The organism is Brachymonas moutaii (nom. illeg.), assembly GCF_049977365.1.
GTDB lineage: Bacteria > Pseudomonadota > Gammaproteobacteria > Burkholderiales > Burkholderiaceae_C > Brachymonas.
In genome coordinates, this window is the sequence record NZ_JBNGEN010000003.1 from 57,672 (window position 1) to 169,779 (window position 112,108).

Sequence of the window (112,108 nt, forward strand, 5' to 3'; positions counted from 1 at the left end):
GCTGGCCCCGTCTGCCTGTGGGGTGTGACTGGCCTCAAGCGCCTGCTCAATGTCGATGACGCCTTCGACGCCTTCGGCGTGCACGGAGTCGGCGGTATCCTGGGCGCCCTGATGACCGGCGTGCTCACGGCTCCCAGCCTGGGTGGCACCGGCGCGGCCGACTACAACATGGCGCACCAGATGTGGGTGCAGTTCCAGGGCGTGATCATCACCATCCTGTGGTCCGGCATCGTGTCCTTCATCGCCTACCGTCTGGTGGATCTGGTGTTCGGCCTGCGTGTGCCCGAAGACGAAGAACGCGAAGGTCTGGACATCACCAGCCACGGCGAAGCAGCCTACAACCGCTGAGCAAGCTGATGCATGTGCTCCGGGCCCTGTGCCCGGGGCCGCATCTCCCGAGCCGCCACGGAGTTCCGTGGCGGCTTTTTTTCGTGGCAACGTCCGGGCGCAAAAAAGGCCGGCACTGTCGTGCCGGCCTGGGGACGCCTGTCTGGCGTTCTGGGGGTATGTCTCCTCGTCCCTCGTGGCTGCACCGGAATGCAGAGCGAGTGGCGCCACTGTAAGGCCGCGCGCAGTCCCCGTCGCTCCGTACTTACCCTTGCTGGCTCCCGGCAGGTGGACGAGGGGAGAGGCGGGACGTCATGGGGCGCTGCGGGGCCGCCTGCTGAGCGAACTGTCTTGTTTCCGTCATGGATGAGGTACAGTTTGTTACGAATGACCGGGCTATGGTACATAGAAAGGGGCGAGTGGAGCCGATGGGTACCGTCCCGAGGGCGGATGCGAGCGATGTGCCTTCACATGAGCTGGGCCTGCTAAGTGCATGCGGGATGGGCATAAAGACGGAGTGCGACGGGAGAGATGTGGCGTTTGTTACAAGATGACCATATGTAAATAAATGTTTCTCAGACAATCGAACCATCTGCTCGCACTGCACAACAACGATTACAGGCGATGCTTTGTCCGTCGCAGGGAGGTCTGCCATGAGCCATTCGATCTGCCGTCGTGCGCCCCCGTTCCCTCGGGCCCGGGAGGCGTCATGGAAAGGGGTAGCCATGGCTGCGCTGCTGGCCGGTGCCGCCCCCTGGGCACAGGCGCAGGAGGGTGGTGCACCCAGGGCGCCGGAGCGGCAGCCCGCAGCGTCCGATGCGGACAGGCAAGCGCCCTACAGCGCGCAGGCGCATGACGCGCTGGTGGCGGACTGGCGCGCGGGCCGGGCGCGGGGCGATCAGGTCTTTGCCACGCTGCGGGGCTGGGCGCAGGAGCTGCCAGCCGGGCCGGAGCGTGTGCGTGTGGTGGCCGATGCCCTGGTGGTAGGGCACCGCGTGGCGCTGGACCGGCAGGTCGTGGCCCTGGCGGCGTCCCAGGGCGGCACGGCAGGCGAAGGCTGGGCGGACTATGCCCTGCCTGCGCTGCTGGCGGCATGCCGCACCGTCCGGCAGACGGAACTGCAGGGCCGGGTCATCGCCCGCATGGAGGCGCTCTCGCCGGGCGCGTGGGAGCCGGCCATGCGGCGTGTGCAGTGGATGATCGATGCCGGGCAGCAGACCGAGGCCGGCCCGGCGCTCGAAGCCCTGCAGGCCCGCGCAGCCCATGGCCCGCTCCGGCAGCGGCTCGATGTGCTGGAGCTGCGGGCGGCACGGGCCGAGGCGCAGGGCGATCTGCTGCAGGCCGTGCAGTGGTACGAGGCGGAGCTGGCGCTCGACCCCGACAACGCCTATGCCCAGCATGCACGGGTGGCGGCCCTTCTGGCACTGCGTGCTCCGGGGGCCCTGAGCGACGATGCGCGTGACCCGCAGGGCCGCATGCTGACCACGCTCGGCCCGCTGGACCGGCAGCGCATTACACTGGCCGGTCTGGCTGCGCGTCTGCGCTGGGCCGTGGCGAGCCGGGATCAGCACACCGGGGCCGCCCGCTTCGAGGCGCTCAATGCCCTGGATGCCGACTATGCCCGGCAGGATGCCGGCATGCGTGCAGCAGCGGGAGCCGACTGGGACACGCCCGCCTGGAAGGCTCTGCGTGCATCTGCGCTGGCCGACCGGATGCAGGCCGACAGGGAGCGCGAGCAGCCGGAGGCCATCGAGCAGCTGGCTGCACGGGCGCAGGCCGAAGGACTGCCACTGCCGTATTACGGCAAGGCCGCGCTGGCGTGGGCCCATGCGGCCCGGCAGGAGGCACGGGTGGCGGCCGGGCTCTACGACGAGGCGCTGCGCGAGGGGGGCAGTGCCATTGCAGTGCCCTCAGACCTGTACACCGATACGGTCTATGCCTATGTAGACGCCGGGCGGTTCGACGACGCGGACCGCATGGTGGCGTGGATCGCAGCGCGCACGCCCCGGCAGCAGCGTCTGGCGCCCGTGGCGGGCACCCACAACGCACAGTATGACGAGGTGCAGCAGCTCAGGGCCAACACCTTGCTCTACAGCGACCGGCTGGCCCAGGCCGAGCAGGCCTATGCCGCGCTGGTGGAGGCGGCTCCCGGCAACGTCGGCTTTGCCGCAGGGGCGGCGCAGGCCCAGGCCATGCGGCAGCGTCCCGAGCGGGCGCGGGCCCTGTACCGGGCCCTGCTCACCGACCACCCGGAATCCCGCGAGGGCCGTGCCGGCTATGCCCATGTGCTGATGGAATCGGGCGACATGGGAGAGGCCCGGGAGCAGATCGCCCAGCTGCGCACCCAGGAAGGGGACAGCATGCGGGTGCAGCGCATGGAGCGCGAATACGCGCAGCGGGCTGCCGCCTATGTGCAGATCGACATGGCGGCCGGCCGCGACGGTGGCACGCTCGCCAATGACGACCGGCTGGTCGACACCCGGCTGTACTCGCCTCTGCTGCGCGATCACTGGCGGCTGTTTGCCCACCATGTGTGGGCCAGCGGCACCTATGACGACCAGCGCCCGCTGCACGGACGGGTGGGGCTGGGGGCGCAGTGGGTGTCGGGGCCCTGGGCCGTGCAGGGCGAGCTCAACCAGTCGCTGCATGGCCGTCATGGCAACGCGACCGGCGTGGCGCTCGACGGCAGCTACCGCCTCACCGACGCCTGGCAGATCCATGCGGCAGCGGACACCAACGTGGTGGATGTGCCCTGGCGCGGCTGGGATGCCGGGGTGACCGGCAAGCGCTACGAGGCTGGCGTGCGCTGGGCGCCCAGCGAATCGCGGCGCGTCGAGGGGAGCTACAGCCAGCTGCGGCTCGGCGACGGCAACCGGGGCCACGAGTGGGTGGCCGGCTGGGAGGAGCGCTGGTACAGCGGGCCCGTGGTGCAGTTCGGCACCCGCCTGAGCGTGACCGATGGCGGCTTCGGCCGGCAGGACGTGGCCTACTTCAGTCCTGAGCACTACACACATGTCCGCCTGGGAGGGCGGCTGCAGGTGCTGACCTGGAAGGACAGCGACCGCCGCATGATGCAGACCCTGGAGGTGGGGGTGGGCTCCTACCGGCAGCGGGGCTACGGCAGCCAGGGCACCCTGGATGTGCGCTACCAGCACGATTGGGCACTGTCGCCCGTGACCGGGTTCTATTACGGGGTGAGCTGGGCCGACCGCCCCTTCGACGGGGTGAAGGAGCGCAGGCGCGCCCTCTTTGCCGGACTGACCTGGGCGCTGAGGTGACATCATGCACACGATTCCTGATCCTGTCCCTGCTCCCGGCCCTGCAGACTTCTCTGCGGAATTTTCTGCCTCCGTCCCTGAGCCGTCGGCCGGACGCCGCAGGTTCCTGCGCATGGCCGGGGCCCTGCCGGTGGTGGCGGCGCTGCCCGCCCGCGCGCTGACCCTGGTCGACGATCCGGGCGATGGCCGCACCTTCCGCGCCATCGTGTTCCACGACATCCGTGCCGACGTCAAGGCCAGCTTTGCCGTCGACCCCGAGGATGCGGCGGTCAACAGCGCCTCGCTGGCGGAATTCTTCGAGTGGCTGCGCTACAGCGGGCATCATCCGGTGGGCGTGCAGCAGCTCCTCGATGCGCGGGAGGGGCGCACGCCGCTGCCCGCACGGGCGCTGCTGCTCACCTTTGACGACGGCTACGCCAGCTTCTACCAGAAGGTGTACCCGCTCTTGCGCATGTACCGCTATCCGGCCGTGCTGGCGCTCGTCACCCGCTGGATGGAGACGCCCGCCGGCGGACAGGTGCCCTACGGCGATCGCCTGCGCCCGCGTGCCGACTTTGTGAGCTGGGCCGAGGCCCGCGAGATGGTGCAGTCCGGCCTGGTCGAGATCGCCAGCCACAGCCATGACCTGCACCACGGCCAGCAGGCCAACCCCCAGGGCAACCAGCTGCCCGCCGGGGTGTCTCTCGCCTGGGATCCGGCCACCCGCCGCTACGAAACCGTGGCGGCCTACCGGCAGCGGGTGGAGCGTGACCTGGCCACCAGCAGCCAGATCATTGCCCGGCAGGTGGGGCAGCGGCCGCGCATGGTGGTCTGGCCCTACGGCAGCTACAACGCGCATACGCAGGAGGCGGCCCGCAGGGTCGGCCTGCCTGTCATGGCCACGCTGCGCGACGGACCGAACCGCGTCGATGCCCCGTTCGATGCCATCGGCCGCGCCTACGCGTCCTACTCCACCACCATGGCCGACTACGCCGCCCTGCTGCGGCAGCCGGACTCCGATGCCGGTATCCGGCCCGCCCAGCGCGTGCTGCACGTCGATCTGGACTACGTGTACGACCCCGACCCGGCCCAGCAGGAGCGCAATCTCTCGGCCCTGCTCGACCGCATCAAGGCCGCAGGCCCCCGCACCGTGTTCCTGCAGGCCTATGCCGATGCCGACGGGGACGGCGTGGCCGACGCGCTGTACTTCCCCAACCGGCACCTGCCCATGCGGGCCGACCTGTTCAGCCGGGCCGCGTGGCAGATCCGGACGCGCGCACAGGTCGACGTGTACGCCTGGATGCCGGTGCTGGCATTCCGCCTGCCGGCAGGGCATCCGCTGGCTGGGCGCGTGGTCCGGGCCGATGCCCGCGTGCATGCCGAAGCCGTGCACAGGGGCGGCGCCGCCCACCAGGACCGCTATGCCCGGCTCTCGCCCTTCGATGCCGACGTGCGGCGCCTGATCCTCGACCTCTACGACGACCTGGGCAGCCATGCCGCGTTTGCCGGCGTGCTCTTCCATGACGATGCCACCCTGGCCGACGACGAGGACGCCAGCCCTGCCGCGCTCGACACCTATGCCTCCTGGGGCTTGCCGCGCGACATTCCGGCCATCCGGCGCGATCCGGCGCTGGCCGCGCGCTGGGCTGCCGGCAAGACCGAGGCGCTCACCCGCTTCACCCTGGAGCTGGCGGCACGCCTGCGGCAGTGGCAGCCTCGGCTGCGCACCGCCCGCAACCTGTACGCCCGCACCGTGCTCGAACCTGCCGCCCGCGACTGGATGGCGCAGGACTACCGCGAGGCCCTGCGCAGCTACGACTACACCGCCGTCATGGCCATGCCCTTCATGGAAGGCGCCACCGACCCCGACCGCTGGCTGGCCGAGCTGGCGCACCGTGCCCTGGCCGAGCCCGATGCCGCCCAGCGGGTGCTGTTCGAGCTGCAGACCCGCGACTGGCGCACGCGCCAGCCGGTGCCCGACGACGTGCTCGTCGCGCAGACCGCGCTGCTGCGCCGCAGCGGCATCCGGCACATCGGGTGGTATCCCGACGACTTTCCGGCCAATCAGCCCTCGCTCGCGGCCCTGCGTGCGGGGCTGTCGGTAGCCACCGAGGCCACGGGCCTGGCGCTGCCGCGTGCCGCCGCACCGGCCGCCGCTGGCCGGCCCCCCTTCACCGGTCTGCAGGGAGCCGCATCATGAACGCCTTCTCCTGGATCCAGATGCCTCTGCCCACGCTGGCAGATGTGATGTCGGCCTTCGTCTTCTACTATCCGTTCCTCATGGCCTACATCTGGATGGCCGGGGGGCTGGCATTCGCCCTCATCTTCGAGCGCCGGCGCCACTGGCACCAGAACCCCGTGACGCTGCTGCCCTCCACCCCCATGGTGAGCGTGCTCATTCCCTGCTACAACGAGGCCGCCCACATCCGCGAGGTGGTGCGGCAGCTGCTGCGCAGCCGTTATCCCGCGTTCGAGATCATTGCCGTCAACGACGGCAGCACCGATGCCACCGGCACCCTGCTCGACGAGCTCGCCAGCCTGCATCCCACCCACCTGCGCGTCGTCCACAACGCGCACAACCAGGGCAAGGCCGTGGGGCTCAACACCGCCGCGCTGCTCGCCCGGGGCGAATACATCCTGGGCATCGACGGAGACGCCCTGCTCGACACGGACGCCATCGGCTGGCTCATGGACACCATGCTGGAGGACCACCGGGTGGGCGCCGTCACCGGCAACCCCCGCATCCGCAACCGCACCACGCTGCTCGGCCGCATGCAGGTGGGCGAGTTCTCGGCCACCATCGGCCTCATCAAGCGCTGCCAGCAGCTCTGGGGGCGGCTGTTCACCGTCTCGGGCGTCATTGCCATGTTCCGGCGCAAGGCCCTGCTCGAAGTCGGCCTGTGGCACCCCGGCATGATGACCGAGGACATCGACGTGAGCTGGCGCCTGCAGCTCGCCGGCTGGCGGGTGTGCTTCCAGCCCCGGGCACTGGCCTGGATTCTCATGCCCGAAACCCTGCACGGGCTGTGGAAGCAGCGGCTGCGCTGGGCGCTCGGGGGCATCCAGACCGTGCTGCGCCACATCCCGGCGCTGCTGCACTGGCGCCAGTGGCGCATGTGGCCGCTGTGCATGGAATACCTCCTGAGCGTGTTCTGGTCCTACTGCTTCCTGTGCCTGACGTGCATGGCCGTCGTGGCCCGGGTGGTGGGCACCGACGTGCTGCCCGGCTGGAGCACGGCCCTGCTGCCGCACTGGCACGGCGCGCTGCTGGGCACCACCTGCGTGCTGCAGATGCTCGTGAGCCTGTGGATCGACCGCTACTACGACCGCGACCTGCTGCGCTACGCGGTCTGGACCATCTGGTATCCGATTGCCTATTGGCTCATCAACACGGTGAGCATCATCACCGCAGTGCCGCAGGCCCTGCTGCGCAGCGGTGCACAACGCGCCATCTGGCGCAGCCCCGACCGGGGCATCGGAACAGGAGAAACGACATGAGCACACAATCCGACCCCCTGCTGCACGCCCCCCGCCCCAACCAGGCACCCCAGGAGGAAGTGCTTTCGCCCGAATACGAGCAGGCCATCCTGGCCGCGCGCAAGGCCGACATGCCCATCATCGACATCTCCCAGGAATCCATGAACCGCTACCGCCGGCGCTGGCCCCGTCGTGCCGAGCGCTACTTCGTCTGGTTCCACTACCTGCGACCCGTGGTGCTGGTGGTGTGCTGGGCGCTGGTGGTGTGGTATGTGTGGGCGCAGGTATCTGGCGCACCCCTCGGCGGCACGGGGCTGGGCCTGTTTGACCTCTACCTGCTGGTGATGCTCACCGTCGCGCTCATGCTGATGCTCTCGGTGGCGTGGAAATGGCTGGAAAGGCGCAACGAGGACGACCGCCTCGGGGCTCCCCGCGGGCCGAGCACGCTCGAAGAAGTCTCCCACTACGCGGGCATTTCGACCGACGAGCTGGAACGCTGGCAGGCCGAGCGCGTGGTCATGGCCCACCATGACGCGTTCGGGCAGTTCGTGGCTACCAGCACCTCCGCCAGACCGCCGGCCGCCGTGCCGCCCCTCACCACCGATCCCGCCACCTCCGACGACATCCAGCAGCCTCCCTGCATGCGCTAGCCATACCGCAGCCATGCCGCACCGCACTGCTGCAGCCGTGGAGCCGCAGCACAACCCGGGCACAGTGCCGAAAGCAGTGCCGTGCACGGGCCTGCACCCTCCGCATCACCGCGCCCCTGTGGTGATGCGGCGGCGGTGAACCTGCAGTGATCCGTGGCAGGGCCTGCCCTACACCCGGTCCAGAAAGCGCTTGCGTCAGAACCACAGGCTCAGCGCCACCGTGATGAGCGCCATCGCCCCCAGGGTGATCCAGAAGCCGTCCTGCCAGTCGAGCGCCGGCATGTTCTTGAAGTTCATGCCGAACACCCCGGCAATCAGGTTCAGTGGCAGAAAGATGGCCGTGAGCGTCGTGAGCACCTTCATGATGTCGTTGGTGCGGTTGCTCTGTACGCTGAAGTGAATCTGCACCGCCGTCTCGGCCGACTGCTCCAGCCGCTGCACGTGGTGCACCACGCGCTGGATGTGCTCGATGATGTCGCGCGCGCGGGCAATGAGCTGGTCGTGCTGCAGCTGCGCCAGGCGCCGCGCCTCCTTGGTCGCCCCGGCCGCCAGCGGCTGCTCGCGCAGGCTGTCGAGCCACTCCTGCATGGCATCGTGCTGCTCGTCGCACAGGTCTTCGAGCATGTGCAGCTGGTTGCGCGCCATCAGCAGGGTGCTCCAGTCGGTGAACTGGCTCGTCGTCTTGAGCAGCGCCTCCTGCCAGTGGTCGAGCTGCTGCGTCAGCTCGCGCCGCACGTCGAGGTAGCTGTCCACCATGGTGTTGATCATGCGCAGCACCAGATCGGCCGGGCTGAACGGCAGGCGGCTGCGCACCCCCGTGGGGGTGGATGCAGATGCAGCCGCAGACGCGCCGCCGCTGTCCACACTCAGCTGCGCATCGGCCAGGTAGCGGTCGATGTACTCGTGCGCCGAGTGGCAGTGCAGCGGGTGCACGCTGATGAGCAGCCGGTCGAACACCGCAAACCCCACGGCCATCGACCGGATGCGGCGGAACGTCGCCAGCGAGGCGCGGCCCCCTTCGCGGGCCTCCTCGCCTTTGGGGCGTCCGCCTCGGGCCGCGCTCGCGGAGGAGGGGACTGCCGTCAGGTCCTGCAGCTCCCGGTCCTCGGCGCTGCCGCGCATCTCGCCCTTGGTGGCCAGACGGCGGAAGATGATCAGGTCATACACCGAGGTGTAATCGTAGTTCGACGGATGGGCCGCATACGCCAGATCGCGGCAGTGCAGATCGAACAGCTGCGACCCGCCCAGGTGCTGTGCCGCCTGCTGCACCGTCGGCAGCAGGGCAGGCAGCTCCTCGCGGTCCAGAATCAGCCACACAAAGCCCTCTGCCGGCAGCGCCGCAGGCACCGCGTCGGCAAAGCGCAAGGTATCGGCCGTGAATTCGACGATCTGCATGGCAGGCAGCAGGGGCAGGTGTACCGGCGAACGGTGCGAAAACGAAAACCGCCCGGCCTCAGCGGCCGTGCGTGCGCAGCCACTGCGCCGCTTCCAGCGCGCTGTAGGTCAGAATGCCATCGGCCCCCGCCCGCTTGAACGCCAACAGGCTCTCCATCATCACCGCGTCGTGGTCGATCCAGCCGTTCTGCGCCGCCGCCTTGAGCATCGCGTATTCGCCGCTCACCTGGTAGACGAAGGTGGGGACGTGGAAAGTCTCCTTCACCCGCCGCACGATGTCCAGATACGGCAGCCCCGGCTTGACCATCACCATGTCGGCCCCCTCGGCAATGTCGAGCGCCACCTCGCGCAGCGCCTCGTCGCTGTTGGCCGGGTCCATCTGGTAGACCTTCTTGTTGCTCTTGCCCAGATTGGAGGCACTGCCCACCGCGTCGCGGAACGGGCCGTAGAACGCGCTCGCATACTTGGCGCTGTAGGCCATCAGGCGCGCATTCACCAGCTCCTCGCGCTCGAACGCGGCACGGATCGACCCGATGCGCCCGTCCATCATGTCGCTCGGCGAAATGATGTCGGCCCCCGCCTGTGCGTGCAGCACCGACATGCGCGTGAGCAGCTCCACCGTGATGTCGTTGAGGATGTAGCCGCTGTCGTCGAGCACCCCGTCCTGCCCGTGGCTGGTGTAGGGGTCGAGCGCCACATCCGTCATCACGGCCAGCTCCGGAAACTCCTGCTTGATCGCCGCGATCGTGCGCGGAATCAGCCCCTCGGGATTGAGCGCCTCTCGCCCCTCCGGGTCCTTGAGCGACGGATCGATGGCAGGGAACAGGTCGATGCACGGAATGCCCAGCTCCACGCACTGCTCGGCCACCCGCAGCAGCAGGTCGATCGACAGCCGCTCCACCCCCGGCATCGACCCCACCGCCTCGCGCCGCTGCGTGCCCTCGTGCACGAACACCGGCAGGATGAAGTCATCGGCACTCACATGGTGCTCGCGCACCATGCGGCGGGTAGCGTCATCCACACGCAAACGGCGCGGACGACCAGCAGGAAAAGCAGCGTAAGGAGTAGTCATGATCCCAGCAACAAAGACAGAACACAAAAGCACCCCCTCCCGTGTGCCCCGCAGACCCCCGGCCCGCCATCAGCCCACGGAACAGGGCGGAATGGGGGCATTCTATGCCGGTGGGCGCGGCGCGGCGCGGCGCCGTGCCTTGCGGCCGCCTCCGCATCAAGTGCAGGTTACAACTCGTCCTCGTAGGCCAGATACGTCGAAAGCATCGGGACAATGCTGGTGATGTATGTGGCGGGGATCGTCCAGCGACGCCCACGGAACTTGCTGGGATCCACGGGGATGATGGCACCCAGGTCTTCCAGAATGACGGCCAGCTTGCTGGTATCGGGCGGATTGCCGGATTTTCCTGTTGCAGCGAAATAGGCGGTGCCGATACCTGGAGTGGCCGTTCCTGCGCGCACCGCAGTCGCGCTGTTGGACAGAGGGAAACTGGCCCCAGAGGGGAACTGTTTCCGGAGATTGGCCAGGGTGGCATCGATGATTGCTGCCGTAAAGATGGGGCCAGTCACCCAATTGCCGGCAGCGTCTTGTTCTTGTGTTTCGATGGCGGCAGGCGTCACCCGATAGCGAAAGGCGACGTTGTTGGAAATGGTGGAGGCATCAATCCAGTTAAAGAAAGATGCAGCTCCCATCGAGTGGGCCTTGGTGGTGCTGCTGGCAGTGGACGTGACGGGAACAGTGCCGTGCGATGCAGTGCCACCCAGATCGTAGCCAATCATGAACAGGGCGGCTTCCAGAGCGCGGAGGTGCTGGTTGGGTGCAAGAGCATGAAAACAGGCAGTTGTGCATGCAGCAGTTGTGGGATGCTTCAAAATTGCGTCCAGAATCCAGCTGGCTTTCAAGTTCCATTCTGCATGGTGCGGGCCAGACTTCAGACGTTGAAACTGCAACAGCGTCGTGCTTGGATTGCGCTGTTTGGGGTTCAGGGCATGGGCAGATTCCTTGGCGGGAGACCAGGGGAAATTCAGTTCGGCAGGTACTGCGTGAAGGTGGTGGCTGGTGCAGAATTTGACCACCATCCATCCCAAAGCTGCACCCACGCGGCTGTCATAGATGATGAAGTCATCGCAGATCAGTGAGTAGATTTTCGACATGCCTGCGTTGAAGCGCAGGGAAGATGCAGTGAGTGGAGGGTGACCTGTATCCCCCGAGTTGAGTGCCGTGCGGGTCGTTTGCAGAATATCCAGCAATTCCTTTTGAGTAGAGGGGCGCAGCAGCCAGCTCACATTGCCAAGGCGTACACCGCCCCAGGTCATGACATCCACTGCGGCGTCAGTGACCTGCTTGAGGTTGTTCGCGCTCAGCCCGGTATTCAGTTCAGCTTGCAGCACGCTCAGAATGGCTGCATTGGTGGCAAAGGTTGTGCCGGCAGTGACCGAAGAATGCGCGCGCACCAAGGGCGTAGGAGTGGCCGGCCAGTGGTACTTGTGGTACGCATCGCAAAGGCTGCTGCAGCTCCAGGCCTTTTTGCTCTTGCGGTTGATGTAGCTGTGAGCGAAAGTGCTGTTGCACAGGTTATTGCTTACCCATGCGATGAAATCCTGGACGTGGGGTGCGCTCAGGTAGGCAGCTTTCAACATGCAAATACTCCTTGGGGCTTTGTGGTGTGGATGTCAGATACGTTGATAAATGGCTTTGTTGGCGCTGTTGCGCCTCACGAACCTGGCAATGGGTGGATGAGAATGGGTGTCTTCAAGGGCTTTGCGAAAGGCCTTGCCCAAGCTTTTGCGCTCTCCGCTCGTGAGTGCATTCCAGTCACTGTCGTCGCATAATTCGTTCAGAGTGAATTCGCCCTTGATGTTTACGGCGCGTGCCTTCTCCAAGAGCCTAGAGATGAGGCTGTCCACATTCACGGTCTTGTGCGGGGCATCGGGAGCCTGGCTAAGGGAGGCTGCCTTGAGCGCCTCATGTACCCAGGCCTCAAGGCTGATGCCTTGTTCCTGGCTGTTCAGCAGTGCGCGAGACAGAAGGGAGTCGTCCACGTTCAGAAACAGTGTTGCCATCACTTTCTCCATTTTGATGAGACAGATGAGGTTATCTCCTTTGTGATGAGTGTGCATTATTTGCGCTCATGTGTCAATGTTTTTTGTTTGCGTCTGGGATGGCATGGTGCCTGGAGCCTGAGCTGCTGGCAACCTCCGGGCGAAAGGGGCTGCAGGGTGACGCAGGGGAGTGGCTGCTCGAGGCAGCCCGCTTCGCAGCCAAGCACCCTCCCCAGCACGCACCTCCCTTCCTATAATGGCGGCACGGGTGCGTGGGTTGCCGGGCTTCGGGTCTGGCGCCTGCGTTAAACGGGAAGCCGGTGACGCCATGCAGCTAGTGGCCATTCCGGCGCAGCCCCCGCTGCTGTAAGCCTGACGACTCCGCCTCACGCCACTGCGTCCTCCGACGCGGGAAGGCGCGGACTAGGAAGAGGGCAAGCCAGAATACCGGCCCGCGACGAGCCAGCACCATTCCCCGGGGGATCTGGGAGTCTGCTGCCGCGCGTTGGCGTGCGCCTCTGTGTTTCCTCCCTGCGGAAACGGCGGGGCGCGGCTGCCGTGCCGGCCTGCCCAGACTTTCCCTTCCCATCTTCCTGTTGCCGTGGTGCGCTCGTGTCTTTCACATCACACGGTTCGACGGGAGGTTTCGAATGCACATCATGGAAGGTTTTCTGCCACTCAAGCACGCGGTGGCATGGACGGCGGCTTCGGCGCCGTTTCTGGCAGCGGGCATCTGGTCGGCGCGCCGCAGTCTGCGCGATCACCCGGAGCGGCGCATGCTGCTGGGGGTGTCGGCGGCGTTTTCCTTTCTGCTCTCGGCCATGAAGCTGCCCTCGGTCACGGGCAGCTGTTCGCATCCCACGGGAGTGGGGCTGGGTGCTCTGCTGTTCGGGCCGCTGGCGATGGTGCCGGTGAGCTTTGTGGTGCTGCTGTTCCAGGCGCTTCTGCTGGCGCATGGGGGGCTGACGACGCTGGGGGCCAATCTGTTCTCGATGGGCATTGCCGGGCCGCTCATGGCGGCGGCGGTGTTCCGCGTCGGGCGCGTGCTGCGCCTGCCGCTGAGCGTGAATGTGTTTCTGGCGGCGACGCTCGCTGATCTGGTGACGTATGTGGTGACCTCGCTGCAGCTGGCGCTGGCGTTTCCCGATGCGGTCAGCGGGGTGGCGGGCTCGATGCTCAAGTTCGGCGGCATCTTTGCCGTGACGCAGATTCCGCTGGCGATCAGCGAGGGGCTGCTGACGGTGCTGGTGGTGCAGGCCATGACGCGCCTGCAGGGCGAGGATCTGCGCGGTCTGCCGCTGTATGCAGGGCAGGAGGTGCGGGCATGAAGCGGCAATTCTGGATCATTGCGGCATGCGTTGTGGTGCTGACCGTGGCGCCGCTCCTGTTCGTGCGCACGCCGGCGCTGGGGCCGGACGGCAAGGCGCAGGCGCTTTTTGGCGGGTCGGACGATGCAGCGCGCGACGCCATCACGGTGATTGCACCGCACTACCGCCCGTGGTTTGCGCCCCTGATGGAGCCCGGGCCCGAAATCGCCTCGATGCTGTTTGCGCTGCAGGCGGCCATTGGGGCGGGGGTGATCGGCTACTGGCTCGGGGCGTCGGTGACGCGCCATCGCGAACGCGAACGCCAGCGCCGCGAGCGGGAGGCAGCCGGCCATGCGCCGGAGCAGTCCCCCCATCAGGAGCGTACCTCTGCTGCTGCGGGCCCCGCCGGAGTGGCCCGTGTGGATTGAGCAGGCTGCCTATGCCAATCGCTGGCGCGATGTGACACCGGTGGCCAAGGCTCTGTTTGCGGGCTGTGGCCTGGCGGCGGCCTTTGTCGCGCCGGACTGGAAGGCCGAGCTGCTGCTGGCGGCGCTGCTGGCGGCGGTGACGCTGGGTGGCGCGCGGGTGCCGGCGCGGCTGTATGCGCGGGTGGTGGCCCCTGCGGGCAGCTTTGTGGTGCTGTCGTGCGCGACGCTGCTGGTGGCGGTGGCGCCTTCGGCAGGCGGATGGCCGGAGGTGCACTGGCATGCGGCCGGCTGGCCCGAGGCCGCCCTGACGGGCACGCGGGCCATGGCGGCGCTGGCGGCCATGGTGGGGCTGGTGCTGACCACGCCGCTGAGTGACCTGATCGGACTGGCGCGCCGGCTGCGGGTGCCCGAGGTGCTGGTCGATGTGATGGTGCTGTGCTACCGCATGGTGTTCGTGTTCATGGAGGCGTGGGACGACGGCGTCACGGCGCAGGCGGCGCGGCTGGGCTATGGGCCTTTCCGGCGCTCGGTGCGGTCGCTGGCGCTGCTGGCGGCCAATCTGGCCGCGCAGATCTGGAGCCGCGCCCTGGCGCTGCAGGCAGCGGCGAGCGCGCGCAATGGCGACGGCCCGCTGAATTTTCTGGCACCCGACTATGCCCATGCCCGACGCGATCTGCGCGTGGCGGGCTGTGCCGGAGCGGTGCTGCTGGCGGGCATGGTGGCCCTGCGCGGAGGTCTCGCATGACGGCGGCGGAGGGAAATCTGCTGCTGGAGGCGCAGGAGGTGTCCTACCGCTATCCCGACGGGAGCGCCGGGCTCGATGTCTGCACCCTGGCCATTGCCTCCGGCACGCGCAATGCGTTGCTGGGCGCCAACGGCGCGGGCAAGACCACGCTGCTGCAGCACTGCAACGGCCTGCTGCGGCCGGCGTCGGGAGCGGTGCGCGTGCATGGCACGCCGCTCGACTATGGCCGCCGGGGGCTGCATGCGCTGCGGCGGGAGGTGGGCATGGTGTTCCAGAATCCGGATCGCCAGCTGTTCTCGGCCTCGGTCATCGAGGATGTGTCGTTCGGGCCGCTCAATCTGGGGCTCGACGAAGCCACCGTGCGCGCCCGGGTGGCCGAGGCGCTGGAGGCCGTGGGCATGACGGCGCTGGCGCGCAAGCCGGTGCACCAGCTCAGCTTCGGGCAGAAGAAGCGGGTGTGCATTGCCGGCGTGCTGGCCATGCGGCCCCGGCTGCTGCTGCTCGATGAGCCCATGGCTGGGCTCGATGCCGGCATGCAGCAGGAGCTCGCGGCGCTGCTCGACGGGCTGGTGGCGGACGGCATGACGGTGCTGCTCTCGACCCACGACGTGGATTTTGCCTATGGCTGGGCCGACGCGATTCACCTGCTGCGGGCAGGGCGCTGCGTGGCCTCGGTGCCGGCGGCGGAGCTGCCGCACCATGCCGAGGCACTGCAGGCCGCAGGCCAGCCGCTGCCCCAGGCAGCGCAGTGGCAGGCGGCGCTGGTGAGGCGGGGGCTGCTGCCGGCGGCACCGTCGGTGCGCAGCATGGCGGCCCTGCTCGGGGCGGTGCAGGCACTGCCCGATGCATTCTTTCTTCATTCTCAACCACAAGGAGGCCCGGCATGATGGATGCCGCGCAAGCGCAAGTCTGGTTCGTGGGAGCCGGTCCCGGAGACCCCGAACTGCTCACCGTCAAGGGACGCGGTCTGCTGGAGCGGGCCGGTGCCGTGCTCTACGCCGGGTCGCTGGTGGACCAGGCGGCCACCCGCTATACCCCCCCGGGCTGCGAGATTCGCGATTCCAAGGACATGACGCTGGAGGAGATGACCGAATGGCTCATCACCCGCGCCCGCCAGCACGACACGGTGGTGCGGCTGCAGACCGGCGATCCGGGACTGTACGGCGCGCTCATCGAGATGACGCGCCCGCTCGATGCGGCGGGGGTGGCCTGGGCCGTGGTGCCGGGAGTGTCCTCGGCCATGGCCTCGATGGCGGCGGCGGGCGAGTCCATGACCCTGCCGGAGGTGACGCAGACCGTGATTCTCACCCGCGTGGAGGGGCGCACGCCCATGCCCGAGGGCGAGGACCTGGCCGCGCTGGCCGCACACCACACCACGCTGTGCCTGTTCCTGTCGATCACGCTGCTGCACAAGGTCGAAGCCGGCCTGCGCGCGGCCGGATGGGCAGATGACAGCCCCATGCTGGTGGTGCACAAGGCGAGCTGGCCCGGGCAGGAAAAAGTCGTGCGCGGCACGCTGGCCGACATCCGGCAGCGCTGCCGCGAGGCGGGCATCGTGAGCCAGGCCATGATCGTGGCGAGTCCCACTCTGGGCGCGAGCCAGTGGGAGACGCTGGCCCGCTCCAAGCTCTACGATCCGGGCTTCACGCACCGCTTCCGGCGCGCGAGCACGCCAGCATCCCCGGCTCCGGCCGCTGCGGGGCACGACGCGCCCCCTGCCGAGTCCGCACCTGCAATTTCTGCGGCATCCTCTGCCGCTTCTGTTCCGCCCACGGAACATTCCGGAACCTGACTCCATGCAAGACACTCTTCTCCTGGTCGGTCACGGCTCGCGCGCTGCGGGCGGCAACGACGAAATCGAACAGTTCGCGGCCCGCTGGCGCGAGCGGCATCCGGGCTGGCACATCGAGGTCGGCTTCATCGAGTTTGCCGATGTGCTGCTCGACGAGGGGCTGGACCGCGCCGCGCGCGCAGCCCGTGCCGGCACCGGCCGCGTGCTGGTGCTGCCGCTCATCCTGAACGCGGCCGGGCACGTCAAGGGCGACATTCCACGCGCCATCGAGGCCGCCAGCCAGCGCCATGCCGGCGTGCGCTTCGACCAGGCTCCGCATCTGGGAGCGGGCGAGCCGATCCTGACCGTGCTGCGGCGCAAGCTCCGGCATGCCATGCACCGCCTCGATGTGCCCGATCCGCGCAGCACGGGCGTGGTGCTGCTGGGGCGCGGCTCCAGCGACCGCAAGGCCAACGGCGAGGTGGCCAAGATGGCCCGCTGGCTGTGGGAGGAGAGCGACCACGAGCTGGTGGACATCGCCTTCACGGGCATCACCCACCCCCGACTGGAGCGCGTGGTGCAGCGGCAAGTGACGCTGGGCATGACGCAGGTCGTCGTGCTGCCGTACTACCTGTTCACCGGCACGCTCATGGAGCGCATCGACCGGCAGATGGGGCATCTGGCCCGGCAGTACCCCGGCGTGCGCTTTGCCCATGCGTCGTACTTCGGCTTCGAGCCCGAGATTTTTGCATTGCTCGACGAGCGCGTGGACCGCTGGCAGCGCGGCGCGCCCCATGCCACGGTGCGGCACGACCACCATCTGTACGCCCCCCACAGCCATGACCATGGCGCCGACCACGATCACGGTCCCGATCATGCCCATGACCACAGCCATGAGCACGCACACGGTCATGACCATGACCATGACCATGCACACGGGCATGATCACGCACACGCCCATGGTTCCGAGGGGCACGGTCATGACCACGATCACGACCACGCGCACGGCGCTGCCCCGCTACCCGCCGACGACGGCAACGATGCGGCCCGCCACTGCACCCACCGCACGCCGGAACCCGGCCAGCCGGTGCACCCGGCGCATCCGGCCTGAGGGCAGGGCGCACGCCTGCCGATCTGCCGCGCACCCCGGGGTGCCGGCCTTCCGTTTTCTCTTTTTCCGAGTGATCCGACCATGAGCACCGTCAACACCATCACCGAACAGCTCACCCGCGCCGGGCAGGCCATCGAGCACGACAGCTTTGCCATCATCGACCGCGAGGCTGGCCCCCACGCCTACACGGCCGACCAGTGGCCCGTGGTGCGCCGCATGATCCACGCCAATGCCGATTTCGACTTCAATGGCCTCACGCGCTTCCATCCGGCTGCGGTCGATGCCGCGCTGCAGGCCATTCTGGGCGGCGGCACGCCCGTCGTGGCCGATGTGGAGATGATCTGCGTGGGCCTGTCGGCCCCCCGCCTGCGCCACTTCGGCATGACCACGCACCACTTCATCAGCGACGACGACGTGATCGCCCAGGCCCGCGCCGAAGACACCACCCGCGCCGTGCAGGCCATGCGCAAGGCGCACCGGCTGGGGCTGCTGGACAGGGCGATCGTCGCCATCGGCAATGCCCCCACCGCGCTCATCGAGATCGAGCGCCTGATCCGGGAGGAGGGCGCCCGCCCCGCGCTGGTCATCGGCATGCCGGTGGGCTTCGTGTCGGCCGCCGAGAGCAAGGCGCTCATGGCCGGCGTGCAGGACGTGCCCTGGATCGTCATCGACGGCCGCAAGGGCGGCTCCACTCTGGTGGTGGCCACCCTGCACGCGCTGCTGGCGGTGGCCGAGGCACGCCAGAAGCAGGCCGAGGCCGCCTGAGTCAGGGGAGCACCAGCATGGACAAAGCACCAGCCCGTGGAACCCGCACCGGCTTCACCACCGGGGCCTGCTCGGCCGCGGCGGCCCGTGCCTGCGCCATCGGCCTGATCGAGGGCACCGTGCCTGCGCAGGTCACCAGCGTGCTGCCCAACGGCGACCACGTGACCTTTGCCGTGGGGGACGGACATGTGGAGGGGGAGGGCGACGCGCGCGCCGCCCATGCCTACATCGAGAAGTTCGCCGGCGACGACCCCGACTGCACCGACCGCGCCCACCTTACCGTGGACCTGCGGCTGCTGCCCGGCCAGCCCGGGGCCATCGTGTACCGCAACGGCCCCGGCGTGGGCACCGTGACGTTGCCCGGACTGGGCCTGGAGGTGGGCGGCCCGGCCATCAATCCCGTGCCGCGCCAGAACATCGCCGACAACCTGCGCGAGGTGGCAGCCGGACTGCTCGCCACGCACGGGTTCGAGGTCACCATCAGCGTGCCGGGCGGGGAGGAGATGGCCCGCAAGACCACCAATGCCCGCCTCGGCATTCTGGGCGGCATCAGCATTCTGGGCACCACCGGCATCGTCAAGCCTTATTCCACCAGCGCCTGGCGCGCCAGCGTGGTGCAGGGCGTGCAGGTGGCTGCCACGGTGGAGCACGATCTGGTGGCCCTCACCACCGGCGGGCGCACCGAGACCTTCGTCATGGCCGAGCTGCGCCGTGACCATCCCGGCCTGCCGGCGGCCTGCTTCGTGCAGATGGGCGACTTCCTGCGCTATGCGCTCGACGAGGCGGTGGCGCAGGGCATCCCGCTCGTGGTGCTGGGCGTCATGGTGGGCAAGCTCACCAAGATCGCGCAGGGCGAAACCATCACCCATGCCAACCGCAACGTGGTCGACACCGATCTCGTGGCGCGCATCGCCCGCGACATCGGCGCCAGCGAGGCCGACTGCGCCGCCATCGCGGGCGCGGAGACGGCCCGCTTCGGGGCCGAGCTGATGGTCGAGCGCGGGCTGGGCGATGCGTTCCACCGGGCGCTCGCGCAGGCCGCCATCGACACGCTCACCGCCCCCGAGCGCTACGGACACGCCTTTCAGCTGCGGGTGCTGGTGTGCGACTTCGCGGGCCACAAGGTGGCCGACGTGTGGTCGGCACCGCCCGATCCGCATGCGCTGCCCGCCACGGCGGGGCGCACCGGCATCGGCCACACGCACAGCGCCGACTTCGATACCGAGTGAGGCTCCCATGACTCTGCTGGCCCAGACCTTCTTCACCCCCCTTGGCGACATGCTGGCCCTGTGCAGTGCGCAGGGCGTGCATCTGCTCGACTATGCCGACCGTGCCGAGGCGCGGGGCTTCCGGCTTGCGCGCGAGGCCGTGCGTGCCCATCACGGCATGGAGCAGCCCGCAGCCGCGGCGGGAGAGGAGTTCGAGGTCCGCGAGGCCCGGGCCCACCTGCAGGCGCTCGTGGCCCAGCTCACCGCGTATTTCGACGGCACGCGCCGGGAGTTCGATCTTGCCCTCGTGCCCTACGGCACCCCGTTCCAGCTCGCCGTCTGGCAGGTGCTGCGGGTCGTGCCCTACGGCCACACGCGCAGCTATGCCGACGAGGCCCACGCGCTCGGGCAGCCCGGCGCCGTGCGGGCCGTGGCCATGGCCAACGGGCGCAACCCGCTCGCCATCGTGGTGCCCTGCCACCGCGTCATCGCGAGCGATGGGCGCCTGGCCGGCTACACCGGCGGCGTGGAGCGCAAGCGCGCCCTGCTGGCGCTCGAAGCAGGGCAGACTTCCTGCTGGTCCGTGCAGGAAATGGACGATCTCATGAAGGGTGGTGCATGAATCCTGTGCGCAAACCCCTTTGCGTCGTGCTCACGGGCGCAGGCATCAGCGCCGACAGCGGCCTGCAGACCTTCCGGGGGGCGGGCGGCCTGTGGGAGGGACACCGCGTCGAGGACGTGGCCACGCCCGAGGCCTTTGCAGCCCACCCGCAGCGCGTGATCGACTTCTACAACGTCCGCCGGCGCCAGCTGCGCGTGGTGCGGCCCAACGCCGCCCACGAGGCGCTGGTGGCGCTGGAAGCAGGGTACGAGGTGCGCATCGTCACCCAGAACGTGGACGACCTGCACGAGCGCGCAGGCAGCCGCCATGTGCTGCACCTGCACGGCGAGCTCACCCAGCTGCGCAGCACCGCGCGGCCCGACTGGCGCATCGCCTGGCACGAGGACCAGACCCCCGACCAGCGCGACCCCTGGGGCGCGCCGCTGCGGCCGCACATCGTGTGGTTTGGCGAGGAAGTGCCCCTCATGCCCGAGGCCGTGGCCCAGGTCGAGGCGGCCGATGTGGTGCTGGTGGTCGGCACCTCGCTCAAGGTCTACCCGGCTGCAGGGCTGGTGCACCATGCGCCCGCCCATGCCCCCGTGTACCTCATCGACCCCCATCCGGCGCCGGGCCTGTCCGGCGTGCACGTCGTGGCCGAGCGGGCGGCCGTGGGCGTGCCGCGCGTGGTGCGCCAGCTGCTGGAGCAGGTGGGCGCTGATGCCGATGCTGGTGCCACGCTCCCTCCAGTTCCTCCCCTTTCCCGATGAGCCGCGATCCCGTGCGGTGTGCGCCAGCCGGCTCTTCCTTCTGATCCTCTGTTCTTCTGCAGTCCATGACCGATTCTTCTGATTCCTCTGTCTCCTCCTCTCCCGATCCCAACCGCTGCCGCGTCATCGGCGTGCTCGATGACGGCGTGGCCAGCCTGGGTGCCACGGCGCTCGCGCACCTGCGCACGGCCGATGTGGTCATCGGCGGTGCCCGCACGCTGGCTCTGTTCGGGCCGGAGCTGCGAGCCGACTGTGTGCGGCGCGACCTGACCGGGCACCTGGCGCAGGTGCCCGAATGGATCCGCGAAGCCCGCGACCGCCACCAGCGCTGCGTGGTGCTGGCCACCGGCGATCCGCTCTGCCACGGCATCGCGCCGTATCTGGCGAGCCGCCTGTGCATCGAGGCGCTGGAGATCCTGCCCAACCTCAGCACCCTGCAGCTCGCGTGTGCCCGCCTCGGGCTGGCCTGGCAGGATGCCCGCATCGTCTCCGTGCATGCGCGCGACGCGGGCGAGTGGCAGACAGGCGCTCCGCCCAGCCACGGCCTCTATGCGCTGGCGCAGGCGCTGCGTGCCCACGACCGGCTGCTGGTGCTCACCAGCCCCGACAACACGCCCGCCCGCATTGCCCGCCTGCTGCTGGCCGAGGGGCTGGGCGACGCCTTTGCCATGGCCGTGGCCGAGAACCTGCTCCAGCCCGGCGAGCGCGTGCATGCACAGCTCACCGTGCAGGAAGCGGCCTCCGGCACCTTTGCCCCGCTCAACGTGGTGGTGCTGTGGCGCCTGCAGCCACGCCCCGATCCCGTGCTGCTGGGGCTGCCCGATGGCGCCTTCCACCAGCGGCAGCCCGACAAGGGACTCATCACCAAGCAGGAGGTGCGGGCCGTGTCGCTCGCGCGGCTGCAGCTGCGGCGCGACAGCACCGTCTGGGACATCGGCGCCGGCAGCGGCTCGGTCGGCCTCGAAGCCGCCCGTCTGTGCACGGCCGGGCACGTGTACGCCATCGAGAAGAACGAGGGCGACCACGCCATCGCGGGCCGCAACCATGCCGCCTTCGGAGTGAGCAACTACAGCCTCTTTCATGGCCGTGCCCCCGAAGGGCTCGACGCCTGGCCCGACCCCGACGCCGTGTTCATCGGCGGTTCGGGCGGAGAGCTGGCGGGCCTCATCGGCCTCATCCTGGGCCGGCTGCGCACCGGCGGCCATCTGGTAATGAACTTCGTCACCCTCGAAAACCTCGCCACCGCCACGGCCGCCCTGGCCGCAGCCGCCGACACCGATCCCGCCCTTCAGTGGGACGTGCTCCAGCTGCAGGCCGCCCGCAGCCGTCCCATCCTTCACATGCACCGCATGGCCGCCGAAAACCCGGTCTGGATCGTGTGCGCCTCCCGCGAGGAACCCCAGACATGACCCTCTCCACACCGCCTTCTTCCGCAGCAGCTCCGGCGCTGCCTGCCCGCCCTGCCGGCCAGCCCCTGGGCCGGCTCATCGGCGTGTCGCTCGGCCCGGGCGATCCGGGCCTCATCACCCGCGCTGCCTGGGAGGCGCTCCAGCGCCGCGACTGCGCCTGGGTGTACCCGGCCCGCAGCGGCAAGACGCCGAGCTATGCGCTCGACATCGTCACCCGCGCCGGCCTGACGCCCCCCGACACCCACGGCCTGCTGCTGTTTCCCATGACGCACGACGGCGAAAAGCTCGCACGCGCCTGGCTCAAGGCCGCCGACACCGTGCTGCCCTGGCTCGCAGCGGGGCTGGACGTGCTTTTCCTCGTCGAGGGCGATGCCAGCACCTACGCCACCTTTGGCCATCTGGCCCGCACCGTGCAGGGGCTCGATGCGCGCGTGCAGGTGGAGATCATCGCCGGCGTCAATTCCTTCACCGCTGCCTGCGCCGATGCGGGCGTGCCCTTCGCCGAGCAGGACGACACCGTGGCCATCGTGCCCGCTGCCTACGGCGTGAGCGCCGTCGACCGCCTGCTGCCGGATTTCGACACGCTCGTGCTCATGAAGATCAAGCCCATCCTCGACGAGCTCATCGACTGGCTGGAAGCACGCCAGCTGCTCGAAGGCGCGCACTTCATCGAGCGCGTCGGTGCCGAGGACGAACGCCGCATGAGCGGCACCGCCCTGCGCGCGCTGCGCGGCACCCGGGTGAACTACCTCTCGCTGCTCATCGTGCGCCATCCGCACCGCGTGCGCGGCGAGCGCATCAAGGGCTGCCTGCGCAAGGCCGGCCCTGACGCAGCTCCCTCCGCCTCCGCCATTTTTCCCTCCATTTCCACCCCCACAGCCCCTACGGACGAAGAGAACGCCGCATGAGCCAGGACACCACCGTCGTCACCAGCGCCCCCGCCACCCCGCCCGAAGCCACGCGCGTGTGCATCGTCGCCATCACCCGCCACGGCGTGGCGCAGGCCCGCACCCTGGCCAGCCGCTGGCCCGAAGAGCTGCCGCCGCCCACGCTGTGCACCTCGGCCAAGTTCGCCGCCGAATGGGCCAGCCTGCCGCAGCCCCAGCGCATCTACGAAGGCGCCCTGCGGGATGAAATCGCGCCCCTCTTTGCCCATTACGACCAGATCGTCTTCTTCGTCTCGCTCGGCGCCGTGGTGCGCCTCATCGCGCCCCACCTCGTGAGCAAGGACGTCGACCCCGGCATCATCGTGGTCGACGATGCGGGCCAGTACGTGATCCCCGTGCTCTCCGGCCATGTCGGCGGAGCCAACGCCTGGAGCGAGCGCGTGGCCGACCTGCTCGGCGCGGCGCCCGTGCTGACCACCGCCTCGGACGTGGGCCGCACCATCCCGGTCGACATCCTGGGCCGGCACCTGGGCTGGCGTGTCGAAGCCCCCAAGATCAACATCACCCGCGTCTCGGCCCACGTGGTCAACGGCGAGCCCATCGCCGTGGTGCAGGAAGCCGGCAGCCCCCACTGGTGGACCCGCCCCACGCCCCTGCCGGCCAACATCGAGCGCCTCACCCGGTTCGAGGACGTGGACCCCGCCCGCCACGCCGCCGTGCTCTGGATCACCCAGCGCCCCGTCGACGACGCCCTCTGGCAGCAGTGGGCCGAGCGGCTGGTGGTGTACCGCCCTCCGCAGGAAGAGCCCGCCGCATGAGCGCAGCCCCCTCCAGCACACCAGGCACCTCCCGCCCCCCCGCCGCAGACCTGCCCCGGCTCGCGCTGGGACTCGGCTGCGACCGGGGCACTCCCGTCGCCACCCTGCGGCAGGCCGTGTCCGAGGCGCTCGCGCAGCTGGGGCGTGACTGGTCGGACATTGCCGCCGTGGCCAGCATCACCCTCAAGGCCGACGAGCCCGGGCTGCTCGCCCTCGCGGCCGAGCAGAGCTGGCAGATCCATTTCCATGCCCCGGCCGAGCTGGCTGCCGTGCCCGTGCCCCACCCGAGCGAAACCGTGCGCAAGTACACCGGCACCCCTTCGGTGAGCGAAGCCGCCGCCCTGCTGGCCGCCGGAGGCGGCACACACCCCGCGCCGCCCGCCGCCCTCGTCATCGAGAAACACAAACTTCGCGGAGCCGACGGCCGCAACGCCACCGTCTCCATGGCCCTTTTCCCTTTCCCTGCAGACCTTTCATGACCGATACCGTCCTCACTCCTTCCCCTTCCGCCCCTGCCGCCGTGGGCCGCATCGCGCTCGTCGGCATCGGCCCGGGCAGCGTCGACCACATGACCGCCCGTGCCCGCGAAGCCATCGCCGAGGCCGACGTGGTCATCGGCTACGTCACCTACATCAAGCTCGTGGCCGACCTTGTCGAAGGCAAGGAAATCATCCGCAAATCCATGACCGAGGAACTCGACCGCGCCGTCAGCGCGCTCGAAGCCGCCCGCGCCGGCAAGAAAGTCGCCCTCATCTCCTCCGGCGACGCCGGCGTCTACGGCATGGCCGGCCCCACCTACGAAGTGCTCTTCCAGGCCGGCTGGACACCCGAGGGCGATGTCGAAGTCGAAATCGTCCCCGGTGCCTCCGCCCTCAACAGCTGCGCCGCGCTCGTCGGCGCCCCCCTCACGCACGACTTCTGCGCCATCTCGCTCTCCGACCTGCTCACTCCCTGGCCCGTCATCGCCCGCCGGCTCGACGCCGCCGCCGCCGCCGACTTCGTCACCGCGCTCTACAACCCCAAGAGCGGCCGCCGCACGCGCCAGATCCAGGAAGCCCAGCGCCTGTTCCTGCGCCACCGCAGCCCCGACACCCCCGTGGCCATCGTCAAGAGCGCCTACCGCCGCCGCCAGTCCATCCAGTTCACCACCCTCGCGCAGATGGCCGAACACGACATCGGCATGCTCAGCACCGTGCTCATCGGCAACAGCAACACCTTCGTGCGCGACGGTCTCATGGTCACCCCCCGTGGCTATGCCAACAAGTACGACGTCGCCGGCGATGGCACCGCCCACGAAGGCGAAAAAGCCGGCCGCTCGCTGTCCACCGGCCTCCACGGCTGGCTCGACACCCTCCAGGCCGCCCACGCCGCAGGCACCACCATCGACCAGCTCGCCCACCAGTACCGCCTGCCGGCCGACTACATCCGCATCACCCTGCAGGATCCCCTGCAGCCCGAGAGCGACGACACCGCCGCCGCCGGGAAGACCGAAGCATGAGCGAACAGCAGACCCCGCAGCCCTCCTGCGCCTGCACGGCAGCAGACCCCGCCCCTGTCGCGGCACCCTGCACCGGCACAGAGCCGGCCTCCGGCGCGGCTGCCCCGCAGACACCGGCCGAAGGCGTCGTCAAGCCGCGCATCGGCGCCTACCGCCGCCACCTGCTCGTGTGCACCGGCCCACGCTGCACCCAGCACGGCGAATCGCAGCAGCTCTTCGACGCCCTCGGCGCCAAGTTCAAGGCCGCCGGCCTCGATCAGGGCGACCTCCGCGTCAAGCGCACCCGCGTAAGCTGCTTCGCCGCCTGCAAGGGCGGCCCCGTCGTCTGCGTCCAGCCCGACGGCACCTGGTACTACAACGTCACCCCCGAAAACATGGACCGCATCATCGCCCAGCACCTCGTAGGCGGCCAGCCAGTCGAGGATCTGGTGTTCCATCAGGCATAGGGGCAGGAGAAGACTCTGTGCGTTGGGGCAGACAGGGGGCTGCCTGCCTCATTGCAGGGTCTTGCCGAGGAGGGTTGACGTGATTGTGGATTTCGCCACTTTTTCGATTTCCCTGTTTACTCCTCAGCTCTGTTATCCCTGTACCAGGCGAGAAATGCATGGACAGGTTCACAAAACGCAACCTCGCCATCCTTGTCAACACGATCTGGCATAGACTGCAGCCACTTTTTCAGCCACTCGCACAATTTCTTGTCCTTGTTCCCTTTCTTCGGGTATTCCAAAGGAGTCTCCAGTGTTTCTGGATTCTGCACATACGTCGTGAAGTCGAGCCTAATCGTTTCCCCATCTTTGACGTAAATTTTCTCTAGGTCAGGGATCGGCCGTTGCGGCGCATCAATACGTATCGCTCCTTTTTTCCCCCAATAGACGGGAATCAGAATAGCGTTGGGGTCTTTCGGAAGCTCGGACTCTTTCCAGCCTTCATACACATCGAGTACATCGTGTTCCACGCCAGATTGCTGTGTCAACGCACTGTTTGTTTCCTTAAGATGCCGTAGGGCTGTGTCACTAACATGATCGCGAAAAAACACGAAATAGATTTCTCGGTCTTTCATGTCTTCAGGTGACAGCTCCAGCAAACTTGTCTGATTCTTTTTGTTAGGGTTGCGCGTAGCGCGTCGCCTTCTCCAGGCCTCGTTGGCGGCATCGAGATCCGCCTGCGTGATGGGGCGCGCCTCACTCCACAGATCATCAAACCATACACTGGCCCGTTCCAATAGCGCAGAGTTTTTGGTGCACAAGCCAAGTTCATGAAATCCATCCACCTCGTTATCTTCCAAGCCAAGTCCATTACAGGACATATTGGCAGACCCTACCACCATGGCCTTGTTTGTCATAACAAGCTTTGCATGGAGGGTATCTACCTGTTTAATTTCCATATTCTGTAAAGCCTGTAACTTCGGGATGACAGAAGGATTTGTTCCCCCCATGGAAAGGTTGCACAGAATGCGCAGCGATTTACCTTGCCATTTTTTAAAGATAGACTCACTGCCTTCCCCCCAAAAGGCAACAGCTACGCATGCTGAGTCAGCCTTTTCCAGAAGTTCATGAATGGCGGATAGATAGCTTTTGTCGTGAAGCAGCATGGTGATTCCTTTTGTTGTCACATCCCGAACGATCATACGCTCGGCGGTCTCCAATCCGAAGCGCAACACTGCAGGTTGATGTTCGATGAAGGGCAGAGGAGTTTCTGTCTTCCACAGCGGCCATGTCATGCACTGTGCAAAGGCCTGTAGGGCGAGCGCCAATCGAACATCTGCCTGGGGCGGTTGTTCATCAAGTCCGCCATGGAGTCCAGGGCCTCCTGGTCGTGCACACGCAGACCAGTTGCCTCCTGGTGGGCCGAGACGCCTGAGATGGCTGATGTCGTCTTGGCCTTGTCTCAGCTCCTTCAAGGCCGCCAAGTGCAGTTGGCGGGAGTGCCGGGGCCATGGCTGAACATTTCGAGATGGCCGACGTCATTCGTCGTCGCACCGAATCTAGCGCACAAGAGCATGAGGATGTGCTGGCACTCGATTTGTACGGTACCATTCCGTACAAATAGGGGTATCTCATGAACGCAAATTCCGCTCGTCTTGACCTTCGTCTCGAAGCCCGCGACAAGGAGCGCATCGCCAAGGCGGCTGCTCTGCGCGGCATGCCGCTGTCGTCGTTCGTGCGCAATGCCGTGTTGCGTGAAGCCGATGCCGCCATCGCCGCCGATACCGTCGTCACGCTGTCCGAGGCCGAATCGCGCCGCTTCCTGGACGCGCTGGACGCGCCTTTCCGCCCCAATGCCCGCCTGAAGCAGGCGATGGAGTCGGCTGCTGGCCTGACGCAGCGCTGAGGCATGGCGCTGACCTTCACCGTCCTGGACGGACGCCAGCACGATCGCGAAGGCTTCGCCTGCGGCGTGGCCGCGCTGGACGACTATCTGCGCCGCCGCGCCGGGCAGCATCAGCGCGATGGCATCGCCACCACCCACGTGCTGATCGACGACACCGAGCCGGCCCGGATTCTCGGCTACTGCGCACTGTCGGCTGCGCAGCTGCATCTGCATGAGCTCCGCGAGGACGACCGCAAGCGGCTGCCCGCGTACCCGGTGCCGGCCATTCGCGTAGGCCGGCTGGCTGTCTCCCGTGCTGAGCAGGGTAAGGGGTACGGTGGGCTGCTCCTGGGGCATGCGGTCAATCGGGCCTTGTCCGTGCGGCAGACGATGGGCGTGCGCGTGCTGGTCGTGGATGCCAAGGATGCGCGGGCAGCCGCGTTCTACGAGAGCTTCGGCTTTCGGTGCACGGGCACATCGGCACGGACGCTCTATCTTCCCATTGGCTCGAATTGAGAAATTGATTGCGTGCATGCACGGCGCCGTTTTCCATGATGGTGCTGTCTTCTCTCTGTCCTTCTTCACTGTCCTCCGTGACCTATTCCCGCCCCGGTGTGCACGCACGGCGGGAAGGGCTGGGCGCTGATGGACAATCGGGGGTGCATGGGGCCGTGTGGCCCTGTACGCGACAGGACAGGAGCAGCCTTGAAAATCATCGTATTTGCCCACAGCGGGGGGCCCGGAGGGGCCGAACATGCCTTGCGCCATCTGGTGGCGATGCTGGCCGAGCGCCATGAGGTGGACATCATCCTGCCTGATCTGGAGCGGGGCGAGGCGGCCTACTACACGGAGCGCGGCCATCGCTGCTACCACCTGCCGGTGCCCTTTGCCCTGCCGGATGTCTCGGGGGCGCTGCTGCACTATGCGCGGCTCGATCTGGCCGACATCGTGCGCGTGCTGCGCGAGGGGGCCTACGATCTGGCCCTGTCCAACACGCTGGCGATTCTGCACGGAGCGTGGATCGCGCGGTATCTGGGCATTCCGCACCTGCACTACGTGCATGAATATCTGCAGGACGAGGAGCTGATGCCGGTGGCGCTGTCGCGGGCGTCGTATCTGGCGATGGTGGGGGAGTCTTCCAGCGGGATCATTGCGTGCTCGGACTTCGTGGCCGGGCAGTTCCCCGAGGCGCTGCAGGCGCCGCTGCGCGTGCTCGAACCCTTCGATTACACCCAGGCCGTGGAGCCGCGCGCCTTCGACGATGCGGGCGAGAACGTGATCCAGGTGATCGGCACGCGCTCGCACCGCAAGCATGCCGTCTTTGCGCTGGATGTGGCCAAGGCGCTGGCGCTGCGGGGGGTGCCGGTGCGTGTGGACATCATCGGTTCGGCCCACAGTGCCGACGGCCGGCTGGGGCGCATGATCCAGAAGCGCGGGGTGCCGGTGCGGGTGTTCGACCACCATCCCGATCCGTATGCGATCAACATCGCCACCCGCACGGTCACGCTGGTGTGTGCCACGACCGAGCCCTACGGGCTGACCGTGCCCGAGTCGCTCCGGCGGGGCATTCCGGTGGTGGCGTCGCGCTCGGGCGGGCCGCAGGGGCTGCTGCCGTCTTCCCTGCTGTATGACGTGGATGACCTCGAAGGCTGCGTGCGGGCGCTCGAACAGGTGTTTGCCCACTATCCCGATCAGGTGGCGCAGGCCTGCCAGCAGTACGACACGCTGGCGGCCCGCATCGACCGCCAGAGCGTGGCCGAGGCACTGGAGCGGACGCTGACCGGGGCGCTGGAGCACCGCGTGCCCATCGGTTCACCCCGGCTCGATGCGCTGGTGGAGCGGGTCAAGCCCGTGCTGCACCTGCCGCTCGATACGGCGGACATGGCTGCAGCCATTGCCAAGGTGGGGCGGCGCGAAGGGGTGAAGCAGGACGCCGCTGCCGTGGTGGCCCGCATCGAGGCTGAGCGCCAGCAGCCCGGCACCGCCGTGGCGGAGGACCTCCGGCGCTTCGATGTGGTGCCCTTTGTCATGTCCGCGGGCATGGACCGGCTCTACCGGCACGGGCTGGGTCTGGCCGTGGAGCTGGCGGCCACCTGCGAAGACCCGGGGCGGCTGCAGATGGCGGCCTTCATTGTCTCGGCGCTCGACGAATGGCAGCGCGAGCACCAGCGCAGCCCCCGCGTGCTGGCGCTGGGTGACGGCATCGGCATCGACTCGCTGCGGTTTGCGCTGGCGGGATTTTCCGTGACCTATGTGGATTACGACCAGTCCCGCATGGCCGAGGTGGCGGCGCGCCATTTCGACACCGTGCGTGCGTCGCGCCGGGGCCGCAAGCTGCCGGTGCGGGTGGTCGACCGGGTGACCCACGCCTACGACGCAGTGGTGTGCCTGGAGGTGATCGAGCATGTGCCCGATCCGGCCCAGTTCTTCGAGGGGGTGGCCGGCCATGTGGGCGAGGGCGGGCTGCTGTTCATCAGCGAGTGCTTCAACGGCATCGAGAACCGCTGGCCCACGCATCTGCGCAGCAACGAGTCGCTGGCGGGCATGCTGCCCCTGATGGCGCCGCCCACGCTGGACTATGTGGGCACGCACCCGGCCCTGCCGGGCAAGCCCTTCGTGTTCCGGCGCCGCGAGGCCGATGCCCCGGCAGCCGCCTCCTGCACCGATCTGCTGCGCCAGCGCACCGTGGAGCGCATGCTGCTGCAGCAGCGCCTCGATCTGGGTGTGTAGGTCGTAGAGGGTGTGTCCACAGAAAAATGAATGGGCCTGGAACCAGGACACCTGATCTGATGGCCTGAGCCTGAACGCATGCGCAACAAGGGGGAGGGAACCTGGGCTGGTTCTCTCCCCCTTTGGCCTTCCGTTCCCGTTTCTTTTTACTTCCCACTGGGGTCGTAGAGCAGGGCGGCGGTGAGGCGGCTTACATGACCGAGAGGTGCTCGGTGCCGGCGGCCAGGTCGGAGGTGGCAGCGCGCTTGGAGTTGAGCTTGATCTGCAGGCGCAGGTCGTTTTGCGAGTCGGCGTTGCGCAGGGCATCCTGGTAGGAGATCGTGCCTTCCTCGAAGGCGTCGAACAGGGCCTGGTCGAAGGTCTGCATGCCGATGTCCCGGCTGCGGCGCATGACTTCCTTGATTTCGCCGACCTCGCCCTTGAAGATCAGGTCGGAGATCAGCGGCGAGTTGAGCAGGATTTCGATGACCGCGACGCGGCCCTTGCTGTTCTCGCGCGGCAGCAGGCGCTGCGAAACCATGCCCTTGAGGTTGAGCGAGAGGTCCATGAGCAGCTGCGTGCGACGTTCCTCGGGGAAGAAGTTGATGATGCGGTCGAGCGCCTGGTTGGCGCTGTTGGCGTGCAGTGTGGCCAGACAGAGGTGCCCGGTCTCGGCAAAGGCCACGGCGTGTTCCATGGTTTCGCGGTCGCGGATTTCGCCCATCAGGATCACGTCCGGGGCCTGGCGCAGGGTGTTCTTGAGGGCGATTTCCCAGTCCTCGGTGTCGAGTCCCACCTCGCGCTGGGTGACGATGCAGTTCTTGTGCGGGTGCACGAATTCCACCGGGTCCTCGATCGTGATGATGTGCCCGTAGGAATTCTCGTTGCGCCAGTCCACCATGGCGGCCAGCGTGGTGGACTTGCCCGATCCCGTGGCGCCGACCACGATCACCAGCCCCCGCTTGGTCATGGAGATGTCCTTGAGGATGGGGGGCAGCCTCAGGTCGTCGATGGTGGGGAGCTTGCTCGGGATCACCCGCAGCACCATGCCCACCTTGCCCATCTGCACAAAGGCGTTGACGCGGAAGCGCCCGGTGCCCGGGGGCGAGATGGCGAAGTTGCATTCCTTGGTGCGCTCGAACTCGCTCATCTGGCGGTCGTTCATGATCGAGCGCGTCAGCGCCAGCGTGTGGGCCGGCGTGAGCGGCTGGCTCGACACCTTGTTGATGCGGCCGTCCACCTTGATGGCCGGGGGAAATTCGGCCGTGATGAACAGGTCGCTGCCGTTGCGGCTCACCAGCAGCTTGAGCAATTCGTGGATGAACTGACTGGCCTGGTCGCGATCCATAGGGAGTCTCCTGGTCGGGGGCGGACGGGCGCGGGGCCGGTCAGCCGGGGAAGTTTTCGGGGATCTTGGCCTTGCTGCGGGCTTCGGCCGGAGAGATGAGGTTGCGGCGCACCAGCTCCGTGAGGTTCTGGTCCAGCGTCTGCATGCCCACGGAGTTGCCGGTTTGGATGGTGGAGTACATCTGGGCGACCTTGGCCTCGCGGATCAGGTTGCGGATGGCAGGGGTGCCCAGCATGATCTCGTGCGCGGCCACGCGGCCGCTGCCGTCCTTGGTCTTGCACAGGGTCTGCGAGATCACGGCCACGAGCGACTCGGAGAGCATGGCCCGCACCATTTCCTTTTCCTCGGCCGGGAACACGTCGATGATACGGTCGATCGTCTTGGCGGCGCTGGAGGTGTGCAGGGTCCCGAACACCAGGTGGCCCGTTTCGGCGGCGGTCATGGCCAGGCGGATGGTTTCGAGATCCCGCATTTCCCCCACCAGAATCGCGTCCGGATCTTCCCGCAGGGCCGAGCGCAGGGCGGCGCTGAAGCTGTGCGTCATGGGGCCGACCTCGCGCTGGTTGACCAGGCACTTCTTGGACTGGTGCACGAATTCGATCGGGTCCTCCACCGTGAGGATGTGGCCCTGCTCGTTCTCGTTGAGGTAGTCGATCATGGCGGCCAGGGTCGTGGACTTGCCGGAGCCGGTCGGCCCGGTGACCAGCACCAATCCGCGCGGGCGCATGGCCAGCTCGGCAAAGATCTTGGGGGCGTTGAGGTCCTCGAGCGTCAGCACCTTGCTCGGAATGGTCCGGAACACGGCTGCAGCGCCCCGGTTCTGGTTGAAGGCGTTGACCCGGAAGCGTGCCAGCCCCTGCACCTCGAACGAGAAGTCGACCTCCAGTTCCTCCTCGTACTGCTTGCGCTGCGTGTCGCTCATGATGTCGTACACCATGGCGTGCACTTCCTTGTGCTCCATGGGCGGCAGGTTGATGCGCTTGACGTCGCCGTGCACGCGGATCATGGGGGGCAGCCCTGCCGAGAGGTGCAGGTCAGATGCCTTGTTTTTGACGCTGAATGCGAGAAGTTGGGTAATATCCACGGAAATCCCTGGTCGAAGAAGAATGCGGGGCAGAGTCGGCCTCTGGTGCCGCCCTGCGGCACCCTGGCCGCAGGAGGGGCCTGTCCGGCTCGAAGGCCGGGTTACGGCCTGCGGTGCTTCATCATGCACCTGTGGCGCACCCGTGCTGCCCATGCCCGCAGCGGATTCGCTGTCGTGTCCCCTTTCGGCCGAGGCCCCCTGGCTGCCTCCATGGTAGCCAGTTGCCACATCCAAATGTACTCCCTATGTTTTCCAGTGCCCCGATTGCCCTGAATTTGCAGCACGTGCAGCACAGAATCGCCCAGGCTGCGGCGCGTGTACAACGTCCCGTGGAATCCATCCGCCTGCTGGCGGTCTCCAAGTTCTTCGACGCCGAGGCGGTGGCCGCTGCGGCCGATGCCGGCCAGCACGCCTTTGGCGAGAACTACGTCCAGGAAGGCGTGGCCAAGATCGAGGCACTGCGCGCGCGGGGGCTGGAGTGGCACTGCATCGGTCCGCTGCAGAGTCGCAAGACCGCGCTGGTGGCCACCCACTTCGACTGGCTCCAGAGTCTGGACCGCACGGAGCTGGCCGAGCGCCTGAACCGCCAGCGTCCCGAGACGTGCGCGCCGCTGCAGGTCTGCCTGCAGGTGAACATGGACGGCGGGGCCACCAAGCACGGCGTGGCGCCCGATGCAGTGCTGGCGCTGGCACGCACTGTCATGGCCCTGCCGCGGCTGGAGCTGCGCGGCCTCATGAGCATTCCCGACCCCAGCGACGACCCGCAGCAGACGCTGGCGGTGCACCGCGACACCCGCGCCCTGTTCGACGATGTCGGCCGGCAGCTCGGGCTGCCGCGCTGGGACACCCTGTCCATGGGCATGAGTGCCGATCTGGAAGAAGCGGTGGAAGCCGGCAGCACCATGGTGCGTATCGGAACCGCCATCTTCGGGGCGCGTCCGGTCAAGACACAGGCGCCGGAGGACGCTGCCTGATGGCCTGATGGCCTGATGGCCTGATGGCCTGATGGCCTGATACGCAGGGCCGCCGCGCGTGGCAGGCCTTGATCCTTGCCCGTCAGTCCATGCCGTCGGTGGCGTGCAGTGTGGTGGGATCGAACAGGCGTGGTGGCGCCTTGCGGTTCAGTGCCCTGCAGTCGATGGCCAGCACCCGCGTGAACAGCAGGCCGGCCACGGCGCGCAGCAATTCGCCGGTGTCCAGCGTCGGGTGGCTGAGGGCATCGGTGATGCGCAGCCGGTGGCCATCCTGCACCTGGGCGAGCACATGGCGGGCCGGATCGGACAGCACGCGGTCGGGCAGATGGTAGGTGCGGTGGGCGTGCACCGTGTAGCGCCACAGGCGTGGCGGCAGCATGGCATGCACCTGCGGCAGCGGGCAGCGCAGGGTGTACTCCCACAGCAGCTCCCAGAACGAGAGCTCCTCCATGCCCGAGGCATCGAAGCGCCAGCCCTCGGCGTAGGGAATGGTGGAGAGCATGGCGCCGCGCATGGCTGCCAGCGGCAGATGCTGCTGGCGCCATACCTTGCGGCGGGAGGCAGAGACCACGGCCACCAGGGCGCTGCTGGCAGGATCGCGCCACACCAGATGATGGCAGCCCCAGGAGGCCCGCTGCGAGACCATGGCCGTGATGAGCGCGTAGCGGCTGCGCAGTGCATCGAGCCCCCCGAAGCTCTCGGTGAGGTTCTGCGCCAGCTCCTCGCCGGCGTGGTCAGTGCTGTTGCGCCATTCCTGATGGGCTTCCTCGTCCTCGCCGAGCAGACACGCGGGCAGCCCCTGGTAGTGGCCCTGGGGGTCCAGGGCCACCCGCTGGATGTAGCGGTTGAATCCGATGGCCGTGTCGGCGGGGCCGTCGGCTCCCTGCTGGCCGTCGTCGTCCAGGTCGACGCAGCGCAGATGGGTGAGATAGAGGTCCGGCGCCAGTCCCGGCGGCGCAGCCTTCCACTCGGGCGCGTCATCGGGCCCGTCAGCGCCCGCCAGGGGCGCGAGGGCTTCGGCAATGTCGGAGATTTCGTAGGGTGTCAGCCCCACCGGGGCATAGAAGGCACGCATCCCAGAAGCATACGGGCATTGCACCCCTTTGCTGCACGGGTGTTGTGACGGAGCCGCACCGGAGGCGCTCCCGTTTGCCCGTACCATGCACTCCACAGCCCGTCCGCGTGGCGGCCCGCCTGTGCGGGCCGTTGTTCCGGCGCTTCCCTTCCCGATTTTCAGGAGAGTCTCCCATGTCCGGCCTGCTGCCCTTTGTCGATCCCGATGGCCTGCGCGAATATTCCGTGGTGTATACCGATCGCGCGCTCAACCACATGTCCCGCCGGTTCGTCGGGGTGATGCAGGACATCCAGTCCGTGCTGGCCGAGGTGCACGGTGCCCATGTCTCGGCGCTGGTGCCGGGCAGCGGCACTTTCGGCATGGAGGCGGTGGCGCGGCAGTTTGCCCGGGGGCGCCGCGTGCTGGTGGTGCGCAACGGCTGGTTCAGCTACCGCTGGAGCCAGATTCTGGAGACATGCGGGCTCACGCAGGACGTGCAGGTCTGCACGGCACGTCCCCTGACGGCCGACGTGGATGCGGCCTGGGTGCCTGCTCCGGTCGACGAGGTGGTCGCTGCCATCCGCACGCACCGTCCTGCCGTGGTGTTCGCGCCCCATGTGGAAACGGCCAGCGGCATTCTGCTGCCCGACGCCTATGTGCAGGCGGTGGCACGGGCGGCCCACGAGGTCGGGGCCCTCATGGTGCTCGACGGCATTGCCAGCGGAGCCATGTGGGCCGACATGCAGACGCTGGAGGTGGATGTGCTGCTGGGAGCCCCGCAGAAGGGCTGGAGCAGCACGCCGTGCTGCGCCATCGTCTGCCTGAGCGAGCGCGCACGCCACGCGCTGGAACAGACCACGAGCGACAGCTTTGCCTGCGACCTGCGCAAGTGGGTGGCCATTGCCGAGGGCTATGCCCAGGGGCAGCATGCCTACCACGCCACCATGCCCACCGACGGCATCGTGCGCCTGCGCGACGCCATGCTGGAGACGCGTGCCGATGGTTTCGCCCTCACCCGCGAGCGCCAGCTGGCGCTGGGAGCACAGGTGCGGGCGCTGCTGGAGGCGCGCGGATTCTCCAGCGTGGCTGCCGAGGGCTACAAGGCGCCCGGCGTGGTGGTCAGCCACACCACCGATCCCGAGATGCAGAACGGGCGTGCCTTTGTGGCGCAGGGCATGCAGGCGGCGAGCGGGGTGCCCCTCATGTGTGGAGAGCCTGAGGGGTTCCGCACCTTCCGGCTCGGGCTCTTCGGCCTCGACAAGTGGCGGGCCGTGCCGCACACGGCCGACTTCGTGGCCCGGGTACTTGATGACATGGGGTACACGGCCGGCTGAACGCGGCATTCCAGGCTGCGCGTGCAGCGGCTTCAGGTCGGCGCGGCCGGAGGGGCGGGGAGGGTCGTGGCCGCATCGCGCAGGCTTTCCTGCAGCCATTGGGCAAAGGCGGTGCATTCCCAGCGGTCCATGGTGCCGGCCCGCCAGCACAGGTAGTGCGCGTGCGGGCTGGCCACTTCCCGCTCGGACAGGCGGGCGAGCGTGCCGTTGGCCAGCCAGGGGCGCGCGAGCTGCAGGCGCACCAGCGCCACCCCCAGCCCCTGGGCAGCGGCATCGCAGGCCAGGCCGACATCGTTGAACGAGGAACCGTCCACCGGCTCGGGCCAGTCGAGTCCGTGGGCCACGAACCAGGTGCGCCATGGTTCGAGCGGGCTGCGCAGCAGGGCCGCGCGCTGCAGGTCGTGCACCGAGGGAAAGGGCCCTGCCGTCTGCAGGTATTCGGGCGAGGCCACGGGGGTGATGGCGTCTTCGAGCAGGCAGATCGATTCCATGTCGGCATAGCGGCCGGTGCCGAAGCGGATGGTGAAATCCGCGTCCTCGGCCACCACGTCCAGCAGCGGAATGCTGACGTGCAGCGAGAGGTCGATCTCAGGGTGCAGGGCCAGGAAATGGCGCAGCCGCGGCATCAGGATGCTGCGCGCAAAGGTGGGTGTGACCGCCACCCGCAGCTTGCGGCGCGTCAGCGCGCCCTGACGCCCCGGAAAGCGCTCCAGCATGGTGAGCGCCTCGCGCACGTGCGACAGGTACTCGCTGCCCTCGGTGGTGAGGGAGAAATCGGCCCGGCCGAACAGCCGCGTGCCGATGAGCTGTTCGAGCTGCCGGATGCGGTGGCTGACCGCGCTGGGCGTCACGCACAGTTCCTCGGCCGTGTGCGTGACGCTGCGCAGACGCGCCAGCGCCTCGAAGGTCAGCAGACATTGGATGGGGGGAATGCGCAGGGCCATGGCAGCAGGGCCGATGCGCCCGCACGGAGCGCAGGCACATCGGCCACAAGGGCGTCAGCGGAAGATGACGGTGCGCCGTCCGTTGAGCAGCACACGGTGTTCGCTGTGCCACTTCACGGCGCGCGCGAGCACTTGGCTCTCGGTGTCGCGGCCGATGGAGGTGAGGTCCTCCACGGTCTTGCTGTGATCCACGCGGGCCACGTCCTGCTCGATGATGGGGCCTTCGTCGAGATCGGCGGTGACATAGTGTGCCGTGGCACCGATGAGCTTGACGCCACGGTCATGCGCCTGATAGTAGGGCTTGGCGCCCTTGAAGCTGGGCAGGAAGCTGTGGTGGATGTTGATGGCCCGGCCGGACAGGCGCTCGCACAGGTCGTTGCTGAGGATCTGCATGTAGCGGGCCAGCACCACCAGCTCGGCGCCTTCCTGCTCGATGATTTCGAGTTGCCGTGATTCGGCCTGCTCCTTGTGCTCGCGCGTCACGGGCAGGTGGTGGAAGGGCACGTTGTAGCTGGCCGCGAGCTGGTAGAAGTCGCGGTGGTTGCTGATGATGGCGCGGATGTCGATGGCCAGCAGCCCGCTCTTCCAGCGAAAGAGAAGGTCGTTGAGGCAGTGGCCTTCCTTGCTCACCATGATGACGGTGGGCATGCGGTGCGAGGTGGCGTACAGGCGCGCCTGCATCTGGAAGGGCGCCGCGAACTCGGCCAGACGGCGGCGCAGCACGGCCACATCAGGCTCGGGGCAGACGAAGCCCACGCGCATGAAGAACAGTCCGGTGCCCGAGTCGTTGTACTGGGCAGCCTCTTCGATGTTGCCGTCCTGCTCCATCAGGAAGCCGGAGACGGCGTGTACCAGCCCCTTCCGATCGGGGCAGGACAGGGTGAGGATGTAGGGATGAGTCATGACAGATCAGGGTGGGCCATGCCCGTGCCGGACGGCGCAGACCGAAAGGACAGCCCCCGCGCACCATATCGGCGCCTGTGGGGCCCAGAACACCTGATTGTAGTGATCCTGCCCCTCTGGTTCCGTGCCGGGGATGCAGGGGGCAGAGGCATGCGCCGGGAACAGGGCACAGCCGGCAATGGCGGTGCCACTCCCGCTGCCGGATCAGTGCGGCATGTCCCGCGATGCGGTCAGTGCAGCATGACGGGGCTGCCCGCCAGACCGGAGTAGTGGTCGAGCATGTCCTCGACCTCTTCCTGGGTGGGGGTTTCTTCCTGCCAGCGGGTGATCTGCTGCTGGAACAGCTCGGCCCAGCTGCCGTCGAGATACACGTGCTTGCCGCAGCGCTTGTCCACGATCTCGAATCCGTGGCGGGCCAGCGCGAGATGGGCGCGCCCATCCATGCGAATGGCTTCATCGGCGTCCAGCTCGGGCGTGGGCTGCATGTGGACTACGGCGAAGGCTTCCGAGTCGTAGAGGGTGTTCATGCCCACAGTGGACTGGCTGAATTTGTCTTCGTTGTTCATGGCAAAGATATGGTAGTCCATATGGGCACTTTCAAGAACAGGGGTGGACACGGGAATGTGCAGAAAAATTCTGCTGCTGTGCATTTTTCCCTTACATCACATCGTATGAAGGCAGAAATGTAGCGTCAATTGGCAATCTGTGCAGGAAAGCTTCCCCCGATTGGGGGATTGGATGTGCATTTCCTGCAGAAGTTCCCGTTCTTCTGCAGGCAGGGTGGATGCGCGGGTCAGGGGGCCGTGGCAGGCATCCGCTCCAGCAGCTGCTCCACGTAATCGCCCGAGGCTTCGGAGATGCGCAGCCGCACGGGCAGGTAGACCGTTTCGCCGGAGCCGGCCTTCCAGGGGGCGTACCACACGTCCACCGTGCGGGAGGCATCGGGCGTGGCCGCACGCTGCAGGTGCACGGTCTGCAGGGGCTTGCCATCCACCGTGACGGTGTCGGCCGGCAGAACCCCAAAGTTCCACACCGAGGCACCCCGGAGTTCGGCCACCTGTATCGGCAGCGTGCTGCCAGGCTGGCCCAGCCCGGGATGCGCCGCCAGCAGGGCCGCGAGCTGCATGAAGACGCTGACCTCGTCCTGGGCGCCGGGCATCAGCGCGGCGTCGGGCCGGCCCGTGGAGAAGGCGATATGGCCGCCAGCGCCCTGTGCGCCGTCGGCAGGCCGCACGAACGTGGTGACATGGCCGCCGCGCCAGTCGTCGCTGAGTCGGTCGGGCTGCAGGCCGTTCGCAGTCAGGAGGCCGGTGCTGGCCTGGGTGCGGGAACCGATCAGGAAGGCACTGACCGTGAACGACATGCGGTAGCGCCCCTGGGTGTCGCTGCTCCACTGCAGACGCGAGCTGGCGTGGTAGTTCCAGGTGGTGCGCTTGCCCGTGACTGCATAGGCCAGCTCGTAGGCGAGCGGCACGCGGGCCGGCTGCCGGGCCATGGCGGCCACGGCCGGGGGCACGGCAGCCGCCGGGGCTGCTCCAGATGCCGGCATGGCGGGCATGGAGGGCTGATCGGGCAGGGCCGGTGCACTGGCAGCGGAAGAAGCGGCCGGCTGGGCTGCAGAGGCGGCCGAGGCAGCAGTCTCCGCAGCGGAGGCACTGCCGGTGGGGGCTGCCGCTGCGGCAGGGGCAGACAGGCGGGAGCGGACCGGGGTCGGCAGGCGGGGGGTGGGCAGATGCAGGGCCGGCGCAGGCGTGTCCAGGTGCGGGGAGGGGGCTGGTGTCGGCGTCGGGGAGGCCGGCAGCGGAGTCTCGGGGACCGGGGCCGGAACCACGCGCGTCTGTACCGGAGCGATCCGGATGACGGCCGGAGTGGCAGCAGTGTCCGGCTGCGCCGGCAGGAACAGTCCCGGTGCAAGCAGCACCCCGTGTGCCGTCACCACCAGGGCCGTGGCGGCCAGCAGCGGCAGCCAGCGCACGGCTGCGCGGCCGCGCGCGCCACGGCGCCCGATACGCAGGCGAGACAGTGGCAGAGAGGGCGGGGACGCAGGAGGCAGGACAGGCATGGACAGGCGATCGAAAGAGCCGGCCTATTCTAGAATGCCCGATTCCCCCGGGCAGGGGGTTCCTGCCCGGTGTTGTGTAAGCGCCTGTTTGCACGGTCCCGGCGGGGCGGCAGGCAGCGCATCCAAAGAAATGGTTCCCCATGAAACTGGCCACCTACCGGGACGGTTCGCGTGACGGGGTGCTGGTGGTGGTGTCGCGTGACCTGCGCGAGGCCCACTATGCCACCCATGCTGCCGACCGTCTGCAGCAGGCCCTCGACGACTGGAATTACATCGGTCCGCAGCTGCAGGATGTCTATGACGCGCTCAACGCCGGACGTGCGCGCGAGGCCTTCCCCTTCGAGCCCGCGCGCTGCATGGCGCCCCTGCCGCGCGCGGCGCAGTGGGTGGAGGGCTGTGCCTTTCCGCGCCAGGAGGCCCGGGTGCGGATGGCCTTGCCTGCCGGGGCGATCCCCTCGGATGCGGCTCCGCTGCTGTTTCAGGGGGCGAGTGACGACTTCCGGGGAGCCTGCGCTCCCGTGCGCTGTCCTGCGGAGGCGGGGGCCGATTTCGGGGCGGGGCTGGCCGCCATCACCGCCGACCTGCCCATGGGGTGCAGCGCCGAGCGCGCGCTGCAGGGCATTCGGCTTCTGGCTCTGACCAACAGCATCTGTCTGCGCACCATCGAGGAGTGGGAGCTTGCACGCGGCATGGGGGTGCTGCTCGCGCGGGTGGCCACGGTGTTCAGCCCTGTGGCCCTCACGCCGGACGAGCTGGGCGAGGGCTGGCGCGAAGGGCGTGTCCATGGGACGCTGCAGGTGGACTGGAACGGCCGCCGCGTCGGCATGTGCGATGTCGGCAGCGACATGCGCTGGGGGCTGCATGAGCTGCTGGCGCATGTGTGCCGTACGCGGACTCTGCGCGCCGGCAGCGTCATGGGCTCCGGTGCGGCGAGCAACCGGGACAACCGCAAGGGCTATGCCTGCGTGGCCGATCGCCGCATGTCCGAGGCGCTGGAGCAGGGCGAGGCCATGACGGCCTGGCCGGTGCCCGGAGATTCGGTGCGCATCGAAATGAAAGGGCGTGACGGCCGCAGTCTGTTCGGTGCCATTGACCAGGTGCTGGCAGGCCCCGAAGGGCAGGGCGAGGCCGACGCCGACGAGGACAGCGCAGCGTCGTGAGTGCTGCGTGCGCTGCAGGCGAAGGCGCACACGGCGAGGGGCGCCGCAAGCGTGCGCTCCAGGGGCCATCTCCGGTGAGGACCGCATGATGTCCGTCAAGGAACGGCAGCCCGTCTGCCAAGACCCTTGGAGCGTCAGGGGTTTGCACGCATAATGGGCTTCATGGTGCTCGCTTTTTCTCCCTCAGTCCTGCAGCGCGTCCTGCGCATGCCGGCCGGTTCCGCCCGGAGCTGGCTGTGGGGGGTGTTGCTGGCTCTGGCGGCGGGATGGTTCTCGCCTCTGGTCAAGGCCGAGGCCTTCGAGGTGGTCTGCTCCGGGGGAGAGAGCGGTGTCCTCGTCGTGACCGAGACGCAGGATGACCTGTCGCATGCCCTGCTGCATGGACGCACCTGCGCCTTCTGCATGCCGGTGTCCATGGCGCCGCCACCGGCGCTGCTGCCCGTGGTGCCTGCGGCCACGCTCCCGGTGGCGGAGCCCGTGGCGACTTTGCCGGCCTCGGTCCCGGCCCGATTCCCGGCCCATCGGCTGGCCCGCGCCCCACCTGCATCCCGCCTGCTCTGAGCACCCGGCAAGACCGAGGCATTCGCCCTGTGTGTTCTGTCTCCGATGAGATGGGCAGACGGAGGATGGTCGGGTGTCGAGGTGTCTGTCTGCTGTTCCCTTTTTTCCGTTCCCTTGTTTTTCCTGTCTGTTTCCTCCGGATCCGTGATCCGGGGAAACGGCGGGTTGCTGCGTCGCCTTGCGCTGTCGGGCGGGCCACGGCTTCGTCCGTGCATGCCCGGTGTACAGGGCAGAGCGGGCAACCTGCATCTGCCTTCTGAGGTGTGTCATGTCTTTTGCATCGCTGTCTTCCTTCTCTTCTTTCCGTTTTTCTTCTTCCATGGCCTGGGGCGCTGCCGTGCTGGCCGGGCTGCTGGGCGCATCCGCCGCAGTGCAGGCACAGGTGCCTGCACCCGCCCATGCGGGCCATGCGCTGGCACGCATGGCGGTGGCTGGCGAGCATCTGCTGTCGGTGCAGCATCCCTGGGTGCGGGCCACGGTGGCGGGGCAGAAAGCCACCGGAGCCTTCATGGAGCTGCGGGCCAGCGAGCCGCTCGAACTGGTGGGGGCGCGCAGCCCCATCACGCATGTGGTGCAGGTGCATGAAATGGCCGTGGACCACGGCGTCATGAAGATGCGCCACCTGCCGGTGCTGCCCCTGCCCGCAGGCCAAACCGTGTCTCTGCGCCCGGGCAGCTACCACATCATGTTCATGGATCTGGACAAGCCGCTCGCGGCCGGCAGCACGGTGCCCCTGACGCTGGAGCTGCGCAATGCGCGCGGGCAGCAGTTCCAGCGCACGCTGCAGGTGCCGGTACAGGCCATGACGCCGGGTGCCGGCGCTGCGGCCCATGCTCCCGGCATGCACGGAGGCATGGCCATGCCCCATCCGTAAGGCAAGGGGCAGGTGCCCCTGAGTCCGGCCGGGGTCTGCACGGGCCTCTGCCGGGAAGTGTTTTCATGATTTGACGCACGCCATGCAAGCGGCCGTTCTGGCGCGTGCTCCCCTTGCTGAGTGGAGCCCGGCGCGCCCAGCCCCTGCCCGATGATTTCACCTCTTTCCGGGGCATGTTGGCGGCCGTGGCGTGCGTCCTTTTGAACTGGTGTCTGCTCTTTGCCCCGTTCGGGACTATCCCGTGCATGCAGGCCGATGGGCTTGCAGTATCCTTGTGTGGATCAGGGCCGTGCACGTGCCGTGCAGGGTGCAATCCGCCATTTCAGGAGACAAGAGCATGAGCGCCAATGCAGCGGGATTCGATTTCAGCAAGTTCGTTCCGGGCTTCGACTTTCTCAAGCAGATCACGCAGCCGCGTGGCCTGACGCCTTCTCCCGCACAGTGGGTCGCCCCTACGGTGGATCCCGAGGAGATCCAGCGCCGCATCGACGAGCTCAAGACCGTGCAGTTCTGGCTGGAGCAGAACACCACCGCCCTCAAGGCCACGATTCAGGCGCTGGAAGTGCAGAAGATGACGCTGACCACGCTGCGCACCATGAACGTGGGGCTCACGGACATGGCCCAGGTGTTCCAGCAGGGCATGGCCGACACCATGTCGAGCGTGACCCAGGCCGTGAGTGCCGGTGCACGCCAGCCTGATGCCGATTTTTCCACCCCCGCCGAGCCGACGGCTGCGGCATCGTCCGTGGGTGCAACCCCCGGGGCCAGCTTCGGTGCTTCCCCCGAGGAGAGTGCGGCCGGGGAGCCGTCTGCACCGGCAGAGGATGCAGCGGCCCCTCCGCAGGGCGGAACCGAAGCGCTCCATGCCGCCTTTGCCCAGGCGGGGCAGTGGTGGGCCGGCATGCTGCAGACCTTCCAGTACATTGCGCAGCAGGCGCAGGCCGATGTGCTTGAGCGTCAGGAAGCCTTTGCCCGTGCACAGCAGGACATGGCGTCTTCTCTGACCGAGCAGGCGGGCGCAGCGGATGCTGCCACTGACACCGCGGCCGACCCGACGAGCGAGGCTCCTGCTGCTGCCCGTGCGGCGAGCCCGCGCCGTCCTGCACGCAAGGCGGCCTCTGCGGCCCCTGCAGGGGCAGGCCCATCGGCGCGTCCTTCCAGGGCGGCCGGGGCCAAGTCCGGCAGCGACACGCCCCGCACCAGCGCCGCACGGCCCAAGGCTGCTGCGGCTGCTTCCGGCATCAAGAAAACCACGGTGGCACGCCGATCCGCCACCGGAGCCAGTACGGCAGGCCAGCCCGCATCGGCCCCTGCCCGCAAGCCGCGCTGAGGCGCTGCATGGGGCGGGCACTCCTCAGGCCGGGAGGCTGCCCCAGAGTCCCGTGCGGACGGCTTCCAGCGCCTGCTCCAGTTCGGCCGGGCTGTTGCTGACAATGGCGTCGGCTGTGGCCAGCGGCTCTTCCAGGGGCGCTGCGCTCAGGAGCAGCAGCCGCGTGTCGGCGAGGGCATGGATCTGCACCTGATCCCCCGCCGCATCGAAGAACACAAGGGAGGGCGCCGCCAGGCTGCCCGGCCAGAAATCGACGGCGGCTTCACCCGCCACTATCAGGGCACTGGCATACCACCCGCGCGGCAGGGGCGCGTCGAGCGTATGCCCTGCCCGCAGGTGGACGTCCCAGCACTGCACGGGGGTGGCGGTCTCGGCCGGGCCGATCTGGCCCTGCCATTCGCCGGCGATGATGCGTGCGGATCCCGCATCATCCGGCAGGGGAACGGCAGGGATGTCCGCTGCCCGGAGGGGCTGGCTGTGGGGGGGCGTGGATTTGTAGGCGGCAGGCAGGTTCAGCCAGACGCTGAGGGCTTCGACCGGGGTGTCCGTCGCGTCCGCGTAGCGGTGGAGCGTGCCGTGTCCTGCCGTGCTCCATTCGGCATCTCCGGCCTGCAGATGGGCGTGATGACCAGCGGAATCCTGCACGTCCAGGGCCCCGTGCAGCACGAGCGTCAGGCATTCGATGCCGGACTCCGGACGCACGAAACACCCCGCTGCAGCAGTGGTGCCCCTGATATGGCTGGCATGGAGCACGGGATTGGCCTGCTTGCCGAGGCCGTGGCTGTCGAAGAAGACATGCTCCTCGCCCAGGGTGCCCAGAGGCTGTGCGGAGAGTGCGCGCGAAGCGCCAATGACCAGTTTGCGCATAAAGGCTTTCCTGAAGAGCAGTGTGTGGAGGGGGAAAAAATCAGGTGTCGTGCATGGATCGGCGCATGGCTTCCTGACGTGCAGAACCCAGGGGGGCCAGCAGGGCGGGTGTCATGGTGCTGGCCTGCAGCACGCGGCCTCCATGGCGGCGTGCGTGGGCCAGCGCCCGTGACCGGTCGGCAAATGCGGGGAGGTCGGGGTTGCGCATGGGGCCCAGCGTGTTGGAGCCCTGCACCAGCCAGGCCGCGTCGAGCGGCACCCAGGCGGCAGTGGCCAGATCGGTGACCCACAGAGAGCGCACGTCGGAGGCGGGGCGCCCGGCGCTGTAGTGGGCGACGTTGTGCCGGAAGCGCAGGAGATCCACCGGGGAGTCGAAGAAGTGAGCGGCACCGTCGGCATACAGCACCTGTGCCGCCCAGCGCGGCATGCGCGCCGGAAACATGCCGCAGACCGGGCAGCGTGCCGAGGCAGGGACTGGGCGGGGTGCCGATGGTGGCAGTCCGCTGCGGGGATCATGGGCAATGGCCGGGGCCGTGATGCACACCGTATCTTCCAACGCGGACGCCGAGGCCACCGGCGCGCCGGCGGGCGACGTGCCGAGCAGGGGCAGCCAGTGCCGGCGAGTGAACCAGCCCGCCGCACCCGTGGCGAATGCTCCGCCCGCTGCCATGCAGAACCACCGCCGGCTCCGAGCGGCGGAGACGGCGGATGCAGGGGCAGGAGGACGGGGCAGCGGGGGCATGGGCAGCATGGCAGCAGGGAAAGGGCTTCTCACATGTGGCTGTCGGTGTTGGCCCCGCCGCGCAGGTCCACCATCTCCGGTCGGATGTCGGACATGCGCAGCAGCTTGCCTCCGTACTGCTGGATGAAGGCACGGGCGTCCGCTTCGCGGCTGAAGCTGGCAAAGGTCGGCCCCATCGAGCCGTGGCGCCGGCTGCCCTGCACGTACAGGGCCGTGCGGGCGTCGATCCATGCGCCCTGGGGGTGCTCCCAGTCGGTCTTGCCCATGTCCTGGACGTAGACGGCGCTGACCTTGCGCACCTGCTCTGGTTGCAGCAGGGCATTGAGCACCTCGACCGTGTCACAGTGGAAGGCGGGCTTGTCGGCCTGGGCGAAATGAATCTGGCCCTTGGGCCCGGGGTAGTCGGCGAGCAGCATGCCGTCAAGCTCGCAGGCCGTGCTGCGGGTGAAGTCAACCGGGGCCACGCTGGCCCGGCTTTCGCCCCGCCCGCCGCAGGCGGCCAGTGGCGCCACGGCAGCGAGTGCCAGCATGCCCAGCAGCAGCCGGTGTTCGGAACAGACGGATTCGTGCCGGGCATTGCGCCCCTGGCAGCAGCGGCAGGTATATGGCTTCATGGTGTGTCGATTCTCAGGGTTTGAAGCGCCAGCTCGCCATGACGAGAGGCAAGACGATCCAGCCCAGCATGACGCCGGTGAGTACGCCCGCGTTCGACAGCAGCGGCGGCACCATGCTGACCAGTCCATAGGCGCTGCGGACGTCGTCGACCGAGAACACGTTCAGGATGCGGAACACATCGGTGGGGTTGCACAGCAGCAGATATGGAAACAGGTCGCCGCCATAGTGGCCCGCCGTGGCCACGAGCACGCCCAGCAGCACGAGGTCGAACACCAGCACGAACAGGAACCACAGCACAATGGCTGCGCCCGAGGCGCGCGTGCGGTCGCGTGCCACCACCGAAATCAGCACGGCCATGCTCAGGAAGGCCAGCCCCATGAGCAGCGCGCTGAACACGAAGCCCGTGTAATGGAACAGGGCGGCCGAGCCGAACTGCCAGCCGAGCACCACGCCGACTGCGGCCAGTCCGGCGCACATGGCCAGTGCCAGGGCACAGGCCAGCCCCAGATACTTGCCGAGCAGCAGTTCGCCCCGGGTGATGGGGTAGGCAAGCAGCAGATCGAGCGAGCCGCGTTCGCGCTCGCCCACGATGGCGTCGAATCCCAGCAGCAGGGCAATGAGCGGCACGAGATAGATCACCAGACTCACCAGGCTGGTGATGGTGAATTCCAGCGAGCGCAGGCCCACGGTGCCCTGCTGTGCGCCGCCCGCGTAGGCGATGACGAGGGAGAACACGGCAAACACCAGAGCCACCGCCAGCACCCAGCGGTTGCGCAGCCGGTCGCGGAATTCCTTCGAGGCCACGGCCAGGGTCTGTGGAACTTGCATCATGGTTGGGTCTCCCTGGAGGAATCGGTGTGGCCGGGACGGGACCTGGCGGGGGATGTGCGGCTGAAGAACATGTCTTCCAGCGAGGGTTCCTGCACCTGGATGTCGCGCACGGGACCGGATTCGCCGAGCAGGGCCCGGAGCAGGTCGAGCTTGCGGCCCCGGGCCACCCGGCACAGCACCGTGCCGTCGTCTTCCGTGTGGAAGACGATGTCGGACAGGGCCGGAGGCAGCAGGGCGTGCAGGGCTTCGGTGCCGGCGGTGGCAGGGAGGGCAAGGCGTGCCCGGACCGTCACCGGCAGATCGAAGCCGGCCCGCAGCTCCTCGATGCTGCCCAGCGCCTGCACGCGGCCGTTGGTCATGACGGCGACGCGGTCCACGCGGTTCTGCAGCTCGGCCAGGATGTGGGAGGTGAGCACGATCGTGAGTCCCTGCGCGCGCAGCTCGGCCAGGGTGTCCCAGAAGAAGTGGATGGCGCTGGGATCGAGCCCGGTGGTGGGTTCGTCGAGGAACAGCACCTGTGGCGTTCCGAGCAGTGCCTGGGCAAATCCCAGACGCTGGCGCATGCCCTTGGAATAGGCGCGCACGGCGCGGGTGCCGGCGTGACCCAGCCCGATCCGTTCGAGCAGGGGCTGGCATTCGCGCGTGTCGACCTGCTTGAGGCGGGCGAAGAAGCGCAGGGTTTCGAGCCCGCTGAGGTTGTCCCACAGCGCCACGTTTTCCGGCAGGTATCCCAGGCGGCGGCGCACCTCGCGCGAGGAGGCTCCGGCCACGGACTGCCCGGCGATGTGGATCTGGCCTTCGCTGGGTGCCAGCAGCCCCAGCATCATCTTGAACAGGGTGCTCTTGCCGGCGCCGTTGTGGCCGATGAGGCCGAACACCTCGCCGCGCGCGATGTCGAGGCTCACGTGGTCCACGGCCGTGAAATCGCCAAAGCGGCGCGTCACTTGCGCGAGACGGATGAGGGCTTCGCCGCCGCCCGGAGCCGGGGCGCCGTGCGAGGAGGCGGCAGGAAGCGTTTCAGGGGGCAGGGGCATGGTCGGGATCCTTGAGCACGCGGGCGCGCCACTGCGCCCAGGAGGTGGAGAGGGGCAGCATGCGGGGGTGGGCCTCGACGATGCTCGGCACCCGCAGCAGCGGGAACTGCTGTCCCACCATGCGCAGGGCCTGCACCGCAGGGCTGGCCATGAGCAGCCGCACGATCGGGTATTTCCAGGTGAGGCGATCGACCATGTCGTTGGCTTCGTAGGCAATGTCGCCGCGACCGTCTCCGTTACGGTCCCAGCCCCGGTAGTTGCTCCAGTAGTTGCCGACCGTGCCGCCCCATTCCTGATCGCGCGCGCCGACGAACTTGACCTGCTCGTGGTTGTCGATGAAGTCGTTGCCGTCCCAGGTGTTGCGGGCCGATCCCGACAGATGGACGCCGATCTGGTTGTCCGCGATCACGTTGTGGCGCAGCTGGGTGTATTCGACGTCATACACGAACAGACCCCGGGCGTTGCCCATGACGATGTTGCCCTCGACGACGGAATCCTCGATCGTGCGCAGCATGATGCCGTGGTCCTGGTTGTTCCAGGCGCGGTTGTTGCGGATGACCTGGTTGCGTACCTCCATGAGGGCCAGGCCGCCCCGGTTTTCCCAGGTGTCGTTGTCCTCCCACACGTTGTAGTAGGAGTTCATGTAGTGGGTGCCGTAGCGGCTGTGATGCAGACGATTCCGGCGGAACACGGCATGGTGCGACACGTCGATGTAGAGGGCATCGCGCACGAAGCTGATCTCGTTGTCGATGATGCGCGCGCCCTGCGTGTTGTAGAGCTCCACGCCGTTGCCGCGCTGGGCGCTGTCGTAGTCGCGCTTGCCGGTGATGTTGTTGTGCAGAACCTGCACGTCGTCGGCGCGTTCGATCCACAGGCCGAACAGGTTGTAGCTCAGGAAGCAATGCTGCACCCGGGCCCGGTGTGCGCCAGGCTGGATGTAGATGCCCGCATTCTGGGCCAGCAGGCTGTCGCCCGAATCGCTGACGATCAGGCCCTCGAGAGTGACATCGGTGGCCTTGACGCGGATGGTGTCTCCCTTGTCCGATCCGCTGATGGTGGGGCGGTCGATGCCATGCAGCGTCAGGGGCTTGTCGATGACGAGGTTTTCGGCATAACGCCCCCGGTGCACCTCGATGATGTCCCCGGGCCGGGCCCGGTCGATGGCCTGCTGGATGCGCTGTCCGGGCCGCACCGTCACCAGCGCTGCCTGCACCGCGCACAGGGGCGCCCCCGCCAGCATCAGTCCCAGGGTGCAGCGGGCCAGCCACTGGCCGACGCGTCCCCGGCTGGAGCGGGGATGGAGGCTGCAGGTTCCGGCGCCTACACCCATTGCACGCCTCCTGCACGCAGCATCCAGAACAGGGCCGCACCGATGAGCAGGTTCTTGAAGCCGACGTAGGCGATCATGTCCATGACATTGGCGCGCCGATAGGTCTGCCCCCACCATGGGCCGTCCTTCACATAGCGCTTCTGGCGCAGGCGCACAAGCACCTCGAACACGCTCCATCCGAACCAGCAGCCGATCACCACCAGGGGCGACACACTGCCGCGTGCGGCCAGAATCCACACCAGCGTGGCTGCGATGGCCACAGCCACTCCCGCAGCCTGCAGCACGGCACCGGTCTGCCAGCCGCTGCGGCTGAACGGCCACAGGTGGTCGAAGGCTTCGCCGGCCAGGCGGCGCAGGCCATGCAGGGTGCCCACGGGGGGCTGCGCCCGTGGCGTAGGCCAGCGGGGATCGGGGCCGGTGCCCAGCAGTTCGCGGGCGTGCCGTTGGGCGCGGTCTTCCTCGACCGGCACGATGGGGATGAAGTACCCGTCGCGTCCGATGGCGGTGAGAGGCTGGCCTTCGCGTTCGCGCAGCTTGCGCTCCCGGGCCAGCGGGGGGCAGCCCGTGTCGTCGGTATACAGCACCATGCAGTCGAGGCAGTGCAGGCATTCGCGGTGATCGATCTGGCCGGCCGCATTGATGGCCTGCGCGCCGCACCCCTTGGCACATGCCTTGCAGCTGTTGCAGTCGGCCTTGCGCCGGAGGCCGAACCAGCGGAAGGTGCTCGGCATGGCCAGCGAGGCCCCGAGCGGACAGACATATTTGCAGTAGGGGCGCTCGATGAACAGCGACAAGGCAAAGATAGCGAGCACGAAGGTCACATAGGGCCAGCTGCGGTGGGTGATGCCGACCAGGAACGTGGTCTTGAAGGGCTCCACCTCGGCGAGCTTCTCGGCCAGCCCCATCGAGAACAGGGAGGTGGCAACCAGCCCGAAGAACACGGCATATTTCACCCATTTGAGCCGGTCATGCCAGCGCTGCGGCACCTGGAACTGGAAGCGGGCCAGTCCGAGGCGCCCCGCCACCTTGTGCGTGACTTCCTGCATCGAGCCGAAGGGACAGGTCCACCCGCAGAACAGGCCGCGGCCGAACACGAAGATCGTGACGAAGATGAAGATCCAGTACAGGAACAGGAAGGGATCGCTCAGGAACAGCGTCCATTCCCACTTGAACAGCAGCGAATGCAGCCAGGTGAGCACCTGCGTCACGGAGGGCTGGGCCATGGCGCCGAATCCGATCCAGACGATGAAGATCATCCAGAAGCTGTACTTGAACAGATTGACTGGCCACTTGTTGCGGTGCGTGGCGCGGCGGGTGAGACGCTCGCGCAGGCCATAGACCACGGCCACGGCCAGCAGCAGCGCAGCGAACAGGCCAATCTGCGGGGCACGCTGCTTCCACACCTTGAGCCAGCTGGGGTCGGGGCGCGTGATGGTGGGGTGGCCGCCCACCATGTAGGCTGCGGGCAGCCAGTATTCGGTGTCGAAATTGGTGAACGTCTTGGTGCCCGTGGCGCGGTCCACCCGGTTGCCCAGGAACGTGAGCTTCCACGGATAGGCGGGAGAAAACGCCTTGGAGCGGAGTATGAAGATGCCCGATTCGGTGAATGCGGGCGCTCCCCTGGCCTCGATGCCGTAGAGGTTCATGGCGTCCGTGTCGCGGAAGGTGAAGGTGTCCCCGTCCTGGCGGACCTGGATGCGGTCATAGATGCCCCCCCGCACGAAGCCCGATCCCTTGAAGGATTCCTTGCCGGCGGTGCGGATGATGAAGATCGCGTTCTCGCCGGGCCTGAGCTGCCCCATGAGCGAGCGCCAAGAGGCATCGCCCAGCACGGCCGGGCCCACGATGGGGGAATTCAGCGTCCCGAACCACAGCTCGATGAACGGCTCCCCGGTGCGCTCCAGACCCACCTGCTCGGGCTGCACCACCATGCGCTGCACGGCTCCCTGGGCGGCCAGTGCCGACCAGTCGGGCAGCGCAGCGCCGGCCTGGGGATCCACATAGCGCACGGGCTGGCGCACGACCGGGGCGATGATGCCGGCCTCTTTGGCCACAGTGGTGCCCGACGTGGTGATGACCTGGTTCTGGGCAATGGCCGTCACGGTGGCGCCGGAGATGGCATCCACCCCCAGCACGCCTTCGTCGGGGCGCGACTGCCCCACTTCGATCTTGTCCTTGACCGACTTTCCGACATACTGCTGGTTGAAGTGCAGCAGGGCGGATTCCGGGATGCCCAGCAGCAGGATGGGCTCGGAATGCTTGAGCACCTTGATGCCCACGTACCTGCCCGCAGTGTCCATGCCGATGAGCGTGACCACCGGCTTGCCGGAGTAGGCAGGGGTATCGGTGATGTCGGTGGACAGCATCACATACCCCAGCTTGTGCCTGCCGTCGGCGCCGCCATAGGCTTCGACATAGGGCGGCTGTCCCTTGCGCAGCGAGAAGGAAGTGGCCCCGGGGAACACCTCCTTGCAGGGCACGCGCGCGCACAGGTCGCTCGCGGTGGCCAGATCGGGGGGAAGATGCGCCTCGTAGGCCTGTGAGCCGGCGGCGCCGGCCATGACCGGGGCGGCCACGCCTGCGAGTGCCAGGGTCGTCCATGCCCTGCGCCAGATATGGCGGATCCGATTCATCCACGTCATGGTTGTGACTCCTGTCCCATCCTTGCTGCCGGAGGAGGCCCACAGGGCTCCCTCACCGACACCGGAGCCGGTGCCGCATGAGCCTGTGACTCCGCAAAACGAACAGGGCCGGATGCACTGCTGGCACCGGCCCCGTACCCGTAGTACCCTGGGCTGCTGCGCGTGGGACACCTTCTGTCGGGGCCCCACGGAGCTGCTGCCGTGCCGATCAGCCTTCCACCAGCATGCGCCCGCGCATTTCCAGGTGGAGGGCGTGGCAGAAGTTGGTGCAGTAGTACCAGAAGACCCCGGGCTTATCGATCTTGAAGGTGACCGACTTCGTCTCGCCCGGATTGACCAGGAACTGGATGTTGTATTCGGGGATGGCAAACCCGTGGGTCAGATCCTCCACCTTGTCGATGTTGGTGAGAATGATGGTCAGTTCGTCGCCGACCTTGACGTTGAACTCCGCCGGGTTGTAGGTGGGCGCCTGCGAGGTCATGCGGACCGTCACCTTGTGGCCTTCGCGCTTGAGCCCCGTGTCCTTGGGGTCCTTGGTGGCGAGGGGAAACTCGTTGATGTCGTAGACCTGCTTGGTGTGCAGCACGTCGCGCTTGAACAGGATGAAGTCATGCGGCTCGGGACGCACGGCATTGTCGTGCGCGAGGATCATCTTGTCGCCCGTGATGTCGAGCAGCTGGTCGTTCTCGGGGTGCATGGGCCCCACCGGCAGGAAACGGTCCTTGGAGAACTTGTTGCCCACCGCCATCCAGACCCCGTCGGCGGCGCGGGTCTCCCCATGCGTGGCGCTGATGTGGCCTGGCTGGTACATCACGTCGATCTTGTCGACGATGGGGTTGATGGTCTTGTCGCCCGCGTATTTCTTGATGGCCTTGTCGATGTTCCACTTGCAGATCTGGCTGTCGAGGAAAAGCGTGGTGTATGCGTTGCCCCGGCCGTCGAACGTGGTGTGCAATGGCCCGAGACCGACTTCCGGCTCGGCCACGATGGCCTTGTCGGGGCTGGCCAGCTTGCCGTCGAACCAGTCCAGCACCTTCTGCAGCTCGATGACGGTGCAGGTGGGCGAGAGCTTGCCCGAGCAGATGAAGTATTTGCCATCCGGAGAGGCATTGACGCCGTGCGGATTCTTGGGCACGGACACCCGGACGCACAGGGCGGTCTTGGGGTCCTTGTTGGCATCCACCGTGCAGTCCACCACCGGAACCTTGGAATCTCCCAGGGTGGTGGTTTTGCCGGCTTTCACGGCCGCTTCGATGCGCTCGATATGGAAGAACAGGCAGGCGTCGCGCTCGGCGGCCATCATTTCCTGATAATGCACCCCATTTTCGGTGTTGTACTGATTGGTGGCAGCGAGCTTGCCGTCATAGGACGTGGCCACCAGATCGCAGTTTCCATCGATTCGCGCCTGCCATTTCACTTCCATGCTGTTGGAATCCACACAGGTGAAAAGGCAGTGGTATTGCTTGGGGTCATTTGTGTTCTTGCCATTGTTCGGCAGGGGAACATGAAACTCCTGGCCGCAGAATACACGGGTGGTGTAATTGATTTTTGGATCGACAGGATCCCGCTTGTCCGGGAATATGCCGTGAAAACCCTGCACATTCGGCAGTTTGGTGATTTTGTCGCACACCATGTAATCGAGCCGGATACGGGCGAGCCGGGCATTGATCTTGTCATTGATCCATACATATTTGCCGTCGTATACCCCGTCCTTGTAGGAACCATGCACATGGTGCGTGTCGCCCACGTGGTACTTGAGCGAGCCATCGGGATTGGTGCCCATGACGGCCTTGGACTCGTTGGTGATGCCCCAGCCGATCAGCGCATCCGGCACAAAGCACGGAATGCGCAGCAGCTCCCGGCCGGACGGAATGCCGAGCACGCGCACATCGCCGGTATGCCCGCTGCTCCAGATGCCGTAGTGGGTGTCGAGCTGGCCGGGCTTGATGTCCACCGAGCCCGCTCCTCCGACATTGCCGCGCGCCGCGTCTGCGCCGGAAGCCGCCTTGCCGCCCGCAGCCGATGCGGCGCCGCCTCCGTCCGTCCGATCCTCCTTGCAGGCCACGAGCCCCACCCCCGCCGCGCCCAGCACGGCAGCGGAATTCAGGAATCGGCGCCGGCCGATCCCGGAAGACAGAGGCTGATCATGGGTATCGGAAGTGTGGCTCATTTGAACGCTCCTTGCAAAATGGAAAATGGTCACCGCAGGCTGTGGAGTGACATGGACTCCGCATGCCATTTGAATGAAGCCAAGGCATCGTAATGCGGCCCAGGGCGCTCCGGAAGGGGGGATTTTTGAGTGGATGCCCGCCGCTTGACTGCAATCAAGCAGAGAACGTGCAGGTATTTTCTTTCTCGGTGAAATACACGCGGTTCAAGACCGCATGCGTACACTGCAGGGCTGGTCAAAAGGGTTTTTCAGCAGGCTGTGTGCTTTTTTGGTAATCAATTCATCATTATGTATTCTATGAATACATAATGATCCGCACGTCCTGCCTCATTCTCCTGAGGAGCATTTTCCATGCATCTCGATACAGTCTTTTCCCCATCGGCCGCAGCCCCTGCGCTGTCGCGTCGGCAGCTGCTGCTGGGAGCCGGCATGGCCCTGGCTCCCCTGGTCTGCCTGCCTGTGCAGGCGGGCAGCGCGCCATACCGTGTGCGCCGGCCGCTCATGGGGACCCTGGTGGACGTGGTGGTGGAGGCCGGCCCCACTCCGCAGGTGCAGCGTCAGGTCCAGGCTGCACTTGACGAGATGCAGAGGCTCGAAGCCGTGATGAGCCGCTTCGACCCGCACAGCCAGGTCAGCCGCATCAATGCTCTGGCCGGGCGCGGGACGGCGGTGCCCGTCACGCGGGATCTGATGCGGGTGCTCGTGCAGGCACAGGCGCTGGCCCAGCGAACCGGGGGGCGCTTCGATCCTGCCCTGGGGGCTTTCACCTCCCAGATCGATCCCGGCAGGGGCCTGCTCGATGCCGCACAGCTGCGGCGCCTGCTGCCCCATGCGCGCCCGCAGGCCCTTGTGCTGGACCGACAGCGGCAGACGGCGCGTCTGGTCGATGCCCAGGCACGGCTGGATCTGGGCGGGGTAGCCAAGCTGCCGATTCTCCAGGTCGGGGTGGCGCGCCTGCAGGCCATGGGACTGCATGGGGTGATGATCAATGGCGGCGGCGATGTGCTCGCCACGGCGCGGTCCGACGGGCAGCCCTGGAGAATCGGCATCCGCGATGCCGCCCACCCCGATCGCCTGCTGGCCATGGTTCCGCTGCGCGAAGGAGTGGTGGCCTCTTCCGGGGACTATGAACGCTATATCGACCTGGGGCGCACGCGCCTGCACCACATCATCGACCCCGCCACGGGACGCTCCACCCAGGGCGTCCATGGGGTGACGCTGGTGGGGGCACGCGCCGAGCAGGTCAACGGACTGGGCACGGCGGCCATGGTGGCCGGCCCGCGCGCGGCAGCCCGGCAACTGGCTCAGTGGGGCGTGCGCGATTTCGTGGTGATGCACGCAGACGGGCAGGTGGAGGCATCGGCCGGACTGCGCGGGGGATGGCTGCCTCCTCAGGGACAGCGCGCCATCCGCGGCGTGCTCTGATACGGAGCGGCAGGGCCGCAGACCCGCAGACCTCAGGCGGACAGGGGCGCACCGTCGACGAAGGCGCGCAGCTCGCCCGGGGCAAAACGGGTCCATTGCTCGTTGACGGTGAGCGGCTGGGTGGCAATCACGGCCACGCGGTCGCGGGGCGTGGTGCAGCGAGCGAAGTCGATGGCGAGGTCTTCGTCCTTGAGCTCGGCCGTGGCAAACGGATACTGCCGCACCACGTAGTGCAGGTCGGTGGTGGCATGGGCCCACAGGGCCGCGCCGTTCGACAGCAGCATGTTGAAGGTGCCGTGGCGCGCGATGCGCGGCAGCAGCTCGCGCAGGGTGTGGTTGAGCTCCTCCACGGGCGGCATGCAGGCGTGCGACTTGGATATCTCCTGCATGATCCAGCAGAAGGCGCGTTCGCTGTCGGTGTCGCCCACAGGCTGGAAATGGCTGTGCAGGTGGGGGTGGTAATCGGCCAGATTGCCGTTGTGGGCAAACACCCAGTAGTGCCCCCACAGCTCCCGCACGAAGGGGTGGCAGTTCTCCAGCGCCACCACGCCCTGCGTGGCCTTGCGGATATGGGCGATCACATGCCGGCTCTTGATGGGGTACTCGCGTATGAGCCGCGCCACCGGCGAGGTGCTGGCCGGAGCGTGGTCCACAAAGTGGCGCAGCCCCTTGTCGAAGGCGCCTGCGTCCGCGTCGCCGTGCCCCTCGAAGAAGGCAATGCCCCACCCATCGCTGTGGTGGTCCGTCACACCCGCCCGCTGCGCAAAGCCGCTGAAGCTGAACGTGATGTCCGTGGGCGTGTTGCAGTTCATTCCAAGCAGTTGGCACATGGCAGGAAGGCGGAAAGGGAAAAGGGAGAAGGGAGAAAAGGGCTGCTCAGTGCGGCGAGGCGTTGGAGTCCGTCGGTGGCAGGGGATCTGCTGCCGCGAGGGCAGCAAGGCAGCGGGGGCAGAGGCAGCTCCGGGGCGTGCCTGCGGGCAGCGCCGCGCGCAGCCGGGCCGCATCGGGGGCAGGACGCTGCATGCACCAGCAGGTGGCTGCGTCCTGGCCGGAGGCCATGGCGCACTGGTTGGGATGGCCGCAGAGTGGGCAGAGGGTGGAAGACATGGGAGCATCCAATAGGCTGCCGGGTATCGTGAAAGTATACTTTCTGCTTCATGCCGCCTTCCGGTTCACCGGGGCCGGCATGCTGTATGCCCGATTGCCGGCATTTTCTCATTTCCCCTGCGGTTTTCCCCTGCCTTCTGCAAAGGAGCCTTTCCATGCCTGACCACACGCCTGCCCCCCGCAAGCCGGAGGGATCCGAGGGGCTGTCGATGTTGCTGACCGTGCTGCGGTGGCTCGGGGTGCTGGCTTCCGCCTGGGTGCTGCTGGGCAGTGCGGCCCTGATGGTGGGCCTGGGCACCTGCGGGGCCATGTTCATTGCAGCGGGGGAAACACGAGACGTGGTGCCCTGGACGCTTCTGCTCGGGGCCCTGCTGGCGGGGGCGGTGGCCTGGGCAGCCATGGCTGCCATTCGCGGGCTTCTTCGGTCACGCGGCCGCCCGACTGCGTCTGCGGCCCGCGTTCGCCCGACCCTTCCCCCTGCCGTCCACCACAACGCTGCGGCGCAGACGACTTCCCATGATGACGATCCGCAATCCTGAGACCGCCCTGCTGGTGCATGGCCTGCTCGAATGGCTGGCCCTGGCCGCAGGGGCCTGGCTCTACCGCCGGGAGCGGCGCCAGCGCCAGCAGGGTTCCCTGCTGCAGGGCGAGGGCTTCCGCCTGGCGGTGGGATGCCTGCTGGGGGCCGCCGTGGGCAACAAGCTGGTGTTCTGGATCGAACAGCCCCAGCTGGCCGCACAGGTGACCCATCCTCTGCACTATCTGGCTGCCGGGCAGAGCATCGTGGGCGGGCTGCTGGGGGGCTGGATCGGTGTGGAGCTCGCCAAGCGTGCGGCTGGCATCACGGTGCGCACGGGCGATGATTTCGTGGCTCCCATCCTGCTGGGTGTGGTCATCGGCCGGCTGGGCTGCTTTCTGGCAGGCCTGTATGACGATACCTATGGCGTGCCGACCGGGCTGCCCTGGGGAGTGGATTTCGGCGATGGCATTCCCCGGCACCCCACGCAGCTCTACGAGATGCTGCTCGCACTGGGCGCGCTCTGGGCCTGGCAGCGGTGGCGCCCGGCGCTGGCAGCCGAGCCGGGACGGGGATTCCGGCTGCTGATGGCGGGCTACCTGCTGTGGCGTCTGGCGGTGGATGGCATCAAGCCGGTGCCCTATGCCTACGCCTGGGGCTGGAGCGGCATCCAGTGGGTCTGTGCCTGCGGGCTGCTGGTCATGGCCGCACTGGCCTGGCGCGATGCGCGTCGGTGTGCCGCAGGGACGGCCCGTTTTGCGCAGAAAGGGAACCATTCATGAACGCACGCAAGGTGCTGGTCTGCCGTGTGCAGACGTGGCGTGCCGCACGGCCCGTGTCATGGCGTCTGCTGACGCTGGGAGGCCTGTGCGCGCTCGTGGTGGGAGGCTCGGGGTGCGTCACCATGACGGTGGTGGGCTCGATTCAATCCGCAGCCTCGGCACGCGCCCTGCATCAGCGGCAGGTGGCCTGGAAGACCCAGACCGATGCCTTGCGCCAGCAGGCGCGGCAGGGCGATGCGCAGGTGCGTCTGGCCCTGGCCGAGCACCTGCTCTCGCAAGACGACGGACACGACTGGTCCACCCGGAGGGCCGATCGCCAGGAGGCGCTCGGGTATCTGCATGAGCTGGCGGCACAGGGCCATGCCTATGCCGCCTACCGGCAGGCCGAGCTGCTGGTCGAGGGAGCCACGGCTACAGAGGCAGCCACCTGGAAAGACGGTTTCCCCGGCTTTGCGGAAGCCGCACAGGCCATGCAGCAGGGCTGCGTGCTGCTGGGGGCGGGGAAGGCGTCCGCTGGCCCGGTCGACATGGCCGCCCGCGTGGGCACTGCCCTGCAGGCGCGTGCCAGCGGGTTGCCCGAGCGCAGTGCCGGCCCCGTGCTGGATCTGGCCGGGGCATGGAAGGCCTGGCACCATGCGCGGTGTCCGGCCTCGGGCCCGACCGAGGATCGGCAGTGGGTGTCTCTACCCGCCTGCCGGAGCAGTGCGGCGTCGCTCCTGGCGGACTCGGATGGACGGCCCGATGGCACGGCACCCTGCGTGCAGGCCCTGCGGGAAGTGCAGGGCCTGCCGGAAGTCCCGGCTGCCACGCCCCGTTCAGCGGCGCTTTCTCCTGCCGGCCAAAAGCTGCGGCGCGGGCTTGTGCGGCGCTATCGCCAGCAGGCTGCTGCCTGGGCGGCACGCTATCCGGCCGCCCCGACCTTCAGCGAGGCGCCGCACGGGCTGGCCGTCTTCCGCCCCGCTTCCGGGCCGGCCCCGTGAGGGAGCGATGCCCCTCTTGCGTCCGCTTTTTCCTTGTTCTTTCTTTCGTCACGTCACCGGCCCGGCAGGGCCATGACCCATCAGGATCCCTCCGCCATGCGCAAGAATCGCCCCTACATGTTCTATGACACCACCAGCAGCGTGTGCAGCACCTGCCTGCGGCCGGTGGAGGCCAAGATTCTGTTCAAGGATGACCGGGTCTACATGGACAAGTGGTGCCCCGTGCACGGCACCGAGCGGGTGCTGATGAGCGACGATGTGGCGTACTACCGGCTCGGGCGCGAGGTCTTCGTCAAGCACCCGGAAATGCCCCAGCGGTTCGAAACGGACATGCACTACGGCTGTCCCTACGACTGCGGGCTGTGCCCCGACCACATGCAGCATTCCTGCCTGTCCATCGTCGAGATCACCGACCACTGCAACCTGCGCTGTCCCACCTGCTACGCCGGCAGTGGCCCCGAGCGGCTCACGCACCGCAGCCTGCAGGAGGTCGAAGCCATGCTCGACGCGGTGGTCGCCAGCGAGGGCGAGGCCGACGTGGTGCAGATCAGCGGTGGCGAGCCTACGCTGCATCCCCAGTTCTTCGAGATTCTCGATGCCGCCCGGGCCCGTCCCATCCGGCATCTGATGATCAACACCAATGGCCTGCGCATTGCCCAGGATGCCGCCTTTGCCGAGCGGCTGGCCAGCTATGGCCCGCACGCGCTGGAGGTCTACCTGCAGTTCGATGCGCTCGGCCGCGAGGCGCTCATGGATCTGCGCGGGGCCGACCTGCGCCGCATCCGCCAGGACGCCCTGGCCCGGCTGGAGGCCCTCGACATTTCCACCACGCTCGTGATGACGGTCAAGCGCGGTGTCAACGACCACGAGATCGGCGATGTGATCCGCTTTGCCCAGGGGCTGTCGTGCGTGCGCGGCGTCACCCTGCAGCCGGTGCAGGACGCCGGGCGCTGCGAAGGCTACGATCCCGCGCAGCACCGCCTTACCGTGAGCGAGATCCGCCGCCGCATCGTCGAGCAGACGGGGCTCTTCACTCCCGAGGACATCGTGCCCGTGCCCTGCAACCCCGACACCCTGGCCATGGCCTATGCCCTGCGCGTGGGCGACCGGCTGCAGCCGCTCACCCGCTACGTCGATCCGCGCACGCTGGTCGAGGGCAGCGGCAACACCATCGTGTTCGAGCGCGACGAATCCCTCAAGGACCAGGTCTTCCGCCTGTTCTCGACCCAGCACTCGCCCGAATCGCAGGCCGACTGCCTGGGCTCCCTCATGTGCTGCCTGCCTCAGGTGGCCGCCGCCGGGGTGGATGCCCGGGCGCTGGGGTATCGCAACGTGTTCCGCGTGCTGATCGTGCAGTTCATGGATGCGCAGTCGCTCGACATCCGCGCGCTCAAGAAGAGCTGCATCCACATGGCCCGCCCCGATGGGCGCATGATTCCCTTCGAGACCTACAACCTGTTCTACCGCGACGGCCGCCAGCAGGTGCTCGACACCATCCGTGCCGAAATCGACGCCGCGCAGGCCGTGCGGCGGGTGGCCTGGCCGGACTGAGCCTGCGCCCTCCGGTCCATGGGATGGAGCCGGTGGTTCGGTGTTCCGGTGCTTTGCATGCCCCATGCGCAAGGGGCAGGACACCCCCGCCCTGCGCCCTGGAGTGTGCGCCAGTGACACAAGGGAACGCATGTTGCAGGTCCTTTGACACATGTCTGCCAGAAAACAGTCAGACTCTGTTATGGTGTCGCCCATGAATGATCTGCAGCTGTTTTTGCCCTGTGCGGCCGGAGTCGAGTCCTGGCTGGCAGAGGAGGTGTCTCGCATCACGGAACTTCCCGCAGGAGCCGTGCAGGCGCTGCGTGCCGGAGTGCTCGTGCGGGGCAGCTGGCGTGCCATGCTGCAGCTCAACCTGCACAGCCGGCTCGCCCAGCGGGTGCTGGTGCAGCTCTCGCGCTCGCCCTATGCGACCGAGCAGGACCTCTACGAGGCCGCCAGCACCGTGCCATGGGAGATCTGGATGGCGCCCACGCACACCTTCCGGGTGGACGTGACGTCCCAGCACAGCCCGCTGCGCAGCCTCAACTTCGCCACCCTGCGCATCAAGGACGCCGTGGCCGACCGCTTCCGTGCCCGCAGCGGCGACCGCCCCAGCGTCGACACCCGACAGCCGCATGTGCGCATCTATGCCCACCTGACGCAGGATCGGGTGGCGCTCTACATCGACACCTCCGGCGAGCCGCTGTTCAAGCGCGGCTGGCGCGAGGACAAGGGCGATGCCCCGCTCAAGGAAACCCTGGCCGCCGCCATGATCGCGGCCTCCGGCTGGCAGCCCGATGCCGGCGTGCCCCTGTACGACCCCTGCTGCGGCAGCGGCACCATTGCCATCGAGGCGGCCCAGATGGCCTGTCACATGGCGCCGGGGCTGCAGCGCCGCTTCGGTTTCGAGCGGCTGCTGCCCCATCAGGCCCATGTGTGGCAGACGCTGCGCGAGCAGGCCCGAGCGGCCGAGGTGCGGCCCGCCGAAGTGACCGTGTTCGGCAGTGATGTCGCCCACCGCATGGTGGACTTCGCGCAGCGCAACGCGGCGCGTGCCGGCGTGGCCCACGCCCTGCAGCTGCGCGGCGGCGATGCCCTGCAGCGCATGCCGCCCACGGAAGTGCCGGGGCTGCTGCTGGTCAATCCGCCCTATGGCGAGCGCATTGCGGCTGCCGGGGTGGCCGGCGAACGGGCCGAGCAGCGTGCCTACCGCGTGCACCGGGTGCAGGATGTGCCCCGCATGGCCGGCACGCTCGGCCTGCGCGGGCGCAGTGCAGCGGTCGGAGGGCGCGAAAGCGCCGTGGTCGATGGCCGTGCCGACGAGGGACAGGACGACTTCTTTGCCCGACTCGCGAGCCACTGGAAGCACCACTTCACCGGCTGGACGGCCTGGATGCTCACGCCCGACCGGACCCTGCCGCGCCGCATGCGGCTGCAGGAGTCGCGCAAGATTCCCATGTGGAACGGCCCTATCGAATGCCGGCTGTTCCGCTTCGACCTGGTGGCCGGTTCGGTGGCGCGCCGCCGCCCCGGCACCGGGGCCGAAGGGCAGCCTCTTGCGGCAGACCCCGGGAGCCCCCGGCCATGATCCGTGCGCAGGGACCGGACCGGACGCAGGTCGACCAGACTAGGCCCACCCGCGGGTGGGCTTCGTGGTCGCGCCGCACCCGGCTGGCCCTGCAGGGGACGGCGGCCGCCCTGGTGGCAGTGGCTGCGCTCGTGGCCTGCCATTCCGCTTCCGACACGACCGATGCAGGGGCGGCTCCGCGCAATGGAGTGGCCCCCGGTCTCAAGCCCGCCGAGCTGATGGACGCCGCCTTCGGCAGCGACCAGCAGATCATCGGCCGCAAGGACGTGTACTGGCGTGCCGAACTGACGTTGCCGGCCCCCGTCTGGGCCCGTGCGCAGGATGCGGGACTGCCTGCAGCTGCCGCGTCGCAGCCCGCTGCCCATTCGGCCAGTGCCGATGCGGGCGCGGGCGCGGCAAGGGCAGCCTCGGCCTCCCTGTCGGCTTCCGGCCCCGATGCGGGGACTGCGGGCGTCGTCGCCCCGCCCCAGCGCATGGCTGTGCGGGTGCGTCCACGTGAAGTGGTGCGCATCAACGAAGACAATGCCGCGCTGGTGCTCGAATCCGCTCCGGTCGATACCGCCGGCGAACTTCGGTATGGCACCCGTACGCCAGCCTATCTGGGCGTGGTGTATTTCCGGCGCGTGGCAGCCCGCCCGGCCTCGGACGCCGACAACGGCGCCGCCATGATCGAGAAGTGGGCCATCAGCCGCTTTCAGCCCGCCGTCGACCAGCTCGGGCAGGCCGGTACGGCGGGTGACAGCCAGATCTACAAGGTCGCTCCCAATCTGTATCTGATGACCTTCGAGCCCGTGGTGTGCACGGCCCGGGTCTGCAGCCAGTGGCTGCAGGGCTATCGGCTGGAGCTCGCAGGCATGGGCGAGGCGCTGCGCCTGCAGCTCTCGGGCAGCAATGTGCAGGCCTGGCCAGACTGCCATCGCCGGCTGGCCGATGCGCGCGGGCAGATTCCCACCGTCATCGCGCCGCCCCTGCTGCAGGCCGCCATGGCGCGGGCAGACGAAGCCGCCAGTGCCGCCGGCGCCGGCGCTTTGTCCGCTGCAGCATCGGCGGCATCCGGTGCAGCTTCTGGGGGGGGAACGCCGGGCACCGCAGACGGCCATACCTGCTATGCCCTGCATGGCGAGGCCAGCCCCATCTCGCGCGAGGGAGCCTCGGCCGACTTCTCCATCCGCTATCGGGGAATGGTGTCGCCCCGTCCCGGCGAGCGTCGGCGCGTGCAGCAGACCGTGCTGTACCGGCTCCACAACGGACACTACGCCCTGGCCGAAGGCGGCCCCGGGCCGCTGCCGGGATTCTGAGGCCCCTGCATGGACGTGTCACACCTGCAGGAGCGGCCGGATCAGGCAGCTCCACGACCCATCGTCATCGACACCAACATCGTGCTCGATCTGTTCGTCTTCGACGATGCGGCGGTGGTTCCCCTGCGCGAGGCCCTGGCCGCCGGGCAGCTTCACTGGATCGCCGTGCCCCGCATGCGCGACGAGCTCGAACGGGTGCTGGCCTATGCCCAGATCGCGCCGCGCATGGCCTGGCATGGACGCGAGGCTGCCGGCGTGCTGGCCCAGTGGGATGCCCATGCGCACCTGCAGCCTCCGGCACCGCGCTGCCACGCCATCTGCAAGGATGCCGACGACCAGTGCTTCATCGACCTGGCCGTGGCCCATCGCGCCCTCTTGCTGAGCAAGGACGGCTACGTGCTGCGCCTGCGCAAGCGCCTGGCACGGCACAGCGGGGTGGCTGTGGCACGCACGCTGTCCGAAGCCCTGCAGGTCTCGCGCACATTCGGCGGCGCCTGAGCGCGGCGGGCTGTGGCTGCGTCTGGGGGAGGGGGTCAGCGCCGTGCGAAGGTGGTGACCAGCTGGCCGCTGGCGATCTGGTGGGACCGAATGGCATCGGCGACCGAGGCAGCAGGCGCTCCCGCCGGCAGCCCGAGCGAGGCCACATCCAGCGCATGAACCGTGAGCACATAGCGGTGAGCATGGTCGCCCGGGGGCGGGCAGGCCCCGCCGTAGTCGGCACTGCCGAAATCGTTGCGGCCCTGGTGGGCTCCGGGAGGCAGCAGGGCTGCATCCGCCCGTCCGGCTCCTTCGGGCAGCGAGGTCGTCGCAGCCGGGAGGTCGTACACCACCCAGTGCCACCAGCCGCCGGGATGGGGAGCATCGGGATCGTGCAGGGTAATGGCGTAGCTCCGGGTGCCAGCAGGCGCATGCGCCCACTGCAGGGCAGGGGAGAGGTTGGCGCCGGTGCACCCGTGGCCACGATAGACCTGCCGCAGCGGCAGCGTGCCGCCGGGGTGCAGATCGGGGCTGGATACGGTCAGGGCCGGCCGGGCCTGTGCGGGGGATGCCAGGGGCAGGACCGTGCACAGCAGCAGGGAGCCTGTCAGATGGCGCAGGGGATGCAGCATCACGATTCTCCAGGGGAGCGGGGGCGTTCCCGCAGGGAGATCATGCGCCGTGCCGGGGTGCCCTGCAAGCCCGGCGCGGCGGAGGCAGGGTCAGGCCTGCTGCGTGGGGATGTGGTGGCGCAGCTCGACTTGCTGGTTGCGCTCGTTCACGAAGACCAGGCTCGGCTCGTGGCCGGCGATCTCGGAGGAGTCGAGCTGCACGAAGGCCGCAATGATGACCAGATCGCCCACGGCGGCGCGGCGTGCGGCCGAGCCGTTGAGGGAGATGATGCCGCTGCCGCGTTCGGCCTTGATGGCATAGGTGGTCAGGCGTTCGCCGTTGTCCACGTTCCAGATGTCGATCTGCTCGAACTCATGGATGCCGGAGGCTTCCAGCAGGTTCTCGTCGATTGCGCAGGAGCCTTCGTAGTGCAGCTCGCAGTGGGTGACGGTGGCGCGGTGAATCTTGCCGCTCAGGAGGGTATGTTGTGCCATGGCTCGGGAAACCGGGGTAATGCTGAAAAAAGCCGCATTCTAGGACAAGGCCCCCAACCTTGCCAGTGCGGGGCACGGGCGCCCGCTCCGGGCGCGGGCGCCCTCAGGCGGCTGGCAGGGCCACGGCCGCACGGGCCACGGCCTCGGCGACCTTGATGCCGTCGACTGCGGCGGACAGGATGCCGCCGGCGTAGCCGGCCCCTTCGCCCGCGGGATAGAGGCCGGGCAGGCCGGGACTTTCCAGGGTGGTGGCGTCGCGGTCGATATGCAGGGGCGAGGAGGTGCGGGTTTCCACGCCGGTGAGCATGGCATCGGCCCAGTCGTAGTCCCGGATCTTGCGACCGAAGGCCGGCAGGGCCTCGCGCATGGCCTCGGTGGCATAGGCGGGCAAGGCGTGGGTCAGGTCGGTGAGTGTCACGCCCGGACGGTACGAGGGGGACACCTCGCCGAGACGGGTGGACGGGCGCTGGGCCAGAAAGTCCCCCACGGTCTGGGCCGGGGCCTTGTAGCAGCTGCCTCCGAGCACGTAGGCCTGGCTTTCCAGAATGCGCTGCAGCGCAATGCCGGCAAGCGGGTGGACGGGCGTGCGGGCATCGCCCACGCCATCGCGCTCCAGCACAGAAGCGGGCAGGGCCTCGGCCTGTGCCAGGGCCTCGTGGGCCGGGATGTCGGTGCGCAGCACGGGAAAGTCGGCCGGGGTGATGCCGACGACCATGCCCGCGTTGGCATTGCGCTCGGCGCGGCTGTACTGGCTCATGCCGTTGGTGACCACGCGGCCCGGTTCGCTGGTGGCGGCCACCACGGTGCCGCCGGGACACATGCAGAAGCTGTAGACGGCGCGGCCGTTGGCGGCGTGATGGACCAGCTTGTAGTCGGCGGCACCGAGCAGCGGATGGCCAGCGTGCACGCCCCAGCGGGCGCGGTCGATGAGGCCCTGGGGATGTTCGATGCGGAAGCCGACCGAGAAGGGCTTGGCATGCATGGGCACGCCCTGCTCGTGGAGCATGGTGAAGGTGTCGCGTGCGCTGTGGCCCAGGGCCATGACGGCCTGCCGTGCGGGCAGCTCATAGGCACTGCCCGTGGATGCGTCGAGCACCTGCAGGGCACGCAGGCTGCCGTCGGCAGCGGTCACGAGGCCGGTGACGCGCTGCTCGAACCGGATCTCGCCTCCGAGGCGCTCGATGTCGTGGCGGATGTTCTCCACCACCTTGACGAGCCGGAAGGTGCCGATGTGGGGGCGGGCGACGTAGAGAATGTCCTCGGGAGCTCCGGCGCGGACGAATTCCTCCATCACCTTGCGGCCGAGGTGGCGCGGGTCCTTGATCTGGCTGTAGAGCTTGCCGTCGCTGAAGGTGCCGGCGCCGCCTTCGCCGAACTGCACGTTGCTCTCGGGCGTGAGCTCCTGGCGGCGCCACAGTCCCCAGGTGTCCTGCGTGCGCTGGCGCACGGTCCGGCCGCGTTCGAGCACGATGGGGCGCAGGCCCATCTGGGCCAGACACAGCGCGGCGAGCATGCCGCAGGGGCCGAAGCCCACCACCACCGGCCGGTCCTGCAGCGCGGCCGGCGCCGTCACGGGCATGTGCCACGTCATGTCGGGAGTGGGCTGCACGTGCGCATGAGAGGCAAGGCGGGCCAGCACCGTGGCCTCGTCCTCGGGGCTGTCGGCCGCGAGGGCCACGTCGAGGATGTAGACCTTCTGCAGGTGCTTCTTGCGTGCGTCGAAGCTGCGCTTGTGCACCTGCACGGTGGCAAGGGCCGTGGCAGGCAGGGCGAGCACGGCAGCGGCTGCGTCGCGCAGCGCGGCGTCGTCCGCGTCGAGGGGAAGACGGATTTCGGAGAGTCGGATCATGGCAATGCGGCCCGTGTCGATCGGGCAGGGCAAAGCAAATGATGATGGCACAGGCCTATCGTTTTGTCACGCGCTGAGGGATAATCTGCCGCCGTGAAGCCCGCCAGACCGCCGCTGGTGCCATCGTGGAAACACGGCACTGGAGGAACGTCCGGACTGCACAGGACAGCGCAGGAGGTAACACCTCTCCACCGAAGGCCGCAAGGCGCAAGGTGAGGATCAGAGCAACAGAGACGAGTCCGGGCTTCGGCCCGGGGTGAAACGGGCAATCTCTGCGCGCAGCAATGCCAAGTAGGCCAGCGTCGATGTGGTTCCGCAGAGCTGGCGGGTAGGCAGCACCGAGCCGGTGGGGTGACCCCCGGCCCAGATGAATGGCGGTCACGCGCGGGGCAACCCGCGTGCACAGAATCCGGCTTATCGGCGGGCTTCACTTCTTCGTTTTTTCTTTTTTCCCGTTCCGGGCCCGAGGGGGCGGAACGGTTTGTTGTCCCCGGAGCGGCCTACGCGGCTGCTTTTTCGGCATCGAGGTTGCGCATGGCAGTCCCCGGTGGGGCAGGAACGGCCGGTATTCCTATTCCGGCTGGGGTCGCCCCTTCTTCTTCCGATTCTTCCCTTTCATTCCATGATGCTGTTCCGCCGCAGCCACCCGTGTCGGGTCTGCAGGTGGCGGTTCTGCTCTTGGTGTTCGGGCTGGCGTGGCTGGCTGTGCTGGGGGGCACGGCGCTGGTGCCGCCCATGGACAACATCGAGCAGCTCGACTGGGTGCGCTCGCTGCAGTGGGGCTACTACAAGCATCCCCCGCTGCCCACGGCGCTGCTCTGGCCCTGGGTGCAGCTGTTCGGGCTGAACGGCTGGGTGACCTATGTGCTGGGCACCGTGGTCACCCTGCTGGCGCTGGGGCTGCTGTGGCAGATGCTGCGGGACATGGCGGGCAGCCGCCTGGCCACGCTGGCCCTGCTCGCGGTGCTGTGCATCACCTTCTATGCCGGACGCCTGTACTACTACAACCACAACACGGTGCTGCTGCTGGGCACGGTGGCCAGCGCGGCCTGTGCGTGGCAGGCCTTCGGCGGGACGGGGCGGCGGCTGGGCTGGTGGCTGCTGCTCGGGTTTGCGCTGGGCATCACGGCGCTGGGCAAGTACCAGATTGGCCTGAGCGTGCTGAGCCTGATCGCCTTCGCGCTGCATGAGCGCTCCTGGCGCAGGCCGGAGCAGCTGCGCGGGCTGCTGCTGGCCGGCGGGGTGTCGGCTCTGGTGTTCGTGCCCCATGTGCTGTGGCTGGTGCGTTCGCACGGCGAGGCGATGGACTATGCGCTGAGCACGTCGGTCGCGGCCACGGCCTATGGCTGGCGCAGCGTGGGCGAGAGCCTGCGCTGGCTGGCCGACCAGCTCTTCAACCGGGCGCTGGGAGCATGGCTGCTGCTCGGCATCGGCGTCTGGCGCTGGCGCCGGACCCGTCCGGCCGAGGCGCCACGACAGATGCCCACGGTCCAGGAAGGTGCCGAGCCTGCCGGGGGCGATGCCCTGGCGCGGGCGCGCGTCTTTCTGCTGCTGTGGGGGGCGTTGCCGCTGGGGCTGATGGAATGCATGGGGCTGGTGCTGGGCAGCGATTTGCAGCTGCACTGGGGCGTGGCCTACCTGCCGCTCCTGGTGCCGGCCGTGATGCTGTGCTGGCGTGGGGTGAACTGGAGCGCCGTGCTGGCCCAGCCGGCCGTGATGCGCAGCTTCGTGGTGCTGCAGGTGCTGCTGCTGACGCACACGGTGCTCACCTCTTCGTTCGGGCCCGAGCGGCTGCGCAGCAGGCACTGGCGCACCTTCGATGCGCCCCGGGTGGCGGCGGCCCTGGCCGGCCCGGCCCGGCAGGCGCTGGGACATCCGGTGGCCGTGCTCATCGGTGACAGTGGGGTGGCCGGTGCCCTGGCGCTGCAGCTGCCCGAGCGCCCCCTCGTGCTCATCGGCAACAACTACACCTGGAGTGTCTGGGTGCCGCGAGACCGCGTGGCCCGCTGCGGCGCCGTGCTCATCGAGACGGGCGATCGCCAGTGGGACAACACGCCGCGCAGCGCCTCGGCCGAGGAGGCCCACGCGGAGCTGACGCAGGACTCTCACCCGGTCACCAAGCCGGTGCAGGCGGTGACTGGCACGGTGAGACAGCCGGGCGGCAGTATCCCTTCGGTGACGTGGACCGTGATTCCACCGACCCTCCCCGGGGGCTGCCCTGCGCTATGATGCAGGGCCTGGAGGCCCGTGACTGGCTGGTGCCCGTGCGGGTGCCCCGGGTGCATTCCTGCGTGCAGGCCCGGACCGGTCGGTCCCTGTGACCGTCATGCGATTCCGTTTTTCCTGCCGGCGTCCGACCATGCCCAACGCTACTCCTTCCCCCCTTTCTGCCTCTGCACGCGAGGCTGCCGTCCGGCGCCAGACCATCTCCTGCATCGTGCCGGCCTACAACGAGGCCGAGAACCTGCCCCGGCTGGTGCCGCTGGTGGCTCAGGCGCTCGAAGCCACCGGCCATCCGTTCGAGATCATCGTGGTCAACGACGGCAGCGCGGACGACACCTCGGCCGTGCTCGCCGGGCTGTGCGAGATCCATGCACCGCTGCGGGCGCTCGACCTGTCGCGCAACTTCGGCAAGGAGGCCGCGCTCACCGCCGGGCTCGATGCGGCCCGGGGCGATGCCGTCATTCTCATGGACGCCGACCTGCAGCACAGCCCGGACCTCATCGGCCAGATGCTGCAGCACTGGTACGAAGGCGCCGAGGTGGTGTATGCCGTGCGCCGCAACCGCCAGGACGAGGGACTCTTCAAGCGTCTCGGAACGCGGCTCTTCTATGGCATGGTCAACCGGGGGGCGCGCTTCCGCATCCCGCCCGATGCGGGCGATTTCCGGCTCATGGACCGCCGGGTGGTGGCCGCACTGCGCCGTCTGCCCGAGCGCAACCGCTTCATGAAGGGGCTTTATGCCTGGGCGGGATTCCGCCACGTGGCGCTGCCCTACACCCCGCAGGAGCGGCATGCCGGCCGAACCCACTACAGCAAGTGGCGGCTGCTCAACCTCGCGCTCGACGGGCTCACCGCCTTTTCCACCTGGCCGCTGCGGGTGGTGACGGGCACGGGCGTGCTGTCGGCCGTGGTGGCTTTCCTCTACGGGGCCTGGGTGGTGTTCGACTACTTCATGTGGGGCAACCGGGTGTCGGGCTGGAGCACGCTCATCGTGTGCATCCTGCTGTTCTCGGGGCTGCAGATGATCTTTCTGGGCATGCTGGGCGAATACATCGGCCGCATCTTCGAGGAGGTCAAGCGCCGTCCCGTCTACATCGTGGCCGAGGAGGCCGGTCTGGGACTGCCGCGCCGCCGCCAGCGTGCCAGCGTGGCCGATCTCACCGGAGCCAATACGGCGCAGCCCGATCTGCCAGACGAGCTGCCTCCGGGCGTGACCTGGCAATAGGGGCGCGACCGGCGGGGAGGAATATGCAGGGGACGAAGGGTCGCCCCCCTGCGATCAGGAGGCCGTGCCCCGGAAGGCCCAGAGCTTGCTGAGCACGTAGGTGCCGACGGCCACGCCCACCAGCACCAGCGCGAGCAGCACGTCATAGCGCCACGGCGAATAGCGCAGTGCGAACGCATAGGCCAGCTCGTTGAGGGCAAAGCCCGAGGCCGACAGCAGAAAGAACCGCGGCAGTGCGTGCCGCCAGTGTGTCTGCTGATGGGCGAAGGTCCAGACGTAGTGCCCCCCGAACGACACGCCGAAGGCCGTGAGCCAGCCGAGCACATTGGCCACCAGCGGGCGCATGCCGGTACCGTCCACCAGCAGTTTCACCACCGCAAAATGCACGGCCGCAGCTGCGCAGCCGGTGACGATGAAGCGCAGGGGAGGGGGCAGGGCGGGCATGGCCGCCATTGTAGTCGGCCCGCCGCCGGCAGCCCGTGCCACAATGGGCCGCAGTACCGCCCGCCGATTTGCCTGCATGACTGCTTCTGCCCAGCCCCTTTTCCCCGATTCGATGCCTGTGTCGCGCAGGGTGTGCCTGTGCGTCGACGATTTTGGGCTGCATCCCGCCATCAACCAGGCGGTGCTGGCGCTCGTGGATCGGGGCCGGATCGGGGCCACCAGCGCCATGGTCGACGGCGTGGCATGGACCGAGGGCGCGGCCGCGCTGCGCCAGGTGCCTGCGGCCACGCTCGACGTGGGGCTGCATCTCGACCTCACCGAACCGCAGACACGCCCCGGCCTCCTGCCGCGCCGGCCGCTGCGCCAACTGATTCTGGCCAGCTACGGCGCCCGGCTCGATGGCCGCCTGCTGCGGCGCGAGATCGCGCGGCAGCTCGACGCCTTCGAGTCCACCCTGCGCCGGCCGCCGGCGTATGTGGATGGCCACCAGCATGTGCATCAGCTGCCGCAGGTGCGCGATGCGCTCCTGGAGGTGCTCGCCATGCACTACGCGCCTGGCGAGCGGCCCTGGCTGCGCCACACCCAGCCGCTGGCGACCCCCAGCGGAGGGGTGGGCAACCGGTTCAAGGCCTGGGTGATCGCGGCACTCGGGTCGGTGCCGCTGCAGGCCATGGCGCGGCGGCAGGGCTTTCCCATGAGCCATGCGCTGGCCGGGGTGTACGACTTCTCGGGCGGCGTGGACGCCTACCAGCGCCTGCTGCGCGACTGGCTCGTGCATGCCGAGGCGGGGGATGTGCTGATGTGCCATCCTGCCGTGGATGCCGTGCCGGCCGATCCCATCGCCACGGCCCGGGTGGTCGAGTTCCATGTGCTCGCCTCCGACTGGATGGGCGAGCTGCTGTCGCGGGAGCACATTCGGCTCGCTCCCCTGTCGCCCTGGCTGCGCGAGCACGCGGCCTTGCGCGCCGCGCTCGATGCGCCGGCGGCCGAGCCCGAAGAGGCCGACATCCATACGCGCATCTGAACCTGTCGCCCGCTCTGCGGGCTCTGCGCGTGTCAGGCCGAAGGTGCCCGTCCGGTCATGCGCAGGTGTTCCACATGCGCGAGCAGCGAGCGGCGTGCCAGCGGCCACAGCGTGGAGGGCGTGTCGGAGTAGGCATGGGCCACCCAGTCGTCGAGCGAGCCGGAGGGCGAACCCTGCATGGCGGCGAGCACCCGAGCCTCGCGGGCCAGGCGGTGCGCCCGCAGCCCTGCGATGACGGCCCGGGCGTGCTGCATGGCATAGCCGTGCGCGGGCAGGATGAATTCCAGCCCGTGGCGGACGCAGGCCGCGTCGAGCCGTTCGAGCGAGGCGAGGTAGTCCCCCATGGCCCCATCGGGCGGATCGACGATGGTGGTGCTGCCATTGAGGATGTGGTCGCCGCTGAACAGCAGGCCATCTTCCTCCAGCGCCAGACACACGTGGTTGGCCGTGTGCCCCGGGGTGTGCAGCGCCGTCAGGGTGTGGGAGGTGCCGTCGGGTTCGTACAGCACCAGTGCGGCGCCGTCGGCCAGCTCCTCGTCGGGCACGAAGTGGCTGTCGAGCCGGGCGTGGGGGCCGTGGTGCAGCCCCAGCACCGGGGGACGGTGGTGAGCGCCGGCACGCGCCGCGCTCAGTGTCTGCAGCACAAAGGCACCGGGGCTGTGATCCGGATGCGAATGGGTGCACACGATGAAGCGCACATCGCCGCCCGTGGCTGCCAGGATGCGGCCCAGGTGCTCGCCGTCAGCGGGCCCCGGGTCGATCACCGCAAACCCGCTCGCGGCCGTGCCCACCAGGTAGGTGTTGGTGCCGGGGCCGGTCATCACGCCGGCGTTGGGCGCCGTCAGCCGCTGCACGTTGCGCAGCAGGGGCACCGGGTGTTCATGCTGCCAGACGATGCTGTGGGCTACCTGCCCGTAGGGCGTCACCAGCCCCAGCTCCCCGTAGGCGAGATCCTCGTTGACCAGCCGCACCTCGTGTCCAGCCGCATCCAGGGCGCCGCGCGGGCAGTATTGCCACAGAGGGTGGCCAGCGGCACAGGCGTCGAGCACCGCATCCACCGACGGCTGCGCCGCCAGGCGCTCCAGCGTGCGGACCGTGGGGAACATCATCGGGAACTGCCCCTGCGCATGCAGTGCCACGGCCTCGGCCGGGCGGACCCAGCGGATGTCGACCTGCTCGTGGGCGTCGGCGTGCGGGGTCTGGTCACGGGGCATGCGCGCCACCAGAAACGGGGTGTCGAAGCGCTTGGGCAGATCCAGGGGCGCCAGCCAGCGTGCGAGCACGCGCACCGCATCAGCGGCTGGGTGCAGCCCCAGCGAGACGCAGGCGGCATGGAAGGTGGCGGCATCGCTGCGCCGGCCGATGGCGGCTTCGAGCGCCGTGACATCCGCCTGCGTGGCGGGCGAGCCGTCGGCGCGGTGGGCCAGCAGCACCCCCACTTCCTCGTAGCTCTCGCGCAGTGCCGCCAGGGCCCAGACCCGGGCCTCGCCCTGCTGGTCGTCGCGGAAGCGGGCCCCATCGGGGGCTTCGCTGGCCGCCTCGTCGGCGCTTTCCACCGCACCGCCGGGAAAGACATATAGGCTGGCTGCGAATCCGGCCTGTCCCGAGCGGCGGGTCATCAGCACCTCGGGGCCATCCGGCCCGTCACGGAACAGCAGCACGGTGGCCGCAAGGCGGGGCGTGACGGTGGAAAGGGGAGGGTGGAGCAGCTGGCTGGAACGGGGCATGGGCAGAAAACGGCAGCGGGCGCCAGCACGTCGGGCAACCGGGCCATGCCGGATTGCACCGGGGGCAGGGGGCATGGCGGGCCTGCCCGGGCGGGGTCATTTTGTCATAATGCCCCCATGCGCATACCCTTTACCAAGATGCAGGGGGCAGGCAACGACTTCGTGGTGCTGGACGAGACCCGCGCCCCGCTTGGCCTGCAGCCCGAGCATTACCGTTTCCTGGCCGATCGGCGCTTCGGTGTCGGTGCGGACCAGATCCTGTCCGTGCGCCCCCCCGTCGGGGAGGGCGCCGATTTTGCCTACGTCATCCACAACGCGGACGGCGGCGAGGTCGAGCACTGCGGCAACGGCGCGCGCTGCTTTGTGCGCTTCGTGCGCGAGCAGGGCCTCACCGACAGGGACACCATCACCGTGCAGGTGCGCCGCGGCACCATCGTGCTGCATGCCCTGCCCGATGGCGAGGTCACCGTGGACATGGGCGCGCCCGTGTTCGACCTGCCTGCGCTGCCCTTCGAGCCGGGCACCCTGCCCAGCCGGCAGCAGGGCGAGGCCACGCTGTGGCTTCTGCCTCTGGTCGATGCCGAAGCCCAGGCCGGCGCCCCGGTCGAGGTGGCGCTGGTGTCCATGGGCAACCCCCATGCCGTGCTCGTGGTGCCGGACGTGATGGCCGCCCCCGTGCATCGGCTGGGCGCCGCCATCCAGGCCCTGCCGGCCTTTCCCGCAAGTGTCAACGTGGGCTTCATGCAGATCCTCGATCGCGGCCATATCCGGCTGCGCGTCTACGAACGCGGCTCGGGCGAGACCCTGGCCTGCGGCACGGGGGCCTGTGCCGCCGTGGTGGCCGGCATCCGCGAGGGCCTGCTTGCCTCCCGCGTGCAGGTCGATGCCCTGGGCGGCACCCTGTACATCGAATGGCAGGGCGCCGGTACGCCGGTGCGCATGACGGGCCCGGCCACCACCGTGTTCCACGGCGAGATCGACCTGCCGGAGCATCCGCCGCAGCTCCCCGGCATTCCTGCCGCCTGAATCCAGCCCGTCGGCCGCCCGGTGTGCGGCGCCGACAGGCTTCCTCCACTGTCTTCCCCGACTCCATGCAACCTCATGAACTGGCGCCCCTGACCGAGCGCGACATTGCCGAATACCTCATCCAGAACCCGGGCTTCTTCGAGCGCAACGCCGAGCTGCTCGCTGCCGTGCAGCTCGGCAGCTCCCACGGCCGCCGGGTGGTCAACCTGCAGGAACGGCAGGCCGAGATGCTGCGCGAGAAGATCAAGGTGCTCGAACACCGCCTCGTGGACATGATCCGCCACGGCAGCGACAACAGCATCACCACCAACCGCCTGCTCGACTGGACGGTCCAGCTCCTGCTCGAACACGACCCCGCTGCCCTGCCCGAAGCCATCTGTGCGGCCATGATCGACGACTTCCGCGTGCCGCAGGCAGCCCTGCGCGTCTGGAACGTGGCCAGCCCCTATGCCGGCCTGCCCTTCACCCAGGGCGTGAGCGGCGATTCGCGCAGCTTTGCCTCGTCTCTCACCTCGCCCTACTGCGGCATGCATGTGGGCGTGGAAGCCGTCAAGTGGCTGCCGGAACCCACCCAGGCGGCCTCGCTGGCCCTCATTCCGCTGCGTCCGGCCGGCAAGTCCACGGCGCCTGCCTTCGGCCTTCTGGTGCTGGCTTCGCCCGATTCGCAGCGCTATCAGGACGACATGGCCACCGACTTTCTCGAACGCATCGGGGAGCTGGCCAGCGCCGCACTCTCGCGCCTGATGATCGAGCCGCCCGTCCTTCGCGATTCCCTGGCCGATCCCGTTCCCAACACCCCGGCATGACCGATTCTGCAGCCGTTCCTGCCCCCGCGTCGCCAGCGCCCGACCCTCTGGTGCTGCGCTATCTGGAGCATGTGCGCTCGGGCAAGCGGCTGGCGGCGCGCACCGTCACCCTCTACGGTGAAGACCTCGCGCGCCTGCAGGCCCAGGCAGCCGGGGCGGGCCTCACGCTGGACGCCGTGCAGACGGCCCACGTGCGCCGCTGGCTGGCCACGCTGCGCAGCGCCGGCTACAGCCCGCGCGGACTGGCCCGCATCCTCTCGGGCTGGCGCGGCTTCTACCGCTGGCTGGTGCAGGAACGTCTCATTGCCCACAACCCCGTGCAGGACGTGCGTGCTCCCCGCGCCGGCAAGCCCCTGCCCAAGGCCCTGTCCGTCGACGACGCCATGCGGCTTGCCGACCATCGCGGCAATGTCCCCCCCGATTCCCGCCACCCCGATGCCGCCTGGCTGGAGCTGCGCGACCGCTGCCTGGTCGAGCTCCTTTACGGCAGCGGCCTGCGAGTGAGCGAGCTCGTCGGACTCGACATCCACCCCGGCCCGGAGGCCCGTGGCTGGTGCGATCTCGATGCCGCCGAGGTGCACGTGCTCGGCAAGGGCGGCAAGTGGCGCACCGTGCCGCTCGGCCACCAGGAGCTCGAAGCCCTGAAGCCGTGGCTCGCCGCACGGGCCCTGCTGCCCGTGGCCCGCGCCACGCCCGCCCTGCTCATCGGGCGCCGGGGCACCCGGCTGACCCCCCAGTCGGTGTGGCAGCGCCTCCAGGCCCGCAGCCGTGCCGCCGGGCTCGATGCACCCGTGCACCCGCACATGCTGCGCCACAGCTTCGCCAGCCACCTGCTTCAGTCCAGCGGCGACCTGCGTGCCGTGCAGGAGCTGCTCGGCCATGCCCACATCGGCACCACCCAGATTTACACCCGGCTCGATTTCCAGCATCTGGCCAAGGTGTACGATGCGGCGCATCCCCGGGCTCACGGCAAGAAATCCGGTTCCTGACCCGTTCCGGCCGGCTGCCCCCCCGCAAGAGCGGGCGCCCGCCCGTGCTGGAAAAACCGGCACGCGCCCCCATGTACCCGGCAGTCTCCCGCATCGGGTGGTGCGCATCCGTGCGTGCATCCAGGCGTCGGGCATTGCAGCTTTTTTTCAGGACTCCATTTCCATGGCACTCATTCCCGCCACCATCGTTACCGGCTTCCTGGGCGCCGGCAAGACCACACTGCTCAAGCGCGTGCTCACCGAGGCCCATGGCCAGAAAATCGCCGTCATCGAGAACGAGTTCGGCGCCGAGAACATCGACAACGACATCCTCGTCTCCGACACCAACGAGCAGATCATCCAGATGAGCAACGGCTGCGTGTGCTGCACCATCCGCGAGGACTTGCGCAACACTCTGCAGCTCCTGGCCGCCAAGCGCCGCAAGGACATGGTCAAGTTCGACCGCGTCATCATCGAAACCACCGGCGTCGCCGACCCCGGCCCGGTGGCCCAGACCTTCTTCATGGACGACGAGATCGCCGAGAACTACCTGCTCGACTCCATCATCACCCTCGTCGATGCCAAGCACGCCATGCAGCAGCTCGACGAGCGCCTCGAAGCGCAGCGGCAGGTCGGGTTTGCCGACCAGATCTTCATCAGCAAGGCCGACCTCGTGAGCAAGGACGACCTGCGAGCCCTGCAGGAACGCCTGCACGCCATGAACCCCCGCGCCACCCAGAAGATCGTGCATTTTGGCCAGGTCCCTCTGGGCGATGTGCTCGACCTGCGCGGCTTCAACCTCAATTCCACGCTGGACCTCGACCCCGACTTCCTCGCCGAGGAAGAGCCCCATGACCACGCGCACGACCATGCCCATGACAGCTGCTGCGGGCACGACCATGGTCATGACCACGGCGCGTGCTGCGGCCATGACCATGACCACGAGGCGCACGACCACGAGTCGCATGCAGCCGACTGCGATCATCACCATGCCGAGGGCGAAGCCTGCAACCACCATGCCCATCACCACCATTTCGACGACGACGTCAAGAGCTTCGTCTACCGTGCCACGCGCCCCTTCGATCCCGTCAAGCTCGAAGACTTCCTCGGAGCCATCGTCCAGATCTACGGCCCCAAGATGTACCGCTACAAGGGCGTGCTCGACATGAAGGGCACCAGCCGCAAGGTGATCTTCCAGGGCGTGCACCAGCTCATGGGCAGCGACCTGGGCCCCGAGTGGGGCAAGGACGAGCCGCGCTCCAGCAAGATGGTGTTCATCGGCGTCGACCTTCCGCGCGAAATTCTGGAACAGGGCCTCGACCAGTGCTGCGTCTGACGAGACGCGGCGCGCGTGGCCCCGTTTCCTGAAGCGACTGCCCGTCCGGCCGCGCACCGCTCCCTTGAACGGGGCGGTGCGGCAGCGGGAGCAAGCGTAAAAAATTCCCTTTTCTGCGACAAAACACCTACAATCCGTGCGCTTCCCGAGAGCGAACGAGGGTAAATTGAGAACTTCGCGTCGATCGTGAACCGTCCAGATGGCGGTCCATGGCGTCCGGACTTTCAGGGGAGCCCTGCGGATTTCTTCGTGCCTTTCCATCCTCCTTTTCGGGGACAGAGAGCAGCCAGGGAATCCGTCATCTGCCCGAATGTTCGTTCCAGGATCGTGCCCGCCTGTCCGGGGCATGGAAACCGCCGCTGCGCCGTGTGCGCGTGCATCCTTTTTTCCTTGATACGACCCAGACCGACATGACCGCCGCGACTACTCCCAAGAAAGACACCAAACTGGCCAACAACTGGAAGAAGAAGCCGCCCCAGGAGCTCTCCGATGCCGAAGTGCTGGCCATGCCCGAGTCCGAGTACATGAACGATGTGCAGCTCGCGTTCTTCCGCCACCGCCTGCAGCAGCTGCGTGCCGACATTCTGAACAACGCCGGCGCCACCGCCGAGCACCTGCGTCAGGATGCCGTGGTCGTGCCCGACCCGGCCGACCGTGCCACCATCGAGGAAGAGCACGCTCTCGAACTGCGCACCCGTGACCGCGAGCGCAAGCTGCTCAAGAAGATCGATCAGTCCATCGCCCAGATCGATTCGGGCGACTACGGCTACTGCACCGAGACGGGCGAGCCCATCGGCATCGGCCGCCTGCTGGCGCGCCCCACGGCCACCCTGTCGCTCGAAGCCCAGCAGCGCCGCGAACTCAAGCAGAAAATGTTTGGAGACTGATTCCCCGCTGCGCCGCCGTTCGCGGGCGGGGGGATGTCCACACCGATCCTGATACACCCATGTCGCAGCCCGCAGAAAAGCTTCCCTTCTTCAACAAGCTTGCCCGTTTCGTGGCCAACCCCACGACGGACTGGAAGGCACTCGATACCCTCCCGGCCGCCGATGCGGCCGGAGCCACAGCCGGCGCCGAGGAAATCACCGCCGAGGAGCTGGCCCAGCTTCACCGCCAGCGGCGCCGCTACAACCGCAAGGTGCGCGAGCGCGAATTCAACGCCCTGCGACAGCTGCGTTCCGGCGGGACCGAGGCGGCCCAGCCGGGAGCCGACCTCAACAGCACGCTGCTGCTGCGTCCCTCGTCCAGTGGGGCAGCGACGGACACGCCCGAGAGCAGCAACTTCGATGTGAGCCAGATCAACAGCATCGAACAGCAGATGACCGACCAGTGGTGGAACAAGAACGGTCCCCTCTCCGTACCACCGCCCGACAGCACCCTCAAGACCCAGATCATGATCGAAGACAAGGTCGATCTGAGACCCAGTTTGACAGGGGGCGATGATTCGATGGTGCCCTTCGAGACCGTGGACGTGCCTGCAGGGAGTCCGTCGGTCACTTCGGTGCGCAAGCCGGCCGCGCCCGATGCCTTCCATTCCATCCAGGGCACCGGCAACCCGGAAGGCAGTGGCGCCTCGATCGATTCGGAACTGGCCCCCGATACCCAGCCGGGCCTGATCCAGAGCATCCCCTCGATGGACCTTGGGATCCCCCTCATTGATGAGCCCGTTCCCGTGGGCGACAGCCGCATGGACGAAGTGGCCTCCGACAGCCGCTTCGACGAAGCCCTGCAGGCTCTTCCGCTCGAAGACCTCGCCGGCGGCGAGCCCCGTGCCATCACGCGGGTCGATGCCCTCAGCGACACCCTCAACGAGCCTGCCATCCTCTTCTCGCAGGGGCAGGATGGGGCAGCGGAAACCCGCCTGCGCGATCTGGTGGCACAACTGCCGCAGGGGCAGGGCGGAACCAGTGCCATTGCCGACGAGGAGCCCGACGCCCTGCTCGCGCTTCTCGATCTCTACCGCGCCACCGCACAGGAGGAAAAGTTCGATGCCACCTGCCTGGAGCTGGTGCAGCGCTTCGGCCGCTCCGCGCCCCAGTATGCCGGTGACGATCCGTGGCTGAGCCAGATCGGCGGCACCACGTTCTTCATGGGCGTGACCCGCATTGCCCAGGAGCTCTCCGGGCACGCCTGCTGGAAGGCACCGGCCACCATCGATGTGCCCGACCTGCTGTCCCTGCAGCAGGTGCTGGCAGCCGACGCCGATGCCCTGATCGACTGGCGCGGACTGCAGGCCCTGACGCCCATGGCCCTGCCGGTGCTGCTGGTGGTCCTGCGCGAGCTTGCAGGGCGCCGCATGCGGCTGGTGATGTGGGGACTGCCGCAGCTGGAGCAGCACCTGGAGCAGGGCTGCGCCGCAGCAGACCGCACCACCCAGAGCCTGAGCTGGATGCTGCGTCTGGAGCTGCTCCGCATCACCGGCGCGCAGGAAGCCTTCGATGCCCAGGCGCTCGACTACTGCATCGCCCTGGAGGAATCCCCGCCTTCGTGGACGCCTGCCCGCTGCACCTATGTCGATGCGGATGCCATCGACTGGCAGATGGCGGGTGCCGTGCCGGCCCCCACCGCCTCTCCCGCGAGCAGCCTGCCGCCCCAGGGGGTGAGCAAGGGTCAGCTGGCCCACCCGTTCGAGTGGAAGGGAGCCTTTACCGGCAGCATCCAGCCCCTGCTGCAGGTTCTGCAGGAATCCGTCGGCTCTCAGGGCTGCACCATCGACTGCAGCGCCCTGGAACGCATGGACTATGCGGCTGCAGCCGAACTCCTCGCCTGGCTGCTCGTGCGCAAGCCCGAAGACGGGGCGATCCGCTTCATCCAGGTGCAGCGGCTCGTGGCCGTGTTCTGGCGCATCATGGGCATCACCGGCCAAGCGCAGGTCGAACTGCGGCGCGACTGAAGCGACCGAAGGGGGCGAGCGTCCTGTCGCGCGACGCTGCACCGGGGCGTGGCACAGTGTCGGCGTGTCTTGCGGGTGAGACATCCTGTCTTGCAATGGCTGCAGCTGCCCCCATCTGCCGGAACTGTCTTCTTTTTCAGTGCGCGGCAGCCGATGCCGCGCCCGAGCCGCATGGAACAATTTCACGGAACCACCATTCTGAGTGTCCGGCGCCAGACGCCCGAAGGCGTGCAGGTCGCCATCGGTGGGGACGGCCAGGTCACCCTGGGCCACATCGTCGTCAAGGGCACGGCCCGCAAGGTGCGCAAGCTGCATCATGGGCAGGTGCTGGCCGGGTTTGCCGGCGCCACGGCCGATGCCTTCACGCTCTTCGAGCGCTTCGAGGCCAAACTCGACAAGTACCAGGGCAATCTGGCCCGCGCCGCCGTGGAGCTGACCAAGGAATGGCGTACCGATCGCGTGCTGCGCAAGCTCGAAGCCATGCTCGCCGTGGCCGACCGCACCTCGTCCTACATCATCACCGGCAATGGCGATGTGCTCGAACCCGAGCACGGCATCGTGGCCATCGGGTCGGGCGGCGCCTATGCCCAGTCGGCCGCCAAGGCGCTGCTCGATCATACCGATCTGTCCGCCGAGGAAGTGGTGCGCAAGTCGCTCGCCATCGCGGGCGAGCTGTGCATCTACACCAACATGCACCACACCATCGAGGTGCTCTGAGTCCCCGCCGCCCGGTTCCTGCCTGATCTGCGCACTTTGGCGCGGGGCAGGGGAGGCGGGCTGACGCTTTTCCGATTCTTTTCTGCGCCCCGTGGCGCCCGTATGCCATGTCGTCCATGACTCCCCAGGAAATCGTTTCCGAACTCGACCGCCACATCGTGGGCCAGAACGCAGCCAAGCGTGCCGTGGCCATCGCCATGCGCAACCGCTGGCGGCGCCAGCAGGTCGACGCCAGCCTGCGCGCCGAGATCACGCCCAAGAACATTCTCATGATCGGCCCGACCGGTGTCGGCAAGACCGAGATTGCCCGTCGCCTGGCCCGGCTGGCCGATGCGCCCTTCATCAAGGTCGAGGCCACCAAATTCACCGAGGTCGGCTATGTGGGCAAGGATGTCGACTCCATCATCCGCGATCTGGTCGAAGTCTCGGTCAAGCAGACCCGCGAGGCGGCCATGCGCCGCATGCGTGTGCGGGCCGAGGACGCCGCCGAAGAGCGCATTCTCGATGCCCTCCTGCCGCCGGCCCGTTCCGCCTCGGGCGAACCGATCGCCACTCCGTCCGGAGACAGCGCCACCCGCCAGGCTTTCCGCAAGAAGCTGCGCGAAGGCCAGCTCGATGACAAGGAGATCGAGATCGACCTCGCCGACGCAGCCCCCACCATGCAGGTCATGGGGCCCGCCGGCATGGAGGAGATGACCGAGCAGCTGCGCGGCATCCTCGGCTCGATGGGGCAGGAGCGTCGCCGCACGCGCCGGGTGCGCATCGCCGATGCCCTGCGCCAGCTCGTCGACGAAGAAGCGGCCAAGCTCGTCAATGAAGAGGAGATCCGTGCCCAGGCCGTGGACAATGCCGAGCAGAACGGCATCGTCTTCCTCGACGAGATCGACAAGGTGGCCGGCAGCGCCGAGCGCAGCGGGGCCGACGTCTCGCGCCAGGGGGTACAGCGCGACCTGCTGCCGCTGGTCGAGGGCACCACGGTGCACACCAAGCACGGCATGATCCGCACCGACCACATTCTGTTCGTCGCTTCGGGGGCCTTTCACCTCTCCAAGCCGAGCGACCTGATCCCGGAGCTGCAGGGGCGCTTTCCCATTCGCGTGGAGCTGCAGAGCCTGTCGGAGGCCGATTTCGAGGCCATTCTCACCCAGACCCAGGCCTCGCTCATCAAGCAGTACCAGGCCCTTCTCGCCACGGAAGGGGTGACGCTGGAGTTCGCACCCGAGGCCATCACCTGCCTTGCGCGCATCGCCGCCGATGTCAACGAACGCACCGAGGACATCGGTGCCCGCCGCCTGGCCACCGTGATGGAGCGCCTGCTCGACGAGGTGAGCTTCGATGCCGCACAGCGCCAGGGGCAGACGCTGACCATCGACGCCGCCTATGTCCAGGAGCGTCTGGGCGCGCTCAGCCAGAACGAGGATCTCTCCCGTTTCATCCTCTGAGGCCGGGGCCGGATGGCATTCCGGCCCTTCTCCTGAGCCGGGATGCGGGCGAACAGGTGTGCACTTTTGCATCAATTCGTGCTGCAGTGCATGCCGGCACGGGACGTTCACGCTCAAGCATTACATCCATAGGACAATTTAAGTTGTTATTTTTGAAGGTTTTTTGGGTTCACAAGCCTTCAGGATGGATGCTAACTGCTTGATTTCATTCGAAAAACATCTAAGCGCCGGTTTGTGAAGCAGATTGTTTCCTGCTACAGTGTCGAAAAGTGGGGAATGGTGGTAAAAACTGCCCTTTCCCTTACGTCCAGACTGTTTTTCCAGGAAACCCCAGCGTGTTCGAAGGCGCCTCGTCCCTCTCGGTGGATGCCAAAGGCCGGATTGCGATACCTACCAAGTACCGCGCCGACCTGATGGATGCTGCCCAGGGCCAGCTGCACATCACCCGGCATTTCCAGGAAGACTGCCTGCTGCTCTTTCCGGAGTCCGAATGGGTGCAGTTCCGCACGCGGGTGGCCCAGTGGCCTGCCTCTGCCGCCTGGCAGAAGCGCATCGTGCTCGGCAATGCCGTGGCACTCGACATGGATGGCGCCACCGGGCGCATCCTGCTGTCGCCCGAGCTGCGCGAGGCGGCCATGATGGGGCGCGAAGCCCTGCTTCTGGGCAACGGCAGCCACTTCGAGCTCTGGGACAAGGCACTGTATGCGGCCAAGGAGGCCCAGGCCCGTCAGCAGCCGCTGCCGGATGCCTTGCAGGATTTCGTGTTCTGAAAGGTCTGAGGAAGTGAGCTGGAAGCACACCACAGTCATGCTGCGGGAGGCGGTCGACGCCCTCGTGCACGACCCCCATGGCACCTACGTGGACGGCACCTTTGGCCGGGGCGGGCACAGCCGCGCCATCCTGGAGGAGCTCGACAGCGACGGTCGCCTGATCGCCTTCGACAAGGACCCCGAGGCCATCGCCAGCGCCCACGCGATCGAGGACGAGCGGTTCTCGATCCGGCATGCCAGTTTCACCGCCATGGCCGAGCTGCCCGCAGCCAGCGTCGATGGCGTGCTGCTCGATCTGGGTGTGAGTTCCCCCCAGATCGACAACCCGGCCCGGGGATTTTCCTTCCGCAACGACGGGCCCCTCGACATGCGCATGGACCCCACGCGCGGCGAGAGCGTGGCCGATTGGCTCGAAAGTGCGGAAACGGACCAGATTGCGGAGGTGATTCGTGACTACGGAGAAGAGCGGTTTGCTGGGCAGATTGCAAAGGCGATTGTGGCTCGCCGACAGGAGCTCGGCCCTCTTGCCAGCACCGCGGAGCTCGCGCAGCTCGTGGCTGGTGCGGTCCGGACCCGCGAGCCGGGGCAGGACCCCGCCACGCGCACCTTTCAGGCATTTCGGATTTTTATCAACGCCGAACTGGAAGACCTGCAGCAGACCCTGAAGCACACCCTGCGCATCCTGCGTCCCGGAGGCACGCTGGTGGTCATCAGCTTCCATTCGCTGGAGGACCGCATCGTCAAGCAGTTCATGGTGCAGCATTCGCGCGAGGTGTATGACCGGCGCCTGCCGGCGGCCTTTGCCACCGCGCCCGCTCCCATGCCCCTCACGGACGTGCAGCGCGTGCGCCCCACCGCCGACGAGGTGGCTGGCAATCCGCGCTCGCGCAGCGCCATCCTGCGCTGCGCCGTCCGCACCGAGGTGCCTGCATGATGCGGCTGGTTCTGCTTCTGCTGGCGGCTGTGCTCGGCAGCGCGTTCTATCTGGTGCATCTGCGCTACGAGTCGCGCACGCTCTACACTGCGCTCGACAAGGCGCAGACCTCGGCGCGCAAGCTCGAAACCGAGCGCGATACGCTGGAGGTGGAAAAACGCGCCCAGACGGCCGCCCTGCGGGTGCAGGGCATTGCCCATGACCAGCTCGGCATGCGGGAATCCACGCCCGACATCACCCAGTACGTGACCGTGCGTGATGGCGAGGTCAAGGTCAGCACGCCGGTGGCAACCGAAGGCACTGCCTCCGCACCCGTGGCCGCAGCAGGCCGGAGGGTGGCACCATGAAGTGGATCACCCGTCAGGAGCGCCACGAAAAGGCCCTGCAGAAGAGCCTCAAGGGCGTCACCAGTGCCAAGGGAGTGCGCGACAACGCCGTGGGGGTCAATCCGCTGCTCACCAGCCGCACCCCCGTATGGCGCAGCCGCCTGCTGGTGGCCGGGCTGGCGTTCGGGTTCACCGGGCTGGTGGCGCGTGCGGCCTATGTCCAGATCTTCGACAACGCCTTCTTCCTGCGGCAGGGGCAGGTGCGCTATGCCCGTACCATCGAGATGCCGGCCAACCGCGGGCGCATCCTGGACCGCAATGGGCTCATCCTGGCGTCGAGCGTGCCGGCGCAGAGCATCTTCGCCTTTCCGTCCGAAATCGACCGCGAGGGCGATGCCGCCAAGCTGCACCGCATGGCGCAGCTGCTGGGCATGAGCGACCAGGAGCTCGGCACCCGGCTCGGCAGCGCCAAGAACTTCGTGTACGTGAAGCGTCAGGTCGACGAAGGGGTGGCCGAGCAGATCGCAGCCCTGGGCATCAAGGGCATCGACCATCGCAAGGAATACCGCCGCCAGTACCCCGAGGGCGAGGCGGTCTCGCACATCGTGGGCTTCACCGACGTGGAAGACAAGGGTCAGGAGGGGATCGAGCGCACCTTCGACCAGCAGCTTGCCGGCAAGCCCGGATCGCGCCGCGTCATCCGCGACCGCCTGGGGCGCGTGATCGAGGGCGTGGGCGAGCAGGTGCCCCCGGTCGACGGCAGGGACATCCGTCTCACCATCGACAGCAAGATCCAGTACTTTGCCTGGCAGAAGCTGCGGGATGCCGTCAAGGCGCAGGATGCCAAGGGAGGCAGCGTGGTGGTGCTCGACGTGCGCACGGGCGAGATCCTGGCGCTCGCCAACTATCCGAGCTACGATCCCAACGACCGGCGCGACCTCACCGGTGAGCAGCTGCGCAACCGCGCGCTCACCGATACCTACGAGCCCGGCTCCATCATCAAGCCGCTGACGGTGGCCCTGGCCCTGCAGGAGCGCAAGGTCACCCCCAACACCATCATCGAGACCAGCCCGGGGCGTCTGACCATCGCCGGTGCCACCATCGGCGACACCCACAACTACGGCACCCTGACCGTCGAGGGCGTGGTGCAGAAGTCGAGCAACGTGGGCACGGTCAAGATTTCCGAGCGCCTCGAAGCCCACGACATGTGGGACAACTTCATGAACATGGGTCTGGGCCAGAAGCCCGACCTGCCGTTCCCCGGCATCGGACGGGGCCGCGTGCGGCCCTGGAAGGCCTGGCGTCCAATCGAGAAGGCCACCATGGCCTATGGCTACGGGCTGTCTGCCAGCCTGTTCCAGATGGCGCGTGCCTACAGCGTGTTTGCCCATGACGGCGTGATGATGCCCATCACGCTGGTGCAGGACAACATGGCCGACGCCAGCGGCCGCCTCCATCCCGTCGACAAGTCGCGTGGCGTGCGTGTCTACAGCCCGGCCGTGGCGCGGGAGATCCTGCACACCCTGCACCTCGTGACCCTGCCCGGCGGCACGGCCCAGCAGGCCCAGACCGTGGGCTATTCGGTCGGCGGCAAGACCGGGACGGCGCGCAAGCTCGACGGCACCCGCTATTCGACCAGCCGCTACCGTGGCTCCTTCGTGGGCATCGCGCCGATCGAGGCTCCCCGCATCGTGGTGGGCGTGATGATCGACGAACCCAAGAGCAGCATCTACGGGGGCCTCACGGCGGCGCCCGTGTTCAGTGACGTGGTGCAGCAGACCCTGCGCATCCTGGGCGTGCAGCCCGACATGTCGGTGCGTCCCGGCGTCATCACCGATGAACCGGAGGAATCCCTGTGAGCACCCCGATGCTGCCCCTTCTGAGTACCCCGGCCGAAGCCGCCGCCTGGCTGCGCGCGCACGGCAGCCGCCTGCAGACGGACAGCCGCAGGCTGGAAGCGGGCGACCTGTTCGTGGCCTGGCCCGGCGCCGCCCATGATGCGCGCGTGCACGTGCTGGCCGCGCTGGAGCACGGAGCGGCGGCCTGCCTGGTCGAGGCCGATGGCATGGATGCCTTCGACTTCGCCCGCCCTGCAGCGGCGGATGTCGCAGCAGGGCGTGTGGCGGCCTATGCCGGACTCAAGTCTGCCACGGGCCCGATCGCTGCCGCGTTCTACGACACGCCCTCGCGTCGGCTCGACGTGGTGGCCGTGACCGGCACCAATGGCAAGACCACCAGCGCCTGGTGGCTGGCCCAGGCCCTCTCGCATGGTGCCCGGGGCTGTGGCCTCGTGGGCACCCTGGGCGTGGGCCGCTTCGTGGGTGGGCAGGCCGAGCTGCGCTATACCGGCATGACCACTCCCGACCCCGTGCTGCTGCAGCGCGAGCTGCACCATTTCGTCGACGAGGGACTGGGGGCCTGCGTGATGGAGGCTTCCTCCATCGGCATTGCCGAGCATCGGCTCGACGGCACGGCGATCCGCGTGGCGGTGTTCACCAACTTCACGCAGGACCATCTGGACTACCACGGCACCATGGAAGCCTACTGGCAGGCCAAGCGGGCCCTGTTCGACTGGCCCGGCCTGCAGGCTGCGGTGGTCAATCTCGATGATGTCCATGGCACCCTGCTGGCGCAGGAACTGCAGGGAGGGGCACTCGACCTCTGGACCCTGTCGTGCCTGCCGCCGGCGGCTGGGGTGGCCCCGGCGCGTCTGCAGGCCAGCGGCGTGCGCTATGGCGACCACGGGCTGGCGTTCGAGGTGACCGAGGCCGGGGGGGGCACCGCCTCCATGTCCACGGCCACCATCGGACAGTACAACGTCTCCAATCTGCTTGGGGTGCTGGGCACGCTGCGCGCCCTGGGCGTGCCGCTGGCCGAGGCGGCACGGGCCTGCGAAGGACTGCTGCCGGTGCCGGGCCGCATGGAATGTCTCACCCTGCCCGGGCAGCCGCTCGTGGCCGTGGACTTTGCCCACACGCCCGATGCGATCGACAAAGCCCTCGAAGCCCTGCGCCCGCTCGCCCGCCAGCGCGGAGGGCGCCTGTGGTGCGTGTTCGGCTGCGGAGGGGACCGCGATCCGGTCAAGCGGCCGCTCATGGCACAGGCTGCCGAGCGCCAGGCCGACCGTGTGGTCGTTACCAGCGACAACCCGCGCAGCGAGGCCCCCGAGCGCATCGTGGCACAGGTGGTGGCCGGTCTGGCCGCGCCTGCACAGGCCCGCGTCGAGGTCGATCGCGCCCGCGCCATTGCCCTCGCCATCGCCGGAGCCGACCGTGCCGACGTGGTGCTCGTGGCCGGCAAGGGACACGAGGATTATCAGGAAATACACGGGGTACGCACCCCGTTCAAGGATCAGGAGCACGTGCGCATGGCACTGCAGAACCGGGCTGCGGCCCGCGCGGAGGGCGTCGCATGAACACGCCCATGCATATGACACTGGCCCAGGCGGCCCAATGGCTGTCCGACGCCACCGTGGTGGGCGATGGTGCCGTCACGGTCGACCGTGTGCATACCGACACACGCACCCTGCAGCCGGGCGACCTGTTCGTCGCACTGCGGGGCGAGCGCTTCGATGCGCATGATTTTCTGGCGCAGGCCCGCGCGGCCGGGGCCACGGCCGCCCTGTGCGAGCGTCCCCACCTGGCTGCGCTGGGCTGGCAGGGCATCGAGGTGGCCGACAGCCGCCGCGCCCTTGGCGAGCTGGCCGCTGGCTGGCGCCGCCAGTTCGTTCTGCCGCTCATCGCCGTCACCGGCAGCAACGGCAAGACCACCACCACCCAGATGATCGCCAGCATCCTGCATGCGGCTGCGGGCGAGGCGGCGCTGGCCACGCAGGGCAATCTCAACAACGACATCGGTGTGCCGCTCACGCTGCTGCGGCTGCGTCCGTCCCACCGGCTGGCGGTGGTCGAGCTGGGCATGAACCACCCCGGCGAAATGGCGGTGCTTGCCGCCATGGCGCAGCCCACCGTGGCACTGGTCAACAATGCCCAGCGCGAGCACCAGGAATTCATGGGCACGGTCGAGGCCGTGGCCCGCGAGAACGGCGAATCGATCGCCGCACTGCCTGCCGACGGCGTGGCGGTCTATCCGGCCGACGAACCCTATACCGGCATCTGGAAGACACTGGCGGGTGCCCACCGCAGCCTGACCTTCGCGGCCGACGCGGCGAGCGGTGCCGATGTGCACGCCGTCGAGGCTGTCTGGCAGGACGCGGCCTGGCAGGTCCGTGCGGCCACGCCGCAGGGGCCGCTGCACTTCCGCCTGCAGGTGGCGGGACGCCACAACGTGCGCAATGCGCTGGCCGCCACGGCCTGTGCGCTGGCTGCCGGTGTGCCGCTGTCCGCGATTGCGGCCGGGCTTGACGGCTTCGCTGCCGTGCAGGGCCGCTCGCGGGTGGTGGCGGCCCGCTTCGGCGGGCACGCGCTCACCGTGGTGGACGACACCTACAATGCCAACCCCGATTCGGTGCGCGCCGCCATCGACGTGCTCGCCGAGCTGCCCGGGCCGCGCGTGCTCGTGCTCGGCGACATGGGGGAAGTGGGCGATCAGGGGCCGGCCTTCCATGCCGAGATCGGCGCCTATGCGGCCACCAGGGGCATCGACCACGTGCTCACGCTCGGCGCCCTGGCGCGCCATGCGGCAGCCGCCTGCCCCGGAGCCCGCGCCTGTGGCGACGATGCCGAGGCAGGACTGTCCGTGCTGCTCGACGCGCTTCGTGGGCTGCTGCCCGGCTGCGCGAGCGTGCTCGTCAAGGGCTCCCGCTTCATGCGCATGGAGCGCGTGCTCGCCGTCTTCGATCAACCTGCCCAGCACAAGGATGCCCCATGCTGCCTGCACTGACCCAATGGCTCATGGAGCACTACCCGCAGTTCGGTTTTCTGCGGGTGTTCCAGTACCTCACCTTCCGCGCCGTCATGGCCGCCATGACCTCGCTGATCATGGGCCTGCTCTCCGGGCCCTGGGTGATCCGCAAGCTGCGCGAGCTCAAGATCGGCCAGCCGGTGCGCGGCTACGCCATGGAGACACACCTCTCCAAGTCGGGCACCCCGACCATGGGCGGGGTGCTCATCCTGCTGTCGATTGCCCTGTCCACGCTGCTGTGGTTCGAGTGGAGCAACCGCTTCGTGTGGATTGTGATGGTCGTCACCTTCGGCTTCGGGGCCATCGGCTGGGCCGATGACTGGCGCAAGGTCGTGCACAAGGACCCCGAGGGCATGCCCTCCCGCGAAAAGTTCATGTGGCAGTCGATCATCGGGCTGGCGGCGGCGCTGTACCTGGTGTTCAGCATTTCCGAGACCAGCAACGCGCGCGTGCTCCAGCTCGTGATCGACTGGGTGCGTTCGGGCTTTGCCATCGACCTGCCACCCAAGGCGGGCCTCATGGTGCCCTTCTTCAAGGAGGTGAGCTACCCCCTTGGAGTCTGGGGCTTCGTGGCGCTCACCTTCTTCGTCATCGTCGGCGCGAGCAATGCCGTCAACCTCACCGACGGGCTCGACGGGCTCGCCATCATGCCCGTGGTCATGGTGGGCTCGGCGCTTGGCGTCTTTGCCTACGTCACCGGCAGCAAGCTGTATTCGACCTACCTGTTCTTCCCCTACATCCCGGGCTCGGGCGAGCTGCTGGTGTTCTGCGCGGCCATGATGGGCGCGGGGCTGGCCTTCCTGTGGTTCAACACCCATCCGGCCCAGGTCTTCATGGGCGATGTGGGCGCGCTCGCGCTCGGCGGGGCGCTCGGCACCATCGCAGTCATCGTGCGGCAGGAGATCGTGCTCGGGATCATGGGCGGCATCTTCGTCGTCGAGGCGCTCTCGGTGATGCTGCAGGTGGGCTACTTCAAGTACACCAAGAAACGCTACGGCGTGGGGCAGCGGCTCTTCAAGATGGCGCCGCTGCACCACCATTTCGAGAAAAAGGGCTGGCGTGAGACGCAGGTGGTGGTCCGCTTCTGGATCATCACCATGCTGCTGTGCCTCGCCGGCCTGTCCACACTCAAGCTGAGATAAGGGAAGAACGCCATGCAGGGCCATACCCTCGATCAACAACCGGTGCTCGTGCTCGGCCTGGGCATCTCGGGCCTTGCCATGGCGCGCTGGTGCGCGCGGGTGGGTGCACGGGTCACCGTGGCCGACAGCCGCGAGGCACCGCCCCATCTGGAGCGCCTGCGCGCCGAGCTGCCGGAGGTGCAGTTCATGGCCGGAGCCTTCGATGCTGCGCTGCTGGCTTCCACGGGAGCCCGCGCGGTGTTCGTGAGCCCGGGCCTGTCGCCCGCCGTCGCCGCCCCCGTGGTCGATCCTGCCCGTGCGCAGGGGCTGTGGGTGGGCGGTGAGCTCGACCTGTTCGCACAGGCCCTGCGCCTGCTCGACGAGCAGCAGGGCTATGCCCCCCGGGTGATCGGCATCACCGGCACCAACGGCAAGACCACCGTCACCTCGCTCACCAGCCAGCTGCTCGAACGCGCAGGCTTCACGGTGGGCATGGCCGGCAACATCGGCCCCAGCCTGCTCGATACCCTGGCCGCCGCGCTCGACGCGCAGGCGCTGCCGCAGGCGTGGGTGCTGGAACTGTCGAGCTTCCAGCTCAACGACTGCACCCGGTTCGAGCCCACGGCCGCCACCATTCTCAACATCACGCAGGACCACCTCGACTGGCACGGCAGCATGGAGGCCTACACACAGGCCAAGGCCCATGTGTTCGGCCACGCCGGGGCGGCCGTGCTCAATCGGGACGATCCGCTCGTCATGGGCCTGCTGCCGCAGCTCGTGCCTGCGGTTTCCGGCAAGGGGGCCGCGCCCGCGCGTGCCTGGTGCAGCTTCGGGGCCGATCTGCCACGGCGCCCGGGCGACTGGGGGCTCGAAGAGGTCAACGGCATGGTGTGGCTGGTGCGTGCCGAGGCCGCCGAAGAGGCCGGCACGCCGCGGCGTGGCCGGGCCGGTGCCCCGCAGTCCGCCGAGGTCGAGCTGCGCATGCAGCGCCTCATGCCCGCCGATGCGCTGCGCATCCGGGGACGGCACAACGCCTGCAACGCGCTCGCGGCCCTGGCACTGGCCACTCTGGCGGGGGCAGAGCTCGCCCCCATGCTGTTCGGCCTGCGCGAGTACCGGGGGGAGCCCCATCGCGTCGAGCCGGTCGGCATGATCGGCGAGGTCGAGTACTTCGACGACAGCAAGGGCACCAACGTGGGAGCCACGCTGGCTGCTCTGGGCGGACTCGGTGCCGATCGGCGGCTGGTCGTGATTCTGGGCGGGCTGGGCAAGGGGCAGGACTTTTCGCCTCTGGCTCCTGCCGTGCGGCGGACCTGCCGGGCCGTGGTGCTGCTCGGGCGTGATGCGCCGATCATCGAGGCAGCCCTGCGCGACTGCGGCGTGCCGCTGCGGCATGCGGCCGACATGCCCGCTGCCGTGGCCGAGGCCGCAGCAGCGGCCCAGCCCGGCGACGCCGTGCTGCTGTCGCCTGCCTGTGCGAGTTTCGACATGTTCACGGGCTACGCCCAGCGCGCCGAGGTCTTCCGTGCCGCCGTGGCGGTGCAGGCCGAGGCGGCCGGCACTCCGCTGGAGGGAGTGGCATGACCACCGCTGCGCCCGGGCAAGCTGCCTCTCTCGGTTCGCGCGTCAAGGAGCGCCTGCGCCAGCTCTGGCCCCACGAGCTGCCGTTCGGCCATCTCCACCGCGACCAGGACGGCATTCCCGTGCGCATGCCCGAGGCCGGCTACGGACGCAGCCGCACCACGCACCTGTCGGTGTCGCGGCTCGGCATCGACGCCGCGCTGCTGTGGGTGATCGTGGGCCTGCTGCTCTGGGGAATGGTCATGGTCTACTCGGCCTCCATTGCCATGCCGGACAACCCGCGCTTTGCCAACTACACCTCCACGCACTTCCTGTCGCGCCACATGTTCTCGCTGCTCATGGGCACGGTGGCGGCGCTGCTGGCGTTCCAGGTGCCCATGAGCGTCTGGGAGAAGTGGGCACCCTGGCTGTTTCTGGTTTCGATCCTGCTGCTTGTCGCCGTGCTGGTGCCGGGCATCGGCAAGGGGGTGAACGGCGCACGGCGCTGGATCGCCCTCGGCATCATGAATTTCCAGCCTTCCGAGCTCGCCAAGTTCTCGGTCCTGATGTATGCGGCCGACTACATCCGCCGCAAGATGGACGTGCAGGAGCGCGAGCGGCACATGGGGGATGTGGAGCGCTTCGTGCGGGCCGTGGCGCCCATGGCCTTCGCCGTGGGCATCGTGGGCGTGCTGCTGCTGGCCGAGCCGGACATGGGAGCCTTTCTCGTGATCGCCGTGGTGGCCATGGGCATCCTCTTTCTCGGGGGCGTCAATGCCCGCATGTTCTTCCTGATCGCGGCCATCCTTGTCGGGGTGTTCGCGCTCATGATCGCCACCTCTCCCTGGCGACGCGAGCGGGTGTTTGCCTATCTTGACCCCTGGTCGCTCGACCACGCCATGGGCAAGGGCTACCAGCTCTCGCACGCCCTCATCGCCGTGGGGCGGGGCGAGCTGTTCGGGCGCGGCCTGGGCAGCAGCGTCGAGAAGCTGCACTGGCTGCCCGAGGCACACACCGACTTTCTGATGGCCGTGATCGGCGAGGAATTCGGGTTCGTGGGCATCGTGTTCCTGATCGTGGTGTTCTTCTGGCTCACGCGCCGCATCGTGGAGATCGGGCGGCAGGCCATCGCGCTCGACCGCACCTTCGCCGGACTGGTGGCCCAGGGCGTCGGGCTCTGGATGGGCTTCCAGGCCCTCATCAACATCGGCGTGAACCTCGGCGCGCTGCCCACCAAGGGACTGACGCTGCCGCTCATGAGCTATGGCGGCTCGGCCGTGCTCATGAACCTCATCGCGCTCGCGGTGGTGCTGCGCATCGACTATGAAAACCGCACCCTCATGAAAGGAGGTGCCGTGTGAACGCACCCGTACCTTCCCCCGCCCGGACGCGCACGGCGCTGGTCATGGCCGGCGGCACCGGCGGGCATATCTTTCCGGGCCTCGCCGTCGCCGAAGCGCTGCGCGCACGCGGCTGGACCGTGCACTGGCTCGGTGGCCCCGACAGCATGGAAAGCCGGCTCGTGCCCGCGCGCGGATTTGCCTTTGAAACCGTCGCCTTCGGCGGCGTGCGGGGCAAGGGTCTGGGCACGCTGCTGCGCCTGCCCCTGCGGCTGCTGCACGCCATCTCGGCAAGCCGTGCCGTGCTGCGCCGCGTCCGGCCCGACGTGGTTATCGGCCTCGGAGGCTACATCACGGCGCCGGCCGGCGTGGCCGCCGCCCTGCAGGGCACGCCGGTGGTGCTGCACGAGCAGAATTCCGTTCCCGGCATGGCCAACCGCCTGCTGGCGCGGGTGGCACGGCGCGTGTTCACAGCGTTCCCTGATGTGCTTGCGGCCACGGCTTCCGCCCCCGAAGGGCGGCAGGGCAAGGTGCAGTGGGTGGGCAACCCCCTGCGCGAGCCGTTCCTGCACCAGCCGGCTCCTGCCGCGCGCTTTGCCGGTCGCACCGGGCCGCTCAAGCTGCTGGTGGTCGGGGGCAGCCTGGGCGCCAAGGCTCTCAACGACACCGTGCCGCTCGCGCTCGCGCGCATCGATGCAGCCCACCGTCCGCTGGTGGCGCACCAGAGCGGCGCCCGGCAGATCGACGCGCTGCGTGCTGCCTATGAGGCTGCCGGCGTCGAGGCGGCGCTGCTGCCCTTCATCGACGACACGGCCCAGGCCTATGCCGAGGCCGACGTGATCGTCTGCCGTGCCGGGGCAAGCACCGTGACCGAAATTGCTGCCGTGGGCGCAGCGGCCGTCTTCGTGCCGTTTCCGCACGCGGTGGATGACCACCAGACCACCAACGCCCGCTATCTCGTGGATCAGGGCGGGGGCTGGCTGGTGCCCCAGGACCGGCTCACGCCCGAGTGGCTGGCCGGATTTCTGACAGACGTGACCCGCGACCAGCTGCTGGAGCGGGCCCAGAAGGCCAAGAACATGGAAAAACTGCATGCCACCGATTGCGTGGTGGCTGCCTGCGAGGAGCTCACTGCATGAAACACGCCGTCAAGCACATTCACTTCGTGGGGATCGGGGGCTCGGGCATGAGCGGCATTGCCGAAGTGCTGCTCAACCTCGGCTACACCGTCTCCGGTTCCGACCTGGCGGACAACGCCACCACGCGCCGCCTGGCTTCGCTGGGCATCCACACCTATGTGGGCCATGCGGCCGAGCACATTGCCGGAGCCGATGCCGTGGTCACCTCCACGGCGGTCAAGGCCGACAACCCCGAAGTCGTGGCAGCCCGCGAGCGCCGCGTGCCGGTGGTGCCCCGTGCCATCATGCTTGCCGAACTCATGCGGCTGCGCAAGGGCATCGCCATCGCCGGCACCCACGGCAAGACCACCACCACCAGCCTGGTGGCCAGCGTGCTGGCCGAGGCCGGGCTCGACCCCACCTTCGTCATCGGTGGCCGCCTCAACAGTGCGGGCGCCAATGCGCGCCTGGGCAGCGGCGACTACATCGTGGCCGAGGCCGACGAGTCCGACGCCTCCTTCCTCAACCTCTCGCCCATCATGGCCGTCGTCACCAACATCGACGCCGACCACATGGACACCTACGGGCACAGCTTCGCCAACCTCAAGAAGGCCTTCGTCGACTTCCTGCACCGCATGCCGTTCTACGGACGCGCCATGCTGTGCATCGACAGCCCGGCCGTGCGCGAGATCGTGCCCCAGGTGACCTGCCCCGTCACCACCTACGGCATGGCGGTCGATGCCCATATCCGCGCCATCAACGTGCGTGCCGAGGGCAGCCAGATGCACTTCACCGTGCTGCGCCGCAACGAGGACGGCACCTCCTATGCCCCCGATCTCGACGTGCGCCTCAACCTGGCGGGCGTGCACAACGTGCTCAATGCGCTCGCGGCCATCGGCGTGGCCCATGCGCTCGCGATTCCCGATGCCGCCCTGCTCAAGGCGCTGGCCGAGTTCAAGGGGGTGGGGCGCCGCTTCCAGCACTACGGCCCGCTGGCCAGCAGCGACGGGGGCAGCTTCCTCGTCATCGACGACTACGGCCATCACCCGGTCGAAATGGCTGCCACCATTGCCGCTGCGCGCGGAGCCTACCCGGGGCGCCGCCTCGTGCTGGCGTTCCAGCCGCACCGCTACACCCGGACCCGGGACTGCTTCGAAGACTTCCTCAAGGTGCTCGGGCAGGCCGACATGGTGCTGCTGGCCGATGTCTACGCCGCAGGCGAGGAGCCCATCGTGGCCGCCGACGGCCGGGCGCTCATGCGGGGCCTGCGGGTCGCGGGGCAGGTCGAGCCGGTGTTCGTCGAGCACATCGCCGACATGCCCGACACCATCCGCCGCGTGGCGCGCGATGGCGACGTGGTGCTCTGCATGGGAGCGGGCTCCATCGGCAGCGTGCCGGCCCGTCTCGTGGCACTCAATGAAGAAAAGGCAGCCTGATCATGTCCCTGCAACGTACCGTGTCCCTTCCCGTCATCCAGCCCGCAGCGCTCGGCAAGGTCGCCGTGCTCATGGGCGGGCGCTCCGCCGAGCGTGACATCTCCCTCATGTCGGGGCAGGGCGTGCTCGGCGCCCTGCGCAGCCGGGGTGTCGATGCCCATCCCTTCGATCCGGCCGAGCGAGACCTTGCCGACCTGCGCCGCGAAGGCTTCCAGCGCTGCTTCATCGCCCTGCATGGCCGCTATGGCGAGGATGGCACCGTGCAGGGAGCGCTCGAACTCCTGGGCATCCCCTACACCGGCCCCGGCGTCATGGCCTCGGCGGTGGGCATGGACAAGATCATGTCCAAGCGCATCTGGATCGCCGAGGAGCTCTCCACGCCCCGCTACCTGCAGTCCCCTTCGCGCCAGCTCGCCGGTGAGGCCGAGCGCAGCGCCTTCGTGCGCCAGGCCATCGAGCGCCTTGGGCTGCCGATGATCGTCAAGGCCCCGCACGAGGGGTCGTCCATCGGGGTGTTCAAGGTGCACACCGCCGAGGAGGCCTACGAGGCTGCAGCCAAGGTCGCCCACATGGACGGCGCCGTGCTGTGCGAGAACCTCATCGTGGGCGAGGAGCTGACCTGCCCGGTGATCGGCACCGGCAGCCAGGCCCGTGCCCTGCCGGTGGTGCGCATCGTCGCTCCCGACGGCAACTACGACTACCAGCAGAAGTATTTCACCGACGACGTGCGCTACCTCTGCCCGAGCGATCTGCCGCCCGAGCAGGAGGCCGCCATCCAGGACATGGCCGTCAAGGCCTACCAGGCGCTGGGCTGCCGGGGCTGGAGCCGTGTGGACGTGATGGTGCGCGGCAGCGACAGCCAGCCCTTCCTGCTGGAGATCAACACCGCACCCGGCATGACCAGCCACTCCCTCGTGCCCATGTCGGCGCGCGTGTCCGGCATCCCCTATGACGAGCTCTGCCTGCAGATCCTCGCCTCGGCCAGCCTCGACAGCGGGGCCATCGCGCCCTGATGCCATTCCCTTCACGGTTGCCTGCATGACCCGCACCCCTTCGCCCTCCGCTCCCGTGTCCAGCCCCGTGGACGCCCGCCTGATGAACGCAGCCGCCTCGCTGCTCATCGGGCTGGTGGTCGTGGGCGCGCTCGGCGTGGCGGGCTGGCGTCTCATGCGGCTGCCCGTGTTCTCGCTCACCGGCATCGAAGTCACGGGTGACACCGAGCACAGCACTGCGGCGGCCGTGCGCAACCAGGTGCTGCCGCAACTGCGGGGCAATTTCTTCACCATCCGGCTCGAAGACGTGCAGTCGGCCTTCCAGTCCCTGCCGTGGGTGCGTGCCGCCGTGGTGAGGCGCGAGTTCCCCAACCGGCTCGCCGTGCGCATCCAGGAGCAGAAGGAAGCAGCCTTCTGGGGCGACGACGAGGAGGGCTACCGCCTCCTCAACGAGCAGGGCGACATCTTCGATGCCGACCCCGACGAGGCCTCCAGCCAGAACCTGCCCGAGCTCGCAGGACCGGACGCCGAATCGGCTGCCGTGCTCGCCATGTACCGGCGGCTCAACCCTGTCCTCGCTCCGCTGCATGCCGAGGCCAAGGGGCTGCGGCTCGACCGCCGTGGCTACTGGACCCTGAGCGTGGGCGACGCCACACAGATCAACCTCGGGTCGGGCACGCCCGAGGAGCTCACGGCACGGCTGGCTCAGTTCGTGCTCACCATCCCGCCGGTGGCCGCGCGCTACGGGCGGGTGTTTTCCGACGTGGAATACGCCGACTTGCGCTACAAGACCGGCTACGCCATCCGACTCAAGGGCATCGGTACGCTGGACAGCTCCACCCCCCAGCCCCCCGGCGTTCCGCCCGTCCCGGGCAAGAAAGCGAAGACGTAAACCATGGCTAAAGAACTCAAGGATCTCGTCGTAGGCCTCGACATCGGCACCAGCAAGATCATGGTGGTCGTGGCCGAGGTATTGCCCGATGGCGCCCTCAAGGTGCTCGGCATGGGCATTGCGCCGAGCAACGGCATGAAGCGCGGCGTGGTCGTCAACATCGAGGCCTGCGTGCAGAGCATCCAGCAGGCTGTGCGCGAAGCCGAGATGATGGCCGCGTGCAAGATCACGCGCGTGATCACCGGCATCACCGGCAGCCACATCCGCGGCCGCAACTCGGTCGGCATGGTGGCCGTGCGCGACCACGACGTCTCCCCCTCCGATGTGGCCAAGGTGCTCGAAACGGCACGGGCCATCAACATCAGCACCGACCAGCGGCTGCTGCTCATCGAGCCGCAGGAATTCGTGATCGACGGGCAGGAGGTCAAGGAGCCGATCGGCATGAGCGGCATCCGGCTGGAGGCCAAGGTCCACATCGTCACCTGCGCGCAGAGCGCGGCCGAGAACATCCTCAAGTGCGTGCGGCGCTGTGGGCTGGAGGTGGACCACCTCATGATCAATCCGCTCGCCAGCAGCCTCTCGGTGCTCACCCAGGACGAGCGCGAACTCGGCGTGGTGCTGGTCGACATTGGTGCGGGCACCACCGACATTGCCGTCTTTGCCGGCGGCGCCATCCGCCACACGGCCGTGCTGCCGGTGGCAGGCGAACTCATCACCAGCGACATCGCCATGGCGCTGCGCACCCCGACCGAGGATGCCGAGGACATCAAGCTGCAGAACGGCTGTGCCAAGCAGCTCCTCGCCGATCCCGAAACCCACATCGAGGTGGCCAGCCTCAGTGGCCGTCCGCCGCGCCTGCTCAGCAAGCAGGTGCTCGCCGGCGTGATCGAGCCCCGCGTGGAGGAAATCTTCTCCCTCGTGCAAAAGGAAGTGCAGGCTTCCGGCTTCGAGCACCTGGTGTCCTCCGGCGTGGTCATCACCGGCGGCAGCGCCATGATGCCGGGCATGGTCGAGCTGGGCGAGGACATCTTTCTCAAGCCGGTGCGCATCGGCACGCCCAACTACGACGGCGCCCTGGCGGACATGGTCACGCAGGCCCGTGCCTCCGTCGTCATGGGCATGCTCGAAGACGCCCGCCAGACCTTGCAGCGTGGCGGCTACCCCGCCAGCCGCAAGAGCGACTCGACCGTCAAGGGATGGTTCGGGCGCATCCGGGATTTCATCGTGGGGAACTTCTGATGCGCACACCGTGCCCTGTCGGCTTCCCCCTCCCTCACGTTCACGCCTCCGTGCCGCCATGCGGCCGCGGGTGCATGCGTCACACACGACGCGGAAAGGAGCAGCCATTGTTCATACGCTGACCGCCGGCCGGCTCCTGCCCGCATGTCCGCCCTCTGGCGGGAAGCGGGTCCAGGGCCACTGACCCGGCATACCCCTTCACAGAGTTTTCTTTTTTCCCTACAGGCATTTTTTCCCCGATTCATTGCAGAGCAAGGAGAGCATGATGGCAATCGAAATGATCGAACCCGATGAGTTGTTCCACGCAGGCACCCAGATCAAGGTCATGGGTGTGGGCGGCGGCGGCGGCAACGCCGTGCAGCACATGATTGACCGTGGTGTCCAGGGCGTGGAGTTCATCTGCGCCAACACCGACGCCCAGGCCCTGAGCCGCAGCACCGCAGACCGCGTGATCCAGCTCGGCACCACCGGGCTGGGCGCCGGCAGCAAGCCCGAAAAGGGCCGTGACTGTGCCGAGGTGGCAGAGCAGGAAATCCGCACCGCCATCGAAGGCGCCCACATGCTGTTCCTGACGGCCGGCATGGGCGGCGGCACCGGCACCGGCGCGGCTCCCGTCATCGCCCGCATCGCGCGCGACATGGGCATCCTGACCGTGGGCGTGGTCACCAAGCCGTTCGAGTGGGAAGGCGGCCGCCGCATGACCAATGCGGACTCGGGCGTCTCCGAGCTCGAAGCCAACGTCGACTCCCTGATCGTGGTGCTCAACGAGAAGCTGCAGGAAGTCCTGGGCGATGACGTCACCCAGGAAGAGGCCTTTGCCCATGCCAACGACGTGCTCAAGAACGCCGTGGGCGGCATCGCCGAAATCATCAACGTGCCCGGCCACGTCAACGTCGACTTCGAAGACGTCAAGACCGTCATGGGCGAGCCCGGCAAGGCCATGATGGGCACGGCCACCGCCACCGGTCCCGACCGCGCCCGCATCGCCGCCGAGCAGGCCGTGGCCTGCCCGCTGCTCGAAGGCATCGACCTGTCCGGCGCCAAGGGCGTGCTGGTGCTCATCACCGCTGCGCAGGGCAGTCTCAAGCTGCGCGAGTCGCAGCTGGCCATGAACACCATCCGTGCCTATGCGTCGCCCGATGCCCATGTCATCTACGGGACGGCCTACGACAGCACCATGGGCGACGAGCTGCGCGTCACCGTGGTGGCCACCGGCCTGAGCGGCCAGACGGCCCGTGCCCGCATGGCCATTCCCGCCATGCAGGTCCTTGCCCGCACCGGCACCGACGACCGTCCGATGTATGCCCATGGCGCTGCCTTCCAGCAGCCCGCTGCACCGGCTGCGCCCATGCCCGTCATGACCAACGTGTCTCCCTCGGGCACCGTGGGCGGCGCCAGCGTCTGGGGAACCGGCCGCAGCGAACGCAGCCAGGCCACCGAGCGCGTCAACCAGCTCTCCTCCAGCGGGCTCGACGACTACGAGATCCCGGCCTTCCTGCGCAAGCAGGCTGACTGAGGCCGAGGCAGCGCACGTCTTCCGGCGGCGCTGCACCCTCTGTGCCGTGCTCCCGGCTCCTCCATGCGGAGTCGGGGTGTCGGCAGTCCCCGCCGTGCGTCCTGTGGGATGCGCCGGGGCCATCTCCTGTGCCTGATGCCTTGGGGGCAATGGGCACGGGAGACCTTGCTCTCCTTCGGACACGCAGGTTCTGCCTGCCTGTGTGTCCGCCTTTTCATTGCGCTGGCCTGTCCGGTCGAGTGTCCTGTCGGGCACTTGCGGGCAGGACAGCCGGTCCGCAGGATGGGATGCACCCACCACCCGGTGTGCCCGTCTGCGGCGCAGGGGATCCGCCCGGTCTTCGGGTGGCCATCTGCCAGCCCCTTCTACAATCGACCCATGCTTGAACAACGCACCATCCAGACCCTGACCAAGGCGGTCGGCGTGGGCCTGCACAGCGGGCTGCGGGTCGAACTCACCCTGCGCCCGGCCCCGATCGACACCGGCATCGTGTTCCGTCGCGTCGATCTGCCCGAGCCGGTCGAGATTCCGGTATCGGCCGAGGCCGTGACCGACACCCGCATGGCATCGACCATCTCGGCGGGCGGCGTCAAGGTGCACACCGTGGAACACCTCATGTCGGCCTGCGCGGGGCTGGGGCTCGACAACCTCTACATCGACATCACGGCCGAGGAAGTGCCCATACTCGATGGGTCGGCCTCGTCTTTCGTGTACCTGCTGCAGAGCGCCGGCATCGTCAAGCAGCGCGCAGCCAAGAAGTTCATCCGCGTCACCCGGCCGGTGGAGGTGCGCGAGGGCGAGGGGGCCCAGGGCAAGTGGGCACGGCTCGATCCCTTCCACGGCTACAAGCTGCGCTTCGAGATCGATTTTGCCCATCCGGCGGTCGATGCCACGGGCCAGAGCGTCGAGTTCGACCTGTCCACGGGGGTCTACACGCGCGACATTGCCCGTGCCCGCACCTTCGGCTTCACCCGCGATGTGGAGATGATGCGCAACCATGGCCTCGCCATCGGCGGGAGTCTCGACAACGCCATCGTGATGGACGACTACCGCGTGCTCAATGCCGACGGGCTGCGCTACGACGACGAATTCGTCAAGCACAAGATTCTGGACGCCATGGGCGACCTGTACCTCGTCGGCCACCCCCTGCTGGCGGCCTACAGCGCCTACCGCAGCGGCCATGCCCTCAACAACCTGCTGCTGCGCGCCCTGCTCAAGGAAGGGGCCTACGAGATCGTCACTTTCGAGCATGCTCGCCAGGCCCCCAAGGGCTTTGCCGATCTGGCCATGCAGTGGTGAGGCGGCAGGCCTGTCTGCCCCCTTTCCGTCGATCCGCGCGCATCTTCCTCCGGTCTGGCATCGCATCCCATGGGCATCGTCCGCTTTCTGCTGTTTTTCATGCTGGTGCTGAGTGCCGGCACCATGGGGCTGGGCCTGCTCACCGGGCAGGTGCGCTTCCTGCGGCAGGGCCAGCGCCTGTTCCAGTGGACGCTGGTGGTGCTGGCGCTTTTCTTTGCCGTGCTGGTGGCCCAGCATCTGTAAGTTCGCACGCAGCCCATCGCCGGCCGTGACCAGCGGTGCAGAGCGTGACTGCGGAAGGGGGCGTCCTGGCACGCCGCGCAGGCTTCAGTAGCTGCGGCCGGCCTTGTAGAGGGCGTGGGCCTTGCGGTGCAGGGGGGCGGCTTCGGCCAGACGGGCCATGGCCGATCCGGCATGGGCGTGGGTGATGGCCAGACCGAGTGCATCGGCGGCATCGGTGCCGGGCAGGCCGCTGAGGTTGAGCAGGCGCCGCACCATTTCCTGAATCTGCGACTTGGCCGCCCGTCCGTGGCCTGCCACGGCTTTCTTCATCTGCAGGGCGGTGTATTCGGCCACCGGCAGTCCCTGCGAGACCAGGGCGGCCAGACAGGCGCCGCGGGCCTGGCCGAGCAGCAGGGTGGCCTGTGGATCGACGTTGACGAACACGATTTCGAGCGAGGCCACGTCCGGGCGGTACACCTGCACGGCCTCGCTCACGCCCTCGAACAGCAGCCGGATGCGGGCCGGCAGATCGCCGCGCTGGGGCATGTCGTCGGCCTGCTTCTTGGTGACGGTGCGCACCGTGCCGCTGGCCACATAGCGCAGGCGGGGGCCATCGGCCTCGATCACGCCGAAGCCGGTGGTCCGCAGGCCGGGGTCGATGCCGAGGATGCGCATGGCAGGGCTGTCCAGGGCGTCAGCGCGGGATTTCGACATCGCCTTCGCGGGCGGCGATGACGCCGCTGCGGGAGGCCAGATAGCCGGAATCCAGGTTCTGCTCGAAGTAGCGGGGCCGGGGCAGCATGACGGCCAGCCGTGCCGCCTCGCGCGCGGTGAGGGCGCTGGCGGGCTTGTGGAAGTAGTAGCGTGCGGCGGCCTCGGCCCCGAACACGCCTTCGCCCCATTCGACGTTGTTGAGATAGATTTCGAGGATGCGGCGCTTGCCCAGCAGGATTTCGAGGTACTTGGTCAGCACCAGCTCCTGGCCCTTGCGGAACAGGTTGCGCTCGGTGGAGAGCAGCAGGTTCTTGGCCAGCTGCTGGCTGATGGTGGAGCCGCCCGCGATCTTGGGGGCCGGCATGGCGGGGGCCGAGGCGCCGCTGCCGCTGGCCGTGGCGCGCAGGCGTTCGCTCACCGGGCGGCCGTGCTTTTCGAGGCGCTCGATCTTCTTCTGGGCGCGTTCCTGGATCTGGCGCAGGCGGGCCTCGGCACGCTGGCGCTGGGCTTCGTTGCGGGCTTCGGCTTCGGCGTTGCGCGCGCGGGCTTCGCGGATGGCGTCCCACTCGATGCCGTCGTGGTTCACGAAGTCGCTGTCTTCCGAGGCGACCACGGCGCGCTTGAGGTTGTCGGAGAGCTGCTCATAGGGCACCCACTGCTGGGCCCAGGACCATTTGCCGTCCCCGATGACGCGCAGCACCTCGGAACGCTGCAGGGCGGTGGATTCGGGGTCGACCACGCGCATGAGGGCAATGCGTGCCAGAAAGTAGACCTGCAGCAGCACGGCGGCCAGCACGATCCAGCCGAGGTTGCGTCCCAGCCGGCGCATCATGGCCGGAGCTCCCCGTCCAGCGTGGCGCGCAGTTCCGCAAGCACGGGGCCGGTATCGGGGCGCACACCGCGCCACAGCGCAAAGGCTTCGGCTGCCTGTTCGACCAGCATGCCCAGGCCGTCGCGCACCGTGGCGCCGAGCCCGGCAGCAGCATCGAGGAAGGGGGCAGCGGCGGGACCGTACATCATGTCGTACACCAGCGCTCCCGGCACCAGACAGGCAGGGCGCAGACGCAGCGGCGCTCCGCCAAGGCTGGTGCTGGTGGCGTTGACGATCACGTCGAAGGAAGCCGGCAGGGGCGATGCGGGATCGGTGGGACCGGCGGTCACGGCATCGAGCCCGGAGAGGGTGAGGGCCACCCCGTGTCGGGCGGCGACCTGTGCGTGCTGGACGACCAGGCGATCGGCCTTGCCGAGGCTGCGGTTGGCGACGACGATGGCTGCGGGCCGCTCGGCGATCAGGGCGCCGAGCACGCCGGCCGAGGCGCCGCCCGCCCCCAGCACGAGGATGCGGCGTCCCGCCAGCGGCAGGGCGGCGTTGTGGGTGATGTCGCGCACCAGACCGGCGCCGTCGGTGTTGTCGGCATGGAGCGTGACGCTCCCCTGGGGTGTGTGGCGCCACATGAGCGTGTTGGCTGCCTGCGCCAGTGTGGCGCGTTCGCTGTGCGTGGTGGCGAGGGCGTGGGCCTCGAACTTGAACGGCACCGTGACGTTGACGCCGCCATAGCCTTCGAGGTGCAGGCGGTCGAGCGTGGCGGCAAAGCCGTCGAGCGGGCTGTCGATGGCCGTGTAGGTGAGGTCCTGTCCGGTCTGCCGCGCAAAGGCGGCGTGGATCCAGGGAGAGCGGCTGTGCCCGATCGGGTGGCCGATCACGCCATAGCGTGCCGGAACGGCAGGGTGTCGGGGCGGGAAGGAGTCGGAAGGCGTCTGGAGGGCGGACATGGGCGTCCTTTCGGGACTGTCACGGAGCAGGCGCGGCAGCAGGCGCATTGGCCTGCGGCAGCTTGGGCGGGGCCGACAGGGCCGCCGCTGCGGCCGGCGTGCTGACGAAGTTGGCCTGCAGTGTGTTGTTGTGGGCGAAGTTGAAGCGCGACACGATGACCAGCTCGTCGGTGAAGTGGCGCAGCTCCTTGCCGAACTTGTCGAACGGGCCGGCCGAGATGGCGATGGCGCGGGCCTGGCGGTCGAGGGTGCGGTTGCCGGAGGACTGCATCACCGTGGCGTCGAGTACGCGCCCGTCGTGGTTGACCGTGAGCATCAGGATGAGCTGGCCGTAGAGCTTCTGTCCGGCCTGCTCGGGGAAGTTGGAGGTGCCCTTGTCCTCGATCTTCTGCTTGAGGGTGTCGTAGTACAGGGCCTGCACGCCCTTCATGGTGGCGGGGCTGATGTAGCGCTTGCGGGGGCGGGCGTTTTCCTCGCGGATGCGGCGGTCGATCTCGGCGAGCAGGCGCGAGAGCTGCTGGCGCTTGAGCTGCTGTTCCTTCTCGGCCAGCGTGGTGGCCGGGTGGGCCGGATCGGGGGCGGGCAGGTGGGCGATCTGCTGCTTGACCTGAGCGAGCAGGGCCATCTGCTGCTGCTGCATGGCGTCGATCTGGGCCTGTGCGGCCTGCAGGTCGTTGCCGTAGGAGTCCATGGCCGAAGGCGGCAGGGGGCTGGTCGCCATTCCGGTGGACTCTCCGCCGCCCGCCAGGTTGCTCTGTGCAATGGCCTGGGCCTTTTCGGGCGCCTCGTCGGACTTGGCGTTGACCAGGATCACTTCGAGCGGGGTGTCCTCGAACACGCGGTTGAAGCCCTCTGGATCGACGAATCGGACCGTGAGCAGCACAGCGTGCAGCAGCACCGAGGCGCCCAGGGCGATCGCCAGCGGGTTCATGCGGGAAAGGGCAGCCTTCATGCGGGGGGTGTCGGAAAAAACCGGGGAAATAGGGATGATAAGGGATCGGGGCCGGGCGGACACAGGTGCAGGAGCGGTCGCGGCACGGGCGATGCGTGCCCGTGCTGCTGCGGCGCTGCGTTCAGCCGGCCGAAGCGCCGCTGTCGTCGGCAGCGGGATCGTTGACGTCCATGGCAATGGACAGCGGGCCTGCCGCCAGGGCGTCGTCCTCGCTCTCGCCGTCGCCGGCTTCTTCTTCCTCGCCCAGACGGGCGCCCGGTGCCTGCAGGTCGTCGAGCCGGGTGGTGACCACGCCGGTGACGTCGAGGGCCATGAGGTTGACCGTGCCCAGCCGCACGCGGACCTGGGCGTTGCGCGGCAGGCCATCGGTGCCGATGACCGAGATGACGAGGGGCAGGTCGTTGGCCCGCACCAGGCCGTCCTTGATCACGCTGGCATTGAGCTCCATCATGTCGTGGCGCAGGATGTGCTGCAGCGTCCAGAACCGTTCCATGCTGGCCTGATAGGCGTTGTAGCCGGAGTAGGCGGTGTCGAAGGCCGAGAGGATGCCGAACAGGGCGGCATCCTTGGGCTTGAAGGGGGCAGCCAGCGCCGCCGTGGTGCCGTGCCGGATGGCGGCGATGAGCTGCCACTGGTTGACCAGGTCGACATAGCGCCGCAGCGGAGAGGTGCTCCAGGCATAGCAGGGCACGCCGATGCCGGCGTGGGGCAGGGCCTTGGTGCTCATGCGCACCTTGACGCCCGGGGCCAGGGCGGCCTGGCTGCGGTAGATGCCCGGCACGCCGTGGTCGGCCAGCAGCCTGCCCCAGTGGTGGTTCACCAGGATCATGGCCTCGGAGACGATCAGGTCGAGCGGTGCGCCGCGCTGGCGCACGGTGATGCGCACCTCCTCCTCGCCGGTGGGGGCGGTGTCCTTGAGGGCATCGTCGCGCAGCAGGCGGAAGGTGTAGTCGGGACGGTTGAAGTTCTCGGGCTTGCCGCGCACCATCTCGCGGCCGGCCTTGAGCGTCTGTGCGAGCCGCCACAGGAACCCCAGGGCGGCGCGGTGGCGCTGCAGGTCGGGGCGTTCGGCGGGCGTGTCGGCAGGAGCGGCCAGCCATTCGGGCGTGACCAGCGGGTCGAGCACGTCGAGCCGCAGGTTGTCGGCAATCGGCACGCGCTCCACCTGGCTGCGGGTGTCGAGCAGGGCCAGGGTGGATTCGTCGTAGGTGGCGTAGAACGACAGGGCCGGGCGGGGCTGTCCCTCGCCGAGCGTGTAGTGGCGCACCACCTCGTCGGGCAGCATGGTGATCTTGTAGCCCGGCATGTAGACGGTGGAGAGCCGGTGGCGGGCCACGTTGTCGATGGCGTCGCCGGGCTGCACGGCCAGGCCGGGCGCCGCGATGTGCACGCCCAGCGTGACGCGGCCGGTGCCGAGTCCGGTCACGGACAGGGCATCGTCGATCTCGGTGGTGCTGGAGTCGTCGATCGAGAAGGCCTGCACGTCGGCGAGCGGCAGCCCGGAGTCGTCGATCCCGGGCGGGGTCAGCGTCGGGAAGCCGGTGCCGTGCGGGAAGAACTCGAACAGGAAGCGCTGCCAGTGGAACTCGTAGGGCGACGCAATGGCGCCCGCGCGCTGCAGCAGTTCCAGGGGCGGGAGCTGGGCCTGGCGAGCGGCCTGCACCACGGCCTTGTATTCGGGGGCGTTCTTGTCGGGGCGGAACAGGATGCGGTAGAGCTGCTCGCGCACCGGGGCCGGAGTGGCGCCGGCCACCAGCTCGGCAGCCCAGTCGTCGATCTGGGCCTGGATGCGCGCCTTCTTCTCGATGGCGGCAAGGGCCTGCTGCACGATCTCGGCCGGCGCCTTGCGGAAGCGGCCCTTGGCCCCTCCGGCGCGACGGAAGTAGTGCGGTGCCTCGAACAGCGCGAACAGCGTGGCCGCCTGCTGCACGGTGGTGGGGGGATCCTGGAAGTATTCGCGCGCGACGTCGACGAAGCTGAATTCCTGCTCGTCGGGGGCGAATTCCCACAGCAGCTGCACATCCACCTCGCCCGCCATGGCACGGGCCTCGGTGAGCAGGGCGGCCGGGGCGGGCTTGTCGAACGTGAGCACGATGTGGGCCGTCTTGGCCTTGACGCGCTTGCCGCTGTCGAGCTCGATCTGGGCGCTGGTGTCGGTCTGGGAGAGGATGCGGCCGGCGTGGTATTTGCCGGCGTCTTCGAACAATGCAAACATGGGGCGGTATTGTCCCATGTTTGGTGCGGCGGCAGGGCTATCCGCCTTCCTGCCGGCGGGCCAGATCCTGGAGGGTCATCTTGCGGCCCGCAATGCCGAGCTTGCGGCGTGCGTTCTGGATGATTTCGCGGATGTAGTGCACGCTCAGGTGCAGGTCGGCGGCGATGGTCTTGGGCGCCTGGCCGCGCACGTTGCGCAGGCACACGTCGAGCTCGCGCCGGGTGAGGGGCGTCAGGCCCGCATGGTCCTGCGACACGGTGCGGGGCAGATGGGCCTCCTGCCAGCGGTGCAGCGGGCCCGGCAGCTCGAACTTGGCCCGCTCGCATTCGGCCGAGGAAAACGGGGTGTCGTCCGTCAGCCGGTACAGCGTGGCCCAGGCCAGGCCGTAGCTGCTCTCCAGTCCGGCGAGCATGAAGTGGCGGATGCCGTGGCGCACCAGATAGTCGTGCACGATGGCGCGGCTCAGGTCGGCCGAGGCGCGTCGACCCGCTGGAGACAGAGACGCTGCATCCGGTTCGGCGGGAGCGTAGTCGGCCGTGGAGACGGCCTGGGGCTCCCAGGGACAGTCCAGAAAGAACTGGGCCACCGAGTCATGCCGGGCGACGGCGTCGTATTCGGCGACGAAGCTGGCGGGGAACCCCTGGAGGTGCAGGATGTCGTCGATGTGCACCAGGCCCTCGCAGGTGCGGTGTCCCCGGCCGATGAGCAGGGCATCGAAGGGAATGCGGCCGGCAATGGCGTGGACAACGGGAGCGAGCATGCGGTCAATCGAAAGAAGAATTTCGCCAGGTGTGATGGATTCAAGTGTAAGTATGAAGCGGTCAATGCCATCAGGCATTGAAACATTTTGCATCGATCTGTGAAATGAGACTTCCACGGCACGCCTGCCTGGGTGCCACGCCGTGGTGCGCCTGCATGATATGCGGCGGTGCAGCATGGGTGTGCAGGGGCTTTCCCGCAGCGCAGGGCGGGAAGGGCGCCCGAAGGCGGTCAGGGCCGTGCGCCCAAGCCCAGAAAGCCCATCACCTGCGGCAAGTGCCGTGCGTAGTCGCTGATCGCATGGTCGCCGCCGGGCAGCACATGCAGCTCGGCCCGGGCATGGCGCGCTGCCATTTCGCGCCAGTCGAGCACTTCGTCGCCCTGGCAGATGAGGGCACAGGCCGGCGCCAGCGTGCCTTCGGCCGCGCGACGGTGCTCGTCTGCGCGGGTCTCCCGGTCGATGGTCTGCAGCTCCCCGATGTATGCGGGCTGGAAGTAGAAGCGCTCCTCGGGCGCGTGCCAGAAGGTCTGTTCCCCCAGGTAGCGGGCGAGGTCGCGGGCCGGATCGACGGCGGGGTTGAGCAGCACCGCCCGCCATCTGCGCCGCGCTGCCAGGGCGGCGGCATAGAAGCCTCCCAGCGAGGAGCCCATGACGGCGCTGTGCGGCTGCGGCCAGTCGGCCGTGGCCGCGAGCAGCTGGGCCATGGCCTCGGCAGGCGACGGGGGGAGCTGGGGGCACAGCCACGTCACGTCGGGGTGGTGGCGTTGCATCCAGTCATGCGTCAGGGTGGCCTTGGCCGAGCGGGGCGAGGAGCGGAACCCGTGCAGGTACAGCACATGGGTGATGTCGGGCAACGCGGTCACGGGGGCTGCCATGCTCATGCCCAGGGCCAGTGCTTGTGGGCGCGGTTGCCCGGCGGACGTGAGAAGCCGAGCTTCCACTGCTGCACGGTGGTGGCCGGCAGGCCCAGGGGCAGACGCAGGAGGCGGCGATCCCGAGCCACCAGCGCCGTGACTTCGCGCAGGCCGGAGGGGCCGGGCGGAGGCAGCAGGGCCTCCACGTCGGCCAGTGTGGCCACGCGCCACGCGCCATGGCTGCCGGGCAGGGGGTCGGGCAGCTCCACTCCGAGCCACTCGTCGCCCGGTGCCATGCCGGCGGCTTCGGCCACGCCCCCGCGCAGCACGGTCTGGATCTGGATGCCGGCCGGGCCTTCCTGACAGCGCAGGCCCCACTGGCGCGGCAGCGACGCCGCGCTGCGCAGAATCCGCACGCCGTGCAGGGAGAGCAGCTTCTCGACCGGCAGTTCGGCCGTGCCGTGGACCCACTGGCGCAGTTCGCGCGCGAAGCTGCGGCCGCCCACGGTTTCCAGCGCGTCGGCCACGTCGGCTTCGGTGAGGCCCTTCTGCGTGTGGCCCTGCGGGCAGCAGCGCTGCCAGAGCAGGCGCATCACGTCGTCGAGCGAGGCATGGCCTTCCTCGCGCAGGGTGAGGTCCAGGCACAGGGCGACCAGGGCGCCCTTGGTGTAGTAGCTCACGGTGGCGTTGGGGGTGTGCTCGTCCGGGCGGTAGTACTTGATCCAGGCATCGCGGCTGGCATCGGCCACGCTCTGCACATGGCGCCCGGGGGTGGCGCGCACCTGCTCGATGGCGCGATCGAGCTGGCGCAGGTAGGTGGCCGCGTCGATGCAGCCGGCGCGCAGCAGGAGCAGGTCGTCGTAGTAGCTCGTGATGCCCTCGAAGAACCACAGCAAGCTGGTGTAGTTTTCCTGCGTGTAGTCGTAGGGCAGCAGATCGGCCGGGCGCAGGCGCTTGACGTTCCAGGCGTGGAAATACTCGTGGCTGATGAGCCCGAGCAGGGTGGTGTAGTCGTCGCCGGGGCGCACGCCGGGTCGCGGCAGAGTCTTGCGGCTGGCAATCAGGGCCGTGCTGGCGCTGTGCTCCAACCCGCCGTAGCCGTCCTGCACGGTGTGGAGCAGGAACAGGTAATGGTCGAAGGGAGCCATGTCGGGCGAGGGCTGGGCATCGGCGTCCGGGGGCGTGCCGCCGTGCCAGAACCGCATTTCTGCCTCGCAGATGCGGCGCGTATCGGCGAGCAGGCGGTCAGCATCGAACGAGGGCGGCGGCTGGCTGATGACGAGACGGTGGGGAATGCCGTGGGCCGTGAAACTCCCGCTCCAGAAACTGCCCAGCTCCACGGGGCTGTCGGCCAGCGAGTCGTAGTCCGGGGCCGCATAGCATCCCAGGCCGCGGGCATCCACCTCCTGCGCCGGCAGGGCGGTGGCCAGCTCCCACCCGGCCGGGGCCTCGGTCAGGGCCAGGACGTGGGGCAGGTGGGCATGCCCCTCGGCCTGCACGCACACGGCAGCCGGGTTGAAAAAGCAGCGTTCGGCATCGAGCCAGGCGGCGCGCACCGAGGCATCGTGCGCATACACGACATAGTGCACCTCCAGCGGCACCCCGGCCCGGCAGCTGACCTGCCAGCGGTGCTTGTCGAGTGCCGTCACCGGGCAGGTGCGCCCACTCTGGCGGGCCGTCATGCCCTGCACGTGGCGGGCAAATTCGCGCACGAGGTAGCTGCCGGGAATCCAGACCGGCAGCATCAGCGTCTGGGTCGCCGATGGCTGCGCGATGGTGAGCGTGACCTGAAGCAGGTGCGTGTGCGGCTCGGGCAGGGCCACTGCATAGTGCAGGGCGGCGACAGCGGGCCCGGAGACCTGCGCGGAAGGGGAGGAGGGTGCAGACATGGGGCAAGAATACCCGACTTCCCTGCATCGAACTGCCGTCCCTGGCATGCACCCCGGGTGCAGAAACCGCAGGAACTCCATGCGGCGCACGGGGCTGTGGGGCGAGGGCTTACAGCGAGCCGGCAGCGCCCACCAGGCAGCTCAGCACGGCCACCACGGTGACGTGAAAGCGCAGGTTGATCCATTCGCTGAGCCCGGCGTGCTCCCAGGTGCGGTCGTCGACGACATAGCACAGCACGAACATGAAGGCCAGAAAGGGCAGTCCGGCCGAGGGCTCCATGAGCGCCCCGAACCAGCCGAAGAAAGCGGCCACGGCGCCCCAGATGAAGTGCAGCTTGGGCGCCTTGACGCCCGAGCGCAGCCCGATGCCCCAGTGCACGCCGCCCAGAAAGGACACCACGATGCCTGCATAGCTCGTCATGGCCACGGCCACGAACCCGTGCACTTCGTGATGCACCAGCCACATGAGGACAGCCATGC

General features: G+C 68.2%; 102 protein-coding genes, 1 other RNA gene, 1 pseudogene and 1 riboswitch (2 of these 105 only partly in view). Of the genes and pseudogenes, 67 read left to right on the forward strand and 37 right to left on the reverse strand.

Going from position 1 to position 112,108, the window contains the following annotated elements:
* From ACP2WS_RS05270 to ACP2WS_RS05290, 5 genes are all read left to right on the forward strand, one after another.
* Nucleotides 1-348 carry the end of an ammonium transporter gene (locus ACP2WS_RS05270; RefSeq protein WP_374492105.1) on the forward strand. Its footprint begins 1,017 nt before the window's first position, so 348 of the gene's 1,365 nt are visible here — the last part of the coding sequence; the start codon falls outside the window, past its left edge; the stop codon is at nt 346-348.
* A gap of 632 nt (nt 349-980) precedes the next feature.
* Nucleotides 981-3,605: a tetratricopeptide repeat protein gene (locus ACP2WS_RS05275; RefSeq protein WP_426459830.1), complete on the forward strand. Its 2,625-nt coding sequence runs from the start codon at nt 981-983 to the stop codon at nt 3,603-3,605.
* Between the two features lie 112 nt (nt 3,606-3,717).
* Nucleotides 3,718-5,784 carry a poly-beta-1,6-N-acetyl-D-glucosamine N-deacetylase PgaB gene (gene pgaB, locus ACP2WS_RS05280; RefSeq protein ID WP_426459831.1) on the forward strand — a complete coding sequence of 689 codons (2,067 nt, stop codon included), beginning with the start codon at nt 3,718-3,720 and terminating at the stop codon, nt 5,782-5,784.
* Nucleotides 5,781-7,082 (forward strand): poly-beta-1,6-N-acetyl-D-glucosamine synthase, encoded by a 1,302-nt coding sequence (gene pgaC, locus ACP2WS_RS05285; RefSeq protein WP_426459832.1) that lies wholly within the window; start codon nt 5,781-5,783, stop codon nt 7,080-7,082. The genes pgaB and pgaC overlap by 4 nt, the downstream gene beginning before the upstream one ends.
* Nucleotides 7,079-7,711: a PgaD family protein gene (locus ACP2WS_RS05290; protein WP_426459833.1), complete on the forward strand. Its 633-nt coding sequence runs from the start codon at nt 7,079-7,081 to the stop codon at nt 7,709-7,711. Before pgaC ends, ACP2WS_RS05290 begins: the two co-directional genes overlap by 4 nt.
* A 195-nt stretch (nt 7,712-7,906) precedes the next feature.
* On the opposite strand, the gene ACP2WS_RS05295 is transcribed toward ACP2WS_RS05290, so the two are convergent.
* The 4 genes from ACP2WS_RS05295 to ACP2WS_RS05310 form a co-directional block, all read right to left on the reverse strand.
* Nucleotides 7,907-9,106: a magnesium transporter CorA family protein gene (locus ACP2WS_RS05295; protein ID WP_426459834.1), complete on the reverse strand. Its 1,200-nt coding sequence runs from the start codon at nt 9,104-9,106 to the stop codon at nt 7,907-7,909.
* A gap of 58 nt (nt 9,107-9,164) precedes the next feature.
* A complete protein-coding gene (hemB, locus tag ACP2WS_RS05300) occupies nt 9,165-10,178 on the reverse strand; it encodes a porphobilinogen synthase (RefSeq protein ID WP_374492098.1) in 1,014 nt (337 codons plus the stop codon).
* Nucleotides 10,179-10,345: 167 nt separating this feature from the next.
* Nucleotides 10,346-11,758 carry a hypothetical protein gene (locus ACP2WS_RS05305; RefSeq protein ID WP_426459835.1) on the reverse strand — a complete coding sequence of 471 codons (1,413 nt, stop codon included), beginning with the start codon at nt 11,756-11,758 and terminating at the stop codon, nt 10,346-10,348.
* A 33-nt stretch (nt 11,759-11,791) separates the two neighbouring features.
* On the reverse strand, nt 11,792-12,193 hold the full coding sequence (locus tag ACP2WS_RS05310; RefSeq protein ID WP_426459836.1) for a DUF1413 domain-containing protein: 402 nt from the start codon (nt 12,191-12,193) through the stop codon (nt 11,792-11,794).
* A gap of 216 nt (nt 12,194-12,409) precedes the next feature.
* Nucleotides 12,410-12,630, forward strand: a riboswitch (cobalamin riboswitch).
* Between the two features lie 189 nt (nt 12,631-12,819).
* Between ACP2WS_RS05310 and ACP2WS_RS05315 the strand changes: the two genes are divergently transcribed.
* From ACP2WS_RS05315 to ACP2WS_RS05390, 16 genes are all read left to right on the forward strand, one after another.
* Nucleotides 12,820-13,488 (forward strand): energy-coupling factor ABC transporter permease, encoded by a 669-nt coding sequence (locus ACP2WS_RS05315; RefSeq protein ID WP_426459837.1) that lies wholly within the window; start codon nt 12,820-12,822, stop codon nt 13,486-13,488.
* A complete protein-coding gene (locus ACP2WS_RS05320; protein ID WP_426459838.1) occupies nt 13,485-13,895 on the forward strand; it encodes an energy-coupling factor ABC transporter substrate-binding protein in 411 nt (136 codons plus the stop codon). The genes ACP2WS_RS05315 and ACP2WS_RS05320 overlap by 4 nt, the downstream gene beginning before the upstream one ends.
* Nucleotides 13,885-14,640: an energy-coupling factor transporter transmembrane component T family protein gene (locus ACP2WS_RS05325; RefSeq protein WP_426459839.1), complete on the forward strand. Its 756-nt coding sequence runs from the start codon at nt 13,885-13,887 to the stop codon at nt 14,638-14,640. Before ACP2WS_RS05320 ends, ACP2WS_RS05325 begins: the two co-directional genes overlap by 11 nt.
* On the forward strand, nt 14,637-15,527 hold the full coding sequence (locus tag ACP2WS_RS05330) for an energy-coupling factor ABC transporter ATP-binding protein (RefSeq protein WP_426459841.1): 891 nt from the start codon (nt 14,637-14,639) through the stop codon (nt 15,525-15,527). The genes ACP2WS_RS05325 and ACP2WS_RS05330 overlap by 4 nt, the downstream gene beginning before the upstream one ends.
* Entirely contained in the window at nt 15,524-16,432 is a 909-nt protein-coding gene (gene cobM / locus ACP2WS_RS05335; protein ID WP_426459842.1) for a precorrin-4 C(11)-methyltransferase, read from the forward strand. Before ACP2WS_RS05330 ends, cobM begins: the two co-directional genes overlap by 4 nt.
* A 4-nt stretch (nt 16,433-16,436) precedes the next feature.
* The gene (locus ACP2WS_RS05340) at nt 16,437-17,522 is read left to right on the forward strand and encodes a sirohydrochlorin chelatase (protein ID WP_426459843.1); all 1,086 of its coding nucleotides are present in this window, start codon (nt 16,437-16,439) and stop codon (nt 17,520-17,522) included.
* 81 nt (nt 17,523-17,603) lie between these two features.
* The gene (locus ACP2WS_RS05345) at nt 17,604-18,287 is read left to right on the forward strand and encodes a precorrin-8X methylmutase (RefSeq protein WP_374492088.1); all 684 of its coding nucleotides are present in this window, start codon (nt 17,604-17,606) and stop codon (nt 18,285-18,287) included.
* Between the two features lie 17 nt (nt 18,288-18,304).
* Nucleotides 18,305-19,516 carry a cobalt-precorrin-5B (C(1))-methyltransferase gene (locus ACP2WS_RS05350; RefSeq protein ID WP_426459844.1) on the forward strand — a complete coding sequence of 404 codons (1,212 nt, stop codon included), beginning with the start codon at nt 18,305-18,307 and terminating at the stop codon, nt 19,514-19,516.
* 7 nt (nt 19,517-19,523) lie between these two features.
* Nucleotides 19,524-20,117 (forward strand): methylated-DNA--[protein]-cysteine S-methyltransferase, encoded by a 594-nt coding sequence (locus tag ACP2WS_RS05355; protein WP_426459845.1) that lies wholly within the window; start codon nt 19,524-19,526, stop codon nt 20,115-20,117.
* Nucleotides 20,118-20,122: 5 nt separating this feature from the next.
* Nucleotides 20,123-20,863 (forward strand): SIR2 family NAD-dependent protein deacylase, encoded by a 741-nt coding sequence (locus tag ACP2WS_RS05360; protein WP_426459846.1) that lies wholly within the window; start codon nt 20,123-20,125, stop codon nt 20,861-20,863.
* A 65-nt stretch (nt 20,864-20,928) separates the two neighbouring features.
* The gene (cbiE, locus tag ACP2WS_RS05365) at nt 20,929-22,272 is read left to right on the forward strand and encodes a precorrin-6y C5,15-methyltransferase (decarboxylating) subunit CbiE (RefSeq protein ID WP_426459847.1); all 1,344 of its coding nucleotides are present in this window, start codon (nt 20,929-20,931) and stop codon (nt 22,270-22,272) included.
* Nucleotides 22,269-23,180, forward strand: coding sequence for a precorrin-2 C(20)-methyltransferase (gene cobI, locus ACP2WS_RS05370; protein WP_426459848.1), 912 nt, complete (start codon nt 22,269-22,271; stop codon nt 23,178-23,180). Before cbiE ends, cobI begins: the two co-directional genes overlap by 4 nt.
* The gene (locus tag ACP2WS_RS05375; RefSeq protein ID WP_426459850.1) at nt 23,177-23,977 is read left to right on the forward strand and encodes a cobalamin biosynthesis central domain-containing protein; all 801 of its coding nucleotides are present in this window, start codon (nt 23,177-23,179) and stop codon (nt 23,975-23,977) included. The genes cobI and ACP2WS_RS05375 overlap by 4 nt, the downstream gene beginning before the upstream one ends.
* Nucleotides 23,974-24,456 carry a cobalamin biosynthesis protein gene (locus ACP2WS_RS05380; RefSeq protein WP_426459851.1) on the forward strand — a complete coding sequence of 161 codons (483 nt, stop codon included), beginning with the start codon at nt 23,974-23,976 and terminating at the stop codon, nt 24,454-24,456. Before ACP2WS_RS05375 ends, ACP2WS_RS05380 begins: the two co-directional genes overlap by 4 nt.
* Entirely contained in the window at nt 24,453-25,475 is a 1,023-nt protein-coding gene (gene cobJ, locus ACP2WS_RS05385; protein ID WP_426459852.1) for a precorrin-3B C(17)-methyltransferase, read from the forward strand. The genes ACP2WS_RS05380 and cobJ overlap by 4 nt, the downstream gene beginning before the upstream one ends.
* A gap of 140 nt (nt 25,476-25,615) precedes the next feature.
* Entirely contained in the window at nt 25,616-25,921 is a 306-nt protein-coding gene (locus ACP2WS_RS05390; protein WP_426459964.1) for a (2Fe-2S) ferredoxin domain-containing protein, read from the forward strand.
* Between the two features lie 116 nt (nt 25,922-26,037).
* Here the strand turns inward: ACP2WS_RS05390 and ACP2WS_RS05395 are convergent, their stop codons facing one another.
* Together ACP2WS_RS05395 and ACP2WS_RS05400 are read right to left on the reverse strand one after the other, a co-directional pair.
* Nucleotides 26,038-27,195 (reverse strand): hypothetical protein, encoded by a 1,158-nt coding sequence (locus tag ACP2WS_RS05395; protein ID WP_426459853.1) that lies wholly within the window; start codon nt 27,193-27,195, stop codon nt 26,038-26,040.
* Nucleotides 27,192-27,314, reverse strand: a pseudogene (locus tag ACP2WS_RS05400) (IS30 family transposase); the annotation flags it as partial. The gene ACP2WS_RS05395 and the pseudogene ACP2WS_RS05400, both read right to left, overlap by 4 nt.
* A gap of 219 nt (nt 27,315-27,533) precedes the next feature.
* Here ACP2WS_RS05400 and ACP2WS_RS05405 point away from each other — a divergent pair.
* The 3 genes from ACP2WS_RS05405 (at nt 27,534) to ACP2WS_RS05415 (ending at nt 30,515) form a co-directional block, all read left to right on the forward strand.
* Entirely contained in the window at nt 27,534-27,806 is a 273-nt protein-coding gene (locus ACP2WS_RS05405; protein ID WP_426459854.1) for a type II toxin-antitoxin system TacA family antitoxin, read from the forward strand.
* A gap of 3 nt (nt 27,807-27,809) precedes the next feature.
* Nucleotides 27,810-28,301, forward strand: a complete 492-nt coding sequence (locus ACP2WS_RS05410; RefSeq protein ID WP_426459855.1) for a GNAT family N-acetyltransferase — start codon at nt 27,810-27,812, stop codon at nt 28,299-28,301.
* A gap of 189 nt (nt 28,302-28,490) precedes the next feature.
* Nucleotides 28,491-30,515: a methyltransferase domain-containing protein gene (locus ACP2WS_RS05415; RefSeq protein WP_426459856.1), complete on the forward strand. Its 2,025-nt coding sequence runs from the start codon at nt 28,491-28,493 to the stop codon at nt 30,513-30,515.
* A gap of 190 nt (nt 30,516-30,705) precedes the next feature.
* On the opposite strand, the gene ACP2WS_RS05420 is transcribed toward ACP2WS_RS05415, so the two are convergent.
* Complete coding sequence (locus tag ACP2WS_RS05420; protein ID WP_374492077.1) at nt 30,706-31,842, reverse strand: PilT/PilU family type 4a pilus ATPase; 1,137 nt, start codon at nt 31,840-31,842, stop codon at nt 30,706-30,708.
* Nucleotides 31,843-31,882: 40 nt separating this feature from the next.
* Nucleotides 31,883-32,926, reverse strand: a complete 1,044-nt coding sequence (locus ACP2WS_RS05425) for a type IV pilus twitching motility protein PilT (protein WP_374492076.1) — start codon at nt 32,924-32,926, stop codon at nt 31,883-31,885.
* 245 nt (nt 32,927-33,171) lie between these two features.
* On the opposite strand from ACP2WS_RS05425, the gene ACP2WS_RS05430 reads away from it, so the two are divergent.
* A complete protein-coding gene (locus ACP2WS_RS05430) occupies nt 33,172-33,900 on the forward strand; it encodes a YggS family pyridoxal phosphate-dependent enzyme (protein ID WP_426459857.1) in 729 nt (242 codons plus the stop codon).
* Nucleotides 33,901-33,982: 82 nt separating this feature from the next.
* On the opposite strand, the gene ACP2WS_RS05435 is transcribed toward ACP2WS_RS05430, so the two are convergent.
* Complete coding sequence (locus ACP2WS_RS05435) at nt 33,983-34,975, reverse strand: hypothetical protein (RefSeq protein WP_426459858.1); 993 nt, start codon at nt 34,973-34,975, stop codon at nt 33,983-33,985.
* 173 nt (nt 34,976-35,148) lie between these two features.
* On the opposite strand from ACP2WS_RS05435, the gene ACP2WS_RS05440 reads away from it, so the two are divergent.
* On the forward strand, nt 35,149-36,288 hold the full coding sequence (locus ACP2WS_RS05440) for an aminotransferase class V-fold PLP-dependent enzyme (RefSeq protein ID WP_426459859.1): 1,140 nt from the start codon (nt 35,149-35,151) through the stop codon (nt 36,286-36,288).
* A 32-nt stretch (nt 36,289-36,320) separates the two neighbouring features.
* Here the strand turns inward: ACP2WS_RS05440 and ACP2WS_RS05445 are convergent, their stop codons facing one another.
* From ACP2WS_RS05445 to ACP2WS_RS05460, 4 genes are all read right to left on the reverse strand, one after another.
* Entirely contained in the window at nt 36,321-37,232 is a 912-nt protein-coding gene (locus ACP2WS_RS05445; RefSeq protein ID WP_374492072.1) for a LysR substrate-binding domain-containing protein, read from the reverse strand.
* Nucleotides 37,233-37,286: 54 nt separating this feature from the next.
* On the reverse strand, nt 37,287-38,135 hold the full coding sequence (purU, locus tag ACP2WS_RS05450; protein ID WP_374492071.1) for a formyltetrahydrofolate deformylase: 849 nt from the start codon (nt 38,133-38,135) through the stop codon (nt 37,287-37,289).
* Between the two features lie 230 nt (nt 38,136-38,365).
* Complete coding sequence (locus ACP2WS_RS05455; protein ID WP_374492149.1) at nt 38,366-38,662, reverse strand: BTH_I0359 family protein; 297 nt, start codon at nt 38,660-38,662, stop codon at nt 38,366-38,368.
* 266 nt (nt 38,663-38,928) lie between these two features.
* Complete coding sequence (locus tag ACP2WS_RS05460; protein ID WP_426459861.1) at nt 38,929-40,197, reverse strand: DUF3108 domain-containing protein; 1,269 nt, start codon at nt 40,195-40,197, stop codon at nt 38,929-38,931.
* A 140-nt stretch (nt 40,198-40,337) separates the two neighbouring features.
* Between ACP2WS_RS05460 and ACP2WS_RS05465 the strand changes: the two genes are divergently transcribed.
* The 4 genes from ACP2WS_RS05465 to ACP2WS_RS05480 all read left to right on the forward strand — a co-directional run bounded on the left by ACP2WS_RS05465 (nt 40,338) and on the right by ACP2WS_RS05480 (nt 44,122).
* Nucleotides 40,338-41,357: a fumarylacetoacetate hydrolase family protein gene (locus ACP2WS_RS05465; RefSeq protein WP_426459862.1), complete on the forward strand. Its 1,020-nt coding sequence runs from the start codon at nt 40,338-40,340 to the stop codon at nt 41,355-41,357.
* 162 nt (nt 41,358-41,519) lie between these two features.
* Nucleotides 41,520-41,918 (forward strand): hypothetical protein, encoded by a 399-nt coding sequence (locus tag ACP2WS_RS05470; RefSeq protein ID WP_426459863.1) that lies wholly within the window; start codon nt 41,520-41,522, stop codon nt 41,916-41,918.
* A 319-nt stretch (nt 41,919-42,237) separates the two neighbouring features.
* Nucleotides 42,238-42,792 (forward strand): copper chaperone PCu(A)C, encoded by a 555-nt coding sequence (locus ACP2WS_RS05475; protein ID WP_426459864.1) that lies wholly within the window; start codon nt 42,238-42,240, stop codon nt 42,790-42,792.
* 337 nt (nt 42,793-43,129) lie between these two features.
* On the forward strand, nt 43,130-44,122 hold the full coding sequence (locus ACP2WS_RS05480; RefSeq protein WP_426459865.1) for a PhaM family polyhydroxyalkanoate granule multifunctional regulatory protein: 993 nt from the start codon (nt 43,130-43,132) through the stop codon (nt 44,120-44,122).
* A gap of 24 nt (nt 44,123-44,146) precedes the next feature.
* Here the strand turns inward: ACP2WS_RS05480 and ACP2WS_RS05485 are convergent, their stop codons facing one another.
* The 8 genes from ACP2WS_RS05485 to nosZ form a co-directional block, all read right to left on the reverse strand.
* A complete protein-coding gene (locus tag ACP2WS_RS05485) occupies nt 44,147-44,989 on the reverse strand; it encodes a pirin family protein (RefSeq protein WP_426459866.1) in 843 nt (280 codons plus the stop codon).
* Nucleotides 44,990-45,029: 40 nt separating this feature from the next.
* Nucleotides 45,030-45,740: a nitrous oxide reductase accessory protein NosL gene (locus tag ACP2WS_RS05490; RefSeq protein ID WP_426459868.1), complete on the reverse strand. Its 711-nt coding sequence runs from the start codon at nt 45,738-45,740 to the stop codon at nt 45,030-45,032.
* Nucleotides 45,741-45,760: 20 nt separating this feature from the next.
* Nucleotides 45,761-46,345 (reverse strand): nitrous oxide reductase accessory protein NosL, encoded by a 585-nt coding sequence (locus ACP2WS_RS05495; RefSeq protein ID WP_374492062.1) that lies wholly within the window; start codon nt 46,343-46,345, stop codon nt 45,761-45,763.
* A 13-nt stretch (nt 46,346-46,358) separates the two neighbouring features.
* Nucleotides 46,359-47,174, reverse strand: coding sequence for an ABC transporter permease (locus ACP2WS_RS05500; RefSeq protein WP_374492148.1), 816 nt, complete (start codon nt 47,172-47,174; stop codon nt 46,359-46,361).
* Complete coding sequence (locus ACP2WS_RS05505; protein WP_426459869.1) at nt 47,174-48,211, reverse strand: ABC transporter ATP-binding protein; 1,038 nt, start codon at nt 48,209-48,211, stop codon at nt 47,174-47,176. Before ACP2WS_RS05505 ends, ACP2WS_RS05500 begins: the two co-directional genes overlap by 1 nt.
* The gene (locus ACP2WS_RS05510) at nt 48,195-49,451 is read right to left on the reverse strand and encodes a nitrous oxide reductase family maturation protein NosD (RefSeq protein WP_426459965.1); all 1,257 of its coding nucleotides are present in this window, start codon (nt 49,449-49,451) and stop codon (nt 48,195-48,197) included. The genes ACP2WS_RS05505 and ACP2WS_RS05510 overlap by 17 nt, the downstream gene beginning before the upstream one ends.
* A gap of 80 nt (nt 49,452-49,531) precedes the next feature.
* Nucleotides 49,532-52,183: a 4Fe-4S binding protein gene (locus ACP2WS_RS05515; RefSeq protein WP_426459870.1), complete on the reverse strand. Its 2,652-nt coding sequence runs from the start codon at nt 52,181-52,183 to the stop codon at nt 49,532-49,534.
* A 208-nt stretch (nt 52,184-52,391) separates the two neighbouring features.
* A complete protein-coding gene (gene nosZ, locus ACP2WS_RS05520) occupies nt 52,392-54,353 on the reverse strand; it encodes a TAT-dependent nitrous-oxide reductase (protein ID WP_426459871.1) in 1,962 nt (653 codons plus the stop codon).
* 351 nt (nt 54,354-54,704) lie between these two features.
* On the opposite strand from nosZ, the gene ACP2WS_RS05525 reads away from it, so the two are divergent.
* Nucleotides 54,705-55,778 (forward strand): FAD:protein FMN transferase, encoded by a 1,074-nt coding sequence (locus tag ACP2WS_RS05525; protein WP_374492058.1) that lies wholly within the window; start codon nt 54,705-54,707, stop codon nt 55,776-55,778.
* 32 nt (nt 55,779-55,810) lie between these two features.
* On the opposite strand, the gene ACP2WS_RS05530 is transcribed toward ACP2WS_RS05525, so the two are convergent.
* A complete protein-coding gene (locus tag ACP2WS_RS05530; protein ID WP_374492057.1) occupies nt 55,811-56,608 on the reverse strand; it encodes a class II glutamine amidotransferase in 798 nt (265 codons plus the stop codon).
* A gap of 46 nt (nt 56,609-56,654) precedes the next feature.
* Complete coding sequence (locus ACP2WS_RS05535; RefSeq protein ID WP_374492056.1) at nt 56,655-56,885, reverse strand: cysteine-rich CWC family protein; 231 nt, start codon at nt 56,883-56,885, stop codon at nt 56,655-56,657.
* 155 nt (nt 56,886-57,040) lie between these two features.
* Here ACP2WS_RS05535 and ACP2WS_RS05540 point away from each other — a divergent pair, with 155 nt between their 5' ends.
* The 7 genes from ACP2WS_RS05540 to ACP2WS_RS05570 all read left to right on the forward strand — a co-directional run bounded on the left by ACP2WS_RS05540 (nt 57,041) and on the right by ACP2WS_RS05570 (nt 64,078).
* On the forward strand, nt 57,041-57,424 hold the full coding sequence (locus tag ACP2WS_RS05540; RefSeq protein ID WP_426459872.1) for a hypothetical protein: 384 nt from the start codon (nt 57,041-57,043) through the stop codon (nt 57,422-57,424).
* Nucleotides 57,402-58,184, forward strand: a complete 783-nt coding sequence (locus tag ACP2WS_RS05545) for a prolipoprotein diacylglyceryl transferase (RefSeq protein ID WP_374492053.1) — start codon at nt 57,402-57,404, stop codon at nt 58,182-58,184. Before ACP2WS_RS05540 ends, ACP2WS_RS05545 begins: the two co-directional genes overlap by 23 nt.
* On the forward strand, nt 58,181-59,164 hold the full coding sequence (locus ACP2WS_RS05550; protein ID WP_426459873.1) for a hypothetical protein: 984 nt from the start codon (nt 58,181-58,183) through the stop codon (nt 59,162-59,164). Before ACP2WS_RS05545 ends, ACP2WS_RS05550 begins: the two co-directional genes overlap by 4 nt.
* Nucleotides 59,165-59,260: 96 nt before the next feature.
* Nucleotides 59,261-60,715: a radical SAM protein gene (locus tag ACP2WS_RS05555; protein WP_426459874.1), complete on the forward strand. Its 1,455-nt coding sequence runs from the start codon at nt 59,261-59,263 to the stop codon at nt 60,713-60,715.
* 193 nt (nt 60,716-60,908) lie between these two features.
* Nucleotides 60,909-62,282 carry a THUMP domain-containing class I SAM-dependent RNA methyltransferase gene (locus ACP2WS_RS05560; protein WP_426459875.1) on the forward strand — a complete coding sequence of 458 codons (1,374 nt, stop codon included), beginning with the start codon at nt 60,909-60,911 and terminating at the stop codon, nt 62,280-62,282.
* On the forward strand, nt 62,279-63,580 hold the full coding sequence (locus ACP2WS_RS05565; RefSeq protein WP_426459876.1) for a hypothetical protein: 1,302 nt from the start codon (nt 62,279-62,281) through the stop codon (nt 63,578-63,580). The genes ACP2WS_RS05560 and ACP2WS_RS05565 overlap by 4 nt, the downstream gene beginning before the upstream one ends.
* Nucleotides 63,581-63,589: 9 nt before the next feature.
* On the forward strand, nt 63,590-64,078 hold the full coding sequence (locus ACP2WS_RS05570) for a PIN domain-containing protein (protein WP_426459877.1): 489 nt from the start codon (nt 63,590-63,592) through the stop codon (nt 64,076-64,078).
* Between the two features lie 35 nt (nt 64,079-64,113).
* Here ACP2WS_RS05570 and ACP2WS_RS05575 read toward each other — a convergent pair whose 3' ends face one another.
* The 3 genes from ACP2WS_RS05575 to ACP2WS_RS05585 all read right to left on the reverse strand — a co-directional run bounded on the left by ACP2WS_RS05575 (nt 64,114) and on the right by ACP2WS_RS05585 (nt 67,012).
* Nucleotides 64,114-64,689, reverse strand: a complete 576-nt coding sequence (locus ACP2WS_RS05575) for a YbhB/YbcL family Raf kinase inhibitor-like protein (RefSeq protein WP_426459966.1) — start codon at nt 64,687-64,689, stop codon at nt 64,114-64,116.
* Between the two features lie 90 nt (nt 64,690-64,779).
* Nucleotides 64,780-65,163: an aspartate 1-decarboxylase gene (panD, locus tag ACP2WS_RS05580; RefSeq protein WP_374492046.1), complete on the reverse strand. Its 384-nt coding sequence runs from the start codon at nt 65,161-65,163 to the stop codon at nt 64,780-64,782.
* A gap of 103 nt (nt 65,164-65,266) precedes the next feature.
* Entirely contained in the window at nt 65,267-67,012 is a 1,746-nt protein-coding gene (locus ACP2WS_RS05585) for an NAD(P)/FAD-dependent oxidoreductase (RefSeq protein WP_426459878.1), read from the reverse strand.
* Between the two features lie 95 nt (nt 67,013-67,107).
* Between ACP2WS_RS05585 and rnpB the strand changes: the two genes are divergently transcribed.
* The 3 genes from rnpB to ACP2WS_RS05600 all read left to right on the forward strand — a co-directional run bounded on the left by rnpB (nt 67,108) and on the right by ACP2WS_RS05600 (nt 70,460).
* Nucleotides 67,108-67,445, forward strand: an RNA gene (rnpB, locus tag ACP2WS_RS05590) — RNase P RNA component class A.
* Between the two features lie 215 nt (nt 67,446-67,660).
* Complete coding sequence (locus ACP2WS_RS05595) at nt 67,661-69,241, forward strand: glycosyltransferase family 39 protein (protein WP_426459879.1); 1,581 nt, start codon at nt 67,661-67,663, stop codon at nt 69,239-69,241.
* A gap of 97 nt (nt 69,242-69,338) precedes the next feature.
* Nucleotides 69,339-70,460: a glycosyltransferase family 2 protein gene (locus ACP2WS_RS05600; RefSeq protein ID WP_426459880.1), complete on the forward strand. Its 1,122-nt coding sequence runs from the start codon at nt 69,339-69,341 to the stop codon at nt 70,458-70,460.
* A 54-nt stretch (nt 70,461-70,514) separates the two neighbouring features.
* Here ACP2WS_RS05600 and ACP2WS_RS05605 read toward each other — a convergent pair whose 3' ends face one another.
* Entirely contained in the window at nt 70,515-70,904 is a 390-nt protein-coding gene (locus ACP2WS_RS05605) for a GtrA family protein (protein WP_426459881.1), read from the reverse strand.
* A 76-nt stretch (nt 70,905-70,980) separates the two neighbouring features.
* Between ACP2WS_RS05605 and ACP2WS_RS05610 the strand changes: the two genes are divergently transcribed.
* Nucleotides 70,981-71,928, forward strand: coding sequence for a ChbG/HpnK family deacetylase (locus ACP2WS_RS05610; RefSeq protein ID WP_426459882.1), 948 nt, complete (start codon nt 70,981-70,983; stop codon nt 71,926-71,928).
* A 32-nt stretch (nt 71,929-71,960) separates the two neighbouring features.
* Here ACP2WS_RS05610 and ACP2WS_RS05615 read toward each other — a convergent pair whose 3' ends face one another.
* On the reverse strand, nt 71,961-73,655 hold the full coding sequence (locus ACP2WS_RS05615) for an MBL fold metallo-hydrolase (RefSeq protein ID WP_426459883.1): 1,695 nt from the start codon (nt 73,653-73,655) through the stop codon (nt 71,961-71,963).
* A gap of 117 nt (nt 73,656-73,772) precedes the next feature.
* Here ACP2WS_RS05615 and dapF point away from each other — a divergent pair, with 117 nt between their 5' ends.
* The 25 genes from dapF (at nt 73,773) to ACP2WS_RS05740 (ending at nt 102,492) form a co-directional block, all read left to right on the forward strand.
* Complete coding sequence (gene dapF, locus ACP2WS_RS05620; RefSeq protein WP_426459884.1) at nt 73,773-74,681, forward strand: diaminopimelate epimerase; 909 nt, start codon at nt 73,773-73,775, stop codon at nt 74,679-74,681.
* A gap of 65 nt (nt 74,682-74,746) precedes the next feature.
* On the forward strand, nt 74,747-75,487 hold the full coding sequence (locus tag ACP2WS_RS05625; protein ID WP_426459885.1) for a DUF484 family protein: 741 nt from the start codon (nt 74,747-74,749) through the stop codon (nt 75,485-75,487).
* Nucleotides 75,484-76,476: a tyrosine recombinase XerC gene (locus tag ACP2WS_RS05630; protein WP_426459886.1), complete on the forward strand. Its 993-nt coding sequence runs from the start codon at nt 75,484-75,486 to the stop codon at nt 76,474-76,476. Before ACP2WS_RS05625 ends, ACP2WS_RS05630 begins: the two co-directional genes overlap by 4 nt.
* Nucleotides 76,477-76,639: 163 nt before the next feature.
* Entirely contained in the window at nt 76,640-77,791 is a 1,152-nt protein-coding gene (locus ACP2WS_RS05635; protein ID WP_426459887.1) for a CobW family GTP-binding protein, read from the forward strand.
* A gap of 410 nt (nt 77,792-78,201) precedes the next feature.
* Entirely contained in the window at nt 78,202-78,678 is a 477-nt protein-coding gene (dksA, locus tag ACP2WS_RS05640) for an RNA polymerase-binding protein DksA (protein ID WP_374492034.1), read from the forward strand.
* 59 nt (nt 78,679-78,737) lie between these two features.
* The gene (locus ACP2WS_RS05645) at nt 78,738-80,684 is read left to right on the forward strand and encodes a hypothetical protein (protein ID WP_426459888.1); all 1,947 of its coding nucleotides are present in this window, start codon (nt 78,738-78,740) and stop codon (nt 80,682-80,684) included.
* A gap of 171 nt (nt 80,685-80,855) precedes the next feature.
* Nucleotides 80,856-81,401, forward strand: coding sequence for an ATP-dependent protease subunit HslV (gene hslV / locus ACP2WS_RS05650; RefSeq protein ID WP_374492032.1), 546 nt, complete (start codon nt 80,856-80,858; stop codon nt 81,399-81,401).
* Between the two features lie 107 nt (nt 81,402-81,508).
* The gene (gene hslU / locus ACP2WS_RS05655; protein WP_426459889.1) at nt 81,509-82,843 is read left to right on the forward strand and encodes an ATP-dependent protease ATPase subunit HslU; all 1,335 of its coding nucleotides are present in this window, start codon (nt 81,509-81,511) and stop codon (nt 82,841-82,843) included.
* Nucleotides 82,844-83,178: 335 nt separating this feature from the next.
* Complete coding sequence (locus ACP2WS_RS05660) at nt 83,179-83,613, forward strand: division/cell wall cluster transcriptional repressor MraZ (protein WP_374492030.1); 435 nt, start codon at nt 83,179-83,181, stop codon at nt 83,611-83,613.
* A 13-nt stretch (nt 83,614-83,626) separates the two neighbouring features.
* Complete coding sequence (gene rsmH, locus ACP2WS_RS05665) at nt 83,627-84,547, forward strand: 16S rRNA (cytosine(1402)-N(4))-methyltransferase RsmH (protein WP_426459890.1); 921 nt, start codon at nt 83,627-83,629, stop codon at nt 84,545-84,547.
* The gene (gene ftsL / locus ACP2WS_RS05670; RefSeq protein WP_374492028.1) at nt 84,544-84,894 is read left to right on the forward strand and encodes a cell division protein FtsL; all 351 of its coding nucleotides are present in this window, start codon (nt 84,544-84,546) and stop codon (nt 84,892-84,894) included. The genes rsmH and ftsL overlap by 4 nt, the downstream gene beginning before the upstream one ends.
* On the forward strand, nt 84,891-86,732 hold the full coding sequence (locus ACP2WS_RS05675) for a peptidoglycan D,D-transpeptidase FtsI family protein (RefSeq protein WP_426459891.1): 1,842 nt from the start codon (nt 84,891-84,893) through the stop codon (nt 86,730-86,732). Before ftsL ends, ACP2WS_RS05675 begins: the two co-directional genes overlap by 4 nt.
* Nucleotides 86,733-86,740: 8 nt before the next feature.
* Nucleotides 86,741-88,288, forward strand: coding sequence for a UDP-N-acetylmuramoyl-L-alanyl-D-glutamate--2,6-diaminopimelate ligase (locus tag ACP2WS_RS05680; RefSeq protein WP_426459892.1), 1,548 nt, complete (start codon nt 86,741-86,743; stop codon nt 88,286-88,288).
* 8 nt (nt 88,289-88,296) lie between these two features.
* Nucleotides 88,297-89,715 carry a UDP-N-acetylmuramoyl-tripeptide--D-alanyl-D-alanine ligase gene (locus tag ACP2WS_RS05685; protein WP_426459894.1) on the forward strand — a complete coding sequence of 473 codons (1,419 nt, stop codon included), beginning with the start codon at nt 88,297-88,299 and terminating at the stop codon, nt 89,713-89,715.
* A complete protein-coding gene (mraY, locus tag ACP2WS_RS05690) occupies nt 89,700-90,878 on the forward strand; it encodes a phospho-N-acetylmuramoyl-pentapeptide-transferase (protein WP_374492024.1) in 1,179 nt (392 codons plus the stop codon). The genes ACP2WS_RS05685 and mraY overlap by 16 nt, the downstream gene beginning before the upstream one ends.
* 12 nt (nt 90,879-90,890) lie before the next feature.
* Nucleotides 90,891-92,441: a Mur ligase family protein gene (locus ACP2WS_RS05695; RefSeq protein ID WP_426459895.1), complete on the forward strand. Its 1,551-nt coding sequence runs from the start codon at nt 90,891-90,893 to the stop codon at nt 92,439-92,441.
* Nucleotides 92,438-93,778 (forward strand): putative lipid II flippase FtsW, encoded by a 1,341-nt coding sequence (gene ftsW / locus ACP2WS_RS05700; RefSeq protein WP_426459896.1) that lies wholly within the window; start codon nt 92,438-92,440, stop codon nt 93,776-93,778. Before ACP2WS_RS05695 ends, ftsW begins: the two co-directional genes overlap by 4 nt.
* A gap of 44 nt (nt 93,779-93,822) precedes the next feature.
* Nucleotides 93,823-94,896, forward strand: coding sequence for an undecaprenyldiphospho-muramoylpentapeptide beta-N-acetylglucosaminyltransferase (murG, locus tag ACP2WS_RS05705; RefSeq protein ID WP_374492145.1), 1,074 nt, complete (start codon nt 93,823-93,825; stop codon nt 94,894-94,896).
* Nucleotides 94,893-96,311: a UDP-N-acetylmuramate--L-alanine ligase gene (murC, locus tag ACP2WS_RS05710; RefSeq protein WP_374492021.1), complete on the forward strand. Its 1,419-nt coding sequence runs from the start codon at nt 94,893-94,895 to the stop codon at nt 96,309-96,311. The genes murG and murC overlap by 4 nt, the downstream gene beginning before the upstream one ends.
* Before the next feature lie 2 nt (nt 96,312-96,313).
* The gene (locus ACP2WS_RS05715; protein ID WP_374492020.1) at nt 96,314-97,324 is read left to right on the forward strand and encodes a D-alanine--D-alanine ligase; all 1,011 of its coding nucleotides are present in this window, start codon (nt 96,314-96,316) and stop codon (nt 97,322-97,324) included.
* Between the two features lie 25 nt (nt 97,325-97,349).
* Complete coding sequence (locus ACP2WS_RS05720; RefSeq protein ID WP_426459897.1) at nt 97,350-98,195, forward strand: cell division protein FtsQ/DivIB; 846 nt, start codon at nt 97,350-97,352, stop codon at nt 98,193-98,195.
* Between the two features lie 3 nt (nt 98,196-98,198).
* Nucleotides 98,199-99,434: a cell division protein FtsA gene (ftsA, locus tag ACP2WS_RS05725; RefSeq protein WP_374492017.1), complete on the forward strand. Its 1,236-nt coding sequence runs from the start codon at nt 98,199-98,201 to the stop codon at nt 99,432-99,434.
* Nucleotides 99,435-99,699: 265 nt separating this feature from the next.
* Entirely contained in the window at nt 99,700-100,950 is a 1,251-nt protein-coding gene (ftsZ, locus tag ACP2WS_RS05730) for a cell division protein FtsZ (RefSeq protein ID WP_374492144.1), read from the forward strand.
* A gap of 378 nt (nt 100,951-101,328) precedes the next feature.
* On the forward strand, nt 101,329-102,249 hold the full coding sequence (gene lpxC / locus ACP2WS_RS05735) for a UDP-3-O-acyl-N-acetylglucosamine deacetylase (protein ID WP_374492016.1): 921 nt from the start codon (nt 101,329-101,331) through the stop codon (nt 102,247-102,249).
* A 69-nt stretch (nt 102,250-102,318) separates the two neighbouring features.
* The gene (locus ACP2WS_RS05740; protein ID WP_426459899.1) at nt 102,319-102,492 is read left to right on the forward strand and encodes a hypothetical protein; all 174 of its coding nucleotides are present in this window, start codon (nt 102,319-102,321) and stop codon (nt 102,490-102,492) included.
* 84 nt (nt 102,493-102,576) lie between these two features.
* Here ACP2WS_RS05740 and ruvC read toward each other — a convergent pair whose 3' ends face one another.
* From ruvC to ACP2WS_RS05785, 9 genes are all read right to left on the reverse strand, one after another.
* A complete protein-coding gene (gene ruvC / locus ACP2WS_RS05745) occupies nt 102,577-103,146 on the reverse strand; it encodes a crossover junction endodeoxyribonuclease RuvC (RefSeq protein WP_374492014.1) in 570 nt (189 codons plus the stop codon).
* Between the two features lie 19 nt (nt 103,147-103,165).
* The gene (locus tag ACP2WS_RS05750; RefSeq protein WP_426459967.1) at nt 103,166-104,014 is read right to left on the reverse strand and encodes a transglycosylase domain-containing protein; all 849 of its coding nucleotides are present in this window, start codon (nt 104,012-104,014) and stop codon (nt 103,166-103,168) included.
* The gene (gene aroE, locus ACP2WS_RS05755; protein ID WP_426459900.1) at nt 104,014-104,958 is read right to left on the reverse strand and encodes a shikimate dehydrogenase; all 945 of its coding nucleotides are present in this window, start codon (nt 104,956-104,958) and stop codon (nt 104,014-104,016) included. Before aroE ends, ACP2WS_RS05750 begins: the two co-directional genes overlap by 1 nt.
* Before the next feature lie 19 nt (nt 104,959-104,977).
* Nucleotides 104,978-105,910, reverse strand: coding sequence for an energy transducer TonB (locus tag ACP2WS_RS05760; RefSeq protein ID WP_426459902.1), 933 nt, complete (start codon nt 105,908-105,910; stop codon nt 104,978-104,980).
* A gap of 121 nt (nt 105,911-106,031) precedes the next feature.
* A complete protein-coding gene (locus tag ACP2WS_RS05765; protein WP_426459903.1) occupies nt 106,032-108,125 on the reverse strand; it encodes a ribonuclease catalytic domain-containing protein in 2,094 nt (697 codons plus the stop codon).
* 37 nt (nt 108,126-108,162) lie between these two features.
* On the reverse strand, nt 108,163-108,885 hold the full coding sequence (locus ACP2WS_RS05770; protein ID WP_426459904.1) for a helix-turn-helix transcriptional regulator: 723 nt from the start codon (nt 108,883-108,885) through the stop codon (nt 108,163-108,165).
* Between the two features lie 230 nt (nt 108,886-109,115).
* On the reverse strand, nt 109,116-109,766 hold the full coding sequence (locus ACP2WS_RS05775; RefSeq protein ID WP_426459905.1) for a YqiA/YcfP family alpha/beta fold hydrolase: 651 nt from the start codon (nt 109,764-109,766) through the stop codon (nt 109,116-109,118).
* Nucleotides 109,763-111,628, reverse strand: coding sequence for a M61 family metallopeptidase (locus ACP2WS_RS05780; RefSeq protein ID WP_426459906.1), 1,866 nt, complete (start codon nt 111,626-111,628; stop codon nt 109,763-109,765). Before ACP2WS_RS05780 ends, ACP2WS_RS05775 begins: the two co-directional genes overlap by 4 nt.
* Nucleotides 111,629-111,737: 109 nt before the next feature.
* Nucleotides 111,738-112,108 carry the 3' portion of a DUF3429 domain-containing protein gene (locus tag ACP2WS_RS05785; protein ID WP_374492007.1) on the reverse strand. 67 nt of this gene lie beyond the right edge of the window, so the window shows 371 of its 438 coding nt (coding positions 68-438); its start codon lies beyond the right edge, outside the window; it ends in the stop codon at nt 111,738-111,740.

Coding starts and splice junctions, on each gene's coding strand:
- ACP2WS_RS05565 (WP_426459876.1), top strand. CDS start 62,279: ATGATCCGTGCGCAGGGACCGGACCGGACGCAGGTCGACCAGACTAGG.
- ACP2WS_RS05380 (WP_426459851.1), top strand. CDS start 23,974: ATGAGCGCAGCCCCCTCCAGCACACCAGGCACCTCCCGCCCCCCCGCC.
- ACP2WS_RS05460 (WP_426459861.1), bottom strand. CDS start 40,197: ATGCCTGTCCTGCCTCCTGCGTCCCCGCCCTCTCTGCCACTGTCTCGC.
- ACP2WS_RS05435 (WP_426459858.1), bottom strand. CDS start 34,975: ATGCGTGCCTTCTATGCCCCGGTGGGGCTGACACCCTACGAAATCTCC.
- ACP2WS_RS05540 (WP_426459872.1), top strand. CDS start 57,041: ATGCCTGACCACACGCCTGCCCCCCGCAAGCCGGAGGGATCCGAGGGG.
- dksA (WP_374492034.1), top strand. CDS start 78,202: ATGACCGCCGCGACTACTCCCAAGAAAGACACCAAACTGGCCAACAAC.
- ACP2WS_RS05525 (WP_374492058.1), top strand. CDS start 54,705: ATGCATCTCGATACAGTCTTTTCCCCATCGGCCGCAGCCCCTGCGCTG.
- ftsA (WP_374492017.1), top strand. CDS start 98,199: ATGGCTAAAGAACTCAAGGATCTCGTCGTAGGCCTCGACATCGGCACC.
- ACP2WS_RS05315 (WP_426459837.1), top strand. CDS start 12,820: ATGGAAGGTTTTCTGCCACTCAAGCACGCGGTGGCATGGACGGCGGCT.
- ACP2WS_RS05485 (WP_426459866.1), bottom strand. CDS start 44,989: ATGCGCAAACTGGTCATTGGCGCTTCGCGCGCACTCTCCGCACAGCCT.
- ACP2WS_RS05555 (WP_426459874.1), top strand. CDS start 59,261: ATGCGCAAGAATCGCCCCTACATGTTCTATGACACCACCAGCAGCGTG.
- ACP2WS_RS05275 (WP_426459830.1), top strand. CDS start 981: ATGAGCCATTCGATCTGCCGTCGTGCGCCCCCGTTCCCTCGGGCCCGG.
- ACP2WS_RS05575 (WP_426459966.1), bottom strand. CDS start 64,689: ATGCTGCATCCCCTGCGCCATCTGACAGGCTCCCTGCTGCTGTGCACG.
- ACP2WS_RS05480 (WP_426459865.1), top strand. CDS start 43,130: ATGAGCGCCAATGCAGCGGGATTCGATTTCAGCAAGTTCGTTCCGGGC.
- hemB (WP_374492098.1), bottom strand. CDS start 10,178: ATGACTACTCCTTACGCTGCTTTTCCTGCTGGTCGTCCGCGCCGTTTG.
- panD (WP_374492046.1), bottom strand. CDS start 65,163: ATGGCACAACATACCCTCCTGAGCGGCAAGATTCACCGCGCCACCGTC.
- lpxC (WP_374492016.1), top strand. CDS start 101,329: ATGCTTGAACAACGCACCATCCAGACCCTGACCAAGGCGGTCGGCGTG.
- ACP2WS_RS05750 (WP_426459967.1), bottom strand. CDS start 104,014: ATGCGCCGGCTGGGACGCAACCTCGGCTGGATCGTGCTGGCCGCCGTG.
- ACP2WS_RS05560 (WP_426459875.1), top strand. CDS start 60,909: ATGAATGATCTGCAGCTGTTTTTGCCCTGTGCGGCCGGAGTCGAGTCC.
- ACP2WS_RS05500 (WP_374492148.1), bottom strand. CDS start 47,174: ATGCAAGTTCCACAGACCCTGGCCGTGGCCTCGAAGGAATTCCGCGAC.
- ACP2WS_RS05475 (WP_426459864.1), top strand. CDS start 42,238: ATGGCCTGGGGCGCTGCCGTGCTGGCCGGGCTGCTGGGCGCATCCGCC.
- ACP2WS_RS05320 (WP_426459838.1), top strand. CDS start 13,485: ATGAAGCGGCAATTCTGGATCATTGCGGCATGCGTTGTGGTGCTGACC.
- ACP2WS_RS05715 (WP_374492020.1), top strand. CDS start 96,314: ATGTCCCTGCAACGTACCGTGTCCCTTCCCGTCATCCAGCCCGCAGCG.
- ACP2WS_RS05505 (WP_426459869.1), bottom strand. CDS start 48,211: ATGCCCCTGCCCCCTGAAACGCTTCCTGCCGCCTCCTCGCACGGCGCC.
- ACP2WS_RS05675 (WP_426459891.1), top strand. CDS start 84,891: ATGAAGTGGATCACCCGTCAGGAGCGCCACGAAAAGGCCCTGCAGAAG.
- ACP2WS_RS05775 (WP_426459905.1), bottom strand. CDS start 109,766: ATGAGCATGGCAGCCCCCGTGACCGCGTTGCCCGACATCACCCATGTG.
- nosZ (WP_426459871.1), bottom strand. CDS start 54,353: ATGAGCCACACTTCCGATACCCATGATCAGCCTCTGTCTTCCGGGATC.
- ACP2WS_RS05445 (WP_374492072.1), bottom strand. CDS start 37,232: ATGGCCCTGCGCATTCCCCCCATCCAATGTCTGCTGACCTTCGAGGCG.
- ACP2WS_RS05330 (WP_426459841.1), top strand. CDS start 14,637: ATGACGGCGGCGGAGGGAAATCTGCTGCTGGAGGCGCAGGAGGTGTCC.
- dapF (WP_426459884.1), top strand. CDS start 73,773: ATGCGCATACCCTTTACCAAGATGCAGGGGGCAGGCAACGACTTCGTG.
- ACP2WS_RS05570 (WP_426459877.1), top strand. CDS start 63,590: ATGGACGTGTCACACCTGCAGGAGCGGCCGGATCAGGCAGCTCCACGA.
- ACP2WS_RS05470 (WP_426459863.1), top strand. CDS start 41,520: ATGGTGCTCGCTTTTTCTCCCTCAGTCCTGCAGCGCGTCCTGCGCATG.
- ACP2WS_RS05345 (WP_374492088.1), top strand. CDS start 17,604: ATGAGCACCGTCAACACCATCACCGAACAGCTCACCCGCGCCGGGCAG.
- ACP2WS_RS05310 (WP_426459836.1), bottom strand. CDS start 12,193: ATGGAGAAAGTGATGGCAACACTGTTTCTGAACGTGGACGACTCCCTT.
- ACP2WS_RS05630 (WP_426459886.1), top strand. CDS start 75,484: ATGACCGATTCTGCAGCCGTTCCTGCCCCCGCGTCGCCAGCGCCCGAC.
- ACP2WS_RS05615 (WP_426459883.1), bottom strand. CDS start 73,655: ATGCCCCGTTCCAGCCAGCTGCTCCACCCTCCCCTTTCCACCGTCACG.
- ftsW (WP_426459896.1), top strand. CDS start 92,438: ATGACCACCGCTGCGCCCGGGCAAGCTGCCTCTCTCGGTTCGCGCGTC.
- ACP2WS_RS05465 (WP_426459862.1), top strand. CDS start 40,338: ATGAAACTGGCCACCTACCGGGACGGTTCGCGTGACGGGGTGCTGGTG.
- ACP2WS_RS05550 (WP_426459873.1), top strand. CDS start 58,181: ATGAACGCACGCAAGGTGCTGGTCTGCCGTGTGCAGACGTGGCGTGCC.
- ACP2WS_RS05600 (WP_426459880.1), top strand. CDS start 69,339: ATGCGATTCCGTTTTTCCTGCCGGCGTCCGACCATGCCCAACGCTACT.
- ACP2WS_RS05455 (WP_374492149.1), bottom strand. CDS start 38,662: ATGAACACCCTCTACGACTCGGAAGCCTTCGCCGTAGTCCACATGCAG.
- ACP2WS_RS05350 (WP_426459844.1), top strand. CDS start 18,305: ATGGACAAAGCACCAGCCCGTGGAACCCGCACCGGCTTCACCACCGGG.
- hslU (WP_426459889.1), top strand. CDS start 81,509: ATGTCGTCCATGACTCCCCAGGAAATCGTTTCCGAACTCGACCGCCAC.
- ACP2WS_RS05680 (WP_426459892.1), top strand. CDS start 86,741: ATGCTGCCCCTTCTGAGTACCCCGGCCGAAGCCGCCGCCTGGCTGCGC.
- ACP2WS_RS05740 (WP_426459899.1), top strand. CDS start 102,319: ATGGGCATCGTCCGCTTTCTGCTGTTTTTCATGCTGGTGCTGAGTGCC.
- ACP2WS_RS05535 (WP_374492056.1), bottom strand. CDS start 56,885: ATGTCTTCCACCCTCTGCCCACTCTGCGGCCATCCCAACCAGTGCGCC.
- ftsL (WP_374492028.1), top strand. CDS start 84,544: ATGATGCGGCTGGTTCTGCTTCTGCTGGCGGCTGTGCTCGGCAGCGCG.
- murG (WP_374492145.1), top strand. CDS start 93,823: ATGGCCGGCGGCACCGGCGGGCATATCTTTCCGGGCCTCGCCGTCGCC.
- ACP2WS_RS05395 (WP_426459853.1), bottom strand. CDS start 27,195: ATGACATGGCCGCTGTGGAAGACAGAAACTCCTCTGCCCTTCATCGAA.
- ACP2WS_RS05770 (WP_426459904.1), bottom strand. CDS start 108,885: ATGCTCGCTCCCGTTGTCCACGCCATTGCCGGCCGCATTCCCTTCGAT.
- ACP2WS_RS05545 (WP_374492053.1), top strand. CDS start 57,402: ATGATGACGATCCGCAATCCTGAGACCGCCCTGCTGGTGCATGGCCTG.
- ACP2WS_RS05765 (WP_426459903.1), bottom strand. CDS start 108,125: ATGTTTGCATTGTTCGAAGACGCCGGCAAATACCACGCCGGCCGCATC.
- ACP2WS_RS05610 (WP_426459882.1), top strand. CDS start 70,981: ATGACTGCTTCTGCCCAGCCCCTTTTCCCCGATTCGATGCCTGTGTCG.
- ACP2WS_RS05530 (WP_374492057.1), bottom strand. CDS start 56,608: ATGTGCCAACTGCTTGGAATGAACTGCAACACGCCCACGGACATCACG.
- pgaB (WP_426459831.1), top strand. CDS start 3,718: ATGGCCGGGGCCCTGCCGGTGGTGGCGGCGCTGCCCGCCCGCGCGCTG.
- aroE (WP_426459900.1), bottom strand. CDS start 104,958: ATGTCCGCCCTCCAGACGCCTTCCGACTCCTTCCCGCCCCGACACCCT.
- ACP2WS_RS05305 (WP_426459835.1), bottom strand. CDS start 11,758: ATGTTGAAAGCTGCCTACCTGAGCGCACCCCACGTCCAGGATTTCATC.
- ACP2WS_RS05760 (WP_426459902.1), bottom strand. CDS start 105,910: ATGAAGGCTGCCCTTTCCCGCATGAACCCGCTGGCGATCGCCCTGGGC.
- cobJ (WP_426459852.1), top strand. CDS start 24,453: ATGACCGATACCGTCCTCACTCCTTCCCCTTCCGCCCCTGCCGCCGTG.
- cobI (WP_426459848.1), top strand. CDS start 22,269: ATGACCCTCTCCACACCGCCTTCTTCCGCAGCAGCTCCGGCGCTGCCT.
- ACP2WS_RS05495 (WP_374492062.1), bottom strand. CDS start 46,345: ATGAAGCCATATACCTGCCGCTGCTGCCAGGGGCGCAATGCCCGGCAC.
- ACP2WS_RS05645 (WP_426459888.1), top strand. CDS start 78,738: ATGTCGCAGCCCGCAGAAAAGCTTCCCTTCTTCAACAAGCTTGCCCGT.
- ACP2WS_RS05635 (WP_426459887.1), top strand. CDS start 76,640: ATGGCACTCATTCCCGCCACCATCGTTACCGGCTTCCTGGGCGCCGGC.
- pgaC (WP_426459832.1), top strand. CDS start 5,781: ATGAACGCCTTCTCCTGGATCCAGATGCCTCTGCCCACGCTGGCAGAT.
- ACP2WS_RS05720 (WP_426459897.1), top strand. CDS start 97,350: ATGACCCGCACCCCTTCGCCCTCCGCTCCCGTGTCCAGCCCCGTGGAC.
- ACP2WS_RS05295 (WP_426459834.1), bottom strand. CDS start 9,106: ATGCAGATCGTCGAATTCACGGCCGATACCTTGCGCTTTGCCGACGCG.
- cobM (WP_426459842.1), top strand. CDS start 15,524: ATGATGGATGCCGCGCAAGCGCAAGTCTGGTTCGTGGGAGCCGGTCCC.
- ACP2WS_RS05405 (WP_426459854.1), top strand. CDS start 27,534: ATGAACGCAAATTCCGCTCGTCTTGACCTTCGTCTCGAAGCCCGCGAC.
- ACP2WS_RS05695 (WP_426459895.1), top strand. CDS start 90,891: ATGCAGGGCCATACCCTCGATCAACAACCGGTGCTCGTGCTCGGCCTG.
- ACP2WS_RS05625 (WP_426459885.1), top strand. CDS start 74,747: ATGCAACCTCATGAACTGGCGCCCCTGACCGAGCGCGACATTGCCGAA.
- ACP2WS_RS05420 (WP_374492077.1), bottom strand. CDS start 31,842: ATGGATCGCGACCAGGCCAGTCAGTTCATCCACGAATTGCTCAAGCTG.
- ACP2WS_RS05340 (WP_426459843.1), top strand. CDS start 16,437: ATGCAAGACACTCTTCTCCTGGTCGGTCACGGCTCGCGCGCTGCGGGC.
- mraY (WP_374492024.1), top strand. CDS start 89,700: ATGCTGCCTGCACTGACCCAATGGCTCATGGAGCACTACCCGCAGTTC.
- ACP2WS_RS05375 (WP_426459850.1), top strand. CDS start 23,177: ATGAGCCAGGACACCACCGTCGTCACCAGCGCCCCCGCCACCCCGCCC.
- ACP2WS_RS05290 (WP_426459833.1), top strand. CDS start 7,079: ATGAGCACACAATCCGACCCCCTGCTGCACGCCCCCCGCCCCAACCAG.
- murC (WP_374492021.1), top strand. CDS start 94,893: ATGAAACACGCCGTCAAGCACATTCACTTCGTGGGGATCGGGGGCTCG.
- ruvC (WP_374492014.1), bottom strand. CDS start 103,146: ATGCGCATCCTCGGCATCGACCCCGGCCTGCGGACCACCGGCTTCGGC.
- ACP2WS_RS05515 (WP_426459870.1), bottom strand. CDS start 52,183: ATGACGTGGATGAATCGGATCCGCCATATCTGGCGCAGGGCATGGACG.
- ACP2WS_RS05410 (WP_426459855.1), top strand. CDS start 27,810: ATGGCGCTGACCTTCACCGTCCTGGACGGACGCCAGCACGATCGCGAA.
- ACP2WS_RS05355 (WP_426459845.1), top strand. CDS start 19,524: ATGACTCTGCTGGCCCAGACCTTCTTCACCCCCCTTGGCGACATGCTG.
- ACP2WS_RS05605 (WP_426459881.1), bottom strand. CDS start 70,904: ATGCCCGCCCTGCCCCCTCCCCTGCGCTTCATCGTCACCGGCTGCGCA.
- ACP2WS_RS05510 (WP_426459965.1), bottom strand. CDS start 49,451: ATGCTGGCGGGGGCGCCCCTGTGCGCGGTGCAGGCAGCGCTGGTGACG.
- hslV (WP_374492032.1), top strand. CDS start 80,856: ATGGAACAATTTCACGGAACCACCATTCTGAGTGTCCGGCGCCAGACG.
- ACP2WS_RS05440 (WP_426459859.1), top strand. CDS start 35,149: ATGTCCGGCCTGCTGCCCTTTGTCGATCCCGATGGCCTGCGCGAATAT.
- ACP2WS_RS05685 (WP_426459894.1), top strand. CDS start 88,297: ATGCATATGACACTGGCCCAGGCGGCCCAATGGCTGTCCGACGCCACC.
- purU (WP_374492071.1), bottom strand. CDS start 38,135: ATGACTCATCCCTACATCCTCACCCTGTCCTGCCCCGATCGGAAGGGG.
- ACP2WS_RS05585 (WP_426459878.1), bottom strand. CDS start 67,012: ATGATCCGACTCTCCGAAATCCGTCTTCCCCTCGACGCGGACGACGCC.
- ACP2WS_RS05490 (WP_426459868.1), bottom strand. CDS start 45,740: ATGCTGCCCATGCCCCCGCTGCCCCGTCCTCCTGCCCCTGCATCCGCC.
- ACP2WS_RS05430 (WP_426459857.1), top strand. CDS start 33,172: ATGTTTTCCAGTGCCCCGATTGCCCTGAATTTGCAGCACGTGCAGCAC.
- ftsZ (WP_374492144.1), top strand. CDS start 99,700: ATGGCAATCGAAATGATCGAACCCGATGAGTTGTTCCACGCAGGCACC.
- ACP2WS_RS05780 (WP_426459906.1), bottom strand. CDS start 111,628: ATGTCTGCACCCTCCTCCCCTTCCGCGCAGGTCTCCGGGCCCGCTGTC.
- cbiE (WP_426459847.1), top strand. CDS start 20,929: ATGACCGATTCTTCTGATTCCTCTGTCTCCTCCTCTCCCGATCCCAAC.